The sequence below is a fragment of the Kitasatospora sp. CB02891 genome, from assembly GCF_002803145.1.
GTDB lineage: Bacteria > Actinomycetota > Actinomycetes > Streptomycetales > Streptomycetaceae > Kitasatospora > Kitasatospora griseola.
Map to the genome: position 1 here is coordinate 56313 of NZ_NNBO01000014.1, position 112819 is coordinate 169131.

The 112819-nt window shown below is 72.2% G+C and carries 107 protein-coding genes, 1 tRNA gene and 1 pseudogene (1 of these 109 running past the window's edge); 75 read left to right on the forward strand and 34 right to left on the reverse strand.

Annotated elements, in window-relative coordinates; translation table 11 throughout:
* Positions 1-40: 40 nt before the first annotated feature.
* Positions 41-463, reverse strand: coding sequence for a DUF4307 domain-containing protein (locus CG736_RS26995; RefSeq protein WP_100588780.1), 423 nt, complete (start codon positions 461-463; stop codon positions 41-43).
* A gap of 159 nt (positions 464-622) precedes the next feature.
* On the opposite strand from CG736_RS26995, the gene mca reads away from it, so the two are divergent.
* Both mca and CG736_RS27005 read left to right on the forward strand, forming a co-directional pair.
* On the forward strand, positions 623-1492 hold the full coding sequence (gene mca / locus CG736_RS27000; protein ID WP_043915806.1) for a mycothiol conjugate amidase Mca: 870 nt from the start codon (positions 623-625) through the stop codon (positions 1490-1492).
* Between the two features lie 55 nt (positions 1493-1547).
* Entirely contained in the window at positions 1548-1739 is a 192-nt protein-coding gene (locus CG736_RS27005; protein ID WP_043915807.1) for a hypothetical protein, read from the forward strand.
* 140 nt (positions 1740-1879) lie between these two features.
* On the opposite strand, the gene CG736_RS27010 is transcribed toward CG736_RS27005, so the two are convergent.
* On the reverse strand, positions 1880-2719 hold the full coding sequence (locus CG736_RS27010; RefSeq protein WP_100588781.1) for an alpha/beta fold hydrolase: 840 nt from the start codon (positions 2717-2719) through the stop codon (positions 1880-1882).
* A 290-nt stretch (positions 2720-3009) separates the two neighbouring features.
* Between CG736_RS27010 and CG736_RS27015 the strand changes: the two genes are divergently transcribed.
* The 4 genes from CG736_RS27015 (at position 3010) to CG736_RS27030 (ending at position 7849) form a co-directional block, all read left to right on the forward strand.
* Positions 3010-4065, forward strand: coding sequence for a hypothetical protein (locus CG736_RS27015; protein ID WP_100588782.1), 1056 nt, complete (start codon positions 3010-3012; stop codon positions 4063-4065).
* Positions 4062-5198 (forward strand): alpha/beta fold hydrolase, encoded by a 1137-nt coding sequence (locus CG736_RS27020; protein WP_100588783.1) that lies wholly within the window; start codon positions 4062-4064, stop codon positions 5196-5198. The genes CG736_RS27015 and CG736_RS27020 overlap by 4 nt, the downstream gene beginning before the upstream one ends.
* An 81-nt stretch (positions 5199-5279) precedes the next feature.
* Positions 5280-6701, forward strand: a complete 1422-nt coding sequence (locus CG736_RS27025; protein WP_100588784.1) for an aldehyde dehydrogenase family protein — start codon at positions 5280-5282, stop codon at positions 6699-6701.
* A 68-nt stretch (positions 6702-6769) separates the two neighbouring features.
* A complete protein-coding gene (locus CG736_RS27030; protein ID WP_100588785.1) occupies positions 6770-7849 on the forward strand; it encodes a zinc-binding dehydrogenase in 1080 nt (359 codons plus the stop codon).
* A gap of 129 nt (positions 7850-7978) precedes the next feature.
* Here CG736_RS27030 and CG736_RS27035 read toward each other — a convergent pair whose 3' ends face one another.
* The 4 genes from CG736_RS27035 to CG736_RS27045 form a co-directional block, all read right to left on the reverse strand.
* A complete protein-coding gene (locus CG736_RS27035) occupies positions 7979-9082 on the reverse strand; it encodes a ferritin-like domain-containing protein (protein WP_100588786.1) in 1104 nt (367 codons plus the stop codon).
* A 33-nt stretch (positions 9083-9115) separates the two neighbouring features.
* Positions 9116-10063, reverse strand: a complete 948-nt coding sequence (locus CG736_RS27040) for a diacylglycerol kinase family protein (RefSeq protein WP_100588787.1) — start codon at positions 10061-10063, stop codon at positions 9116-9118.
* A 49-nt stretch (positions 10064-10112) separates the two neighbouring features.
* Positions 10113-10200: transfer RNA gene (locus tag CG736_RS36550), tRNA-Pro, on the reverse strand.
* Between the two features lie 208 nt (positions 10201-10408).
* The gene (locus tag CG736_RS27045) at positions 10409-11131 is read right to left on the reverse strand and encodes an SGNH/GDSL hydrolase family protein (RefSeq protein WP_100588788.1); all 723 of its coding nucleotides are present in this window, start codon (positions 11129-11131) and stop codon (positions 10409-10411) included.
* Between the two features lie 333 nt (positions 11132-11464).
* On the opposite strand from CG736_RS27045, the pseudogene CG736_RS38440 reads away from it, so the two are divergent.
* Both CG736_RS38440 and CG736_RS38035 read left to right on the forward strand, forming a co-directional pair.
* Positions 11465-11734, forward strand: a pseudogene (locus CG736_RS38440) (winged helix-turn-helix domain-containing protein); the annotation flags it as partial.
* Positions 11735-11767: 33 nt separating this feature from the next.
* Entirely contained in the window at positions 11768-12226 is a 459-nt protein-coding gene (locus CG736_RS38035; protein ID WP_232734219.1) for an AfsR/SARP family transcriptional regulator, read from the forward strand.
* A 48-nt stretch (positions 12227-12274) separates the two neighbouring features.
* On the opposite strand, the gene CG736_RS27055 is transcribed toward CG736_RS38035, so the two are convergent.
* On the reverse strand, positions 12275-13246 hold the full coding sequence (locus tag CG736_RS27055; protein WP_369880545.1) for a bifunctional lysylphosphatidylglycerol flippase/synthetase MprF: 972 nt from the start codon (positions 13244-13246) through the stop codon (positions 12275-12277).
* 232 nt (positions 13247-13478) lie between these two features.
* Here CG736_RS27055 and CG736_RS27060 point away from each other — a divergent pair, with 232 nt between their 5' ends.
* The 12 genes from CG736_RS27060 to CG736_RS27115 all read left to right on the forward strand — a co-directional run bounded on the left by CG736_RS27060 (position 13479) and on the right by CG736_RS27115 (position 23931).
* Positions 13479-15113 carry an aldehyde dehydrogenase gene (locus CG736_RS27060; RefSeq protein WP_189275882.1) on the forward strand — a complete coding sequence of 545 codons (1635 nt, stop codon included), beginning with the start codon at positions 13479-13481 and terminating at the stop codon, positions 15111-15113.
* Positions 15114-15171: 58 nt separating this feature from the next.
* Positions 15172-16308, forward strand: coding sequence for an acyl-CoA dehydrogenase family protein (locus CG736_RS27065; RefSeq protein ID WP_100588790.1), 1137 nt, complete (start codon positions 15172-15174; stop codon positions 16306-16308).
* An 8-nt stretch (positions 16309-16316) separates the two neighbouring features.
* Complete coding sequence (locus CG736_RS27070) at positions 16317-17618, forward strand: aspartate aminotransferase family protein (RefSeq protein WP_100588791.1); 1302 nt, start codon at positions 16317-16319, stop codon at positions 17616-17618.
* A gap of 7 nt (positions 17619-17625) precedes the next feature.
* Positions 17626-18123 (forward strand): type II toxin-antitoxin system RatA family toxin, encoded by a 498-nt coding sequence (locus tag CG736_RS27075; RefSeq protein ID WP_369880547.1) that lies wholly within the window; start codon positions 17626-17628, stop codon positions 18121-18123.
* Position 18124: 1 nt separating this feature from the next.
* Positions 18125-18607, forward strand: a complete 483-nt coding sequence (locus CG736_RS27080; RefSeq protein ID WP_043915819.1) for a hypothetical protein — start codon at positions 18125-18127, stop codon at positions 18605-18607.
* The gene (locus tag CG736_RS27085) at positions 18604-19158 is read left to right on the forward strand and encodes a flavin reductase family protein (protein WP_100588793.1); all 555 of its coding nucleotides are present in this window, start codon (positions 18604-18606) and stop codon (positions 19156-19158) included. Before CG736_RS27080 ends, CG736_RS27085 begins: the two co-directional genes overlap by 4 nt.
* A complete protein-coding gene (locus tag CG736_RS27090; protein ID WP_198520626.1) occupies positions 19158-20120 on the forward strand; it encodes a VlmB-like protein in 963 nt (320 codons plus the stop codon). The genes CG736_RS27085 and CG736_RS27090 overlap by 1 nt, the downstream gene beginning before the upstream one ends.
* Positions 20117-21190, forward strand: coding sequence for an acyl-CoA desaturase (locus CG736_RS27095; RefSeq protein ID WP_100588794.1), 1074 nt, complete (start codon positions 20117-20119; stop codon positions 21188-21190). Before CG736_RS27090 ends, CG736_RS27095 begins: the two co-directional genes overlap by 4 nt.
* The gene (locus tag CG736_RS27100; RefSeq protein ID WP_100588795.1) at positions 21187-22188 is read left to right on the forward strand and encodes a beta-ketoacyl-ACP synthase III; all 1002 of its coding nucleotides are present in this window, start codon (positions 21187-21189) and stop codon (positions 22186-22188) included. Before CG736_RS27095 ends, CG736_RS27100 begins: the two co-directional genes overlap by 4 nt.
* Positions 22189-22269: 81 nt before the next feature.
* Positions 22270-22512 carry an acyl carrier protein gene (locus CG736_RS27105; RefSeq protein ID WP_043915822.1) on the forward strand — a complete coding sequence of 81 codons (243 nt, stop codon included), beginning with the start codon at positions 22270-22272 and terminating at the stop codon, positions 22510-22512.
* Positions 22509-23744, forward strand: a complete 1236-nt coding sequence (locus CG736_RS27110) for a beta-ketoacyl synthase (protein WP_100588796.1) — start codon at positions 22509-22511, stop codon at positions 23742-23744. Before CG736_RS27105 ends, CG736_RS27110 begins: the two co-directional genes overlap by 4 nt.
* Complete coding sequence (locus CG736_RS27115; protein WP_100588797.1) at positions 23737-23931, forward strand: hypothetical protein; 195 nt, start codon at positions 23737-23739, stop codon at positions 23929-23931. The genes CG736_RS27110 and CG736_RS27115 overlap by 8 nt, the downstream gene beginning before the upstream one ends.
* On the opposite strand, the gene CG736_RS27120 is transcribed toward CG736_RS27115, so the two are convergent.
* A complete protein-coding gene (locus tag CG736_RS27120; protein WP_369880595.1) occupies positions 23925-24413 on the reverse strand; it encodes a methylated-DNA--[protein]-cysteine S-methyltransferase in 489 nt (162 codons plus the stop codon). The genes CG736_RS27115 and CG736_RS27120 overlap by 7 nt on opposite strands.
* Before the next feature lie 146 nt (positions 24414-24559).
* Entirely contained in the window at positions 24560-25999 is a 1440-nt protein-coding gene (locus tag CG736_RS27125; RefSeq protein WP_100588798.1) for a DNA-3-methyladenine glycosylase 2 family protein, read from the reverse strand.
* 182 nt (positions 26000-26181) lie between these two features.
* Here CG736_RS27125 and CG736_RS27130 point away from each other — a divergent pair, with 182 nt between their 5' ends.
* The 9 genes from CG736_RS27130 (at position 26182) to CG736_RS38710 (ending at position 37078) form a co-directional block, all read left to right on the forward strand.
* Positions 26182-26856 (forward strand): SGNH/GDSL hydrolase family protein, encoded by a 675-nt coding sequence (locus CG736_RS27130; RefSeq protein ID WP_100588799.1) that lies wholly within the window; start codon positions 26182-26184, stop codon positions 26854-26856.
* A 104-nt stretch (positions 26857-26960) separates the two neighbouring features.
* Positions 26961-28754: a carbamoyltransferase C-terminal domain-containing protein gene (locus tag CG736_RS27135; RefSeq protein ID WP_100588800.1), complete on the forward strand. Its 1794-nt coding sequence runs from the start codon at positions 26961-26963 to the stop codon at positions 28752-28754.
* Positions 28755-28779: 25 nt separating this feature from the next.
* Positions 28780-29046 carry a hypothetical protein gene (locus CG736_RS27140; protein WP_043915828.1) on the forward strand — a complete coding sequence of 89 codons (267 nt, stop codon included), beginning with the start codon at positions 28780-28782 and terminating at the stop codon, positions 29044-29046.
* A 16-nt stretch (positions 29047-29062) separates the two neighbouring features.
* Positions 29063-30547: an MmgE/PrpD family protein gene (locus tag CG736_RS27145; RefSeq protein ID WP_198520627.1), complete on the forward strand. Its 1485-nt coding sequence runs from the start codon at positions 29063-29065 to the stop codon at positions 30545-30547.
* Between the two features lie 59 nt (positions 30548-30606).
* The gene (locus CG736_RS27150; RefSeq protein WP_157815753.1) at positions 30607-31806 is read left to right on the forward strand and encodes a cytochrome P450; all 1200 of its coding nucleotides are present in this window, start codon (positions 30607-30609) and stop codon (positions 31804-31806) included.
* A complete protein-coding gene (locus tag CG736_RS27155; RefSeq protein WP_100588804.1) occupies positions 31797-32585 on the forward strand; it encodes an HAD family phosphatase in 789 nt (262 codons plus the stop codon). The genes CG736_RS27150 and CG736_RS27155 overlap by 10 nt, the downstream gene beginning before the upstream one ends.
* A 34-nt stretch (positions 32586-32619) precedes the next feature.
* The gene (locus tag CG736_RS27160; RefSeq protein WP_100588805.1) at positions 32620-34053 is read left to right on the forward strand and encodes a DHA2 family efflux MFS transporter permease subunit; all 1434 of its coding nucleotides are present in this window, start codon (positions 32620-32622) and stop codon (positions 34051-34053) included.
* Positions 34054-34126: 73 nt separating this feature from the next.
* Complete coding sequence (locus CG736_RS27165) at positions 34127-36160, forward strand: thioredoxin domain-containing protein (protein WP_100588806.1); 2034 nt, start codon at positions 34127-34129, stop codon at positions 36158-36160.
* A 66-nt stretch (positions 36161-36226) separates the two neighbouring features.
* Positions 36227-37078, forward strand: a complete 852-nt coding sequence (locus CG736_RS38710; protein ID WP_100588807.1) for a GNAT family N-acetyltransferase — start codon at positions 36227-36229, stop codon at positions 37076-37078.
* 116 nt (positions 37079-37194) lie between these two features.
* Here CG736_RS38710 and CG736_RS27175 read toward each other — a convergent pair whose 3' ends face one another.
* Entirely contained in the window at positions 37195-37728 is a 534-nt protein-coding gene (locus tag CG736_RS27175) for a MarR family winged helix-turn-helix transcriptional regulator (protein WP_198520628.1), read from the reverse strand.
* Between the two features lie 95 nt (positions 37729-37823).
* On the opposite strand from CG736_RS27175, the gene CG736_RS27180 reads away from it, so the two are divergent.
* Together CG736_RS27180 and CG736_RS27185 are read left to right on the forward strand one after the other, a co-directional pair.
* Positions 37824-38525: a DUF4386 domain-containing protein gene (locus CG736_RS27180; RefSeq protein ID WP_100588809.1), complete on the forward strand. Its 702-nt coding sequence runs from the start codon at positions 37824-37826 to the stop codon at positions 38523-38525.
* Between the two features lie 35 nt (positions 38526-38560).
* Entirely contained in the window at positions 38561-39325 is a 765-nt protein-coding gene (locus CG736_RS27185; protein ID WP_100588810.1) for an SDR family NAD(P)-dependent oxidoreductase, read from the forward strand.
* Between the two features lie 9 nt (positions 39326-39334).
* On the opposite strand, the gene CG736_RS27190 is transcribed toward CG736_RS27185, so the two are convergent.
* Positions 39335-40264, reverse strand: coding sequence for a hypothetical protein (locus CG736_RS27190; RefSeq protein WP_198520629.1), 930 nt, complete (start codon positions 40262-40264; stop codon positions 39335-39337).
* 237 nt (positions 40265-40501) lie between these two features.
* On the opposite strand from CG736_RS27190, the gene CG736_RS27195 reads away from it, so the two are divergent.
* Both CG736_RS27195 and CG736_RS27200 read left to right on the forward strand, forming a co-directional pair.
* The gene (locus tag CG736_RS27195) at positions 40502-41146 is read left to right on the forward strand and encodes a papain-like cysteine protease family protein (protein WP_100588812.1); all 645 of its coding nucleotides are present in this window, start codon (positions 40502-40504) and stop codon (positions 41144-41146) included.
* An 11-nt stretch (positions 41147-41157) separates the two neighbouring features.
* Positions 41158-41970 carry a hypothetical protein gene (locus tag CG736_RS27200; RefSeq protein ID WP_232734205.1) on the forward strand — a complete coding sequence of 271 codons (813 nt, stop codon included), beginning with the start codon at positions 41158-41160 and terminating at the stop codon, positions 41968-41970.
* On the opposite strand, the gene CG736_RS27205 is transcribed toward CG736_RS27200, so the two are convergent.
* Entirely contained in the window at positions 41967-42893 is a 927-nt protein-coding gene (locus CG736_RS27205) for a GlxA family transcriptional regulator (protein WP_232734222.1), read from the reverse strand. The two genes, CG736_RS27200 and CG736_RS27205, sit on opposite strands and share 4 nt — an antisense overlap.
* Before the next feature lie 115 nt (positions 42894-43008).
* Between CG736_RS27205 and CG736_RS27210 the strand changes: the two genes are divergently transcribed.
* Positions 43009-43953, forward strand: coding sequence for an NADP-dependent oxidoreductase (locus CG736_RS27210; protein WP_100588814.1), 945 nt, complete (start codon positions 43009-43011; stop codon positions 43951-43953).
* Between the two features lie 7 nt (positions 43954-43960).
* Here CG736_RS27210 and CG736_RS27215 read toward each other — a convergent pair whose 3' ends face one another.
* Both CG736_RS27215 and CG736_RS27220 read right to left on the reverse strand, forming a co-directional pair.
* A complete protein-coding gene (locus tag CG736_RS27215; RefSeq protein WP_100588815.1) occupies positions 43961-44617 on the reverse strand; it encodes a TetR family transcriptional regulator in 657 nt (218 codons plus the stop codon).
* Complete coding sequence (locus tag CG736_RS27220) at positions 44614-46191, reverse strand: MFS transporter (protein ID WP_100588816.1); 1578 nt, start codon at positions 46189-46191, stop codon at positions 44614-44616. The genes CG736_RS27215 and CG736_RS27220 overlap by 4 nt, the downstream gene beginning before the upstream one ends.
* Positions 46192-46405: 214 nt before the next feature.
* Here CG736_RS27220 and CG736_RS27225 point away from each other — a divergent pair, with 214 nt between their 5' ends.
* Positions 46406-46678, forward strand: a complete 273-nt coding sequence (locus CG736_RS27225; RefSeq protein ID WP_043915843.1) for a hypothetical protein — start codon at positions 46406-46408, stop codon at positions 46676-46678.
* Between the two features lie 56 nt (positions 46679-46734).
* On the opposite strand, the gene CG736_RS27230 is transcribed toward CG736_RS27225, so the two are convergent.
* Entirely contained in the window at positions 46735-47403 is a 669-nt protein-coding gene (locus tag CG736_RS27230) for a hemolysin III family protein (RefSeq protein WP_369880557.1), read from the reverse strand.
* A gap of 264 nt (positions 47404-47667) precedes the next feature.
* On the opposite strand from CG736_RS27230, the gene CG736_RS27235 reads away from it, so the two are divergent.
* Positions 47668-49494 carry a phosphoenolpyruvate carboxykinase (GTP) gene (locus CG736_RS27235; protein ID WP_100588817.1) on the forward strand — a complete coding sequence of 609 codons (1827 nt, stop codon included), beginning with the start codon at positions 47668-47670 and terminating at the stop codon, positions 49492-49494.
* A 72-nt stretch (positions 49495-49566) separates the two neighbouring features.
* Here CG736_RS27235 and CG736_RS27240 read toward each other — a convergent pair whose 3' ends face one another.
* Positions 49567-50781, reverse strand: coding sequence for a pyridoxal phosphate-dependent aminotransferase (locus CG736_RS27240; RefSeq protein WP_100588818.1), 1215 nt, complete (start codon positions 50779-50781; stop codon positions 49567-49569).
* Positions 50782-50900: 119 nt separating this feature from the next.
* Here CG736_RS27240 and CG736_RS27245 point away from each other — a divergent pair, with 119 nt between their 5' ends.
* Entirely contained in the window at positions 50901-51563 is a 663-nt protein-coding gene (locus CG736_RS27245; protein ID WP_100588819.1) for an A24 family peptidase, read from the forward strand.
* A 114-nt stretch (positions 51564-51677) separates the two neighbouring features.
* On the opposite strand, the gene CG736_RS27250 is transcribed toward CG736_RS27245, so the two are convergent.
* Positions 51678-53285, reverse strand: coding sequence for a chitinase (locus CG736_RS27250; protein ID WP_100588820.1), 1608 nt, complete (start codon positions 53283-53285; stop codon positions 51678-51680).
* A gap of 337 nt (positions 53286-53622) precedes the next feature.
* Between CG736_RS27250 and CG736_RS27255 the strand changes: the two genes are divergently transcribed.
* From CG736_RS27255 to CG736_RS27270, 4 genes are all read left to right on the forward strand, one after another.
* Positions 53623-54417 carry an isoprenyl transferase gene (locus CG736_RS27255; RefSeq protein WP_100588821.1) on the forward strand — a complete coding sequence of 265 codons (795 nt, stop codon included), beginning with the start codon at positions 53623-53625 and terminating at the stop codon, positions 54415-54417.
* A gap of 346 nt (positions 54418-54763) precedes the next feature.
* Positions 54764-56095 (forward strand): PhoH family protein, encoded by a 1332-nt coding sequence (locus CG736_RS27260; protein ID WP_043915849.1) that lies wholly within the window; start codon positions 54764-54766, stop codon positions 56093-56095.
* 406 nt (positions 56096-56501) lie between these two features.
* Positions 56502-57176, forward strand: coding sequence for a transglycosylase SLT domain-containing protein (locus CG736_RS27265; RefSeq protein WP_100588822.1), 675 nt, complete (start codon positions 56502-56504; stop codon positions 57174-57176).
* Between the two features lie 405 nt (positions 57177-57581).
* Positions 57582-59015: an AI-2E family transporter gene (locus tag CG736_RS27270; protein WP_100588823.1), complete on the forward strand. Its 1434-nt coding sequence runs from the start codon at positions 57582-57584 to the stop codon at positions 59013-59015.
* A gap of 67 nt (positions 59016-59082) precedes the next feature.
* Here the strand turns inward: CG736_RS27270 and CG736_RS27275 are convergent, their stop codons facing one another.
* Both CG736_RS27275 and CG736_RS27280 read right to left on the reverse strand, forming a co-directional pair.
* A complete protein-coding gene (locus tag CG736_RS27275) occupies positions 59083-59613 on the reverse strand; it encodes an alkyl hydroperoxide reductase (protein WP_100588824.1) in 531 nt (176 codons plus the stop codon).
* A gap of 5 nt (positions 59614-59618) precedes the next feature.
* Positions 59619-60170, reverse strand: coding sequence for a peroxiredoxin (locus CG736_RS27280; protein WP_043915853.1), 552 nt, complete (start codon positions 60168-60170; stop codon positions 59619-59621).
* 167 nt (positions 60171-60337) lie between these two features.
* Between CG736_RS27280 and CG736_RS27285 the strand changes: the two genes are divergently transcribed.
* The 3 genes from CG736_RS27285 (at position 60338) to CG736_RS27295 (ending at position 63660) form a co-directional block, all read left to right on the forward strand.
* A complete protein-coding gene (locus tag CG736_RS27285) occupies positions 60338-61279 on the forward strand; it encodes a LysR substrate-binding domain-containing protein (protein ID WP_100588825.1) in 942 nt (313 codons plus the stop codon).
* Between the two features lie 756 nt (positions 61280-62035).
* A complete protein-coding gene (locus CG736_RS36555; protein ID WP_255419036.1) occupies positions 62036-62938 on the forward strand; it encodes an AAA family ATPase in 903 nt (300 codons plus the stop codon).
* Positions 62935-63660 carry an HNH endonuclease gene (locus CG736_RS27295; RefSeq protein WP_232734206.1) on the forward strand — a complete coding sequence of 242 codons (726 nt, stop codon included), beginning with the start codon at positions 62935-62937 and terminating at the stop codon, positions 63658-63660. The genes CG736_RS36555 and CG736_RS27295 overlap by 4 nt, the downstream gene beginning before the upstream one ends.
* 7 nt (positions 63661-63667) lie before the next feature.
* Here the strand turns inward: CG736_RS27295 and CG736_RS27300 are convergent, their stop codons facing one another.
* The 3 genes from CG736_RS27300 to CG736_RS27310 form a co-directional block, all read right to left on the reverse strand.
* Positions 63668-65386 (reverse strand): ATP-binding SpoIIE family protein phosphatase, encoded by a 1719-nt coding sequence (locus CG736_RS27300; RefSeq protein ID WP_100588826.1) that lies wholly within the window; start codon positions 65384-65386, stop codon positions 63668-63670.
* Positions 65387-65442: 56 nt separating this feature from the next.
* Positions 65443-66180 (reverse strand): class I SAM-dependent methyltransferase, encoded by a 738-nt coding sequence (locus tag CG736_RS27305; RefSeq protein ID WP_232734207.1) that lies wholly within the window; start codon positions 66178-66180, stop codon positions 65443-65445.
* A gap of 426 nt (positions 66181-66606) precedes the next feature.
* Positions 66607-69495, reverse strand: a complete 2889-nt coding sequence (locus CG736_RS27310) for an AfsR/SARP family transcriptional regulator (protein WP_198520630.1) — start codon at positions 69493-69495, stop codon at positions 66607-66609.
* Between the two features lie 294 nt (positions 69496-69789).
* Between CG736_RS27310 and CG736_RS27315 the strand changes: the two genes are divergently transcribed.
* The gene (locus tag CG736_RS27315; protein WP_100588828.1) at positions 69790-70002 is read left to right on the forward strand and encodes a hypothetical protein; all 213 of its coding nucleotides are present in this window, start codon (positions 69790-69792) and stop codon (positions 70000-70002) included.
* Between the two features lie 63 nt (positions 70003-70065).
* Here the strand turns inward: CG736_RS27315 and CG736_RS27320 are convergent, their stop codons facing one another.
* Positions 70066-71727, reverse strand: coding sequence for a fumarate hydratase (locus tag CG736_RS27320; protein WP_100588829.1), 1662 nt, complete (start codon positions 71725-71727; stop codon positions 70066-70068).
* A 311-nt stretch (positions 71728-72038) separates the two neighbouring features.
* Here CG736_RS27320 and CG736_RS27325 point away from each other — a divergent pair, with 311 nt between their 5' ends.
* The gene (locus tag CG736_RS27325) at positions 72039-72785 is read left to right on the forward strand and encodes a DUF1707 domain-containing protein (protein WP_229847274.1); all 747 of its coding nucleotides are present in this window, start codon (positions 72039-72041) and stop codon (positions 72783-72785) included.
* A gap of 242 nt (positions 72786-73027) precedes the next feature.
* Entirely contained in the window at positions 73028-73381 is a 354-nt protein-coding gene (locus CG736_RS27330) for a WhiB family transcriptional regulator (protein WP_100588831.1), read from the forward strand.
* Positions 73382-73460: 79 nt separating this feature from the next.
* On the opposite strand, the gene glpX is transcribed toward CG736_RS27330, so the two are convergent.
* Positions 73461-74501: a class II fructose-bisphosphatase gene (glpX, locus tag CG736_RS27335; RefSeq protein WP_100588832.1), complete on the reverse strand. Its 1041-nt coding sequence runs from the start codon at positions 74499-74501 to the stop codon at positions 73461-73463.
* A gap of 183 nt (positions 74502-74684) precedes the next feature.
* Between glpX and CG736_RS27340 the strand changes: the two genes are divergently transcribed.
* Complete coding sequence (locus CG736_RS27340; protein WP_232734208.1) at positions 74685-75212, forward strand: DUF4245 domain-containing protein; 528 nt, start codon at positions 74685-74687, stop codon at positions 75210-75212.
* Positions 75213-75292: 80 nt separating this feature from the next.
* Here CG736_RS27340 and CG736_RS27345 read toward each other — a convergent pair whose 3' ends face one another.
* Entirely contained in the window at positions 75293-75886 is a 594-nt protein-coding gene (locus CG736_RS27345; RefSeq protein WP_043915864.1) for a malonic semialdehyde reductase, read from the reverse strand.
* A gap of 125 nt (positions 75887-76011) precedes the next feature.
* A complete protein-coding gene (locus tag CG736_RS27350) occupies positions 76012-76242 on the reverse strand; it encodes an exodeoxyribonuclease VII small subunit (RefSeq protein ID WP_100588908.1) in 231 nt (76 codons plus the stop codon).
* Positions 76243-76303: 61 nt separating this feature from the next.
* Between CG736_RS27350 and CG736_RS27355 the strand changes: the two genes are divergently transcribed.
* On the forward strand, positions 76304-76783 hold the full coding sequence (locus tag CG736_RS27355) for a GNAT family N-acetyltransferase (protein WP_100588834.1): 480 nt from the start codon (positions 76304-76306) through the stop codon (positions 76781-76783).
* 10 nt (positions 76784-76793) lie between these two features.
* Here the strand turns inward: CG736_RS27355 and xseA are convergent, their stop codons facing one another.
* The gene (gene xseA, locus CG736_RS27360; RefSeq protein ID WP_100588835.1) at positions 76794-78008 is read right to left on the reverse strand and encodes an exodeoxyribonuclease VII large subunit; all 1215 of its coding nucleotides are present in this window, start codon (positions 78006-78008) and stop codon (positions 76794-76796) included.
* Between the two features lie 78 nt (positions 78009-78086).
* Positions 78087-79418, reverse strand: coding sequence for an APC family permease (locus CG736_RS27365; RefSeq protein WP_100588836.1), 1332 nt, complete (start codon positions 79416-79418; stop codon positions 78087-78089).
* Between the two features lie 73 nt (positions 79419-79491).
* Between CG736_RS27365 and CG736_RS27370 the strand changes: the two genes are divergently transcribed.
* Positions 79492-80466 carry a 4-hydroxy-3-methylbut-2-enyl diphosphate reductase gene (locus CG736_RS27370; protein WP_100588837.1) on the forward strand — a complete coding sequence of 325 codons (975 nt, stop codon included), beginning with the start codon at positions 79492-79494 and terminating at the stop codon, positions 80464-80466.
* Positions 80467-80644: 178 nt separating this feature from the next.
* On the forward strand, positions 80645-81436 hold the full coding sequence (gene ppgK, locus CG736_RS27375) for a polyphosphate--glucose phosphotransferase (protein WP_100588838.1): 792 nt from the start codon (positions 80645-80647) through the stop codon (positions 81434-81436).
* Here ppgK and CG736_RS27380 read toward each other — a convergent pair.
* Positions 81390-81965 (reverse strand): DUF6542 domain-containing protein, encoded by a 576-nt coding sequence (locus CG736_RS27380; protein WP_157815755.1) that lies wholly within the window; start codon positions 81963-81965, stop codon positions 81390-81392. The genes ppgK and CG736_RS27380 overlap by 47 nt on opposite strands.
* A 179-nt stretch (positions 81966-82144) precedes the next feature.
* Between CG736_RS27380 and ychF the strand changes: the two genes are divergently transcribed.
* The 3 genes from ychF (at position 82145) to CG736_RS27395 (ending at position 83928) form a co-directional block, all read left to right on the forward strand.
* On the forward strand, positions 82145-83218 hold the full coding sequence (ychF, locus tag CG736_RS27385; RefSeq protein ID WP_043915871.1) for a redox-regulated ATPase YchF: 1074 nt from the start codon (positions 82145-82147) through the stop codon (positions 83216-83218).
* Positions 83219-83395: 177 nt separating this feature from the next.
* Complete coding sequence (locus CG736_RS27390) at positions 83396-83677, forward strand: type II toxin-antitoxin system Phd/YefM family antitoxin (RefSeq protein ID WP_100588909.1); 282 nt, start codon at positions 83396-83398, stop codon at positions 83675-83677.
* Entirely contained in the window at positions 83674-83928 is a 255-nt protein-coding gene (locus CG736_RS27395) for a Txe/YoeB family addiction module toxin (RefSeq protein WP_100588840.1), read from the forward strand. Before CG736_RS27390 ends, CG736_RS27395 begins: the two co-directional genes overlap by 4 nt.
* A gap of 166 nt (positions 83929-84094) precedes the next feature.
* On the opposite strand, the gene CG736_RS27400 is transcribed toward CG736_RS27395, so the two are convergent.
* Complete coding sequence (locus tag CG736_RS27400; RefSeq protein WP_100588841.1) at positions 84095-84676, reverse strand: Uma2 family endonuclease; 582 nt, start codon at positions 84674-84676, stop codon at positions 84095-84097.
* Between the two features lie 54 nt (positions 84677-84730).
* Between CG736_RS27400 and CG736_RS27405 the strand changes: the two genes are divergently transcribed.
* From CG736_RS27405 to CG736_RS27420, 4 genes are all read left to right on the forward strand, one after another.
* A complete protein-coding gene (locus tag CG736_RS27405; RefSeq protein ID WP_100588842.1) occupies positions 84731-85312 on the forward strand; it encodes a TetR/AcrR family transcriptional regulator in 582 nt (193 codons plus the stop codon).
* A complete protein-coding gene (locus tag CG736_RS27410) occupies positions 85309-86652 on the forward strand; it encodes an MFS transporter (protein WP_369880567.1) in 1344 nt (447 codons plus the stop codon). Before CG736_RS27405 ends, CG736_RS27410 begins: the two co-directional genes overlap by 4 nt.
* 145 nt (positions 86653-86797) lie before the next feature.
* Positions 86798-87181 (forward strand): VOC family protein, encoded by a 384-nt coding sequence (locus CG736_RS27415; RefSeq protein ID WP_232734209.1) that lies wholly within the window; start codon positions 86798-86800, stop codon positions 87179-87181.
* A complete protein-coding gene (locus CG736_RS27420; protein WP_100588843.1) occupies positions 87178-87900 on the forward strand; it encodes an alpha/beta hydrolase in 723 nt (240 codons plus the stop codon). Before CG736_RS27415 ends, CG736_RS27420 begins: the two co-directional genes overlap by 4 nt.
* Before the next feature lie 13 nt (positions 87901-87913).
* Here the strand turns inward: CG736_RS27420 and CG736_RS27425 are convergent, their stop codons facing one another.
* The 3 genes from CG736_RS27425 to CG736_RS27435 all read right to left on the reverse strand — a co-directional run bounded on the left by CG736_RS27425 (position 87914) and on the right by CG736_RS27435 (position 89747).
* Positions 87914-88570: an HAD-IA family hydrolase gene (locus CG736_RS27425; protein ID WP_100588844.1), complete on the reverse strand. Its 657-nt coding sequence runs from the start codon at positions 88568-88570 to the stop codon at positions 87914-87916.
* A gap of 73 nt (positions 88571-88643) precedes the next feature.
* Positions 88644-89090 (reverse strand): deaminase, encoded by a 447-nt coding sequence (locus tag CG736_RS27430; RefSeq protein WP_100588845.1) that lies wholly within the window; start codon positions 89088-89090, stop codon positions 88644-88646.
* A 69-nt stretch (positions 89091-89159) separates the two neighbouring features.
* On the reverse strand, positions 89160-89747 hold the full coding sequence (locus CG736_RS27435; protein WP_100588846.1) for a pyridoxamine 5'-phosphate oxidase family protein: 588 nt from the start codon (positions 89745-89747) through the stop codon (positions 89160-89162).
* A gap of 137 nt (positions 89748-89884) precedes the next feature.
* Here CG736_RS27435 and CG736_RS27440 point away from each other — a divergent pair, with 137 nt between their 5' ends.
* From CG736_RS27440 to CG736_RS27520, 17 genes are all read left to right on the forward strand, one after another.
* Complete coding sequence (locus tag CG736_RS27440) at positions 89885-90691, forward strand: methyltransferase domain-containing protein (protein WP_232734210.1); 807 nt, start codon at positions 89885-89887, stop codon at positions 90689-90691.
* A gap of 82 nt (positions 90692-90773) precedes the next feature.
* Positions 90774-91001, forward strand: a complete 228-nt coding sequence (locus tag CG736_RS27445) for a hypothetical protein (RefSeq protein ID WP_100588848.1) — start codon at positions 90774-90776, stop codon at positions 90999-91001.
* 85 nt (positions 91002-91086) lie between these two features.
* A complete protein-coding gene (locus tag CG736_RS27450; RefSeq protein ID WP_232734211.1) occupies positions 91087-91557 on the forward strand; it encodes a CYTH domain-containing protein in 471 nt (156 codons plus the stop codon).
* Between the two features lie 53 nt (positions 91558-91610).
* Positions 91611-92006 carry an NUDIX domain-containing protein gene (locus CG736_RS27455; protein ID WP_043915880.1) on the forward strand — a complete coding sequence of 132 codons (396 nt, stop codon included), beginning with the start codon at positions 91611-91613 and terminating at the stop codon, positions 92004-92006.
* A gap of 206 nt (positions 92007-92212) precedes the next feature.
* Positions 92213-95014: a SpoIIE family protein phosphatase gene (locus tag CG736_RS27460; RefSeq protein WP_100588850.1), complete on the forward strand. Its 2802-nt coding sequence runs from the start codon at positions 92213-92215 to the stop codon at positions 95012-95014.
* Positions 95015-95089: 75 nt separating this feature from the next.
* Entirely contained in the window at positions 95090-97630 is a 2541-nt protein-coding gene (locus CG736_RS27465; protein WP_369880572.1) for a SpoIIE family protein phosphatase, read from the forward strand.
* Between the two features lie 201 nt (positions 97631-97831).
* On the forward strand, positions 97832-99736 hold the full coding sequence (gene typA, locus CG736_RS27470; protein WP_100588851.1) for a translational GTPase TypA: 1905 nt from the start codon (positions 97832-97834) through the stop codon (positions 99734-99736).
* A gap of 345 nt (positions 99737-100081) precedes the next feature.
* Positions 100082-101710, forward strand: a complete 1629-nt coding sequence (locus CG736_RS27475) for an ABC transporter substrate-binding protein (RefSeq protein WP_100588852.1) — start codon at positions 100082-100084, stop codon at positions 101708-101710.
* Positions 101711-101849: 139 nt separating this feature from the next.
* Positions 101850-102776 carry an ABC transporter permease gene (locus CG736_RS27480; RefSeq protein ID WP_100588853.1) on the forward strand — a complete coding sequence of 309 codons (927 nt, stop codon included), beginning with the start codon at positions 101850-101852 and terminating at the stop codon, positions 102774-102776.
* Entirely contained in the window at positions 102769-103692 is a 924-nt protein-coding gene (locus tag CG736_RS27485) for an ABC transporter permease (protein ID WP_100588854.1), read from the forward strand. Before CG736_RS27480 ends, CG736_RS27485 begins: the two co-directional genes overlap by 8 nt.
* 17 nt (positions 103693-103709) lie before the next feature.
* A complete protein-coding gene (locus CG736_RS27490) occupies positions 103710-104762 on the forward strand; it encodes an ABC transporter ATP-binding protein (protein ID WP_043915885.1) in 1053 nt (350 codons plus the stop codon).
* Positions 104755-105765, forward strand: a complete 1011-nt coding sequence (locus CG736_RS27495; protein WP_100588855.1) for an ABC transporter ATP-binding protein — start codon at positions 104755-104757, stop codon at positions 105763-105765. Before CG736_RS27490 ends, CG736_RS27495 begins: the two co-directional genes overlap by 8 nt.
* A 297-nt stretch (positions 105766-106062) precedes the next feature.
* The gene (locus tag CG736_RS27500; protein ID WP_100588856.1) at positions 106063-107685 is read left to right on the forward strand and encodes an ABC transporter substrate-binding protein; all 1623 of its coding nucleotides are present in this window, start codon (positions 106063-106065) and stop codon (positions 107683-107685) included.
* Positions 107686-107763: 78 nt separating this feature from the next.
* A complete protein-coding gene (locus CG736_RS27505) occupies positions 107764-108690 on the forward strand; it encodes an ABC transporter permease (protein WP_100588857.1) in 927 nt (308 codons plus the stop codon).
* Positions 108683-109696, forward strand: a complete 1014-nt coding sequence (locus CG736_RS27510; RefSeq protein WP_100588858.1) for an ABC transporter permease — start codon at positions 108683-108685, stop codon at positions 109694-109696. Before CG736_RS27505 ends, CG736_RS27510 begins: the two co-directional genes overlap by 8 nt.
* 17 nt (positions 109697-109713) lie before the next feature.
* Complete coding sequence (locus tag CG736_RS27515; RefSeq protein ID WP_100588859.1) at positions 109714-110766, forward strand: ABC transporter ATP-binding protein; 1053 nt, start codon at positions 109714-109716, stop codon at positions 110764-110766.
* Complete coding sequence (locus tag CG736_RS27520; RefSeq protein WP_100588860.1) at positions 110756-111838, forward strand: ABC transporter ATP-binding protein; 1083 nt, start codon at positions 110756-110758, stop codon at positions 111836-111838. Before CG736_RS27515 ends, CG736_RS27520 begins: the two co-directional genes overlap by 11 nt.
* 59 nt (positions 111839-111897) lie before the next feature.
* On the opposite strand, the gene CG736_RS27525 is transcribed toward CG736_RS27520, so the two are convergent.
* Positions 111898-112819 carry the 3' portion of an ABC transporter ATP-binding protein gene (locus CG736_RS27525; RefSeq protein ID WP_100588861.1) on the reverse strand. Its footprint extends 149 nt past the window's final position, so 922 of the gene's 1071 nt are visible here — the last part of the coding sequence; the start codon falls outside the window, past its right edge — the gene reads right to left on this strand; its stop codon occupies positions 111898-111900.

The following is a 112819-nucleotide window of genomic DNA, read 5'->3' on the forward strand; positions in this document are numbered from 1 at the left end:
TCGAAAGGGTGAGCGGAGCAAAGGCCCTCGGCGGGTGTCCCTACTTGTCGGGGGTGCAGCCGAGCAGCTCGGCGGTGGAACCGCGGGACGTGGTCCGCAGGGTCACGACCTTGTCGTAGGTGGTGCCCTGGGCCGGGACCTGGAAGTCCGACTGGCCGACCACCGCGCCGTCCGCGCCCTGCGAGCGGACCGTGCACACCCCGGAGGTGCCGTCGCTCTTGCGCACCGACAGCTGCAGCTGCACCTCGCTGTCGGACACCGTCTGGAAGGTCGGCACCGTACCGTTCAGCTTCGTCTCGCGCAGCAGGTACGAGCCGCCGAGCCAGGCGATCAGGCCCACCAGCAGCACGCCGAACACCGCGCCGGCGATCCGCAGCCGACGGTCGGTGGTCCGGTCGTCGGCCCGGCTGTAGCGGCCCGCGGGGGGCGCCAGGGGCGGCTGGGGCGTAGGGCTCTGGTCCATGGTGCGGCTCGGTCCTTTCGCGGAGGGGCGTTCGGCCGTCCGCGGGAATGGACGCGCCCTCCAGTCCGTCACTATAGGAGGGGCACGTCCGCGCCACAGGCGGCGGGGGAGCCGGCCCGACGGAAGCGGACATACCTGTACCTGGAAGGGACCCAGGCGTTGAGCGAGCAGTTGCGGTTGATGGCGGTGCATGCGCACCCGGACGACGAGTCCAGCAAGGGCGCCGCCACCATGGCGATGTACGTGGCCCAGGGGGTGGAGGTCCTGGTCGCCACCTGCACCGGGGGCGAGCGGGGGTCGATCCTCAACCCCAAGCTGCAGGGCGACCCGTGGGTCGAGGAGAACATCCACGAAGTGCGCCGCAAGGAGATGGACGCCGCCCGGGAGATCCTCGGCGTCCAGCAGGCCTGGCTCGGCTACGTCGACTCCGGCCTGCCGGAGGGCGACCCGCTGCCCCCGCTGCCCGAGGGCTGCTTCGCCCTCGAGGACGTGGACGTGGCCGCGGGCACTCTGGTCAAGCTGATCCGCGAGTTCCGCCCGCACGTGATCACCACGTACGACGAGAACGGCGGCTACCCGCACCCCGACCACATCATGACCCACAAGATCACCATGGCGGCCTTCGAGGCCGCCGCCGACCCGGAGGCCTACCCCGAGGCCGGCGAGCCCTGGCAGCCGCTCAAGCTCTACTACAACCACGGCTTCCCGATGGGCCGCATCCGCGCCCTGCACGCCTACCTCACCGACAACGGCCACGACTCGCCCTACGGCGAGTGGATCGAGGGCTGGGAGAAGTCCGGTCGCGCCGAGCGGGAGATCACCACCCGGGTCGAGTGCGGCGAGTACTTCGAGATCCGCGACAAGGCGCTGATCGCCCACGCCACCCAGATCGACCCCGACGGCCCGTGGTTCCGCGTCCCGATCGACATCCAGCGCGACGTCTGGCCCACCGAGGACTACGAACTCGCGAAGTCGCTGGTCGACACCGACCTCCCGGAGACCGACCTGTTCGCCGGCCTCCGGAAGTAATCCCGTACCACCCCCCGGTGACCCGGCCCGCGTAGGGCCGGGTCACCATGGACGAATGAGCACCCCCGTGAACGTCACCCAGCTCGCCGCCGACCTCGCCCTCGACGAAACCAAGGTCACCCCCGGCCTCCTCGGCTTCGTCGTCTTCGCCGTCCTCGGCATCGCCACCTGGTTCCTCCTGAAGTCCATGAACGCCCGCTTCAAGAAGATCGACTTCACCGAGCAGCCCGACCCCAAGGACGAGTGACCTCCGGGCTCATCCCGTACCGAGGTCCACATCCACGGCGAACGGCGCCGCGACCCGCACCGCCCCGGTGAACACCGGCCCCTCGCGGTGGCTGCCGCTCGCCCGGTCGGGCATGTGCGGCTTCGGAGCGTTCGGTCGGGTCAGAGGGCGTGGGAGAGGAACGCGGAGAGGGATTCGTTGCTGATCAGGCCGAAGTGGTCGAGTGCGGTCAGTTCGAAGGAAACGGTCGTGGCGGCGGGGGACGGGACGGCGGCCGTCATGCCGGGCAGGTGTTCCGCGTAGGGGGCGGACAGGAACACCCGGGTGGTCGCGGCGAAATCGGCGACGGTGGCCAGGCGTTCGCCCAGTCGGCGGTATCCGCTGGTCGGCCAGTACGCCAGGACGTCCCGGGAGAGCTGCTGGAGTTGGGCGAAATCCTTCGAGCCGATTTTCGACAGGTATTCGGCGAGGGCGCGTTCGGCGTCCGGATCCTGGGCCGTTTCCCGCAGTCGCTCGAATGTCGGATTCGGATCGGCCGGGTCCGCCGCCGCGAACAGGCGGGAAATCATCATGGTCGATTGATTGACATTCGGATCGAGCAGGACGGCGGATTCGATCGGCACCGCGCGGGAACGGTGCTGCGCCCAGAATTCGGCGAGCTGAAGAACGAGATCGGCGCCGAGCGAGAATCCGACCAGGACGATGCGTTTGCCGGGATTCTCGGCCGCGACGGCGGTGAGCGCGTCGGCCGTCATCGCGATGTGGGTGGACAGTGCGACGGGCGGGAAGGCCTGCTGCGGTCCGGGGTCGAAGCCGTGCAGAGTGACGGCGATGCCGTGCTGTGCCTCGTGGTGCGCGAGATAGTCGACGAAGTCGTGGGCGTCCAGGCCGAGGCCGTGCAGGAATACGACGATCGACGAGGAGTCGGCCCGGTGTTCGAGGCAGGAGAGCGGCCCGGCCGTGCGCGGACGGACCTGTGCGAGGGATTGCGCTGAGGACATCAGGGCGGACCTTCTCGTGAGCGTTCGATGATCGACCGCCGGCCGTTCGGCGTCGGTCGGCGCATTCGGTGGAATCAGGGGTATCACAGAATGCCGGTGGTTTCAGCGGGTTCCGGCAGGTCTGTGCGAGATCGGGCGCCCGGAGGTTTCGTTCTGACGTTTGAGTCGCGACGGCGGTTGGAATCTAAGGATGGACTTGCGGGGGCGCGGGGGATTCCTTGATCGATTTACCGGCCGCATCGTCAATGCACCTGGGGAAATGCGATCCGTGAAGCCAGGAGGGGGAAGTTGTGACCGGTGATCGACATGCCTCGTTCAGCCGCACGCTGGCGGCGATGCAGGGGCACCAGCAGGGCCATCACGGGTGGAACGCCTTCCACCGGGCCCTGCTGGACCTGACGGCGTCGAGCGACCCGGCCCTGGACCGGATCCTGGCCGCGGTCCGGCACAAGCGGCCCAGCATGAGCGACTCCCACCTGATCACCCTGCTGGGCATCGCCGTCCGGCAGCTCGCGTCGACGCACCCGGACGTGGCGTCCGTGTTCGAGCCCGGGGCCCTCCCCGCGGAGCGCTCGCGCTCGCTCGGCGCGGCGCTCGACCGCCACGAGACCGAGGCGGTGGACCTGCTCACCTCGCACTCCAACTCGTTCACCGGGGCGCGCCGCTTCCTGGTGCCGCAGCTGCTGATCGGCGGCTTCGCGCGGCACTTCGGCGTCGACGAGGTCCGGCTCCTCGACGTCGGCACGGGCCTGGGCGCGCTGCCCCGCCAGTTGAACAACCGCGAGGTGTTCGACCGGTTCGCCGCGGACCTGACGTGGCTACCGGAACGCCCGCCGTACCTCGACATCCCGCTCGCCGTCCGGCACGGCATCGACGCCGCGCCGCTGCCGACGACGGACTGGGTCGGCTCCTGCCACGGCCCGTCGGCCTACTACGAGGACCGCTGGTCCGAACTGGTCTGGTCGCTGGAGCGCGCCGCCGCGACGGCGGGCCAGGTCCGGCTGTCGGCCCTGGACGTCCTCGACCGGGCGCAGCTGGCCGGCTTCCTGCGCACCCACCGCTTCAACGTGATCACCTGCAACTTCGTGCTGTACCAGTACGAGCGGGAGGTCCGCGAGCGGCTGATCGCCGAGCTCGTCGGGCAGTTGGCCGCCCCGGGGCTGTTCCTGAGCATGGAGCCGAGCCACGACCTGGTCCGGCAGGGCAGCCGGGTGACGGGCTACCTCGCCGGGGACCCTCGTCCGCTGCACCTGGCGGACGCCGAGGACGCGCACTTCATCGGGCGGGTGACGGCGGGCGCCGACCTCGCCGCCATCATCGGGCCCGGAACGGGCGGGGGTTCATGAGCACCGGTGTGCGGAGCGCGCTGAGAGCCGGCGCGGCGGCGCGCTGGTCGAAGCCGCTCGGGGTGTTCGGCGCGGTGGCGAGCGTGGCGATCGGGATCTACAGCGACCAGGTCCGCGGCTCGATCGCCTGGCTCTTCCAGCACGCGTCGGGCTGGGGGCTCGCGGTGGCGACGGCGCTCGGCGCCGGTGCGCTGTCCTGGCAGGCCCGGGGGCTGATGGACCACCGGCGGTACGCGACGCGCCGGATCGTGGAGCGCTCGTTCGACATCGAGGCCGACGACTTCGAGAGCGACCTGCCGAGCGACCAGGCGGTGATCGGCCGGGAGCTGCACTACCTGGAGCGGGTGACCTCGTCCCCGCACCTGGTGGTCCTGCTGCACGGGCTCGGGCTGGACGCCGACGACTTCCGGCCGTACATGCACGTCGCCGAGGAGCACACGGCGGGGATCACCCTGTTCGGGTTCAACGCGCGGGAGACCAGGGACGACCGCTACCGCCCGATCGGCCTCACCACCCACGCGGAGCTGGTGAACGGCGCGATCAACAACCTGCACCGCCAATTCCCCGACAAGCGGCTGACGTTGGTGGGGTTCTCGCTGGGCGCCGACATGCTGCTGAGGCTCGGCGAGCTCTGGCGCGACCACCCCTCGCGCAAGCCGGCGGTGTCGGGCGTGCTGCTGCTCGATCCGAACATCAACCACTCGACGATGATGGTCTCCCGCGGGCTCTCCCAACTGGACCCGGGCTCGCCGCTGGAGGAGCTGAAGCGGATCGCCCGGATCCCGGAGACGCTGGTGGAGTTCCAGAACCTGAGCGAGTACCTGCACAAGGTGAGCGCCAAGAACCTGGCGCAGATCCAGCGGCACGCGATGGACGTGTGGGACTACTGGGAGCCGGACGGCCGGTACGACCTGTTCATGGAGCGGATCGAACTGCTGCGCGGGCACCGGCTCGGGGTGAAGGTGGTCTTCTCGACCCACTACGAGCGGAACTTCAACGACCTCAACGCCCTCGCCCGCCAGCGCGGCATCCGGGACACCTTCCGGCTGCGCCGGGTCGACCACTTCGAACTCCTCCAGGACGTCCTGCTCGCCGAGGAGGTCGGGCGCGTGCGGGGCGCCGCCACCGCCTGAGGCTGCGACCGGGGTGTCAGCGCCGTTTCAGCGGACTGCGCGAGGGTGGGGCGATCCGACCCGGGGTCCCGGAGGTTTCCCGTGCACGAGACTGACCGTTTGTACGTGGAGGGCGGCTGGCGGCCGGCCGTCCTGGGCACGCCGCCGATCGAGGTGGAGAACCCGGCGACCGGCGAGTGCATCGGAGCCGTGGCGGCGGGCGGCGAGGCGGACGTGGACGCCGCGGTGGCGGCCGCCGTACGGGCGTTCCCGTCCTGGGCCGGGAGCGACCCGGCCGTGCGGGCGAAGTGTCTCCAACGGCTGCGCGAGACGCTGGGCGAGCGCGCCGACGACCTGGCGGGAACGGTCACCGCCGAGCTGGGGGCACCGGTGCGCATCGCGCGCAAGGTGCACGTCGGACTGCCGCTGGCGGTGCTCGACTCCTACCTCGGCGTGCTTCCCGACCTGGTCCTGAGCGAGCGGGTCGGCAGCTCGCTGGTGCTGCGCGAGCCGGTCGGCGTGGTCGGGGCGATCACCCCGTGGAACTACCCGCTGCACCAGGTGGTGGCGAAGGTCGCCGCGGCGCTCGCCGTCGGCTGCACCGTGGTGCTCAAGCCTTCCGAGCTCACGCCGCTGACCGCCCTCGCCCTCGCCCGGGCCGTCCACGACGCGGGCTTCCCGCCGGGCGTGTTCAATCTGGTGACGGGGACCGGGCCGCTCGCCGGCGAGGCCCTGGTATGCCACGCGGACGTCGACATGATCTCCTTCACGGGCTCGACGCAGGTCGGCCGGCGCATCGGCGCGCTCGCGGCCGGGACGGTGAAGCGCACCTCGCTCGAACTGGGCGGGAAGTCGGCCAACGTGATCCTCCCCGACGCCGATCTGGAGCGGGCCGTGGCGGCCGGCGTCTCCAGCGTCATGCTCAACACGGGCCAGTCCTGCAACGCCTGGACCCGGATGCTGGTCTCCGCCGACCGCTACGACGAGGCGGTCGAGCTCGCCGTGCAGGCGGCCGCGGCCTACCGGCCGGCCGATCCGCGCTCGCCGGACTCCCGGCTGGGGCCGCTGGCGTCGGCCGCCCAGCTGGAGCGGGTCCGCGGCTTCATCCGGGCCGGACTGGCCGAGGGCGCCGAGCTGGTGGCGGGCGGCCCGGAGCGCCCGGACGACCTGCCGGTGGGGCACTACGTCACGCCGACGGTCTTCGCCGGCGTCGAGCCGGGCATGTCGATCGCGCAGGAGGAGATCTTCGGGCCGGTGCTGTCCGTGCTGCGCTACCGCGACGAGGACGAGGCGGCCGCGATCGCCAACGGGACGCCCTACGGCCTGTCGGGCGCCGTGTGGTCGCGGGACGAGGAGCGGGCGGTGGCCTTCGCCCGGCGGATGCGCACCGGGCAGGTGGACGTCAACGGCGGCCGGTTCAACCCGCTGGCGCCGTTCGGCGGCGTCCGGCAGTCGGGTCACGGGCGGGAGCTCGGCCGGGCCGGGATCGAGGAGTTCACCGTCCACAAGGCCCTGCAGCTGTAGGCGCGGCCGTGGCGGCCCCGACGCGCGTCACCGCGACGCGCGCAGGCGACGAGAGGATCAGTGGGTAGATGACACGGGCAGTGGTGACCACCGGGGCCGGCGGCGGACTCTCGGTCGAGGACGTGCACCTGGCCGGCCCGGAAGCGGGGCAGGTGCGGGTCCGGCTGGTCGCGGCCGGGGTGTGCCACTCCGACCTGTCGCTCCACCGCGGAACGCTCCCGCACAAGACGCCCGCGGTGCTCGGCCACGAAGGCGCCGGCGTGGTGACGGAGGTCGGCTCCGGCGTGGAGCACGTCCGGGCGGGCGACCACGTGGTGCTGAACTGGCGGGCGCCGTGCCGGGCGTGCGCCTTCTGCCGGAACGGGGAGCCCTACCTCTGCTCGTACTCCGACCTGGTCTCGCGCAAGCCGTACGGCCGGCTCGCCGACGGGACCCCGGTCTACCCGGGCCTGGGCGTCGCGGCCTTCGCCGAGGAGACCGTGCTGCCCGAATCGGGGGTCGTCAAGGTGCCCTCCGACGTGCCGCCCGAGGTCGCCGCGCTGCTCGGCTGCGCGGCCCTGACCGGGTTCGGCGCGGTCGTCAACTGCGCCCGGGTGCGGCCCGGCCAGTCGGCCGTGGTGTTCGGCGTCGGCGGGGTCGGGCGGATCGCCCTGCAGACCCTGCGGCTGGTCGGCGCCGGAACGATCGTCGCGGTCGACGCCTCGGCGGACAAGGAGAAGGCCGCCCGGCAGAGCGGCGCCACCCACTTCCTCCCCGCGTCGCCCGATCTGCTGGAGGAGATACGGGAGTTGACGGACGGACGCGGCTGCGACCACGCCATCGAGTGCGTCGGCGGCGCGGCGACGGTCCGTCAGGCGTGGGACTGCACGCGGCGGGGCGGCACCGTGACGGTGGTCGGCGCCGGCGGCCGCGACGACCGGGTCTCCTTCACCGCGCTGGAACTGTTCCACTCGGCGCGACGGCTGGTCGGGTGCCTGCACGGGAACGCCACGGCGGAGCGCGACGTGCCGGTGCTGCTGGACCACGTGCGGGCCGGGCGGATGGACATCGGTGCACTGGTGAGCGACCGGATCCCGCTGGACGGGGTCGCCGGCGCCTTCGACCGCCTGGCGGCGCACCAAGGCGGGCGCTCGCTCGTCCTGCTCTGAACCGGGAACGACCACGGCCGGCGGGCGACCCCCGCCGGCCTTCTCCCTGCCTGCACCGCGGACGCGGAACGGGCGGTGGGACGGCGTCCCCGCCGTCCCACCGCCCGTCGTCGTCGGATCCGCCCGGCGCTACTCGGCGGCCGCGCCGAGTGCCACGGCCTCGTCGATCTCGTTGACGCGGGCCTGCAACTCCGCCCGCTCCCGGTCCAGTTCGTCGGCCTGCGCCTCGTCCTCGGACATCAGCTTGAGCAGGTCGCTGTTGCCCATCTCCAGGACGCCCATGTCGGCGTAGGCGTTCTGCACGGCCGGCCCCCACAGGCCGATGTCCTTCACGCAGGGGACGATCCGGGCGAAGAGCAGCGAACGGAAGGCCCGCATGCGGGGCCCGCGGTTCATGTACTCCATGCACTCCTTCATGTCGAAGCCGAGGTTCTCCCAGACCTCCTGCATGCGGAAGCGGTCCCGCATCAGGTAGCAGCCCTCGACGACGAACTCCTCGCGCTCGGCGATCTCGCGGGAGGACAGCTGGGCGTAGTAGTCGCGCAGGGCGAGCCGGCCGAAGGCGACGTGCCGGGCCTCGTCCTGCATCACGTACGCCAGGATCTGCTTGGGGAGCGGCTTGTCGGTGCGGTCGCGCAGGATCCCGAACGCGGCCAGGGCGAGTCCCTCGATCAGCACCTGCATCCCCAGGTAGGGCATGTCCCAACGGGAGTCGTTGAGGGCGTCCTCCAGCAGGGACTTCAGGTGCGGGTTGATCGGGTAGGTGAGCCCGATCTTCTCGCCGAGGAAGCGGGAGAAGATCTCGGCGTGCCGGGCCTCGTCCATGACCTGGGTCGCCGCGTAGTACTTGGAGTCGATGTCCGGGACGGACTGCACGATGCGGGCGGAGCAGATCATCGCCCCCTGCTCGCCGTGCAGGAACTGGCTGAACTCCCAGGCGGCCATGTGCTGCCGCATCTCCCGGCGCTCCGCCGCGTTCAGCTTCTCGTACTGGCGGGAGCCGTAGAGCGCGAGCGTCTTCTCAGGCGTTCCCAGCGCGTCGCACGGATCGACCTCGATCGACCAGTCGATGCGGGTGGCGCTGTCCCACTGCTTGTCCTTGCCCTTCTGATAGAGATTCAGCAGTCGTTCGCGTCCGGAGTCGTAGTCCCAGCTGAAGTGGTTGTCGCCGGCCATCGGAAAGGTCCAACTCGTGGACTTCGCACGTTCGTTGAGTTCGTCAGAGTGATTCATGGACAGTTCTCCGCCTTCTCGCCGAGCCCGGGTTCACACCGTCCCTGACGGTGCGAGCACCGGGAGAACATTGGGCAGCACCTCGATCGTGTACCGGGATGCCGACGTGCGGACCAGCTCGCCGTCGTGCTCGAACGTCAGGGGGGAGCCGTCCGTGCGCTCGATGACGATGCGGCGACCGCGGGCGTAGACCACCTCGGGGCGGCCGACGTGGTCGCCCCGGGCGGTCAGGCCCGGCAGCTCGCGCGGGTCGAGGTCGCCGCCGACGACGCAGACGTCCAGCAGGCCGTCGTCCAGGACCGAGTGCGGCAGGACCTTGAACTGGCCGCCGCGGTAGCGGCCCCCGCCGACGTTCGCCAGGACCGCGGCGCCGTCGTGGACGACCGTCCCGTCGACCAGGACCCGGCCCGGGTACGCCTCGAAGGTGCGCAGGGTCAGGGCCACCGCCTCGCGGTAGCGGTCCCGGCCGGCCAGCTCCGGGAGCCGGGCCGCGGTGATCAGCGCCTCGGCGACCAGCCCGGAGCAGGCGCCCAGCAGGGCCAGGGTGTCCGTCTCGCGGATCCGGGCCATGTCGACCCTGCGCAGCCGCGGGCCGGCGCCGCTCAGCGAACTGCTGAGCACCTCCTGCCACGGGCGGTCGGACCAGATCTCGCGGTAGAACGAATTCCCGGTCCCGGCAGGCACGTTGACCATCGCCGGGAGGTCGGCCGCCGGGTCCTCGCCGGCCGCGCGCGCGAGCCCGGAGGCGACTTCGCGGGTCGTGCCGTCGCCTCCGACGACCACCACCAGGTCGGCGTCGCCGACGCAGTCCCGGGCGGCCGCCTGGGCGGCGCCGCTGCCGGAGGTCAGCACGACGCTCAACTCCGCGACGAGCGGGGAGCAGTGACGGATCACCGCGTCGATGAGCGCCGGGTCCTTCCGGCCCGCGACGGGGTTCGCGATGAGCACGCCACGGCGGGCCCAAGGGCCTGCGACCATCATCGGTTCTCTCTTCTCCCGCGACGGCGGGTCGGAGGGCTTCGCCGGTGTGCGGAGAGGGCAGGATTCGAACCTGCGAGGGCTTGCGCCCGGGTCGGGCCCTGGCCCGACCCCCGTTGGGCCGCTACGGGAACCTCTCCTCGGCGGCCGGCTGTTCCAGCGCCTGCTGCCCGGCCGTGCCAACGTCTGCTGCCCGGCTGCGGGGACAACTCTGGCAGCGGCCGCTGGAAGCCCGCTGAGATCGCCGTGTCAGTGGCGGGGGCGCCGACGGGCCTCGCGGAAATCGGCCGAAACATGACAATGGCAGGGCGCGGGACGCCCCGATGTGCGCAGTGCTTCCGGCCGGCGTCAGGTCGCCAGCGTCGAGGTGTGCCGAAGGAGCGAGAAGGTGCTCCGGCTGTTGCTCAGCTCGTGGATCACCGAGGCGGCCGCGATGGCGTGCCCGCGGACGGTGGGGTGGTTCCCGTCCTTGCTGTAGAGCCCCGGATCCTCGCCGGCCGGGTGCGTGGTGAGGTCCACGTGGATGGCGCCGTGCCGCCGGGCGACGGCCTCGGTGCGCTCGGAGAGCAGGCGGACCTGTTCGCGCAGCGCCGCCTTCCGGTGCTGCGGCACCGACCTGGACCTGCTGATGTCGAAGAGTCCGAAGGTCAGCACGTCGCAGCCGACGGCGCGGAGCGGGGCGATGATCCGGCTGAGTTCGGCCGCGAAGATCTCGGCGTCGAACGAGCCGCCGAGCATGTCGTCCCGGCCGACGGCGATCGCGGCCAGGTCGGGCCGGAAGGCCAGGGCCCTGGTCAGCTGCCGCGAGCGCACCTGGGGGCCGGCGGCGCCGCGCCGTCCGAGGTTGAGGTAGGCGAGGCCGGGCCGCGCGGTGCGCAGCATCGCCGCCACCCGGTCGGCCCAGTACTCGGACCGGTAGCCGTGGGAGTGGTCGCCCGCCCCTGCCGCGACGCTGTCGCCGAGGACCACGAAGCGGCCCCAGGGCGCCGAGGTCAGGAGCTGACGGACCTTCCCCTCGGAGAGATGGTGCGGCTCCTGCCACCGGACCGGCTGGGTGCGGTTCGTCGCCATCGCACATTCCTGTCGTCAGAGGTTGGCACCGGGCCGCCGCCCGGGTCGGGGTGGATCGGGTTCCGCATGATCCGCGTCCGACCGAAGGGGGCGAACGCGCATGGCACGTGCGGCAACAGAATGCGATCACACCAATACCATCGGTAGTTGACGGCATCCTGGCCGTGGGGCGATTTTTCGCCACGGCCGACTGTGTCGAATCGAATAACAGCCGTCAAAGCGGCGCGCGTACGGGCCGGTTTTCGTTGACAGCGCTTGGGGCCCAGCTTAGGATCAACCGGGAATGATCACGAGTGCACAGCGAGAAATGCCCCCCAAGGGAGGGAAGCCGCGATGCGAGTCGATCTTTTAGGGCCGTTGGAGTTGACGGACGACGGCATATCGATCCATCTGCCGGGCGAGAAGCTCCGGGCGATCATGGCCACACTGGCACTCTCTCCGAGAATGTCGGTCTCCTCCAGTGAACTCATCGACGAATTGTGGGGTGAGCGACTTACGCGCAATGCAGCGAATTCACTTCAGAGCCATGTCGCACGATTGCGCAGAATACTTGCCGAACGTTCCGGAAAGCCCCAGCTCCGCAATCTGATCGAAACCACTCACTCCGGTTATGTCCTGCGGGTCGATCCGGACCTCGTGGACGCCCAGCGGTTCAGCCGCATCGTGGCCGGCCTCGAAGGGTACCGGCGGGAGCCGCCGCAGCGCATCGTCGAGCTGCTCACCGAGGGTCTCGCGCTCTGGCGCGGCCCCGCGCTGCTGGACGCCGGCCACGGAATGATCTGCCGGACGGCGTACGTGCGGCTGGAGGAGACCCGGCTGGTCGCCCTCGAACTGCTGATCGACGCCAAGCTCGAAGTCGGCCAGAGCCAGATCGTCGTGCCGGAGATCGAGCAGCTCTGCCTCCAGCACCCCTTGAGGGAACGTTTCTGCGAGCAGTTGATGACGGCCCTGTACCTCTCGGGCCGCCAGGCGGACGCCCTCGACGTCTTCCACCGCACCCGGCACCGGCTGACCAACGACCTCGGCCTCGAACCGTCGCCGCGGTTGAAGCGCAAGTTCCAGCAGATCCTGAACAACGCCCCGACCCGCACCTGAGCGGACCGACCGATCGGCAGGCCACGCGGCGGCCCGCCGGCGGCGCACTCAGACCGACTTGGTCACGCGGAGGATCTGCCAGACGGCGCCGAGGCGCGCACCTCCGTCGAACGCCAGGTACTCCGGCAGGGCCGGTCCGGGCGCCCACTTCTCCTTGTAGGCGAGCTGGGTCTGCGCCGGATACACCGCCCCGCCGTGCTCGGCCAGCAGGCGCATGAACTTCGCGGTCAGCGGGCTGTGCCCGGCGAGTTCGTGCTCGGGATCCAGGCCGGTGAACGGCGTGAAGCCGAAGTGCAGCCAGCCCGCGCCCTCCTCCTTGAACCGCCCCGCCGCATGCGCGTTGACGGCCTCCATCACACCGGGGACGGTCTGCGGCAACCGCCGGCTGAGGTCGTGCAGCCACCCCGGCCGCGAACCGAACGCCGGTGAGTAGGAGATGTACGCGACCGGCTCGCCGTCGAGCAGGCCGACGAAGAGCCGACGGAGCCGCTGCGCCGGGCCGCCGAGCTGGCCGACCAGGAACTCGATCTCCTTGACGTGCCGGCCCTTGGCGCGCAGCCAGGTCCGGTCGATCGCGGCGATGCGGTCCGCGTACTCGGCGAAGTCCACCTCGCGCACCTCCAGCCCGCTGCGGCCGGCCCGCGAGATCTTGTTGCGCAGCTTCACGAACTTCGAACCGCGCAGCGAGAAGTCCGGCAGGGCCACCGAGTACGACGCGCCCACCTGGTTGATCGTGAACCCGGCGGCGCGGTACAGCTCGGCATCGGCCCGCTGGAGCTGCACGCCGACGATCCGGCGCCGCTCCCGGGCGGCCGCCGCCCGGAACTCCCGCAGCAGTACCGGCTGCCGCTCGGGCGCCGCGAAGACGCCGCCGAACTGCACCAGGTAGCGCCCCGCGCGGCGGTAGGCGATCAGCCCGTCCTCGTCCGGCAGGGTGAAGAACTCGTTCCCGGCATTGAGGGCGAGAAAAGCGCTCGCATTCTCCCCGTACTTCTCCAGAACCGGCAATGCGCGATCCACAACCTCCGCGTCCCCCGCTGTGGAGATCCCTTCCGGCCGACTTCCGGATCGCACCATCCGCTTCTGCCCCTCGACTCGTCCCGCCAGGTGGGAAGCAACGTAGCAATGGCTCCTTGGAGGCGGCTGAGAGTCCCGTTTCAGCGTCCTGTCAGCGCTTTTTCAGGTGCCGCTGAGAGTGTTCTCGGGTGCTTCGGAATATCCGCGTCAATGCGCCCGGACAGGGAGTGTGAGAGTGTCCACTGCTTCGCTGCCCCTGCGAACCTATGGCTCCTATGTCAACGGAAAGACCCTGGAGAGTGATCAATGGGTCTATGTCATTGACTCCGGCACCCTGCTGGAGGACGCGTTCGCCGGTCTGACACTGAAAAGGAAACTCGAGCAGGGTCGAATTCGGCCGGAAAACCTTCCGGCCGCCATCGTCGGAAGGGTCGCGAAGGCGGACCGGGCGACGGTCGACGCCGCCCTGGAGGCGGCTGCGGTCGCCGCCGGCCAGTGGGTGTCCTTCCCACTGGAGACCCGCCTGGAACGCTTCGGGGAGCTGCTGCACGCCCGGCTCGCGGAGAAGGCCCAGGAGATCACCGAGATCCTGGTGGCGGAGGGCCACCCGCTGGCGCTGGCCCGCTGGCAGGTCTCCGGCATGCTCGAGTGCTTCGGCCCGGAGTCGTTGGGCTTCTACCGCTCGCAGATGCTGCAGGAGTTCCACCGCGGCGAGCGCCGGATCGAGGTCCGGCGCCGGCCCGACGGCGTGGTCTGCCTCAACCCGCCGCAGAACGCGCCGCTCTCCAGCGCGCTGCTGGGCGTCACCTCCCTGATGGCCGGCAACTCGCTGGTGATCCGGGCGCCGCGCAGCGCACCGCTCGGCGTGATGTACGTCCTGCACGAGATCGTGGTCCCGGTCCTGGACGAGATCGGGGCGCCGCCCGGCACGCTCAACGTGGTGTGCGGCGACCCGGCGCCGATGCTCTCGGCCTGGCTGGACAGCCCGCACGTCGACGACGTCATGTACTTCGGCAGCAGCGAGAACGGCATCAGGTTCCAGGAGCGCTGCATCGCCGCCGGCAAGAAGCCGATCCTCGAACTGGCCGGCAACGACGCCGTGGTGATCTGGAAGGACGCCGACCTCGACCTGGCGGCCGAGGCGCTGACCGAGAGCTTCTACGGCTCCGGGCAGCTGTGCATGATCCCCAATCAGGTCGTGGTCCACCCCGCCGTCGCGGACGAGCTGATCGAGCACCTGGTCCGCCACGTCGGCCACATCCTGCCGGGCCACCCGAGCCAGCCGGACGTGCTGCTCACCCCGGTGCTGCGCAACGAGAAGTTCTTCCAGTGCCTCCAGGACGCGCTGGACAAGGGCGCCGAACTCGCCTGCGGCGGGCACGCCATGCAGGCCGACGAGACGCGGGACCCCGCGGGCATCTTCCTGGAGCCCACCGTCGTGGTGGTCCGCGGGCTGGAGTCCGCGCGGGAGATCGACGCGGTGCGGCACGAGACCTTCTTCCCGCTGCTGCCGCTGGTGATCGCGGAGGAGGCGCCCGACGAGGTGCTGCTGGAGCGCTTCATCGGCCACCTCAACACCAACGAGTACGGGCTGCGGAACTCCCTGTGGGCCAAGGACCCGGAGGTGGTCGAGCAGGTCCTGGCCCGGGTCACCGTCGGCGGGCTGCTGAAGGTCAACGACTCCCACATCGGCTTCCTGCCCTACCTGCCCACGCACGGCGGCACCGGTCTGACCGGCGGCGTGTTCGGCGAGGCCAACTACCCGATCCTGCGCACCTCGCACATCCAGGGCGTGAGCGTCAGCACCGGTTCGCGCCCCCGGGAGGCGGTCTTCGACGCCTGGAAGGCGCTGGAAGCCCAACGCTCGTGACGCGCCCGGCCGTGGAGCAGTGCACCGGCCCAAACCCGACAAGGAGTCGACAACCGATATGCGCTCACTGGACGCCGCACGCGCGTCGTGCGAGGAGTTCCTGCCCGGCCTGCAGGACAAGCTGGCCGCCGTCCCGCTGACCGAGCTGGAGCAGCCGGGCAGCTCGTCCCTGGACCTGTTCCGCGCCGCCGGCGGCGCCCGGCTGGTCGTCCCCACCAGCTACTCCGGCTCCGGGGCGAACCCGCTGCAGGCGCTGCAGGTGACCCGGGCGCTGGCCCTGCGGGCCCCGTCGCTCGCCGTCGCGACCACCATGCACCACTTCTCGGTGGCGACCCTGTTCACCCTGGCCGAGAGCCTGCAGAGCAGCGGCGTGGAGTGGGCGCTGCTGGAGGGCATCTGCTCGCAGAACCTGCTGGTCGCCTCCGGGTTCGCCGAGGGCCGGCCGAGCCAGGGCATCCTCGCCCCGACCATGCGGGCCCGGGAGACCGAGGGCGGATACCTGATCAACGGCTCGAAGAAGCCGTGCAGCCTCTCGCAGTCGATGGACCTGCTGACCGCGAGCACGGCCCTGCCGCGGGCCGACGGCGGCAGCGACATGGCGGTGCTGCTGGTGCCCCGGCAGGCCGAGGGCATCACCGTGCACCCGTTCTGGTCGTCCTTCGCGCTGGCCGGGGCGGAGAGCGACGAGGTCCGGCTCACGGACGTCTTCGTGGACGAGCGCCAGCTGATGCGGACCGAGCTGGGCGACGCCGGCGAGCTCGACCAGCTCCAGACGGTCGGCTTCATCTGGTTCGAACTGCTCATCTCCGCCTCCTACTTGGGCATCGTGACCGGCCTGGTGGAGAAGGTGCTGAGCAGCGGCCGGGGCAGTGACTCCGACCGGGCCCAGCTGATCACCCGTCTGGAGACCGCCAACCTGCTGCTGGAGGGCGTCGCCCGGATGGTGATGGACGGCGAGGCCGGCAACGAGGCGCTCGGCAAGGCGCTGCTGGCCCGCTACGGCGCGCAGGACGCGCTGGCGGAGACGGCCCACCGGGCCGCCGAGGCGCTCGGCGGGATGGCCTTCATCTCGTCCTCCGACGTCGCCTACCTCACCGCCGCCGCCCAGGGCCTGTCGTTCCACCCGCCGTCCCGCGCGAGCTTCGCAGGCCCCCTGCTGGAGCACACCGCCGGCCGTCCGCTGCGGCTCAGCTGAGGAGTGAGATGAACAGGACTGACGTCGGCTACCAGCCCGCGGAGGTCGACCGCGAGACGCTCGGCCGGCTGTACCGCAGGCGGCTGAACAAGGGCCGGGCCACGCTGGGCGAGCTGTTCGGCGGGCACGTGGAGACCGGCTCCCAGGGCGCGTGGCTGACCACCGCCGAGGGCCGCCGGTTCCTCAACTGCGGCGGGTACGGCGTGCTCCTGATGGGGGCCCGGCACCCGATCGTCACCCGCTACGTCGAGGAGCAGCTGCACCGGCACCCGGTGGCCAGCCGGATCTTCCTGGAGCCGCAGGCCGCGCTGGCCGCGGACGCCCTGGTCAAGGTCGCGCCGAGCGGCCTGGAGCGGGTGCACTTCGCGGGCTCGGGCGCGGAGGCGGTGGAGACCGCGATCAAGATGGCCCGGACGCACGGCAAGGACCGGCTGATCGCCACCCACGGCGGCTACCACGGCAAGACCATGGGCGCGCTCAGCCTCACCGGCAAGGCGCTGTTCCAGGACCCGTTCCGCCCGCTGCTGCCGGGCGTGGACCACGTCCCGTACGGGGACGCCCAGGCCCTGGAGGAGCTGCTGCGGACGATGCCCGGGCGGGCCTGCGTGGTCATCGAGCCGGTCCAGGGCGAGGCCGGGGTGATCGTCCCGCCGGACGGCTACCTGCGGGACGTGGCCGTCGCCTGCCGCCGGCACGACGCGTTCCTGGTCCTCGACGAGGTCCAGACCGGACTGGGCCGCCTCGGCACCTGGTTCGGCGCCGACCGGGAGGGCGTCACCCCCGACGCCCTGCTGGTGGGCAAGGGGCTCAGCGGCGGCATCGTCCCGGTGTCGGCGGTGGTGGCGACCGCGAAGGCGTTCTCGGTCTTCGACAAGGACCCGTACCTGCACACCTCGACGTTCTCCGGGGTGCCGCTGGCGATGGCCGCGGCCCGCGGGGCGCTGGCGGCGATCGAGGAGGAGAACCTGGTCGCCCGCTCGCACGAGCTGGGCGCCGACCTGCGGCTCGGGCTGGGCGACATCGTCCGCCGGCACTTCGGCTCCGCGGTGTCCGCGGTCCGCGGCCGCGGGCTGCTGCTGGGCTTCGAGTTCGCCGAGCCCGGCATCGCCGGCGACCTGCTGATCGAGCTGGTGATGCAGGGCGTGGTGGCGAACCACTCGCTCAACTCGCACCTGGTGCTGCGGCTCACGCCGCCGGCGATCTTGACCCGCGCGGAGGTGGATCACCTCTACGAGGCATTCGACAACGCGTGCCGGAAGCAGGCTGCCCGGTACGCGCCGACTGGTGAAGGCGGAACCGTCCATGCGTAGCGTCGAGGTGACTGTCGCAGTACCCGACGGTGATCCGGTCACCGTCTTCGAGCGGGTGCGGGACTTCGCCCGCTACCCCGAACTGGTGCCGGTGGTACGGGCGGTGACCGTGCACCGGATCGGCGACGCGGAGGAGACCAGCGACTGGGAGGTGTACTTCCGCAACGGCATCCTCCGCTGGACCGAGGAGGACCGGTTCGACGTCGCCGCCCTGACCATCGACTTCTCCCAACTCGACGGCGACTTCGACTCGTTCGCCGGCAGCTGGCGGATCGCCGAGGTCGACGGCGAGTGCCGGGTGCACTTCTCCGCCGAGTTCGACTTCGGCATCCCGAGCCTCGCGGGCATCCTCGACCCGGTCGCGGTGCGGGTGTTCAAGGAGACCATCGCCCGGGTGGTCGTCGGCCTGTTCGGCACGGCCCGGGTGGTCGGCGACGAGGCGGTGGCCCGGGCGGTCGCCGAGCCCGCCGCGGAGATCCCGGACTCCGCACTGGAAGTGGGCTGAGATGGACCAGAAGAACCTGTTCATGACCGGCGCCACGGCCTGGCTGGTGCGCGCCGAGTACGGGCTCGGACTGCTGGTGTCCGTGGTGCTGTTCTTCGCGCACATCGGGGAGGTCCGCTGGCTCCCGGCGGTGCTGCTGTTCGCGTACATCGACGTGATCGGCTACCTGCCCGGCGCGCTCCGCTACCACCGACACCCGGACGCCCCGACCCCCAAGGTCTACTACGTCCTCTACAACACCATGCACAGCATGGTCACCCAGGGACTGGTCGTGCTGGCCTGGATCTGGCTGGCCGGGGCGGAGTGGGCCCTGCTGGTCGTGCCCATCCACCTGTTCGGGGACCGCGCGATCTTCGGCAACTTCCTCAAGCCGTTCGGGCTGCACTTCGAGCCGAAGGCCCACCCGGCCTACCGCCGGTTCTCCAGCGAGTACCTGGCCTCCACCGGCGAGCTGCTGCCGCCCCGGGCGCTGGGCGCCCGGTGACCGGGGCGACCGCCCAGCACCTGTCCGCCGCGGCGGGCCCGAACGAGGCCGACGGCGCCCACCGGCTGATCCTCGAACAGTTCGTCACCGGCGTCGCGGTGCTGACCTGCGGCGACGCGCAGGACGTCGAGGGCGTGACGGTCAGCACCCTGACCCTGGCGTCCCGCCGGCCGCCGATGGTCTCGGTCGCGCTGCGGCGCGGCAGCCGCGGCCTGCAGGCGCTGCTGAGCACCCGCACCTTCGTGGTCAACGCGCTCGGCGCCCGGCAGGCCGACCTGGCACGGCACTTCGCGCGGCGCCACCGCGCGCGGGGCGTCGGCCAGTTGGCGGGCGAGGCCTGGTCGGACCTGGCCGAGGACGGGGTCCCGGTGCTGGTCGGCGCGGTCGGCTGGCTGACCTGCCGGGTCCGCGGAACCGTCGAGGTCGGCGACCACGAACTCGTCCTGGCCCAGGTGGAACGGGCGGTCCGCGGCGCCGGCGCCCCACTGCTCAACTACGCGGGCGGCCTGCACGGGCTGACCGAAGCGACCCTGCACACCGAGAGGGATTGATGACCGTGTCCGAGAACATTCCCGCAGAGGCGGACTGGGAGCGCGCCCCGTCGCTCGTCGACGGCGCCATTGACCTCGAACTGACACCGGCCTCCGCCGACCTGAAGTACTGGCTGGCGGCCGTCCCGCAGGGCACGCTGCGCGGTCACGTGCTCGGCCACGCCGACGACGTGCGCCCGCTGTCGGTGGTCAGCGAGCCGGGCCCGCTCAACAGCGCGCTCACCATGGAGCTCGCCTTCCGCTCGATCGCGGAGGAGAAGGCCACCCGCGCCATCGCGTACATGGTCGCGCTGGCGCCCGACAACGACTGCCTGGAGTTCTACTCCACGCAGCTGCTCGACGAGGCCAGGCACGCCATGGTCTTCCGCAGCCACCTGCTGCAACTCGGCATCCCGAAGGCCGAGTTGTGGCAGTCCGTCGACCGGCTCGCGCAGCGCGACCGGGACGGCGTGCTGGTGCCGCTGGAGGAGTTCGGCCTGCGGGTGCTGCGCGACGAGGGCGACTTCATCGGCGGCGTGCTGGTGCTGACCGTCCTGGTCGAGGGCGTGCTGGCGCCGTCAGCGGAGCTCAGCGAGCGCAAGTGGCGGGTGTTCGACCCGGCCGCCGCGGACATCGAGCGCGGCGCCGGCATCGACGAGATCCGCCACCTCACGGTCGGCAGCGCCATCGTCCGCGACCACCTGCTGAAGCACCCGGAGGACAAGCCGCGGGTGCTGGAGCTGATCCGGGAGGGCTACCGGCTGTGGGGCCGGCTGCCCACCCACGACATGCTCCAGCGGCGCGAGTCGCTGTTCCAGCAGGGCATCGAGGAGCACGGGAAGCTGCTCGGCGACTACGAGGTCTGGCCCGGGCGGCGGCTGGTGGACACCACGGCCGAGGAGCGGATGGCGACCGGGCAGGCCTGGGCCGACCGGATGCAGCGCGCCCGGCTGGCCTACATGGGGCTGGAGGAGGCGATATGACGCAGTCGGACGGCGCCGGGAGGCAGGCGGCGACGGCGAACTACGACGAGATCACCAAGGTGGTCAAGGACGCCGGCCTGATGGACCTCCAGCCGTGGTTCTTCGTCTACAAGATCGTCTCCAACCTGATCCTGCTCGCGGCCGGATGGACGGCCTTCGCGTTCCTCGGGGACAGCTGGCTCCAGCTCGTGGTGGCGGCGTTCCTCGCCTTCTGCTTCGCGCAGACCGACCTGGTCGGGCACGACGCGGGCCACCGGCAGATCTTCCGCACCCGCCGGGCCAGCGACCTGATCGGCTACATCCACGGCAACCTGCTGACCGGAGTCAGCTTCGGCTGGTGGGTCGGCCACCACACCAAGCACCACAACTTCCCCAACCACCTGTCCCTCGACCCCGACATCCTGCGCCGCCAGGTGATCTTCGACAGCGGCGACCGGCACAAGCGCACCACGCCGCTGAGCCGCTTCATCGTGCGCCACCAGTCCTGGATGTTCTACGTGGTGATCATGATGGAGGGCCTGCGCCTGCACCTGTCGGGCTACGTCGCGGCCAGGCGGGGCGCGCTCAAGCGCAACAAGGGCGCCGACCTGCTGATGCTGTCGATCCACCTGGCGGCCTACCTGGCCGCGGTCTTCCTGGTGCTCTCCCCGCTCAAGGCCGTCGCGTTCATCGTGGTCCACCAGGCGCTGTTCGGCTTCTACATGGGCCTGCTGTTCGCGCCCAACCACAAGGGCCTGCCGGTGCGCGACGGCGAGAAGGAGGAGCTCGACTGGATCACCCGACAGGTCGTCACCTCCCGGAACATGCTGCCCAGCCGGATCACCCACTTCTTCTACGGCGGCCTCAACTACCAGATCGAGCACCACCTCTTCCCGAACATGCCGCGCCGGAACCTGCACCGCGCGCAGCCGGTGGTGAAGGACTACTGCCTCACCCACGGCCTGCCCTACGTCGAGGTCCGGCTGCTCAGGTCCTACCTCGACGTCTCCGAGTACCTCGGCGACGTCAGCGACCAGGTGCGGGTGCTGGAGCAGCAGGACGCCTCGCTGGTGTCGGCGGCGGGCCGATGACCAGGGCGGCGGTCATCAGCGGCCTGGGCTCGTGGCTGCCTCCCCGGATCGTCACCAACGACGACCTCGCCCGGGAACTGGACACCGACGACGCCTGGATCCGCAGCCGTACGGGCATCGGGCAGCGGCACACCGCCGACGACCGCACGGCCACCTCCGACCTGGCCGTCGAGGCCGGCCGCCGGGCCCTGAAGTCGGCCGGCCGGGAGGGCGCGGACTGCGTGGTGGTCGCCACCACCACGCCCGACCGGCCGTGCCCGGCCACGGCGCCGCTGGTCGCCACCGGGCTGAACCTCGGCACCGTGCCGGCGTTCGACGTGGCCGCCGTGTGCACCGGATTCCTGTACGGCCTCGGCGTGGCCGGCGGCCTGATCGCCGCCGGAACCGTCGACTCCGTGCTGGTCGTCGGCGCGGAGAAGTTCTCCAGCATCCTCGACCCGCAGGACCGCTCCACCCGGGCGATCTTCGGCGACGGCGCCGGGGCGGTGCTGCTCACCGCCGGCGACCCGGACGCGCCCGGCGCCCTCGGACCGCTCGACCTGGCCAGCGACGGAACGGGCAGCGACTTGATCACCGTCCCGTCGGGCGGCTCCCGGGAGCCGTTCACCGCCCGCACCGGGCCCGGCTACGACCCGTACTTCCGGATGGTCGGGAAGACCGTCTTCCGCAGCGCCGTCGAACGGATGGCGGCCTCCGCGCTGGACGTCGCCCACCGGGCCGGCTGGAGCGTGGACGAGGTGGACCTGCTCGTCCCGCACCAGGCCAACCTGCGGATCATGCACGCCGTCGCGGACCGGATGAAGCTGCCGCGGGAGCGCTGCGCCGTCCACCTCGACCGGGTCGGCAACACCGCCGCGGCCGCCGTCCCGCTCGCCCTGGCCGACGCCGTGGAGCGCGGCGCGCTGCGCCCCGGGGACCGGGTGGTGATGACCGCCTTCGGCGGCGGGATCACCTGGGGGGCCTGCGCCGTCCGCTGGCCCGACGTGACACCGATCTGATCCGACCGCCGCACGCCGCGTCACCGCACGTCATTGCACGTCATTGCACGTCATCGCGCACCGAAACAGAGGAGACCGCTCATGAACGACGTCTACGACCGCCTGGTCGGTCTGCTGACCCGCGGCTTCGGCATCGAGCCGGACGAGGTCTCCACGGAGACCACCTTCAACGAACTGGAGATGGACTCGCTGGCCCTGGTGGAGCTGGGCCTGGCCGCCCAGGACGAGTTCGGCGTCAAGATCGAGGACGACGACATCCGCTCCTCCGACTCGATCGGCCAGGCCGCCGAGGCGATCGCCGCCAAGGCGGTGAGCATCGGATGACGACCGACCGCGAGCCGTTCCACGCCGCGGTCACCGGCGTGGGCATGGTGACCGCGGCCGGGACCGGCGTGAAGGCCGCCTGGGACCGGCTCTGCGAGGGCGGGCGCACCGCGGCCGGGCCGGTCCCCGAACTCGCCGGCCTCCCGGCCCGGTTCGGCTGCGCGGTCGAGGACTTCGACCCGGTCCGCGCGGTGGGACGCCGGAAGGCCTGGCGGCTCGACCGGTGCAGCCAGTTCGCCGTCGCCGCCGCCACCGAGGCGCTCGCCGACGCGGGCCTCGACCCGAGCGGATGGGACGGCGCCCGGGTCGGCGTCGTCCTGGGCAGCGGGATCGGCGGCGCGGCGACCTGGGAGAAGCAGCACCACGTCCTGCTGGAGCAGGGGCCGACCAAGGTGTCCTCGCTGCTGATCCCGATGCTGGCGGTGAACATGGCCGCCGGGTACGTGGCCATGGAGTGCGGTGCGCGCGGCCCGAACCTGGTGACCGCGACCGCGTGCGCCTCGGGCACGACCGCCATCGGCACGGCGCGCGAACTCCTGCGGTCCGGCGCCTGCGACATCGTGATCACCGGCGGGACCGAGGCCTGCATGATCCCCTCGATCATCTCGGGCTTCAGCCAGATGGGCGCGCTGTCCGGGCGCGACGACCCGCAGGCGGCGTCCCGCCCGTTCGACGTCGACCGGGACGGCTTCGTGCCCGCGGAGGGCGCCGCCGTCCTGGTGCTGGAGCGCGAGGCCGACGCCCGGGCCCGCGGCGCGCGGATCCGGGCCAGGGTCAGCGGCTACGGGGCCTCGGCGGACGCCCACAACGCGACCGCGCCGGACCCCGAGGGCGCGGGCGCGGAACTGGCCCTGCGCGCGGCGCTCGCCGACGCCGGGCTCGGCCCCGCCGACGTCGACCACGTCAACGCGCACGGCACGTCCACCCCGCTCAACGACCTCGCGGAGGCCCGGCTGATCCGCCGGGTGTTCGGCGAACGCCCCGCCGTCACCTCCGTCAAGGGCGTGGTCGGGCACGCGCTCGGCGCGGCCGGCGCGATCGAGGCGGTCGCCACGGCACTGACCCTGGAACACGGCTTCATCCCGCCGACGGCCAACCTGGAACGCCAGGACCCGAAGATCGAGATCGACGTGGTGGCCGGGGCGGGACGCACCGCCCCCGTCGAGGTGGCGGTCAGCAACTCCTTCGGATTCGGCGGGCAGAATGCGGTGCTCCTGCTCAGCCGTGCCTGAACCCGGGCCGGCACCCGACGACGAGGAGGGCTGGCCGGCGCACATCGTGGAAGCACTGCTCGGACTGATCAACCCCGAACTGCTGACGGTGATCCAGGACCCGCCCGCGGGCGCGCCCGACATCCGCACCGGGAAGGAGATCTGGTCGCTGCGCCGCTCCGGCGAGGAGCGCAGACCCGCTCAGTGACGGTTGCGGCGCTCCATGTCGAGCAGCCGCCGCTTGCGGGGCAGGCCGCCGCCGTACCCGGTCAGCGACCCGTCGGAGCCGACCACCCGGTGGCACGGGATCACGATCCCCACCGGGTTCCGTCCGTTCGCCATGCCGACGGCCCGGGCCGCCGACGGCCGGCCCAGATCCGCCGCGATGGCCCCGTAGGAGGTGGTGACGCCGTACGGCAGGCGGGTGAGCTCCCGCCACACGGTGCGCTGGAACGCGGTGCCCCGGGGCGCGAGCGGGAGGTCGAAGACGCGCAGTTCCAGCGCGAAGTACGCGTCCAGCTGGCGCTCGGCCTCCTTGAACAGCCCCGGGTCCCGCACCCAGTCCGGCCCGATCTCCGGGCCGTACAGCTGCTCCGTCATGTAGATGCCGAGGATCGAGCGCCCGTCGCCCACGAGGAGCAGGTCCTCGACGGGCGACGGGCTCAGCGTGTACCGGACCGGGCCGTCCAGCGGCTCGGCGAACTCCGTCGGCGGGACGGACGGGGGCTCCGCCGGGAGCGCGAACAGGGTGTCCTGGGCCTGCGGGCCGGTGGGGTCGTCGGGTGCGTGCGGCACGGAGCAAACGTCCTTCGGGGAAACGGCTGGAATCGGTTCGGTCAGGGGGTGAGTACGGACCACAGGTGGTGCAGGGCGTACGAGCGCCACGGGCGCCAGCGCCGGGCCAGCGCCAGCGCGTGGTGCGGGTCGCCGGGCTGGCCGAGCCGCTCCAGCGCCCGCCGGATGCCCAGGTCGGTGGGCAGGAAGACGTCCGGGTCGCCGAGGGCCCGCATCCGGATGTAGCCGGCCGTCCGGGGCGCGATCCCGGGCAGTGTCAGCAGGTGCTCCTCGTTCTCCTCCCGGTCCGTCCCGGGGCCGATCGTCAGCCGCCCGGAGGCGAGCGCCTCGGCCAGGCCGTGCAGGGCCTGCGGCACGGGCAGGTCGGCGGGGTCGGCGGCGGCCAGCGCCTCCGGCGTGGGGAAGGCGTGGGTGAGCCCGCCGTTCGGGGCGGTCAGCGGCTTGCCGTACCGGGCGGTGAGCCGGCCGGCCGAGGTCCGGGCGCTCGCCACCGAGACCTGCTGGCCGAGCAGCGCCCGGACGGCGAGCTCCGCCGCGTCCACGGCGCCGGGTGAGCGCAGCCCCGGCGACCCGGCGACCCGGGGCCCCAGTAACGCGCAGCCGCTCAGCGTCTCGACGACCGCCTGCGGGTCCGCGTCCAGGTCGAGCAGCCGCCGGCAGCGCTGGACGGCGGCGCCGAGGTCGCGCAGGTCGTCCAGCCACAGCCGGGCCCACAGGAAGGGCTGCCCGTCGCTGGGGGACAGCTCGACGACCGCGGTGGAACGGGGGAGCGACAGCACCCGCCGGTACGCGCCGCCGGTGAACTCCTCGACGCCGGGCACCGCCCGGGCGGCGAGGAACCCGAACAGCCGGGCGTGGTCGAGCGGCGGCCGGAACGGGAGCCGCAGCCGGATCGTGCCGACCACGTCGGAGCCGCCCAGGTTGCTGGCCCGCGACCGGAGCTCCGAGGGCGTCCGGGCGAAGACCTGCCGGATGGTGTCGTTGAACTGCCGCACGCTGGAGAAGCCGGCCGCGAACGCGACCTCGGCCATCGGAAGGTCCGTCATCTCCAGCAGGACGCGGGTGGTGTGGGCGCGCTGGGCGCGCGCCAGGGCCAGCGGGCCGGCACCCATCTCCTCGGTCAGCAGGCGGTGCAACTGCCGGACGCTGTACCCCAGTTCACCGGCCAGGCCGGACACCCCGCCGCGGTCGACGGCGCCGTCGGAGATCAGCCGCATGGCCCGTCCGACGACGTCCGCGCGCACGTTCCACTCGGGGGAGCCGGGGGTGGCGTCGGGGCGGCACCGCTTGCAGGCGCGGAAGCCGGCGGTCTGCGCGGCCGCCGCCGACGAGTAGAACCGGACGTTCTCCCGCTTCGGGGTGACCGCCGGGCAACTCGGACGACAGTAGATACCAGTGGTCCGCACAGCGACGAAGAACCAGCCGTCGAAACGGCTGTCCTTGCTGCGCATCGCCTGGTAGCGCTTCTCGTCGTCAATCATCTCTCCATCGTGGCCCACCCGGTGGCCGGAGGCTGGCAGTTTTCGGTCATGGACGGCGGGGACGCCCGCCCCGGCCGCCCGGCGGACGAACACGGCCGAAACCCGCCAGCCCGGTCGCTGTCCTGCTGCGACAGTGAGTCGGCGATCTCCAGGCCATTCATATCGAGGAAGGGACCACGACGATGTCCGAGTCGACCGACCCCTATGTGCTCTCCCCGACCGAAGGCGGACGCCTGTTGACCGGAGCGCCGTGGACCCGCCTGGCGATCGTGGGCGACAGCGCCGCCGAGGGCGTCACCGAGCCGTACGCCGGCTACGGACTGGGCGCCTGGTTCGACCTGGTGGTGCCGGCGCTGCGCACGGTCCAGCCGGAGCTGGTCCACGTCAACCTCGGCCGGCGCAACCTGCTCACCGCGGAGGTCCGGGAGAGCCAGCTGCAGGCGGCCCTGGACTTCGAGCCCGACCTGGTGGTGGCGTTCTGCGGCGGCAACGACGCGTTCCGCCGGGAGTTCGACCCGGACGCCGTCGAGGAGCAGCTGACGGCGCTGTTCGAGCCGCTCAGCGCCACCGGCGCGACGCTGGTGACCTCGGGTTTCTTCGACATCGTCGGCAACCCGCACTTCGACCCGAGGTACCGCGAGGTGGCGCGCGAGCGGCTGGCGGCGATCTCGGTGCGCATGCAGGCCGTGTCGGAGCGACTGAAGGCCGTGTACCTGGACATGCAGAGCCACCCGACGTCCCGGGAGGCCTCGATCTGGTCCGGCGACGGCATCCACCTCAACGCCCGCGGGCAGGCGGTGCTGGGCACCGAGGTGATCCGCGCGCTGGCCGACCGACTCGGCAATCCGGTGCGCTGACCTGGCCGTGTCAGCCCCGTTTCAGCGCCGTGCCAGCCCGACGCCGAAGCATGGTCCGCGCAGTCATCGCTCGGGGACCGTGATGGTCGGCAGAGGAGCTCACCGTGATCGTTATTGGGTACAACGGTTTTACCGACGGCGCTGAAACGTTTGGCCGGCTGTACGGGGCGACCGGCATCGACCGGCACAGCATTCTGGGGCACGACGCGGCGGCTGCCCTGTTCGTGGACGGCGAATTGGTGGCCGCGGTCGAGGAGGAGCGGCTCAACCGGGAGAAGAAGACCTCCGACTTCCCGGTGAATTCCGTGCGCTGGTGCCTGGAGACCGCCGGAAAGTCCCTGGAGGACGTCGATTTCTTCGCCTTCCCGTGGGCCTTCTCGCCCGAACTGACCGCCGACATGATCGGCGACATCAGCGGGGCCGGCCTGACGGTCGAGCAGAAATTCGACCGGCTGCGGCGCTTCGGCGATCTCTACACCGGCCTGGTGAGCAAGGAGGCGATCCTCGCCGACCTCCGGCGGCGCACCGGCCTCGACATCCCGGCGGACAAGCTCGTCCTGGTGCCGCACCACCTCGCCCACCTGATGTGCGGCCACTACCTGGCGGGCGGCGAGGACACCGCCTTCCTGATCAGCGACGGCCGGGCCGAGCGGCTCTCGTCCATCATGGGCGAGGTGCGGGACGGCCGGATCCAGGTCTTCGAGAACACCGTCGTCGGCGTCACCCACTCCCTGGCGCTGCTGTTCGGCGAGATCACCCGCTACCTGGGGTTCATGCCGAACAACGACGAGTACAAGGTGATGGGCCTGGCCGGCTTCACCGGGCCGCGGTCGGACAACCCGCTGCTGAAGCACGTCGTCGAGCTGCAGGAGAACGGCCGGTACGCGCTCGCCCTCGCCAACGAGCCGAGCGGCACCCGGGCCTACTACGGGCTGCTCGACGAGCTCTACGGCGTCCGCGAGGGCGAGCGCGAGGAGCTGGACTTCCGGATCCGGCTGGCCCGGGACGCCCAGGAGATGATCGAGGTCGTCACCGCCCACCAGCTCGGCGCGCTCCAGGCCCGCACCGACCTGCCGCGGCTGGTCTTCGAGGGCGGGCTGGCGCTCAACTGCGTCAACAACACCAAGCTGCTGGAGGAGTCGGGCTTCACCGACATCCAGGTCAGCTTCGGCGCCAGCGACCCGGGCGTCGCGATCGGCGCCGCGGCCTTCGTCAACGGCGTGCAGCGCAGGCCGAGGCGGACGCCCGCCACGCCGTACCTGGGCCCCTCGTACGACGACGACGCGATCACCGCGGCGCTCCGCGAGCAGGCCGAGCACGTCGAGTGGACCGAGCTCGACCCCGCGGACCTCGCCCGGGAGACCGCGAAGCTGCTGAGCGAGAAGACCGTCATCGGCTGGTTCCAGGGCCGCACGGAGTACGGCCCGCGGGCGCTCGGCAACCGCAGCATCCTGGCCAACCCCGGCTTCCCCGACATCAAGGACATCATCAACACCCGGGTCAAGCACCGGGAGCCGTTCCGGCCGTTCGCCCCGGTCGTCCTGGAGCACGAGGCGCCGAAGGTCTTCGAGATGGGCAAGAAGAGCTCCTCGCCGTACATGACCTTCGTCTTCCCGGTGAAGCCGGAGCACCAGGAGGCCATCCCCGGGGCCTGCCACGTCGACGGCACCTCCCGGGTGCAGACCATCACCGACGAGTCGAACCCGCTGCTGGCCGAGCTGCTCCGGACCTTCACCGAACTGACCGGCGTGCCCTGCCTGTTGAACACCTCGTTCAACGTCGCGGGCGAGCCCATCGTCAACTCCCCGGCCGACGCGATCCAGTGCTTCCTCGGCACCGAGATCGACCACCTGGTCCTCGGACGCTTCCTGGTCGGCAAGCGGGCGCCGCAGCGCTGAGCGGGCCGGGAGAGGAGACCGGGTGATGAGCCCGTCCGTGCACGGAATGCTCGACGCGGCCCTCGCCGAGCTGCTCCGTACGTCCGACCGGGCCGTGGCGCTAGACGAGGCGAGCATCGCCGCGGTCGAGTGCGCGCTCCAGATCGTGTCGGCCAAGGAGCAGGTCGGCCTTTCCCCCGCGGACGAGGCACTCGAATCGGCCCGCGAGGCGCTGGCGTCCGCCCGGGCGTCGGTCCTGGCGGCCACCTGTGCCGTCCGCTCCATCGACGAGAGCCGACGTGGAGTCGGCTGAGACGGGAGGTGACCGCGTGGCGCGAACGGAGACCTCGCTCACCCGGGAGCTCGCCGACTGGGCGTCCGGGCTGCGGTTCGCCGACCTGCCGGAGCGGATCGTCGGCGCGGCGACCAGCCAGTTCATGTCCCACCTCGCGGTGCTCCGGGCGAGCCTCGGCCACCCGCTCGGGCGGAGACTGGTCGACGCGTTCGGCCCGCCGACCGCCGCCGACCCCGGCCGGGCCGCCTACGTCCTGGCCGGGCTGTCCTCCTGCCTCTACTTCGAGGACAGCCTGTACGTCGGCCACGTCACCCACTCGTCGATCAACGTGCCGCTGGCCTACCGGCAGGAACGGCGACTGACCGGGCAGCAGCTGCTGGCCGCCCTGGTCGCCTCCGGCGAGTGCGCCGCCCGGGTGACCGCCGCGGCGGCCCTCGGCCCGCTGCGCGGCCAGGGCTCCTCGTACACCCAGCTGATCGGCGCGGCCGCGGCCCGGCTGCACGTGACGGGCGCGCCGGTCCGGCAGTGGGTCGACGCGTGGGGGCTGGCGCTGGCCGCGCCGCCCTGGCCGCTGCGGCGCGCCGTCCTGGGCAGCGACGCCAAGGTGCTCTCGGCGGCGGTGCCGGTGCGGATCGCCCTGGACGCCTGCGACGCGGCGGCGGCCGGGATCGGCGGCGCCGCCGACATCCTCGAACACCCCGGCGGCCTGCTGGCGAAGTTCTCCCAGGTGCCGTCGCCGGAGGTGGTCACGCTCGGCCTCGGCAGCCGCTGGCACACCGACAGCCTGACCATCAAGATGCACCCGGCCGGCGCGTACGTCGACGCCGCCGTCGACTGCGCGGCGCGGCTGCACGGGCAGCTGTCGCCGGCGGACCTGGCCGACATCGAGGAGATCGTCGTCTCCGCCGCCCGGCTGACCATCCACATGGACGGCGAGGGCACCCCGTACCTCGACCGGGAACGGTCGGCGATCATGGCGCTCAACGTGTCCGTCGGCTACAACGTGGCGACGACCCTCGTCACCGGGAGCGTCCGCCCCTCCGACCTGGCCGAACCGGCCCTCGCGGACCCCGTCCGCTGGGAGCTGGCCGCCAAGGTCCGCCTGGAGTACGACGAACAGCTGAGCCGCCGCCTGCTGGCCGCCACCGCCCCGCTCGGGGAGGCGCTGCGCCAGGCCGGCGACCGGGCCCGGGACTGGCTCGCCGCCTTCGCCGGCGGGCCGGCGCTCGCCGACCCGACCCCGCTGGACGAGCCGAGCAAGACCTTCGAACAGGCCGACAAGGCGATCGGCGCCCGGCTGCGCGTCACCCTGCGGGACGGGCGCGTCCTCACCGCGGCCAGTGACAGCGCCCTCGGATCCGCCGGCCCGGAGACCCGCAGGACCCATCGCACGCTCGTCCGGGACAAGCTCGCCGCGACGGGCGTCCCCCCGGAGCTGACGGCCGCACTGGAACGCGTCGCCGAGCTGGACGCGACGGAACTCGACGACGTGGTGCGGGCCGCGCTGTCCTGCCGGTGACCCCGGACCCGCCCTTTCCCCCCGTACCGGAAGACGACTGAGCAGAGAGGTTGCGCACCGTGCCGAACGACGCCCCGCGGTTCTCCTACCCGGTGAAGCGCAAGGACCCGACCAGGCCGCCCGAGGAGTACGCCCAGGCGCTCGCCGAGGAGCCGGTCTGCCCGATCACCCTGGCCACCGGGGACGCCGCCTGGTTCGTGACCCGGTACGAGGACGTCCGGACGGTGCTGTCCGACCGGCGGTTCAGCCGGGAGGCGCTGTTCGCCCCGGGCACCGCCCGCGCCCAGGTCGTCGAACCGGACCCGGACAGCCTGCTCAACATGGACCCGCCGCGCCACAGCGCCCTGCGCAGGCTCGCCAACCGGGCCTTCTCGAACAAGCGGGTGGAGGGCCTGCGCCCGTACATCCAGCAGGTGGCCGACGAACTCCTGGACGCGATGGAGACGATGACCGGCCCGGTCGACCTGGCCGACGTGTACGCCCGCCCGCTGGCGCTGCGGGTGGTCTGCCGGGCGCTCGGCGTGCCGTTCGAGGACCACCCGAAGTTCGGGTCCTGGAGCGACCACTTCATGTCGCTCACCAAGTACTCCGCGGCGGAGATCGTCCGGGCCAACGACGAGATGCGGGCCTACTTCGCCGGCCTGGTGAAGCAGAAGCGGGCCGAACCCGGCGACGACCTGATCAGCGCCCTGGTGCAGATCCACGACGAGGAGGGCGCGCCCTCCGAGGCCGAGATCATCGGGATCGGCGTGCTGCTGCTGCTGGCCGGCCACGACACCACGGTCACGGTGCTGTGCGGCGGCACGGCGACCCTGCTGTCCGAACCCGAGCAGCTCGCCACGCTGCGGGCCGACCCGGAGCTCTACCCCGGCGCCGTCGAGGAGCTGATCCGGCTCAACGGCCCCGGCGGCGGCACCTCCATCCGGATCGCCACCACCGACGTCGAACTCGGGGGCCGGGTCATCCCGGCGGGCTCCGCGGTGCTCGCCTCGGTCGGCACCGCCAGCCGCGACGGCGCCGTCCACCCCGACCCGGACCGCTGCGACATCCGGCGCCCCGAGCGGACGCAGATCGCGTTCGGCGCGGGCCCGCACTTCTGCATCGGCGCCGGTCTGGCCAAGGCCGAACTGGAGATCAGCCTGCGGGCCCTGTTCGAGCGGTTCCCGACGCTGCGGCTGGCGGTCTGCCCGCACGAACTCCGCTGGAAGGACTTCGCGGCGCTGGGCGGCTGGGAGGAGCTGCCCGTCGCATGGGGGTGACCGGGGCGGCGACGACCCCCGCCCCGGCCGGGGCGGCGTTCTTCGACGTGGACGAGACCCTGATCGCGATCCAGAGCATGCCCCGCTTCCTGCGCCACCACTTCGCGGCGTCGGGACGGCCCTCCTCGGCGTTCGCCGACGCGGTCGCGGAGCTCCGTGTGCTGGCGGCCCGGGGCGTGCCCAGGGCCGAAGTGTCACAGGCCTACTACCGGCACTTCGCGGGCAGCGACGTCAAGGAGGTCGCCGAACAGGGCCGCGACTGGTTCGCCTCCGAGCTGGTGGGCGACCGCCTCTTCCTGCCGCAGACCCTCCGGGCCTTCCGGGAGCACGCGGACAGCGGTCGCCCCACCGTCCTGGTCTCCGGCTCCCTCCCGCCCTGCCTGCACCCGCTCGCCGAACTCCTGGGCGCGACCGCGGTGATCTGCGCGGAGCCGGAGGAGGCCGAGGGCCGGTACACCGGCGGCCTGGTCAGGGCGATGATCGGCCCGGACAAGGCGGACGCGGTCCTGAGGTTCACCCGGGAGCGCGGCATCCGCCGGGCCGACTGCCACGCCTACGGCGACCACGGCTCGGACCTGCCCATGCTGCGGGCCGTCGGCCACCCGGTGGTGGTGGGGGACGACCCGACGCTGCGGGACGCCCCGGACGCGGCCGGCTGGCCCCGGCTGCCGGGCGTGGCCTCCGGCCGACCCGATCAGCGAAATTCGGACACCGTCGTCAGGGCTGAAGACTGCGGCCGAATCCCGCCAGCGGGGGGGCCGCGAACCTGCCAAGGTTGATCGAAGTGCCCGCCCTCAAGGAGTAATTGAACACATGACCACGAATTCGGCGGCTCCTTCCGGACAGCCCGGTTTCCCGGTGGTGGTGACCCTGGCGTCCGGCGCGATCTTCCTCTCCATCCTCGACGCCACCGTCGCCAATCTGGCCGTGACGGACATGCACGTCAGCTACCCCACGGCCTCCGCGACGGACCTCACCTGGGTCATCTCGCTCTACGCCATCGTCTTCGCGGCCTTCCTCGCACCGGCCGGCCGACTCGCGGACGTGATCGGCCGGCGGGCGCTCTACACGGCCGGCATGGGCGTCTTCACCGCCATGTCGCTGCTGTGCGCGGTCGCCCCCAACCTGCCGGTGCTGCTGGGCGCCCGCGCGCTCCAGGGCCTCGGCGCGGCGGCCATGATCCCGGCCTCGCTCGCGGTCGTCCTGGTCGACACCCCGCCCGCCCGCCGGGCCGGCGCCATCGGGATCTGGGCCGCCGCCGCGTCGGCGGCCGCGGCCGCCGGGCCCAGCCTCGGCGGGATCCTGATCGACAGCGTCGGGTGGCGGTCGGTCTTCTTCATCAACGTGCCGATCGGCATCGCGCTGCTGGTGGGCATCCGGGTGGTGCCGAAGTCGCGGTCCACCGGCCGGATCCCCGACGCGCTCGGCACCCTGCTGCTGGCCACCGGCGTGTTCCTGCTCGTCCTCGGCGTCACGGAGGGCCCGACCTGGCACTGGGGAGACCTCCGCGTGCTCGGCTGCCTGCTGGCCGGAGCCGTCCTGCTGGGCCTCGCCCTGCTCCGCTCCCGCCGGCACCCGGCCCCCGCCGTGGAGACCGGGCTCTGGAAGAACCGGACCTTCGCGCTGGCCAACCTCGTCTCGCTCTTCTTCGGCGCCGCGCTGTACGCCTGGATGCTGATCGGCGCGCTCTTCCTGGTCGACGTCTGGCACTACTCGCGGATCGCGGCGGGCCTGTCGATGAGCCCGGGGGCGATCCTCTCGGCGATCGTGGCCGGCGTCGTCGGCCGGACGCTGAGTCGGCGCAACCCGCGGATCGTGGTGTCCCTGGGCGCCCTCGCGGTGGTGGCCGCCGCCCTCTGGCTGGCCCTGGCCCTCTCCCCGCACCCCCAGCTGTGGACCATGTGGCTCCCGGTCGGCCTGCTCGCCGGCCTCGGCATGGGCGCCGTCAGCACGGGCGTCTCCAGCGCCGCGGCCCTCTCCGTCGAACCCGCCCGGTTCGCCGGCGCCACCGGACTCAACATGGCGGTCCGCCAGATCGGCGGCGCCCTCGGCATCGCCGCCCTGGCCGCCATCCTCGCCCCCGCGGCCCCCGGCGCCGCCGCCCCCTACGCCCACGTCGTCCTGTTCTGCTGCGCCATGATGGCGATCACCGCCCTGATCGGCCTCGGCCTCTCCCTCCACCACCACAAGCCCGCCCCGACCACCCCCGCCGAAACCCCGCCGAAGCCCCAGCCCGCCCAACGGTGACCCCCCGTACGCACGCCCGGCCCGCCCCCTTGAATGCTGGTCCGGACGCTCCCGGACGTGCGACGATGCCGGTATGAATCGGCTCGCGGGCGCGACCTCGCCGTACTTGCTGCAGCACGCTGACAACCCCGTCGACTGGTGGCCCTGGGGCCCCGAGGCGTTCGAGGAGGCGGAGCGGCGCGGTGTGCCCGTTCTCCTGTCGGTCGGTTACGCAGCGTGCCACTGGTGCCATGTGATGGCCCATGAGTCGTTCGAGGACGAGGCGACGGCCGGGTTCCTGAACGAGCGGTTCGTGGCGGTGAAGGTCGACCGGGAGGAGCGGCCGGACGTCGACGCGGTGTACATGGAGGCGGTGCAGGCGGCCACGGGGCAGGGCGGGTGGCCGATGACGGTGTTCCTGACGCCGGAGAAGGAGCCGTTCTACTTCGGGACGTACTTCCCGCCCGAGCCGCGGCGCGGGATGCCGTCGTTCCGGCAGGTGCTGGAGGGGGTGGACAAGGCGTGGACGGGGCGGCGGGCCGAGGTCGGGGAGGTGGCGGCGCGGATCGGCCGGGATCTCGCGGAGCGGTCCTCGGTGTACGCGGTGGGCAGCGGCATCGGACAGCCGCCCGGGGAGAGTGAACTGCACGGCGCGGTCGTGGAGTTGACGCGGTCGTTCGACGAGCGGCGGGGCGGGTTCGGCCGGGCGCCGAAGTTCCCGCCGTCGATGGTGCTGGAGTTCCTGCTGCGGCACCACGCCCGGACGGGTTCGGAGGCCGCGCTGGAGATGGTGCAGCGGACCTGCGAGGCGATGGCGCGCGGCGGGATCTACGACCAGCTGGGCGGCGGCTTCGCCCGGTACGCGGTGGACGGCACCTGGACGGTGCCGCACTTCGAGAAAATGCTCTACGACAACGCGCTGCTGCTGCGGGTGTACCTGCACCTGTGGCGGGCCACCGGCGATGAGCAGGCCCGCCGGGTCGCGCTGGAGACCGCCGACTTCCTGCTGCGCGAACTGCGCACCGAGCAGGGCGGGTTCGCGTCCGCGCTGGACGCCGACTCGCTGGACGCGGCGACCGGGAGGACGGCCGAGGGCGCGTACTACGCGTGGACGCCCGAGCAGCTGACGGAGGCGCTGGGGGAGGCGGACGCCGCCCTCGCCGTGGAGCTGTTCGACGTCACCGGCACCTTCGAGCACGGCAGTTCGGTGCTGCAGCTCCCGCACGACCCGGCGGATTCGGCCAGGTACCGGGAGATCCGGACGAAGCTGTTCGAGGCGCGGGCGAAGCGCCCCGCCCCGGCGCGGGACGACAAGGTGGTCGCGGCCTGGAACGGCCTGGCGATCGCCGCCCTGGCCGAGGCGGGCGCGCTGCTGGAGCGCCCCGACCTGGTGGAGGCCGCCGAGCGGGCCGCCGACCTGCTGATCGCCGTCCACCTGACGGCCGAGGGCCGGCTGCTGCGCACCTCGCGGGACGGCGTCGCGGGCGCGAACGCGGGCGTGCTGGAGGACTACGCGGACACCGCGGAGGGCTTCCTCGCGCTGTACGCGGTCGGCGGCGAGGCGTCCTGGCTGCAACTCGCCGGGGAGCTGCTCGACCTGGTGCTGCTGCACTTCACGGACGAGAAGTCCGGCGCGCTGTACGACACCGCCGACGACGCCGAGCAACTGATCCGCCGCCCGCAGGACCCCACCGACAACGCCGCCCCGTCCGGGTGGACGGCCGCCGCCGGGGCGCTGCTCACCTACGCCGCGTACACCGGGTCCGCGCGCCACCGCACCGCCGCGGAGCGGGCGCTCGGCATCGTCTCGACGCTCGGCGCCCGCGCGCCGCGGTTCACCGGCTGGGGACTGGCCGTCGCGGAGGCGCTGCTCGACGGGCCGCGCGAGGTCGCGGTGGTCGGCCCGGCCGGCGACGCCGGGCGCGCCGCGCTGCACCTGGCCGCGCTGCGGTCGACCGCCCCCGGCGTGGCGGTGGCGGTCGGCGAGGTCGGCGACACCGAGGTGCCGCTGCTGGCCGACCGTCCGCTGTTGGACGGGAAGCCCGCCGCGTACGTCTGCCGGCACTTCACCTGCGAGCGGCCCACCGCGGACGTCGCCGAGCTGGCGGAGCGCCTGCGCGCGCACTGACGGAGGAACGGCGCCGTCGACCGGAAATCACTGGTCGACGGCGCCGCCGGTGGGGGAGGATGCGCCATGGGCTGGACACTCACCACGTCACTGGACGACTTCCGCACCGCAGCCGGGGAGTTCCTCGCGGCCGACCCCGCCGAGAACACCGTGCTGCTCACCATCCTCGACCGCCTCACCCGGGACGGCCTGCACGTCTACGGCGACCGGTCACCGGTCTTCGGCTGGTGGCACGGCCCGGACGGCGCCGTCGCCGGGGCCTGCCTGCGCACCCCGCCGTACGGGCAGCGGCTCGGCCGGATGCCGGCGGTCGCCGCCGAGGAACTGGCCCGGCGGCTCGCCGCCGACGGCGAGCGCCCCGACGCGGTGGGCGGCGAGCACGGCACCGCCCTGGCCTTCGCCGCCGAGCGGCAGCAGACCACCGGCATCACCTGGCGCCTGGATCACGCCGAACGGCTGTTCCGGCTCGGCGAGTTGACGCCTCCGCCGGCCCCGCCCGCCGGTCGCGCCAGGCTCGCCGCCCCCGCCGACCGGGAGACCGTCGCCCAGTGGCTGGTGGACTTCTGCGTCGAGGCCGAACTCCGGGCCCCCGCCGATCCGTTCGCCGACGCCGACCAGCGGATCGCCGCCGAGACCCTGCTGCTCTGGGAGACCGACGGCCGACGGGTGGTCGCGCTCGCCGGGGCCAGCCCCGCCGTCGCCGGGATGTCCCGGATAGGCCCCGTCTACACCCCGCCCGCCGACCGCGGCCACGGCTACGCCAGCGCGCTGACGGCCGCCGTCACCGTGCACGCGCAGTCGCGCGGCGCGGACGAGGTGCTGCTCTACACCGACCTGTCCAACCCGGTCAGCAACGCGATCTACCAGCGGCTCGGCTACCGGCCGGTCAACGACGCGGCCGAGGTCGCCTTCGAGTAGCACGCCACGAGAAGGGCCCCGGGGAGAACCCCCTGGGGCCCTTTCGCATGCCCCGGGCGCGGGCCTCGGCGAGGACCTCAGGCGCGGGCCCCAGGCGCGGGCCCCAGGCGCGGGCCTCAGCGAGGACGCAGGGTGCGGTAGCCCGGGTGGACGCCGGGGGTGAGCTGCTGCTGGGCGGCGATCCGACCGAGCAGCGCGATCAGCTGGGCGTGCTCCTCGGGGGCGAGGGCCTGGGTGACGTCCTGCTCGTGAGCCATGGCGGTGTCGCGCAGCCGGCCCAGCAGGGCCAGGCCCCGGTCGGTGAGGTGCAGGGCGTACAGCCGGCGGTCCTCCGGGTTGCGGCGGCGCTCGATCAGGCCGCGCTGCTCCAGGCCGTCGGCGAACGGGACGAAGCGGCTGGGCGGCATGCCGAGCGCGTCGGCGAGTTCGCGCTGGCTGCGGCCGGGGGTCTGCACCAGCAGCCGGAGCAGGCCGGCCTGCGCGGGGGTGAGGTCGAGCTCGGCGATCCGCTGCGCGAACCGCTCGGCGGCGTGCGCGCCGAGCTGTGCCAGCAGGAACGCCGCCCCGCCGCCCGGGCCGGGCGGCCCCTGCGGTCCGCCGCCGCGCCGGTCCGGCTGGTCCGGCTGGTCCGCCTCTCGATCCATGCTCATGCCGACATCGTACCCGTTTGACAATCGTTCCACGGTGTAATCATTATTTCGAGTGTATCGATGGATGCGTGTCCACGGACGTCATGGGAGGAACCATGAGCACCACCGCCCCGCCCCGCCCGGCTCCCGCCGGCCGGTCGAAGAGCCGCCCGCAGACCGGCCCGCCACTGCTCGCCCCGACCGTCTCGGTCACCGCGCTGACGATCGCCTACACCGTGGTCAACCGCGCCACCCCGCACCCGGACGCCACCGGCGCCGAAGTGGTGCGGTACGCGCAGGAGCACGGCGGGGCGGCCCGGCTCGGGGCGCTGCTGCTGCTCGCCGCGGCGGTGCCGCTGGCACTGTGCGCGGCGCTGCTCTACCGGCGGCTGCGGGCGCTCGGTATCACCGCGCCCGGCTCGGCGATCACGCTGGTCGGCGGCGTGGTCGCGGCGTCCGCGCTGGTGCTGAGCGCGGCCGCCGGGTGGGCGGGCGGCCGGCTGCCGGCCGACGCGCCGCCGGCGCTGGGCCGGGCGCTGGCGGACGTGTCGTTCCTGGCCGGCGGTCCCGCGTTCGCGGTCGGCTTCGGCCTGCTGGCGGCGGGTGTCTCGGTGTCGGCGATGCTCGCCGACCTGCTGCCCCGCGCAGTGACCTGGGCCGGTCTGGTGGTGGCCGCCGCCGGGATGCTCGCGCTGTTCGCCCTGGTGGCGGACGGCTTCATGTACCTGCTGCCGGTGGTCCGGTTCGGCGGCCTGGTGTGGCTGCTGTTCGTGGCCGCCCTGCTGCCGAAGACCCGCCGCCGCAGCACCGAACACTGACCGAACGAAGCGCAGACACAAGGGAGTTGAGCGAGATGACCGGAACGTACGCGGAGCTGGAGGGCCGGACGGTGGTGGTCACCGGCGGTTCGCGCGGGATCGGCGCGCACACCGCGCGGGCGTTCGCCGCGCAGGGCGCGTCGGTGTGCGTGGTCGGCCGGGACGAGGCGGCGCTGGCGGCGGTGGTCGGGGAGATCACCGGCGCGGGCGGCGAGGCGACGGCCGCCGTGGCCGACGTGACGGACGCGCGGGCGCTGGACGGCGTGCGCCGGTCGGTGACGGAGCGGTTCGGCGAGGTGGACGTGCTGGCGGCGTTCGCCGGCGGTCAGGGCTTCCCGGTGCCGACGGCGGAGCTGTCCGAGCAGCGCTGGCGCGAGGTGCTGGACTCCGACCTGACCTCGGTGTTCCTCACCGTGCAGGCCTTCCTGCCGGGCATGCTGGAGCGCGGCTCCGGCAGCATCCTGACGATGTCCTCGGCGGCCGGCCGGCAGCCCAGCGGCGCCAACCTGGCGTACGGGGTGGCCAACGCGGGCGTGGTGATGCTGACCAGGCACCTGGCCACCGAGCTGGGACCGCACGGCATCCGGGTCAACTGCCTGGCCCCGTCGGCGATCCTGACCGAGAAGGTGCAGGCCCGGATGCCCGCCGAGGTGCAGGCCAAGGTCGCGGCCACCCACCCGCTGGGCCGGCTCGGCACCCCGACGGACGTGGCGGAGGCCGCGCTGTTCCTGTCCTCCGACGGCGCGGGCTGGCTGACCGGCCTGACGGTCGACGTGGCCGGCGGCCGCATCACCAACTAGGGAGCGCTCTCACTCCCAGTCCCAGCGCAGCCCGAGCAGGCAGGGCGGCAGGCCCTCGGCCACCAGGTGCGCGCAGTGGTGCCCGTCGAGCGTCAACTCCTCGGTCTCCCGGGGGGATTGTCCGGGAGCGCGGACGGTGAAGCGGTCGCAGCGGACGGGCAGGGCGGCCGGGTCGAAGGTCACCTGGAGCACGTACTGCCCGGCGCCCGCGTTGAAGCCGCGCACGTACTCGCGGCTGGGCTGCGACGACGGCGATTCGTCGAAGCCGTAGCCCAGCAGGTGGGTGTCGCCGGTGCGCAGGCGGCGGTCCAGCAGGAGTTCGGCGACCAGCAGGTGCGCGGCCGGGTCGCGGCGGATCCGGCCGGGCCGGCAGTTCTCCTCGGCCCGGACCCGGACCCGGTCGATGTCGCAGCCGGGGTCGCCCTGGTAGATCGCCAGGTAGCGGTCGATGCCGTCGCGGTGGGCGCGCAGCACGTGCTGGGAGTCGCGGCGCTGCAGCCGCCGGTCCGCGCCGACCCGGATCCGTTCGATGTGGGTGACGGTGTGCAGGCCGGTGTCGGGCGGGCCGGAGAGGACGGCGAGCAGGCCGTCCACCGCCTCGGCGGGGGTGATCAGGTCGCGGTAGGGGCGGACCGGCGGCGCGGCCGGGTCGGGGGTGCTGCGGCGGGGGCCGAGCAGCCGGGTGAGCGAGTGCTCGGGCAGCTCCAGCACCTCTTCGAGCACGGCGACGGCGCGCAGCGACTCGGCCCGTTCGGGGCGGCGCCGGCCCTGCTGCCAGTAGCTGAGGCTGGTGACGCCGACCTGGACGCCGCGCTGCGCGAGGCGTTGGCGCAGCCGGTGGAGCGCCAGGCCGCGGGCGGCGATGGCGGCCCGCAGGGCGAGGTGGAACGGTCCGGTGCGCAGGGCGAGGGCCAGCTCGGGCGGTGCGGTCGGCTGCAAGGCCACCTCCTCAACTGAGCGTGAATATTCACACCTTGTGGACGGCCTGTCACCGCCCCGGTCGATATTCGCGCTGCCCAGCGAGGCCGCGTTCACACCTCGGCGGGGGACGTTCACACCCGGACTCCGGGGCCCGGCACGGCCGTTGACCGCCCGGCGTCAACGGCCGGATGCTCATCGGCAGCGCGTCCGGACGCCGCCCCCCACACCCACTCCTCTGCCAGGAGGACATCCCCCATGTCACCCACCCCGATGCGGTTGCGTCGGACGGTCGCCGCCCTCGCCCTGGGCGTCCTCGCCCCGGTCCTGAGCGCGGCCGCCACCACCCCCGCCGCGGCCGCCACCACCCCCGCCGCGATATCGCCCGCCGCCGTGAAGCCGCAGGCCCCGGCCCTGGCCGGCACCGCGCGCACCCTCAACCTGACCATGCAGGCCCAGCAGCAGAGCAACTGGTGCTGGGCGGCGAGCGGCAACACCATCGCCGCGTACTACGGCTACAGCTACAGCCAGAACCAGTTCTGCAACGCCGCGTTCGGACGCTCCGCCAACTCCACCTGTCCGAACAGCCAGGCCAGCCTGGCCGAGGTGCAGAACGCGCTGTACGCGTTCGGCATCAACCCGGGCTCGTACGTCAGCGGCTACCTGCGGTACGCCACCGTGCAGGGCGAGATCGACGCCGGCCGGCCGGTGGAGACCCGGATCCAGTGGAGCTCCGGCGGCGGCCACATGAACGTGCTGTACGGCTACGACAGCGGCAACAACTGGCTGTACTGGGGCGACCCGTGGCCGTCCAACTACCGCTACAACTGGGGCGACTACAACTACTACGTGAGCAACGGGTCGTTCTCCTGGACCCACTCCCTGTACCGGATCGGCGCGTGAGGAGCCCCGTCATGAGCAGCCACCGCGTCCGACTCGTCCGCGCCGCAGCAGCCCTCGCCGCGGCCGCCGCCCTCGGCCTCGCCGCCGCCCCGCAGGCGCAGGCCACCGACCGGCAGACCGGAGCCGGCGACCTCGCCGCCGCCCGGGCCGCCGCCCAGAACCCTTCCGTGCTCGACCAGTTGGGGCACTTCTTCGCCCGCGGGGGAGTGCCCCCGACCCAGCCGCTGGCGATCGCCCCGAGCGACGAGGCGCAGGCGGCGAAGGCGGCCGCGCCCCGACTCAGCGGCGACACGGTGCCGGTCCGCACCCTCGACGCCGGGTTCGTGGCCGGCCGGCCCGGCGCGCCGGTCGCCACCGTCGAGTTCGCCGCCACCAAGGCCGTCGCCGCCGACGGACAGAGCGCCTCGGTCTGGACGGCACAGCAGAACGGCAGTTGGCGGGTGGTCAACATCGCCTCCGGCAGCGACGAGACCGACTACGCGGCCCGGGCCGCCGCCGACGGCGGCACCGCCTTCCGCGAACCGCAGCTCGGCGCCTGGTACGAGCTCAAGGACGGCCGGGTCCTGCCGCTCGACGACACCGCCCGCCGCTCGGTCGGCGCGCACGGCGTCACCGTCGCCGCCTACCAGCAGCTGGTCCACCAGCGGTACGGCGACAAGCTGCCCGGCTCCGCGTACGACACCGCCGGCAGGGCGGGCGGCTTCCAGGCCGACCCGGCCGAATCCCGCAGTGCCGCGCCGCTGCTCACCGCAGGCGCCGCGCTGGGCGCAACTGCCGTGGCAGGCGCGGTGATCGGGGTGCGCAGCCGGCGCCGGAAGGCCTAGGCCCCGGCGAACGTCCGCCGGTAGGCGAGCGGCGAGACGCCGATCGCCGAGTGCAGGTGCTGGCGCAGCGACACCGCGTTGGCGAAGCCGACCCGGCCGGCGATCTGGTCGACCGTCAGGTCGGTGGCTTCGAGCAGGTGACGGGCCAGGGCGACGCGCTGCTGGGTGAGCCAGCGGCCGGGGCTCTGGCCCGTCTCGTCGTGGAAGCGGCGGGCGAAGGTGCGGCTGCTCATCGCGGCGTGCCCGGCGAGTTCGGCGAGGGTCAGCGGCCGGTGCAGCCGGGCCAGCGCCCACTCGCGGGTGGCGGCGGTGCCGGTCGCGCCGGCCGCGGGGACGGGCTGCTCGATGTACTGGGCCTGGCCGCCGTCGCGCCACGGCGGGACGACGGCCAGCCGGGCGGCGTGGTTGGCGACGGCCGCGCCGTGGTCGTTCCGGAGCACGTGCAGGCACAGGTCGACGCCGGAGGCGGCGCCGGCCGAGGTGAGGATGTCGCCGTCGTCGACGAACAGCACGTCCGGGTCGAGCCGCACCTTGGGGAAGAGCTCGCGGAACCGGTCGGCGAGCGCCCAGTGGGTGGTGGCGGGCCGGTCGTCCAGCAGGCCGGCGGCGGCCAGGACGAACGCGCCGGTGCAGATCGAGATCAGCCGGGTGCCGGGCCGGATCATCGCCAGCGCCTCGGCCACGGCCGGGTCGGGCGCGCCGGTGGCGAGCGCCAGGTCGAAGGGCGGGATCACCACGCTGTCGGCCGTGCGCAGCAGCTCCGGGCCGTGCGCGACGGCGACGGTGAAGTCCGCGTCGGAGCGCACCGGCTGCCCGTCGACGGTGCAGGTGGCCAGCTCGTAGCGGTCCCCGGCGGCGGCGAACACCCGCCTGGGGATGCCGAGTTCGAACGGGTACACGCCCTCCAGGGCGAGTACCGCGATCCGGTGCGGCGGTGTCTTCGCGGGGTTCGGCACCTCGGCCCTCCTGGCAGGATCCCATCGGACGGTGACCATCATGCCACTCCCGCGGGCGCCCCGGGCGGGCCAGGCTGGAGGCATGACGACGAACACGATGCGAGCGATCAGCCAGGACGTCCTGGGCGGCCCCGAAGTCCTGCAGCTGGTGGAACTCCCGCGCCCCGTGCCCGGCACGAGCGAGATCCTGGTGAAGGTCCGGGCGGCCGGCCTGAACCCGACGGACTGGAAGCACCGGGCGAGCGGACTGTTCCTCGGCGAGCCCCCGTTCGTGCTCGGCTGGGACGTGGCCGGCACGGTGGAGGCGGTCGGCTTCGGCGTCACCCTGTTCGAGCCCGGCGACGAGGTCTTCGGCATGCTGCCCTACCCGCACGGCGTCGGCTCCCACGCCGACTACGTGACCGGCCCCGCCCGGGCGTTCGTGCGCCGGCCCGCCGGCGTCGACGTCGTCCAGGCCGGCGCGCTGCCGCTGGCCGCACTGACGGCCTGGCAGGCGCTGGTCGACACCGCGCAGGTGAAGGCCGGCGACCGGGTGCTGGTGCACGCCGCGGCCGGCGGCGTCGGACACCTCGCCGTGCAGATCGCCAAGGCCCGCGGCGCGTACGTGATCGGCACCGCCGGCGCGGGCAAGCACGACTTCCTGCGCGGCATCGGCGTGGACGAGCCGGTCGACTACCGGAGCAGGGACTTCGCCGAGGCGGTCCGCGACGTCGACGTGGTGCTGGACACCGTCGGCGGGGAGTACCAGCTGCGGTCGCTGCGCACCCTGCGCCCGGGCGGCCTGCTGGTGTCGATCCTGCCCGTCCCCTTCGAGGGGCTGGCCGAGGAGGCCGACCGGCTCGGCGTGCGCACCGCGATGATGCTGGTGGAGGCCGACCACGCCGGGATGGCCGCCGTCGCCGACCTGGCCGAACGCGGCCTGCTGCGCGCCGAGATCGCCGGGACCTTCCCGCTGGAGCACGCCGCGAAGGCGCACGCCCTCGGCGACACCGGCCGCACCACCGGCAAGCTGGTGCTGGTGAACTGACTCGCCGTCAGTGCCGGCCGAGCTCCTGCAGGTGCCGCAGGGCCCGGTCGAGCAGGTCGGCGAGGTCGTCCCGGCCGCCGCGGTCGGCCCAGTACAGCGAGGTCTCGGCGAGTGTCGCGGAGACCACGGCGGCGGTGATCCGCAGTTCGAGGGTGGGGGCGTCCGATCCGGCCCGTTCGGTGAGCAGGTCGAGCAGCATCCCGGTCGGCTGGTTGGCGCCGTCGAGCATCCGGGCCCGCAGCGCCGGCACCGAGGCGGTCAGCCGCATCCGCTCGTACAGCTCCGCCCGCTCCTGCTCGGCGATCCGGCGGACCAGCTCGACCAGCACCTCCCGGACGGAGGTGAGGAACGGCTCGTCCGCCGGCCGGGCCCGGATCGCGGCGGCCATCAGCGGGTCGTACTCGTCGGTGAGGACCAGATCCTCCTTGGTCGGGAAGTACCGGAAGAACGTCGCCGGGGAGACCTCCGCCGCCGCCGCGATCCGGTCGACGGTGGTGGCCTCCCAGCCCTGCTCCGCGAACAGCCGGAAGGCCTCCCGGCGCAGGGCCTGACGGGTCTTCAGCTTCTTGCGCTCGCGCAGCGACATCGGGGCTTCGACCAGCTCCTCCAGCGAACCGGGGGAGGCTTCGGACGGGCGGGGCCGGGCGCTGCGCGGGGTGCTCATGCCGACGATTCTCCGGGATCGCCGACCGTCGCGGCCAGCGGCCGCGGCCCGGGAGCGGTCGGCGCGGCGGGCTCCGGAGCGTCCGGCGCGGCCGGGTCGCCGCCGCTCGGCATCCGGGCCGCGACCAGCACCGCGGACAGCGCGGCCAGGATCCCCGCGACCAGCGTCACCAGGCCCATGCCGTGCACGTACGCGCCGTGCGCGGACCCGGCGAGCGCCGGGTCGCCCAGCCGTTCGGCGACCGCGTCGGCGGCGATCACCGAGCCGCGGGCCAGGCGCGCGGCGTCCGCCGGGAGCGCGGAGACGTCCAGCGCGGAGCGGTAGCCGGCCGCCAGCAGGCTGCCGAACACGGCGACGCCGACCGCGCCGCCGACCTGGCGGAGCGTCTGCACCAGCCCGGCGCCGACCCCGGCCTCGGCGGGCGGCAGCAGGAGCAGCGCGGAGGCCGTCGCGGTGATCAGCACCAGGCCGAGCCCGGCGCCGAACAGCGACAGCCACAGCGCCGTCCACCCGTAGCCGTCGCCGACCGCGGTGCGACTGCCGAGCAGCAGCGCGAGGGCGGTCAGCGCCAGGCCGGTGGAGATCACCCCGCGCGGGGCGAACCGGCGCACCAGGCGTTCGGCGAGCCGGGCGGCGACCAGCAGGCCGCCCATCATCGGCATCAGCCGCAGTCCGCTGCCGAGCGCGTCGGTGCCCAGCACGCTCCGGAAGTAGGCGGGCAGCACGAAGAATCCGCCGAACAGGACGACTGAGACCAGGGTGACGGCGATCGCGCACCAGCGGAACACCGGCTCGGCGAGCAGTCGCAGGTCGAGCATCGGGTGGTCCGGCCGGCGGCTGCGCAGCACCAGCGCGGTCAGCGCGACCACCGAGCCGAGCAGCGCGCCGAGCACCGGGGCGTCGCCCCAGCCGCGTTCGGCGCCCTCGATGATGCCCCAGGTCAGCGCGGACAGCCCGGCCGCGGCGAGGGCGGCGGCGGGCAGGTCGAGCCGGGGCGCGGCCGGGTCGGCGGACTCGGGGAGCAGCAGCAGGCAGGCCAGCACGCCGAGTACCACCAGCGGCACGTTGATCAGGAAGATCGAGCCCCACCAGTAGCCGCGCAGCAGCAGCCCGCCGACGATCGGCCCGAGCGGCACGCCGAGCGCGGTCATGGTGGTCAGCAGCGCGGTGGCGCGGCGCTGTTCGGCGGGCGGGAAGACCGCGGGGATCACCGCCATCGACATCGGCATCACGAACGCGGCGGCCAGGCCCATCGCCGCGCGGGCGGCGATCAGCGATCCGGGGCCGGAGGCGAGCGCGCCGAGCAGGGAGGCCGCGCCGAACAGGCCGAGCCCGACGACCAGGGCGCGGCGGCGGCCGAAGCGGTCGCCGAGCAGGCCGGCCGGCAGCAGGGCGGCGGCGAACACCACGGTGTAGGCGTCGACGATCCACTGCTGCTGCCCGGTGCCGACGTCCAGCTGTCGGGCCAGGTCGGGCAGGGCGACGTTCAGCACGGTGGTGTCGAAGCCGATGACGAGCACGGCGAGCGCGACCGCGACAAGTGCGATCCAGCGCCGCGGGTGTGGAGCAGACATGACGGAACCCCCATCCGATGGTTACTCTCAAGTGAAAGTAGCTCTCAAAAGATGGCGAGTGTCAACCGAAGCCCGTGCTGCGGGATCCCCACTTCTGGAATTGATGCGCTGTTGATCCCCTGTTCGCCCGCGCTGAGTGCCGAACGTGTCACTGTAGGTGGGGAGTTCTCTGACGATCTGTCAGATAACCTGTCGGCCGGTGGGAGGTTTGCCAATGGAGTACGGAGCGACCGGGTTCTGGAGCGGCGTGGTCGGTGTGCTGGCCGCGCTGGCCGTCATAGCCGGGTACTTGATCGGCGGGGCCCGCGTGGTCTGGCTGGTCTCCGCGGTCGAAGTGCTGGCCGTGATGGCCTGGGTCGCGTACCGCTTCCGCGGCCGGGCGCACCAGCGCGCGGCAGGCGAAGGGCCCGACGCGGCGCACTGCGAGCGCTGCCGTCGGGCCCGGGAGCGGCTGGAGGCGAGGGCCGCCCAGCCGGCGCGGTACTGAGGGGAGGGGCGCTGCCGTCGGGCAGCGTCGCCGAGCAGGAACGGTGCGGCGGCGGATCAGCCGGCGGCGGTGTACGCCACCAGCGAGACCCCCACGTACTGCACGATGAACGCGCCGAGGGTGAAGGCGTGGAACACCTCGTGGAAGCCGAACCAGCGCGGTGACGGGTTCGGGCGCTTGAGGCCGTAGATCACTCCGCCGATGGTGTAGAGCGCGCCGCCGACGATGATCAGCGTCAGGACGGCCGCGCCGCCCTTGTGCAGGAAGTCCGGCAGGAAGAACACCGCCGCCCAGCCGAGCGCCACGTAGCACGGGGTGTACAGCCAGCGCGGAGCGCCGACCCAGAACACCCGGAACGCTATGCCGGCCAGCGCGCCGCCCCACACCAGCCACAGCAGCACCTGCTGTCGCGCGCCCTCCAGCAGCAGCATGGTGAACGGGGTGTAGGTGCCGGCGATGATCAGGAAGATGTTGGCGTGGTCCAGTCGGCGCAGCACCGCCTCGCCGCGCGGCCCCCAGGTGAAGCGGTGGTACACCGCGCTCACCCCGAACAGCATCCAGGCGCTCACCGAGTAGACGACGCAGGCGACCCGCGCCGCCGTCGAGTCGGCCAGGCAGATCAACACGATTCCGGCGGCCAGTGAGGCCGGGAACATGCCGGCATGCAGCCAGCCGCGCCACTTGGGCTTGACGAGTTCGAGGGCTTCCGCGGTCATGGGCAGCATCTTACGGAACCGTAGGTTACCGGCGCGTAGGAAAGTGGTGATCCTCACTTTTAGACTTTCTGGAGTGTTAGGGGAGTGTGATCAAGGGCTCTCGGAGGCTCGCGGGGGACGGTTTCGGCCAGTCCAATAAGACACTCCGTAGTAAAGATCTCGTCAATGACGCCATTTCGACGAATGGAGGGCCGGTTGGCGGGTCTACCGTGTAAGGACCCTCAACCCCCGCGACACCGTCTCCTGGCCGAGATGGTGTGAAACGGAGCGATCGTGTCGTCTCAGATCTCTGCGCTCACCGAGTCCGCGCCCACCCGCCACCAGCGCCTGGTGGAGTGGGTCAACGAGATTGCCGAGCTCACCCAGCCCGACCGCGTGGTGTGGTGCGACGGCTCCGAGGAGGAGTACCACCGCCTCGCCGAGCAGCTCGTCGCCCAGGGCACCTTCACCAAGCTCGACGAGACCAAGCGGCCGAACTCCTACTACGCGGCCTCCGACCCGTCCGACGTCGCCCGCGTCGAGGACCGGACCTTCATCTGCTCGGAGAAGGAGGAGGACGCCGGCCCGACCAACCACTGGAAGGCCCCCGCCGAGATGCGGGAGATCTTCTCGGGTGAGAAGGGCCTGTTCCGGGGCGCGATGAAGGGCCGCACCATGTACGTGGTGCCGTTCTCCATGGGCCCGGTCGGCTCCCCGCTGGCCGCGTACGGCGTCGAGATCACCGACTCCGCCTACGTCGCCGTCTCGATGCGCGTGATGACCCGCATGGGCCAGGCCGTGCTCGACCAGCTCGGCGAGGACGGCGAGTTCGTCAAGGCCGTGCACACCGTCGGCGCCCCGCTCGCCGAGGGCGAGGCGGACGTCGCCTGGCCGTGCAACAGCACCAAGTACATCTCGCACTTCCCGGAGACCCGCGAGATCTGGTCCTTCGGCTCCGGCTACGGCGGCAACGCCCTGCTCGGCAAGAAGTGCTACGCGCTGCGCATCGCCTCCACCATGGCCCGCGACGAGGGCTGGCTGGCCGAGCACATGCTGATCCTCAAGCTCACCCCGCCGTCCGGCGAAGCGAAGTACGTCGCGGCGGCGTTCCCGTCCGCCTGTGGCAAGACCAACCTCGCCATGCTCCAGCCGACCGTCCCCGGCTGGAAGGTCGAGACCATCGGCGACGACATCGCCTGGATGCGCTTCGGCGCCGACGGCCGCCTCTACGCGATCAACCCCGAGGCCGGCTTCTTCGGCGTCGCCCCCGGCACCGGCGAGGACACCAACGCCAACGCCATCAAGACCCTCTGGGGCAACACGGTCTTCACCAACGTCGCCCTCACCGACGACGGCGACGTGTGGTGGGAGGGCCTCACCGAGGACGCCCCCGCGCACCTCACCGACTGGCGCGGCAACGACTGGACCCCCGAGTCCGGCACCCCCGCCGCCCACCCGAACGCGCGCTTCGCCGTCCCCGCCTCGCAGTGCCCGACCATCGCCGACGAGTGGGAGGACCCGGCGGGCGTCCCGATCTCCGCGATCCTCTTCGGCGGCCGCCGCGCCACCGCCGTCCCGCTGGTCACCGAGTCCTTCGACTGGCAGCACGGCGTCTTCCTCGGCGCGAACATCGCCTCCGAGAAGACGGCCGCCGCCGAGGGCACCGTCGGCGAGCTGCGCCGCGACCCGTTCGCCATGCTGCCGTTCTGCGGCTACAACATGGGCGACTACTTCGCGCACTGGCTGAAGATCGGCGCCGAGGCCGACGCCTCGAAGCTCCCGAAGATCTACTACGTCAACTGGTTCCGCAAGAACGCCGGCGGCAAGTTCGTGTGGCCCGGCTACGGCGAGAACAGCCGCGTCCTGAAGTGGATCGTCGAGCGACTCGAAGGCACCGCGGAGGGCGTCGAGACGCCGATCGGCGTGCTGCCGACGGTCGAGGGCTTCGACCTCGACGGGCTGGAGATCCCGGCCGCCGACCAGGAGCTGCTGTTCTCGGTCGACAACGAGTTCTGGAAGCAGGAGGCCGCGCTGGTCCCGGCCCACCTGGAGATGTTCGGCGAGCACACGCCGAAGGAGCTGTGGGACGAGTACCAGGCCCTGGTCGAGCGCCTCGGCTGAGGCGGTAGCACCGAACGGCAGGATCCGGTCGAAGACGGCAGTCCCGTCCTCGGCCGGATCCTGTCGTGCGTTCTACGGCTGGACGTAGCCGGAGAGGAAGTCGCCGATGCGGGTCACGGCGTCCGTGATGTCCTCCGGGTGGGGGAGGGTGACCAGGCGGAAGTGGTCGGGGTCGGGCCAGTTGAAGCCGGTGCCCTGGACGATCAGGATCCGCTCGGCGCGCAGCAGGTCGAGGACCATCTGCGCGTCGTCCTTGATCTTGTAGACCTGCGGGTCGAGTCGCGGGAACGCGTACAGCGCGCCCTTCGGTTTCACGCAGGAGACGCCGGGGATCTCGTTGAGCAGCTTGTACGCGGCGTCGCGCGAGGCCCGCAGCCGTCCGCCGGGCAGGACGAGGTCGCGGATGGACTGGCGTCCGCCGAGTGCCGCGGCGACCGCGTGCTGGGCGGGCATGTTGGCGCACAGGCGCATCGAGGCGAGCACGTTGAGGCCCTCGATGTAGGAGCGGGCGCGCTGGCGGTCGCCGGAGAGCACCATCCAGCCGCTGCGGAAGCCGGCCACCCGGTAGGACTTGGACATGCCGTTGAAGGTGACGCAGAACAGGTCCGGCGCGAGGGTGGCGAGCGGGACGTGCTCCACACCGTCGTAGAGGATCTTGTCGTAGATCTCGTCCGCGTAGATCACCAGCCGGTGCTGCCGGGCGAGTTCGACGATCCCTTCCAGCAGTTCGCGCGGATAGACGGCGCCGGTGGGGTTGTTGGGGTTGATCACCACGATCGCCCGGGTGCGGTCGGTGATCTTCGCGGCGATGTCGGCCAGGTCGGGGTACCACTCGGCCTGTTCGTCGCAGCGGTAGTGGACGGCGGTGCCGCCGGCCAGCGAGACCGAGGCCGTCCACAGGGGGTAGTCGGGGGCGGGGACGAGGACCTCGTCGCCGTCGTCGAGGAGGGCGGTCATGGCGAGCTGGATCAGCTCGGAGACGCCGTTGCCCAGGTAGACGTCCTCGACCGACAGGCCGTGCAGGCCGCGGTCCTCGTAGTGCATGACGACGGCGCGGCGGGCCGACAGCAGGCCCTTGGAGTCGCCGTAGCCGTGCGCGGAGGACAGGTTGCGGAGGATGTCCTGGAGGATCTCGGGCGGGGCTTCGAAGCCGAACGCGGCCGGGTTGCCCGTGTTGAGCTTGAGGATGCGGTGGCCCTGTTCCTCGAGTCGCATCGCCTCGTCGAGCACCGGGCCGCGAATGTCGTAGCAGACATTGGCGAGCTTGCTGGACTGGATGACCTGCATGCCCGATTACTTTACGGGCGGCCCGGGCCCGGTTCCGAGTGGTGTTCGCCACCTGGACACGGACGGGCGAACGGTGGTGCGGCGGTAGGGTCGCGGCGGGCCGTCAGGGGAGGCGTCGGATGCTGGCAACGCTGGGAGCGGTGCTCGGGCTGCTGGTCGGGGTGCTGCTGCGGTCGGCGGTGGTGCGGTACGCGGTGCCCGGCGGCGAGCCGTGGCGGGCCTGCGCGGTGACGCCGCTCGGCCGCTGCGTGCGCTGCGGGGAGCGGCCCGGGCCGCCGCCGCTGACGGTGGAACTGGCGGCCGCGGCCGTCGGCGCGCTGCTGGCCGCGCACGCCCCGGGGCGGTGGCTGCCGCTGTTGGTCTGGGTGGCGCTGTTCGGCGTGGCGCTGGGGTTCGTGGACGCCGCGGTGAAGCGACTGCCGGACGCGCTGACCCTGCCGCTGCTGGTCGGGACGGCGCTGCTGGTCCCGGTCGCCGACCACCGCCCGGAGGTGTGGCTGCGCTGCGCCCTGGCGGCGGGCGCGCTCGGCGGCCTGTTCCTGCTGCTGGCGCTGTTCGCGCCGATGGGCCTGGGCGACGTCAAGCTCGCCCCGTCGCTCGGCGCGGTGCTCGGCCTGGGCGGCTGGCGGACGTTCTACGCCGGTCTGCTCCACATGTGGCTGATCGCCGCGGTGTGGGCGGTCGCCCTGCTGGTGCTGCGCCGGGCCGGCCGCCGCACCGAACTGGCCTTCGGCCCGGCGATGCTGCTGGGCACCCTGACGGCGGTCCTGGTCACGTCCTGACGCCGCGTCCCGCCCCGGAAGAAAAGGGGCGGGGCCCGTCGTACCCCCAGCGGTACGACGGGCCCCTGTGTGTGCACCTGCCCCACCCTCAAGGAGCGGCGCACCGGCGGAAGGTCACTGCATGGCGTGGACGAAGGCGCCGACGTTGTTGGAGAAGTCGTTGCCGTTGTTGGCGTCCCAGTTGGTGGACCAGGTCATCGCGCCGCGGATGGTCGGCCACTTGGCCGGCGGGACGAAGCTGCCGCAGTGGTTGCCGGTGGCCAGGCAGTCCAGCGCGTTGTTCACCACGGTGGAGTTGACGTAGCCGCCGCCCGCCGCCTTGGTGGAGGCCGGGACGCCGATGCCGACCTGGTCGGGCCGCAGGCCGCCCTGGATGTGGGTGCAGACCTGAGCGGTGATGAAGTCGACGGTGCCCTGGGTGTAGACCTTGCCGTCGCAGCCGTTCATGCCACCGGAGTTGTAGAACTGGGTGTTGACGACGGTGAGGATGTCCTTGGTGGCCAGCGCCAGCTGGAAGTAGGCGCCCGCGGTGGAGTACATGCCGATGGTCTCGGGCGCCATGGTCAGCACGAAGCCGGAGCCGACCTTGGCCTGCAGGGTGTGCAGCGCCTGCGCCATGTAGGTGGAGTTGACGCCGTTCTCCAGGTCGACGTCGATGCCGTCGAAGCCGTACTGCTGGATCAGCTTGTACGCCGAGTCGGAGAAAGCGGTCGCGGCGGCCGAACTGCCCACCGAGATCGCGCCGTTCTGGCCGCCGATGGAGAGCACGACCTTCTTGCCGGCCGCGTGCTTGGCGGCGATGTCGGCCTTGAAGTCGGCGTCGGTGTAGCCGCCGAGCTTGGTGGCGAGCGCCGGGTCCAGGGTGAAGGAGATCCCGCCCTGGGTGGTGGTCGCGTCGGCGAAGGAGACCGCGATGATGTCGTACGCGTTCTGCACGTCGCGCAGCTTCTGCACGGTCGAGCCGTTGTCGAAGTTCTGCCAGTAGCCGGTCAGCAGGTGCTTGGGCAGGCCGGTGTTGGGCGTCGGGGTGGTCGCCGAGCCGGACGGGCTGGGCGAGTTGGACGCCGACGGGGAGGCGCTCTGCGACGGCGAGGCCGAGGCGGAGGGCGAGGCGCTCTGCGAGGGGGACGCGGAGGCGGACGCCGACGGCTTCGGCGAGACCGAGGTGGCGGACGGCGACGGGGTGGCGGTGCCGCCCGGGCCGATCAGCTGGATGTCGTCCGCGTAGTAGGTGGGCTGGCCGTACCACCCGTGGACGTACAGGGTGACGCTGGTGGTGTTGGCGCCGGTGGTGAAGCCGGTGTTCAGCTGGTTCCAGCTGCTCTGCGCCGACCAGGTGGACGGGTCGGTGCCGCCGGTGCCGCGGGCGCCCAGGTAGACGTACGAGCCCTGCACCCAACCGTTCAGCGAGTACGCGGTGTTGGGGAGCACCGAGACGGTCTGGGTGCACTCGGCGGTGTCGCCGGCGCCGGGGGTGGCGGCCAGCGCGCCCGCGCCGGAGTGCACGGGGGTGGAGACCGTGGTGGCGTTGCCGGTGCAGGTCCAGCCCGACAGGCCGGAGTCGAAGCCGCCGTTGCTCACCAGGTTGCCGACCGCGGCGTTCGCGCCGCCGGCCGACAGGGCCAGTCCGGTACCGGCCAGGGCCAGCGCGGTCGCGGTGGCGAGCACCGCCGGGAACTTGTTGCGGCGCCGGTGGGACGGCTGCTGCAGGGTACGGGCCATGACAGGCTCCAGTGCAGGAGATGGGGGAGGGGGTGTGGGGGAGAGCAGACGTGGCGGGGGAAGGGAGAGCCGCCGCGGTGGGGGTCGCGGCGGCTCCGCTGTGGGGGTGGGTCCGCTGTGGTGCTGACCACACGCTGGACTAGACCAATGGCAAGCGTCAAGACCCGGAATCCGGTTTAGGGACCGTTTAAGGATTCGGAGACCGTTCCGTATCCCGCCCCGGGCGCGCACTGTGACAAGACCGGTACCTGCGGTTTTACGTCCGGTAATGCCTGGCGGAGTAGGCTGCCGCAGGGATTTCGCACCCGGAGCAATCAGCACGGAGGGGCCGTTCACGATGGGTCTGCGCGATGTGGTGGAGCGCACGCCGGTGCTGCGCACCCTGCTGGACAAGGCCTACCGGCTGTACGGCCGCCGGGTCGAGGTGCACCTGGCCAACACCCCGCACCACATCGGCGTGATCCTGGACGGCAACCGCCGCTGGGCGAAGGCAACCGGCGGCACCACCGCCTACGGACACCAGCGCGGCGCCGACAAGATCAGCGAGTTCCTGGGCTGGTGCGAGGAGACCGACGTCCGGGTGGTCACCCTGTGGATGCTCTCCACCGACAACCTGGCCCGCCCCGCCGAGGAGCTCGTCCCGCTGCTCGGCATCATCGAGGACGCCGTCCAGGGCCTGGTCGACGCCGGCCGCTGGAAGGTCCACCCGGTCGGCGCGCTCGACCTGCTGCCCGCCCCCACCGCCGAGGTGCTCAAGCGCGCCGAGCAGCAGACCGCGCACATCAACGGCCTGACCGTCAACGTCGCCATCGGCTACGGCGGCCGGCAGGAGATCGCCGACGCCGTCCGCTCGCTGCTCCAGGAGCACGCCGGGCGCGGCACCTCGATCGAGGAACTGGCCGAAATCCTCGACGTCGAGCACATCGCCGAGCACCTCTACACCAAGGGCCAGCCCGACCCCGACCTGGTGATCCGCACCTCCGGCGAGCAGCGGCTGTCCGGCTTCCTGCTCTGGCAGTCCGCGCACAGCGAGTTCTACTTCTGCGAGGCCTACTGGCCGGCCTTCCGCCGGGTCGACTTCCTGCGGGCGCTGCGCGACTACCAGTTGCGCAACCGGCGGATGGGCCGCTGACGGTCGGTCAGCCATCTGCTGGTCGTACCCGCCCGCCGATCGGGGCTGCGGCATCGGCTGCGCCGCCGGGGGTGAGGCCGGTGGGCGGTCAGTCTCCCCTACCCGTCCGCCAGTCGGGGCTGCGGCATCGGCTGCGCCGTCGGGGGTGAGGCCGGTGGGCGGTCAGTCTCCCCTACCCGTCCGCCAGTCGGGAAAACGTTCACCGGTTGTGTTCCCGCCGTTCGCTCCGGCGCGAATGCGGCCCTCCTCGCCTGGGAAGACTTCCCCCAGACCGTCCCCCCGGCCAGCGGGGCCGTGGGGAGCGGTGGGCCGCGGGTGACGTCGCGTCACCCGCTCTGGAGGGCTAGTGGTCAGTACCAAGAGCCGCCGGACACCTGACCGGCGCACGTACGTCCTCGACACCAGCGTGCTCCTGGCCGACCCTCTCGCCATGACGCGGTTCGAGGAGCACGAGGTGGTCCTCCCCGTCGTCGTGGTCACCGAGTTGGAGGCCAAGCGGCACCACCCGGAGCTGGGCTACTTCGCCCGCCAGGCGCTGCGACTGCTGGACGACTACCGGATCCGCCACGGCCGGCTCGACGAACCGATCCCGGTGGGCGAGTTGGGCGGCACCATCCGGGTCGAGCTGAACCACTCCGACCTGTCGATCCTGCCGGCCGGCTATCGGGCGGGCGGCGGCGAGGCGGACACCAGGATCCTCGCGGTCGCCCGCAACCTGCAGGCCGAGGGCTACGACGTCACCGTGGTCTCGAAGGACCTGCCGCTGCGGATCAAGGCGAGCTCGGTCGGCCTGCTGGCCGAGGAGTACCGGGCCGAGCTGGCGATCACCTCCGGCTGGACGGGCATGACCGAGCTGCACGTCCCCGCCGACCAGGTGGACGAGCTGTTCGCCGGCCAGGACCGTGCCCTCTCGGTCGAAGGCGCCGAGCAACTCCCGGTCCACACCGGCCTGGTGCTGCACTCCGAGCGCGGCCGAGCCCTCGGCCGGGTGGCCGCCGACGGCCGGGTGCGGCTGGTCCGCGGCGACCGCGAGGCGTTCGGGCTGCGCGGCCGCAGCGCCGAGCAGCGGATCGCCCTCGACCTGCTGCTCGACCCGGAGATCGGGATCATCTCGATGGGCGGCCGGGCCGGCACCGGCAAGTCCGCGCTCGCCCTGTGCGCCGGCCTGGAGGCCGTCCTGGAGCGCCGTCAGCACCGCAAGGTGATGGTGTTCCGGCCGCTGTATGCGGTCGGCGGCCAGGAGTTGGGCTACCTGCCCGGCAGCGAGGCCGAGAAGATGGGCCCCTGGGCGCAGGCGGTGTTCGACACCCTCTCCGCCGTCACCACCCAGGACGTGATCGAGGAGGTCATCTCCCGCGGCATGCTGGAGGTCCTGCCGCTCACCCACATCCGCGGGCGCTCGCTGCACGACGCCTTCGTGATCGTGGACGAGGCGCAGTCCCTGGAGCGCAACGTGCTGCTCACGGTGCTCTCCCGGATCGGCCAGAACTCCCGCGTGGTGCTCACCCACGATGTCGCCCAGCGGGACAACCTGCGGGTCGGCCGGTACGACGGCGTGGTCGCGGTGGTGGAGAAGCTGAAGGGGCACCCGCTGTTCGCCCATGTGACGCTCACGCGTTCGGAGCGCTCGCCGATCGCCGCACTGGTGACCGAGATGCTGGAGGACATCCAGCCGTAGGCATAACCGGACACACCGGGGCAAAGGGGCCTGGCGGGTACCGTCAGGCCCCTTCGTTGTCAGCCCTGTTGACGACCCCTCGGCCGTTCGTCCACCAAACGCCCAGGTGGCGAAGTTTGTGAGATCCGCCACGGCACAGGGAATTGCGTAGACACCGTCGCGTGCGGCATGGTGAGGGTTCTGTCAGGCCCCGCGTACGGCTATTCCTCGCCCGGCAACTCCGGTCGGCGGGCGGAAAACTGAACACCGCAAGGCCGTACGCCGCTCGATTCCACCGCCGCTCCGGGCTCGCCCGAGGGGACGGCCGAGCCCGCGCCTCCCGTGACCAGAGTTCGACGGAGGCCAGTGACCAGGGGCAGATTGCGCCCGGACGGTCACGCGCCGGGCGACGCTGGAAGGAAACCATGTGACTCGGATCTCGGTCCGGGGAGTCGCTGTCGCCTCCGCCACCGCGGTGACCGCCGTCGGTGCAGTGGTAGGTGCGGCCTCTGGCAGTGAGGGCAAGACCGTCCAGACGGTCGACGTCGCGAGCGCCACCCTGCTCGCCGACGCGCCCACCGGTGCTCAGGCCCAGAACGTCAGCGACGGCATCAGTCGCCAGGCCAACGCCCAGCAGGTCTCCGCCGACGCCGCCGCCAAGAAGGCGGCGGAAGAGGCGGCCCGGCAGAAGGCCGCCGCCGACGCCCAGGCGAAGGCCGACGCGGAGAAGGCCGCCAAGGCGGCCGAGGAGAAGCGTGCGAAGGAGGAGGCCAACCGCGCCTCCGCCCGCAGCGTGCTCGCCGCCATCAGCCCCGGCTCGGTCCAGGACATGGCGCTCCAGATCGTCGGCGACGCCAACCAGTTCCAGTGCTTCAGCCAGATCGTCAAGCGCGAGAGCGGCTGGGACTACACCGCCACCAACGCCTCCTCCGGCGCCTACGGCCTGGTCCAGGCGCTGCCGGGTTCCAAGATGGCCTCGGCCGGCGCGGACTGGCGCACCAACCCCGAGACCCAGATCAAGTGGGGCCTCAACTACATGAACAGCCGCTACGGCAGCCCCTGCGGCGCCTGGTCGTTCTGGCAGTCCCACCACTGGTACTAGGCCACTGGTACCGGGCTGCGGCTCGTTCCGAAGGGCCTCGTTCTCACACGGTCGAGAACGGGGCCCTTCGTGCTGCCGCGAGACAGCGGCCTCCAGGCGGGCCGTGCCGCCCGGGCGGCGCTGACCAGTGCGCAGCGGGCGGCGACGGTCCGGTGCGGACGCGGGGAAGCGGAGCGGGTCCTGGTTCCTCCGCTCCCGGCCGGTCCGCGGACAGAAGGTCTGTTGAGGCCCCTTCCCGCGTCCGGGCGGACGAAACAGGCATATTGGTGATGATTTGCCCGGAATCTCCTGGAAGCGGTCCGTGTCACCGCCGCGACCCGGGGCCCCGACGGCGGGTAGCGTTCCTCACCGACGGCCGTGCGACCCGCGGCCGCGCAGCAGACGAACGCGGGGGAGACCGGGGAAGTGACGGAAGAGACGAGCGGCGGCCGCTGGCGCGGCGTCGCCAAGATAGGGGCCGTCGCGGCCGGCCTGTTCGCCGCCGCGGAACGCCGCCGCCGTGCGGCCATCGCCGCGGAGGCGCAGGCCCTCGCCACCGAGCAGGCCGTCGAACTCGCCGCCGAGCGGGCCGCCCTGCGCACCGCCGAGCAGACGGCCCGTCAACTCGCCGACCAGGGTGGTGGATCGGCCGACGGCCGGGCCCTCGCCGCCGCCTCCCCGGAAGGGGCGGCCGCGCGGACCGACCCGACCGTCCCGGCCCCGCGCAGCGCCGAACCGCCCACCGCGGCCCCGCCCGGCCGGCCCGCCAACCCGGTGGACGCGGTGCCGTGGACGCTGCGGGTCGCCGCCGAGTCCACCTGGCGCCTGCTGCTGCTCGGCGTCGCGCTGTACGTGGTGTTCCGGGTCATCGACACGCTGCGGCTGGTCGCCTTCTCGGTGCTCGCCGCGCTGCTGATCTCCGCGCTGCTGGAGCCCACCGTCTCCTGGCTGCGCCGGCACGGCGTCCCGCGCTCGGTGGCCGCGGCCGGCACCTTCATGTCCGGCCTGGCCGGCATCGGCCTGGTCGGCTGGTTCGTGTTCTGGCAGGTGTCCACCAACCTCGACCGGGTCACGGTCAAGGCGCAGGACGGTGTCCGGACGCTGCGCGACTGGCTGGTCAACGGGCCGTTCCACCTGACGCAGGACCAGCTGGACAACTTCACCAACCAGATCACCACGTCCATCGGCAAGAACTCCGACCAGCTCACCTCGGCCGGCTTCACCGGGGTGAGCATCGCCGTCGAACTGCTCACCGGCATCGCGCTGACCGCCTTCACCATCTTCTTCCTGCTCTACGACGGCGCCCGGATCTGGAACTGGATGCTGCGCGCCCTGCCCCGGCACTCCCGGCACGCGATGGCCGGCGCCGGGCCCAAGGCCTGGGCGACGCTGACCGCCTACGTCCGCGGCACCGTGGTCGTCGCGTTCATCGACGCGCTGTGCATCGGCATCGGACTCCAACTGCTCGGGGTGCCGATGGCGATGCCGCTCGCGGTGATCATCTTTCTGGGCGCGTTCGTGCCGCTGGTCGGCGCGCTGGTCACCGGCACCATCGCCGTGCTGATCGCGCTGGTCACCGTCGGGCCGTTCAAGGCGCTGATGGCGCTGGTGGTGCTGGTCGCCGTCCAGCAGCTGGAGGGCCACATCCTGCAGCCGCTGATCCTCGGCCGGGCGGTGCGGGTCCACCCGCTGGCCGTGGTGCTCGGCGTCGCCGCGGGCTCCATCATCGGCGGCATCGCGGGCGCGATCGTGGCGGTGCCGCTGATCGCGGTGACCAACACCGTCACCGGGCACCTGCGACAGCGCAACGCGGCCGGCCAGGAGGTCTTCCAGGCGATCGAGGCGGCCCGCAGGCCCTAGCCGCAGAAACGACAAGGTCCCGTCCGGGGAGGGGAGTTCCTCCGGGACGGGACCTTTGCGTTGTGCGTTACGCCAGCTGGGCTTCGGCGTCCAGCACCGAGGCGACGGCCTGGACGGTGGCGGCGATCTTCACGGAGGCCTGGACGACCTCGCGCTCGACGCCGGCCTTGCGCAGCACGCCCTCGTGCGAGTCGAGGCACTGGCCGCAGCCGTTGATCGCGGAGACCGCGAAGCACCACAGCTCGAAGTCGACCTTGTCGACGCCGGGGTTGCCGATGATGTTCATCCGCAGACCGGCCCGCATCGTCCCGTACTCCTTGTCGGAGAGCAGGTGCAGCGTCCGGTAGTAGACGTTGTTCATCGCCATGATCGCGGCGGCGCCCTTGGCGGCCTGGTAGGCCTCGGGCGACAGGTGCGACTTGGCCTCGGGCTCCAGCTCGCGCAGCACGGCGGACGAGCCCGTCGCCATCGCGCAGGCCAGCACGGTGCCCCAGAGCTGCTGCTCCGGCAGGTCCGAGTTGCCGATGACCGAGCCCAGGTTGAGCTTCAGGTCCTTGGCGTAGTCCGGCAGGGCCGCCTTGAGTTCGTCGAGAGCCATCGGGGTCAGCCGGCCAGCAGGGCCTGGGCGTCGAGGGTGTCCTCGCCCTTGGTCCAGTTGCACGGGCACAGCTCGTCGGTCTGCAGGGCGTCCAGCACCCGCAGGACCTCCTTGGGGTTACGGCCGACGGAGCCGGCGGTCACCATGACGAACTGGATCTCGTTGTTCGGGTCGACGATGAACACCGCACGCTGGGCGGTGCCGTCGGCGCCCTCGACGCCGCAGGCGCGCATCAGGTCGTGCTTGACGTCGGCCAGCATCGGGAAGGGCAGGTCGCGCAGGTCCTTGTGGTCCTTGCGCCACGCGTGGTGGACGTACTCCGAGTCGCCGGAGACGCCGAGGATCTGGGCGTCACGGTCGGCGAACTCCTCGTTCAGCTTGCCGAACGCGGCGATCTCGGTCGGGCAGACGAAGGTGAAGTCCATCGGCCAGAAGAACACGACCTTCCACTTGCCCTCGTAGGACTTGTGGTTGATCTCTGCGAAGGCGTTCGCGGCGTCGAGGTCCACGCAGGCGTTGAGTTCGAACTCGGGGAACTTGTCGCCGATCGTCAGCACGTCGCTTCTCCAGGGGTTGAGATGAGGGTTGTCCGAATTACGGACATGTCCAGCGTCGCACAGCGGCTACTGATCAGTGAAATCGGATCTTCTGCTTTGCCTGATAGGCAATCCCGATCAGTACGGCACACTGGTGGCAGCATCGGACCCACGCAGGAAGCGCAGCCGTGAAGCACCCTACGCAACGCACGCCCACCGTCTCCCAGCTGCGGGCCTTCGCGGCCGTCGCCGAACACCTGCACTTCCGGGAGGCCGCCGCCGCGATCGGCACCAGCCAGCCCGCGCTGTCCGGCGCGATCGCCGCACTGGAGGAGGCCCTCGGCGCACAGCTGGTGGAACGCACCACCCGACGCGTCATGATCACCCCGCTCGGGGAGCGGGTCGCCGTCCACGCCCGGCAGGTGCTGTCCGCGCTGCACGCCCTCACCGAGGAGGTCGAGGCCGCCCGCCGGCCGTTCACCGGGCCGCTGCACCTCGGAGTGATCCCGACCGTCGCGCCCTACCTGCTGCCGACCGTCCTGCGACTCGTCCGCGACGCCTACCCCGACCTCGAACTGCACGTCCACGAGGAACGCACCCCCTCCCTGCTGGACGGACTGGCCACCGGACGCCTCGACCTGCTGCTGCTCGCCCTGCCCGCGGGCGGCAGCGTCCCGGTGGCCGAAATCCCGCTGTTCGACGAGGACTTCGTCCTGATCGTGCCGCCCGAGCACGAACTCGCCGGACGGGTCGACGTCCCGCGCGACGTCCTGCTCGACCTGGACGTGCTGCTGCTGGAGGAAGGCCACTGCCTGCGCGACCAGGCACTCGACATCTGCCGCGAGGTCGGCGCCGAGGTGTCCGGCGGAAGCACCCGCGCCGCCGGACTCTCCACCCTCGTCCAACTGGTCGCCGGCGGCCTCGGCGTCACCCTGCTCCCGGCCACCGCCCTCGACGTCGAGACCGGCCGCACCGACCGCCTCGCCGCCGTCCGCTTCGCCGCCCCCACCCCCGGCCGCCGCATCGGCCTCGCCCACCGCCCCGGCTCCGCCCGCACCCCGGAGTACGACCGCTTCGGGGCGGCCCTCCGCGACGCCCTGCGGGGCTTGCCCGTCCGCATCGCTCCCTGACGGCGGCCCCTCGCCCGCCCACCCGCCCGTGACCCCGCCGCCGACGCGAACCCGGGACAACTCCGCTGCGCGGGGCTCGGCGAGGGCGGTTTGCTGTGGCCGGCCGTGTGTGCGCCGCGATGCGCCCACCCACCCACCCGTGACCCCGCCGCCGACGTGAACCCGGGACAACTCCGCTGCGCGGGGCTCGGCGAGGGTGGTTTGCTGTGCGCCGGCCGTGTGCGCGCCGCGATGCGCCCGCCCACCCGCCCGTGACCCCGCCGTCGACGTGACCCCGCTGCGCGGGGCCTGGCGGCCATGAGGGCAATCCGCTGCGCGGGGCTGGGGCGGTGCCGCACGCGCTGCCGCGGCTCGCCCGTGTCGGCCCCGCGCGGTGGGTTGCTCTCGTGTCTGTCCCCTCCGGCCTCTCCCGCCCGCCCGCGCAGCGGTGTTTCTGCGTCTGCCTTGGCGCGAGGTCACGGGCGGGTGGGCGGGCGCACGGCGGCGACGCACGTACGGCTTGCCTCGAACGGCTGCCCATCCGCATCGCCCCCTGACGGCGGCCCCTCGCCCACCCACCCGTGACCCCGCCGCCGACGCGAACCCGGGACGACTCCGCTGCGCGGGGCCGGGGCGGTGCCTCACGTGCGCTGCCGCAGGCTCGCCCGCGCAGCGGTGTTTCTGCGTTCACCTTGGCGGCGGGGTCACGGGTGGGTGGGTGGGCGCTGGGCATATAGACGGTGAGGGGGTGGGCGGGTGTACGTGTCGCGGATCAGGGTGTCCGGCGTGAAGTGCTTCCGTGGGGCGCGGGCGGTGGATCTGGCGGTTCCTCCGGGGCCGGGGTGGAGTGTGGTCGCGGGGCCGAACGGGAGCGGGAAGAGCACGTTGCTGCGGGCGGTCGCGGTGGCGCTCGGGGCGTTGCCGGGCGATTCGGCGGCGGGCTGGGGCGACGGTTGGGTGGAGGCCGAGCCCGCGCCGCGCTGGCGGGTCGGGGTGGCGCAGGGCGTGCCGCGGGCGCTGTTCGTGGAGCCGGCCGGAGGTCGTGACGTCCCGCTGGACGCCGAGTCGGTGGCCGGGGTGCTGCCCGCCGGTTGGCGGGTGAGCGACCCGCGGCGGCAGTACGTGGCGAACGGCGAGCTGGAACTGCCGTTGGACGAACTCGGCGACGGCGTCGCCGCGTTGGCCCGGCTGGTCGGCCGCCTCGCGGCGGCCCCGCACCCCGGGCCGGTGCTGATCGACGACGTGGACCGCCAGTTGCACCCGGTGTGGCAGCAGCGCCTCGGCCCGTGGCTGACCGCGCAGTTCCCGCGCACCCAGTTCCTGGTCGCCACCCACAGCCCGTACGTCTGCCAGGCCGCCGATCCGGGCGCGCTGATCCGCCTGCCCGGCCCCGCCGAGGATTTCGCGCCGCACCGGCTGGACGAGGACCTGCGGCAGCGGGTGCTGTACGGCAGCGGCGAGGACACCGTGCTGTCGGAGCTGTTCGGGCTGCCCAGCGCCTACTCGCCGGCCGCCGAGGCCGAACGCCGCCTGCTGGTGCGGCTGGAGCGCAAGATGTACGCGGGCCGGGCCACCGACGCGGAGCTCGCCGAGTACCGGGAGCTCGGGGCGAAGCTGAACAGCTCGCTGACCGCCCGGGTCGACGAGGTCACCGCGCGGCTGCTCGGCCGGGACCGGTGATCCCGCTCCAGCGGCCCGTCCTGCAGTCGCGGCTGGCCGCCGACCTGGACCGGGCCACCGCCGGCATCCGGGCGGCCGGCCCGAGCACCGCCTCCGGCCGCGCCGCGTGGCGCAAGGCTGTCCGGCCGAAGGCCCAACTGCGGCTGATGCTGCGGCAGATGGCGCCCGGCCTGGAGCGCTGCATGTACTGCGGGGACAACCTGGGCACCGACATCGACCACTTCGAGCCGATCGCCCAGGCGCCGCTGCGGACCTTCGACTGGCAGAACCACCTGCTGGCCTGCGCGCACTGCAACAGCAACCGCAAGCGCGACCGCTTCCCGCGCGACCCGGCCACCGGCGACGGCCTGCTGGTCGACCCGTGCCGCGAGGACCCGGCCGACCACCTGCTGCTCTACCTGGACTCCGGCGCGTACGACCCGCTCACCGTCCGGGGCGAGGCCACCATCGAGGTGTTCGGCCTCAACGAGCGGCCCGAACTGGTGCGCGGCCGGCGGATGATGTTCGCCGTGGTCAAGGCCCTGCTGCTGACCTGGCAGCTGGCGGGCCCCGCCGAGGCCGAGGAGTACGCGGCGGCCCTGCGCGAGATCCACCACGCCGACGTGCTGCGCACCGTCCTCGGACTGCGCCGCAGCCGCCCGCTGGCGCTCGCCGTGCTCGGCCCGGACGTCCTCGCCGCGCTGGACGAACTGGTCGCCGCCGACCCGGGATTCGCCGTTTGAGGGCCGGTCAGAGGCGCTGCTCGAACCAGACCACCTTGCCCGCGCCCAGCCGGGTCGCGCCCCAGCGGTCCGCGCACCGGGCGACTATCTGGAGGCCGCGCCCGCGCTCCTCGTCCGGGCCGGCCCGGCGGGTGCGGGGGAGCGCCGCGGAGTCGTCGCCGACCTCGCAGCGCAGGCGTGAGGTGCGCACCAGCCGGAGCGTCACCGGGCGGGTGGCGTGCCGGATCGCGTTGGTGACCAGCTCGCTGACCATCAGCTCGCAGTTCTCCCGCAGATGGTCCAGGCCCCAGTTGTGCAGCGCGTGCCCGGCCAGCCGGCGCGCCCGGCCCGGCGTCTCGTGCCGCGGCTGGAGGTACCAGTAGGCGACGTCGTCGGCCGGGATCCCGTCGAACGCGGCGGCCAGCAGCGCGATGTCGTCGGCCCGGTCGCCGGGCGGCAGGATCCGCAGCGCCTCCTGGCACAGCTGCTCGGGGGTGAGCCGGTGGGCGCCCTCCAGCCGGGCCCGCAGCAGTTCGAGGCCGGTGCCCAGCGGGCGGCGGCGGGTCTCCACCAGGCCGTCGGTGAACAGCAGCAGCGCCGAACCGGGCGGGGCGGCCAGCTCCACCGAGGTGAAGTCCACCCCGCCGACGCCGATCGGCGCCCCCGGCGGCAGGTCCAGCAGCTCGCTGGTGCCGTCCGGGCCGACCAGCACCGGCGGCACGTGCCCGGCGCTGGCGATCACCACCCGGCCCGCGATCGGGTCGTACACCGCGTACACGCAGGTCGCCAAGTGGTGCTCGCGGCCCAGGCGTTGGGCCTGCTCGTCGAGGTGGTAGAGCACCTCGTGCGGCGGCAGGTCCAGGCCCGCCAGGGTCTGCGCGGAGGTGCGCAGCTGGCCCATCACCGCGGCCGAGGTCAGCGAGTGGCCCATCACGTCGCCGGCGATCAGCGCCACCCGGTTGCCCGGCAGCGGGATCGAGTCGTACCAGTCGCCGCCGACCTGCGCCCCGCGCTCGCCCGGCAGGTAGCGGTGCGCCAGGCGCACGCCGTGCGGTTGCGGCAGGTGCGCGGGCAGCATCGAGCGCTGCAACTCGTCGGCGATCTCCCACTCGCGGGTGTAGCGCAGCGCGGTGTCCACGGCCAGGCCCGCGTGGGTCGCCAGGTGGGCGGCCGTCGCGGTGTCCGCGGGGTCGAACGACACCGGCTGCCCGTCCGCCGCCGGCCGCCGGATCAGCAGCAGCATGCCCAGCGCCGCCTGCCGCCCGTGCAGCGGCAGCGCCAGCAGCGCCGTCCCCGCGGGCAGCCGGCCCAGCGCCCGGGCACCGAGCAGTTCGGCGGGCAGGCCGCCGCGCTGCTCGTCCAGCACCACCGGGCCGTGCGGGGCGCGCCGCTCCAGGGCCCGCTCCAGCGCGCTGCCGGGCGGCACCGGGCGCAGCCCGCCGCGCCGGCCCAGCCGCGTCCCGGCGGTGTGCAGCACCCGCAGCGCGCGCGGCCGTCCGAGGTCGCGCTCGACGTCCGGCAGCGGGTCGCGGACCAGCACCACCAGGGCGTCCGCCAGTTCGGGCACCAGCACCCGGCCCAGGTTGCGCAGGGTGGCCGTCAGATCGAGCGAACTGTTGATCCGCCGGGCCGCACAGTCCAGGTACGCCAGGCGCTCGGCAAGCCGGGGCGGCCCGTCGGGCGGCGGATGCCGCTGGACGGGTACGGCGGGCTGCTGCCCCGCCAGGGGCTCCAGTTGGTCGCGCACGGGCTGCCCGATTCTGTGCAGATGTGGAGGACGTCGTAGCGGGGGCTGACGTCGGGTCAGCCGGTGCGCCGACAGCGCAGGTACAGCTGGGTCTCCGGCGGCTGCGCGGACCCCGCCGGGGCGTACGACTGGCTGTCCACCGCCTCCACGGTGAAGCCCGACCGCTCCAGCAGCCCCGTCAGCTCCTCGCGCAGGTAGCCGCTGACCCGGATCTCCTGCTCCAGGAACGGCAACGGCGCGTTGTCCAGGTCCGCCTCCACCATGCCCAGCGCCAGCAGGCCGCCGGGGCGCAGCAGTTCACGGATCCGGCCGAGCGCCACGGCGATCTCGGCCCGGGGCAGCATCAGCAGCGAGAAGAACGCCGCCGCGCCGTCCCACGTCCCGGCCCCGGCCGGCCCCAACCCGGGCACGCCCCAAAGCCGCTCGGCGTTCCCGGTGGCCAGGTCGACGACGTCGAACCGGTGGAACTCCGCGGCCGGCACGGCCTTCCGGGCCTGCGCCAGCATGCCCTCCGAGAGGTCCACGCCGATCACCCGCAGCCCGCCGTCCGCCAGCTGACCGGCGGTCGGCTCACCCGCCCCGCACCCGACGTCCAGCACCCGGGCCCCGGCCGGCAGCTGCTCCAGCAGCCATCCCGCGCAGGCCAACTGGCCCGACCTGGCCGGAAACACCTCCTGGTAGCGCTCTCCCATCGCGTCGAACGCAGCGGCCTGCTCGGCCCGCTCGGCCCGTCGGCCCTCACCCGCGGACGCCCGTTCGGCGTCGACGGGGACAGCAGTCTGTTCGTCCGTCACCTGATCTGGGCACCTCTCCCGCGCGCGTCCTGCCCCACCCGTCGTGGTCCGCACACCACTCCCGACCCTGGCCTATGAGAATAAACGCGATCACCGCACTGTGGAGTCCGTTTCCGGCCAACTCGTGCGCCGTTGGGCGAATATCGCCCGCCAGGGGAAGCACACCGTCGCCCGCAACGGAGCACGCCAGCACCCCGCACGCCGCCCAGCGCGCCCGCACCACATCCCTGACCTGCGCCGATACCCCGTCAATCCGGTTGCCGCAGACGTTTATCGAACGTCAATCGCGGCCTGGCAGAGTCTTCCTCAGCGCCGGGGAAGCGTCAAAGCGTTCCCGCAGCCGGGGGGCTGCGGGGGCGCTGACGCCCCGGGGGGACAGGCCTTCGCCAGGGGGGACCAGGGGGGTACCACGGGGGGAGCGAAGGCCTACGGCGCGGGGGGAGGGGAAGGCTCGGTGTGCCGCGAGTCGATGAGGTCCTGCACCGGCTGGGCCTCGGGCACACCGAGCCGCGTGAACACGGTCAGCGCCTCCTGAAGACACGCCAGTCCTCGGGAGGGCTGCCCGAGTTCGAGCAGCGCCTCGCCGAGAGCGGCATTGGCCATCCCCTGGCAGTACGCCGCCTCGATCTCCTGCGCGATCGACAACGACTCCTCCGCGGCCTCGGCGGCGGAGGCGAACTGACCGTCCGCGACCAGGCAGGCCGCCAGGCGGGCCAGCGAATAGCCCTCCCAGATCGGATGCTGCTGCGCCCGGTACAACTGGTGCGCCTCGCGGAGGTGGACGGCCGCCTCGCCGGCCTCACCGGTCGAGCGCAGGACGACGCCGAGTTGGTAGAGGGTGTCGGCCAGGCACGGTACGTTCCCGGACGCCCGGGCCGCCGTCACCGCCGCCCGGGCCGACTCCACCGCCTCCTCGTGCCGCTCCAGCCCGACATAGGCCCTGGCCATGTTGGCGAGCAGCCGCGCCTCACTGATCGGCACACCGAGGGTCCGGCTCATCGCGTGGGCCTGCTGGTAGAACGGCAGCGCCTCCGCCGACCGGCCCGCCATGGTCAGCACGATGGCGAGCTCGTTCGCCACCGAGATCTGCAGCCGACTGGGGCGCGCCACGGACTGGAGCTCCAGGCTGAGACGGAGCGACGACTCCGCCTCCACGTGTTCACCGGCCATCTGGTGGAGGTGGCCCGCCGCGTACCGCACGCGCGCCAGTACCTCGGTGTCCCGGTCCTCCGACGCGGTCGTCGACGCGGTCACCAGCGCGGAGCGGAAACGGGGCACCGAGGTCGGGTCCTCGACCAGCGCGCGCAGGATCAGCACCAGGTCCATGGCCGGCCGCAGCAGGGCGATGGACGTCCCGACCGCTGCTTCGATGCTTCCCAGGACCAGCGAGATCTCGGTCCGCAGCCAGCTCCGGGCGGCGGTGTTGTCGGACAGCGGCAGCCCGGAGGAGACCGGCAGGTGCAGTTGTTCGTTCAGCTCGTCGTCCGGCTCGATCACCCGGGCCGCGTTCTGCATGGTGGCCAGCAACAGGTCCAACAGGCGCATCAATGCTGCGTGCTGTTCCGCCGTGTCGCCGGTCTTCACGTTCTGGTGCTGCGCGTACAGGCGGAGCAGGTCGTGGTAGCGGTACCGACCCGGGGTGAAGCATTCCAGCATGTTCGCCTCGACCAAGGCCTCCGCCAGGTCCTCGGCCTCCTGCTCCTCCCGCCCCAGCAGAGCGGCCACCGCGGCCAGCGGCAGGTCGGGCGAGTCGACCACGGACAGCAGTCGGAACGCCCGGGCCTCCTCGGGCTGCAACTGGGCGTAACCGAGCCCCAGGGTGGTCTCCACGGCGAGGTTGCCGAGCTGGAGCTCCTGGAGCCGGTTGCGCTGGTCCGCTAACCGACGGGCCAGGTCCGAGACGCTCCAGCGCGGGCGGCTGGCCAGTCGGGCGGCGGCGATGCGGACCGCCAGCGGCAGGAGGCCGCAGGAGGTGACCACTTGGAGCGCGGCCTCGGGTTCGGCGGCCACCCGTTCCGCGCCGACGATCGCGGAGAACAGCGCCAGCGCCTCGTCCGGGGTCAGTTCCTCGATGTCCACCAGGTGCGCGCCGGGGATCTCCGCCAGGCGGGAGCGGCTGGTCACGATGACGGCGTTGCCCGAGACACCGGGGATCAGCGGTCGCAACTGCTGGGCGTCACGGGCGTTGTCGAGCAGGATCAGCATCCGCTTGTCGGCCAGCAACGAGCGGTAGAGCGCGGCGCGCTGGTCCAGCGAGTCGGGGGTGTCGGGTGCGCCGAGCGCGTGCAGGAAGTCACCCAGCACCACGGCCGGGTCGGCCGGCGAGGCGCCGGCGCCGCGCAGGTCCACGTACAACTGCCCGTCCGGGAAGTCCGGTCGCAGTCCGTGGGCCACGTGCACCGCGAGGGTGGTCTTGCCGACGCCGCCGATGCCGGCCAGCGAGGTGACCACCACGGCTTGGCCGGAACCCGCCCTCAGGACGTCCCGGAGTTCGCTGACCAGCTTGCTGCGGCCGCTGAAGTCCGAGACATCGGCGGGCAGTTGCGCCGGGGGAACGAACGGCGCCGACTCCTCGGCGGAGGCCTTGGCCGGAATGGCCAGCACCGCCGTCAACTCCGGGTCGCCGGCCAGGATGCGGGTGTGCATGGCGGCGAGGCCGGTGCCGGGCTCCACGCCCAGCTCCTCGATGAGCAGCTTCCGGGTGTCCGCGTAGACGCCGAGCGACTCGGCCTGTCGGCCGCTGCGGTACAGCGCCAGCATCAGCAGTTCACGCAGCCGCTCCCGCAACGGGTGGGCGGCGGACAGCGAGTTGAGCTCGGCCACCACGTCGGCGTGCAGGCCGATCTCCAGCGCCATCGCGCAGCGCTCCTCGGCGACCGCGAGTCGGCGCTCCGTCAACCGGCTGCGCTGGGCGTCGGCGTACGGGCCGGGCACTCCGGGGATGGGGCGGCCGCTCCACAGGTCGAGGGCCGACATCAGGACGTCGTGCGACGACCGGAAATTGCCCTCCGACCGGGCGTTCGTGGCCTCGGCCACCCGCTGTTCGAAGACCGACAGGTCCAGTGCCTCGGCCGGAACGCGCAGCGCGTAGCCGTCGCTCACCGAAATCAGCACTTCGGACGGTTTCCGGACGGCACGGTTCGGCTCCAGCACGGAGCGCAGGCGGGAGATGTAGGTGCGCAGCGCGGCGACCGCCTGGGGCGGGGTCCGGTCCCCCCAGATGCCGTCCACCAGGTCGTCGGTGGTGACCGGGCGGCCCTCACCGAGCAGCAGGGCGACCAGCACCGCCTGCTGCTGCGGGGATCCGAGCGCCAACGGTGCGTCACCGCGCCATGCCTGGACAGGGCCGAGCACTTGGAAGCGCAACGCCTCTGCGGAGCGCGTGCCCTGAAGCTCCATGTCCTCCCCTGTGGCCGATGAACCGTCTGCTTCCGACGCTGATACCCGTCATGTGGGTGCGTCAGCTTATGAGGAAGCCCGCAAACGTCTACCAAGCGGGTGCGCAGTGCGACGTTTATGAGACATTTAGCGGCCCCTACGATACTGGCCGCGTGCCCGGGGAGAGTCGTCCGGGTGATCCGAACCCTTGAATGAAAGGCGGCCCACCCCATGGCCAACGAAATCACCACCGCCGCCGTCCCCGTGGCCGAGGAGACTCCGGCCCCCGTCGAGCACGTCGCGGCTCCGGCCGACCCGAACTCGATCGAGCAGGCCCTGACGATGCTGGCCGAGGAGCCGGTCGAGGAAGTTCCCGTGGTTCCCGCCCAGCGGAAGGACAGCGAGACCTTCGAGCCGCTCGGCACGGTCGGCAACTGCCCGTGACGCTCGCCCTCACCAGAACGAGCCCCGACCCTCACCGGCCGGGGCTCGTCCCGTTTCATCGGGTCACTGCGCCGAGCGCACCCGCAGGCTGGTGATCAGCGGGCCGTCCGTCACCTCGGCGAAGAAGTCGTTGCCCTTGTCGTCCACCACGATGAACGCCGGGAAGTCCTCGACCTCGATGCGCCAGACGGCCTCCATGCCGAGCTCGGGGTACTCCAGGACCTCGACCTTCTTGATGCAGTCCTGGGCGAGTCGCGCCGCCGGGCCGCCGATCGAGCCGAGGTAGAAGCCGCCGTGCTCGTTGCAGGCCTTGGTGACCTGCTTGGAGCGGTTGCCCTTGGCGAGCATGACCATGGAGCCGCCGGCGGCCTGGAACTGGTCGACGTAGGAGTCCATCCGGCCGGCCGTGGTGGGGCCGAAGGAGCCGGACGCGTAGCCCTCGGGGGTCTTGGCGGGGCCGGCGTAGTAGACCGGGTGGTCCTTCATGTACTGCGGCATGCCCTCGCCGCGGTCGAGGCGCTCCTTGATCTTGGCGTGCGCGATGTCGCGGGCGACGACCAGCGTGCCGGAGAGCGAGAGCCGGGTCTTCACGGGGTACTTGGAGAGCTGCTCGCGGATCGCGGCCATCGGCTGGTCGAGGTCGACGCGGACCACGTCGCCGTCCAGGTGGGCGTCGGTGGTCTCCGGCAGGTACTTGGCCGGCTCGGTCTCCAACTGCTCCAGGAACACGCCCTCGGCGGTGATCTTGCCGAGCGCCTGGCGGTCGGCCGAGCAGGAGACGGCCATCGCGACGGGCAGCGAGGCGCCGTGCCGGGGCAGGCGGATGACGCGGACGTCGTGGCAGAAGTACTTGCCGCCGAACTGGGCGCCGATGCCGATCTTCTGGGTGAGCTCGAAGACCTTCTGCTCCAGCTCCAGGTCGCGGAAGCCGTGGCCGGTCTTCGCGTCGCCGCCGGTCGGCAGGTTGTCCAGGTAGTGCGCGGAGGCGTACTTCGCGGTCTTCAGGGCGAACTCGGCGCTGGTGCCGCCGACCACGATCGCCAGGTGGTACGGCGGGCAGGCCGCGGTGCCCAGCGAGCGGATCTTCTGCTCCAGGAAGCTGAGCATCGACGACTCGTTGAGGATCGCCTTGGTCTCCTGGTACAGGTACGACTTGTTCGCCGAGCCGCCGCCCTTGGCCATGAACAGGAACTTGTAGGCGTCCCCGTCGGTGGCGTACAGCTCGATCTGGGCCGGCAGGTTGTTGCCGGTGTTCTTCTCGTCCCACATGGTCACGGGGGCCATCTGGGAGTAGCGCAGGTTCAGCTTGGTGTACGCGTCGTACACGCCGCGGGCGATCGCCGACTCGTCCTGACCGGAGGTCAGCACGTTCTGGCCGCGCTTGCCCATCACGATCGCGGTGCCGGTGTCCTGGCACATCGGGAGGATGCCGCCGGCCGAGATGTTGACGTTCTTCAGCAGGTCCAGCGCCACGAAGCGGTCGTTGGGGCTGGCCTCCGGGTCGTCCAGGATGCGGCGCAGCTGGGCCAGGTGGGCCGGGCGCAGGTAGTGCGAGATGTCGTGCATCGCCTCGGCGGTGAGCAGCCGCAGGGCCTCCGGCTCGACCTGCAGGAAGGTGCGCCCGCCGGCCTCGAAGGTGGAGACGCCCTCGGAGGTGAGCTTGCGGTACGGGGTGGTGTCCGCACCGAGCGGGAGCAGGTCGCGGTAGGCGAACTCTGAAGCCATGGGGGAGATCCTTCAGTTCTTTCGGCGTCGTCGACGAGGCACCCTCCAGGTTAGGCGCAAGGCGCGCGCCCCCGGCGCTCAGGTCGGCCTGCGTGACGCGGGTCACGCGGAGCTCCCCGCGCGGGCCCCGTGCGCCCGGCACCGAACGCACCGCCGACCCCGCATCGAACTGCCCCACCCGCCCCACCCGCTCCACGCGGAACACGCCGCGCACCCCACGCGGAACATGCCGCGCACCCCGCGTCGAACACGCCACGCGCATTGCGTCGAACCGACGTTCGGGTGGTGAGCGGGCTCGCTAGGCTTGTGACGTGGACAACTCTCCCGCTCAGCAGCCGCAGGACCAGCCGCCCGCCCCGATGAAGAAGAACGAGCCGACGCCGGCTCCCGCCCCTGCCCCCGGCACCGACCTGGCCGGCGAGCTCCGGGCCGCCGACGCCGACCGCGAGCGCGTCGCCGACCTGCTGCGCGACGCCTACGCGGAGGGCCGGCTCACCGTCGACGAGCACGCCGAACGGATCGAGGCCGCCTACAACGCCCGCACGTTCGGCGAACTGGAGCCGCTCACCCGCGACCTGCCCAGCCACCCGGGCCCGATCCGGCACAACCTGACCAAGCCGCCGCTGGACGCCCCGGCCCCCGCCCCGCAGCAGCAGCCCTCGCTGCCGCCGGCCCGGGCCGAATCGCCCACGATGCTCGCGGTGTTCGGCGGCGCCGCCCGCAAGGGCCGCTGGCGGGTGGGTTCGCACCTGAAGGCCGTCGCGGTGTTCGGCGGTGTCGAGATCGACCTGACCGACGCGGTGTTCGAGTCGCCCGAGGTGGTCATCGAGGTGATCGCGGTGTTCGGCGGCGTCGAGATCCGGGTTCCGGAGAACGTCACGCTGCAGGGCAGCGGCGCCGGCATCTTCGGCGGTTTCGACGTCCGCGAGCAGACCTCGCCGGACCCGTACGCGCCGGTGGTGCGGATCAAGGGCGCGGCGGTGTTCGGCGGTTGCGAGGCCAAGCCGAAGCGCGGAAAGAAGCTCAAGGAGTGGGTCCGCCGCCAGCTGGAGGGCTGACCTGCGGAGATCTCACGGATCGTCAACTCGCTTGACGGCACTCGTCGTTGTTCCGAGTGCAGTGGGTAGTCGATTGCATGCGGTGTGCATGAATCCGGGGGTGGCGGGGTAGTTCCAATCGCACATCGTTCCTGTACGGCTGTGACCCCGCGGGTCGGCGACGGTGCCACGGCGAGGGAGCACGGGGCAGTCGGGCAGGAGGCGACCCAACCCCGAGCCTTTGAGCCTGGTCAGGAGTCACCGTGCTGCATCCGATCGAGTCCACCGCCGCCGCCCGCCGCCCCGCGGTCCCGGATCCGGACGACAACCCCTGGCACACTTCCGCCGCGTGCCGCAGCGACGAGGCCGGGCTGTTCTTCGCTCCGTCCAAGGAGCCGACGGCCGCCCGGCTGGCCCGCGAGGAGCAGGCCAAGCGGGTCTGTGCCCGCTGCCCGGTGCTGCTGGAATGCCGCGAGCACGCCCTCGCCCAGCCCGAGCCGTACGGCGTCTGGGGCGGGCTGACGGCCGCCGAGCGCCGCGTGGTGCTCGCCCGTCGGCGCCGCCGCGAGGCCGAACTGCTGGACGCGCGGCGGCTGACGGCGCGGATAGCCGGCTGAGCCGGGCCGCGCGGCCGGGGCGGCCGGGGAGGATCTCCCCGGCGGCCCCGAACGTGCCCGCGGGCCCGGCCGCCCGGGCTCAGTTGGCGCGGTCGAAGTCGATCGCGCTGTAGGCCCGCAGCTTGGCCAGCTTGTGGGTGGAGTCGATCTGCCGGATCGTGCCGCTCTTGGAGCGCATCACCAGCGACGAGGTGGTGGCGGTCTCCGAGCGGTAGTGGACGCCGCGCAGCAGCTCCCCGTCGGTGATGCCGGTGGCGACGAAGAACACGTTCTCGCCGCTGACCAGGTCGGCGGTGTGCAGCACCCGGTCCAGGTCGTGGCCGGCGTCCAGCGCCTTGCGCTTCTCGGCCTCGTCCTTGGGCCACAGCCGGCCCTGGATGGTGCCGCCCATGCACTTCATCGCGCAGGCCGCGATGATGCCCTCGGGGGTGCCGCCGATGCCCATCAGCAGGTCGACGCCGGTGCCCTCGCGGGCCGCCATGATCGCGCCGGCCACGTCGCCGTCGGAGATGAACTTGATCCGGGCGCCGGCCTCGCGGATCTCCTTGACCAGGTCGTTGTGGCGGGGCCGGTCCAGGACGACGACGGTGACGTCCTCGACGGCGGAGCCCTTGGCCTTGGCGACCCGGCGGATGTTGACGGCCGCGGGGGCGGTGATGTCGACGAAGTCGGCGGCCTCGGGGCCGCAGACCAGCTTGTCCATGTAGAAGACCGCGCTGGGGTCGAACATGGTGCCGCGGTCGGCGACGGCGAGGACGGCGACGGCGTTGTTCATGCCCTTGGCGGTCAGCGTGGTGCCGTCCACCGGGTCGACCGCCACGTCGCACTCGGCGCCGGTGCCGTCGCCGACCCGCTCGCCGTTGTACAGCATCGGGGCTTCGTCCTTCTCGCCCTCGCCGATGACGACCACGCCGTTCATGGAGACGGTGGACACCAGGGTGCGCATCGCCTTCACGGCCGCGCCGTCGGCGCCGTTCTTGTCGCCCCGGCCGACCCAGCGGCCGGCGGCCATCGCGGCGGCCTCGGTGACCCGGACCAGTTCGAGGGCAAGGTTGCGGTCGGGGGCTTCCGGCGCGACCTCCAGGGCGCTGGGAAGGTGGTGCGGGTACTGCGTGGTCATCGTCGTTACCTCTCTGTACGCGACGGCCAGTCAGCGTCGGGTCGCGGAGGGTCACCGGCGCTGCTTCGAGGGTTGCTGCGATCGTATCGGCAGGTGGGACGGGAGTCTGCGGCGCACTCCGCGCGCACCGCGACGGGGCGGCCCGTGCGCCGCCGTTCCGTAAGCGCCGCCTACCATGGGCGGGTGGCAGGCAACAGCAGCAAGAAGGGCCGTCAGACGGTACGGGACATGGTCCTGTCGATGGCGGCGGTCGGCATCGTGGTCACGGTGGCGTACTTCAGCATCCCGAGCGCGGACGGCAAGAACGGCGTGCACCCGGTGCAGTACCAGGTCGAGCTGGCGTCGGCGAAGCGCGCCGCGCCGTACCCGCTGGTCGGCCCGCAGCCGCTGCCGGAGGGCTGGCAGGCCACCTCGGTGAGCTACGGCGCCAGTGACAAGGGTCACGCCGTCTGGCACCTGGGCTTCAGCACCGCCTCCGGCCAGTACGCGGCGATCGAGCAGAGCGACGGCAAGCCCGACGACGTGGTGGCCAAGAACGTCCCCGGCGGCAAGCCGGACGGCGCCTCCACGGTGGACGGCCAGGAGTGGCAGCGGGTGCAGGGCGACCGCTACCGGGCGCTGACCCGCCCCGCCGGCAGCACCGGCACCACGGTGCTCACCGGCACCGCCTCCTACGAGGAACTCGCGCAGCTCGCCCAGTCGCTGAAGTAACGGTCGTCACACGTCGCCGCACGCGTAAGGCCCCCGCCGGGGAACGGCGGGGGCCTTCGCTGTCACGGGGCCGAGCGGACTCAGACGGTGGTGACGACCTCGTCGTAGGCCAGGCGCGGGCTGCGCGGGAACCAGGCGTCCTCGCCCGGCTTGCCGATGTTGACCACGGCCAGCACCGAGTGCTCGCCGTCGGCGAAGAACTCCTTGTTGATGCCCGCGGCGTCGTAGCCGGTCATCGGGCCGGCGGCCAGGCCGGCGGCGCGCACGCCGATGATGAAGTACGCGGCCTGCAGGGCGCCGTTCAGGGTGGCCGAGGACTCGCGGACCGAGCGCTCGCTGAAGAACATGTCCTTGGCCTGCGGGAAGTGCGGCAGCTGGGTCGGGAGCTCCTCGTGGAACTCGTTGTCGGCGGCCAGGATCGCGACCAGCGGCGCGGTGGAGGTCTTGGCCTGGTTGCCCTCGGCCATGTGCTGCACCAGGCGGGCGCGGCCCTCCTCGGAGCGGACCAGGACGATGCGCAGCGGCTGCTGGTTGAAGGCGGTCGGGCCGAACTTCACCAGCTCGTAGATCGCCTGGATCTGCTCGTCGCTGACCGGCTCGTCCGAGAACGTGTTGGCGGTGCGGGCCTCGCGGAAGAGCAGGTCCTGGGCGGCGGCGTCGAGGGCCAGGGTCATGACGTTGTCCTACCTCAGAGCTTGGGGCGGTGGGGTACGGCGGGTGCCGTGCACACCGGTCCAACTTCGATGAAAGTTAAACCATTCCCCGGCTCGGCTGTGACGTGCGCCACAGTCCGGCTCGGCTACTCGCCGGCGGACTCCTCGGCCGCCAGCGCCGCGTCCAGCCGGGCCCGGGCGCCGTCCAGCCAGCGCTGGCACACCTTCGCCAGCTGCTCGCCGCGCTCCCACAGCGCCAGCGACTCCTCCAGCGTCGTCCCGCCCGTCTCCAGCCGCCGGACCACCTCCAGCAGCTCGTCCCGCGCCTGCTCGTACCCGAGCGCCTGCTCGGCGCCCGCACCCTGCTGATCAGCCATGGCGCCCAGCGTAGGGGCAGGCGCGGACAAACCCCTTGCACCCCCGCCTACGCTGCCGAACATGAGCACCCCACGCCCGGCCCGCCCCGAGGACGCCGCCGAACTCGTCCGCCTGCGCACGCTGATGTTCGAGTCCATGCAGGGCGAAGCCCACCCCGGCCACTGGCAGCACACCGCCCAGGACCTGGTGGCCCGTCAGCTCGCCGAACCCGACCGGCGCCTGCAGGCCTACGTGATCGACGACCCGGACCGCCCCGGCCGACTCGCCAGCTGCGCCGTCGGCACCCTCGAACAGCGGCTGCCCGCCCCCGGCCACCCCGACGGCCTGTTCGGCTTCGTCTTCAACATCTGCACCGACCCCGGCCACCGCGGCCGCGGCCACGCCCGGGCCTGCACCGAAGCGCTGATCGCCTGGTTCGACGAACGCCGCGCCACCCGCGTCGACCTGCACGCCACCGAGGGCGGCGAGGCGCTCTACCGCAGCCTCGGCTTCCACGAGCACTCCACCGCGCTCTCCCGCCAACGGCTGCTCACCGACTGAACCGCCGCCCTCAGCCCTCCTCGGCCGCCCGCACCCCGAACGAGCCGCCCGCCACCCGGGCCCGCAGCGCCTCGCCGCCCGCGACCTGCGCCGGATCCGTCACCACCGCGCCGTCCTCGCGCTGGAGCACCGCGTACCCGCGCTCCAGCGTGGCCAGCGGCGACAGCGCCACCACCCGGGCCAGCGCATGGCCCAGGTCGGTCTGCGCGTGGTCCAGCCGGTGCCCCAGCACCCGGCGGGCCCGCTCCACCAGCGCCGTCACCTCCGCGCCGCGCGCCGCCACCGCCTCGGTCGGCGCCGCGAGCGCCGGCCGGCTGCGCACCGACGCCAGGCCCGCCGCCTCCCGGTCCACCCGGTGCACCACGTACCGCCGCGCCCGGTCCCGCAGCTGACGCACCTTCGCCAGCTCCTCGCCGACGTCCGGCACCACCCGCTTCGCCGCGTCCGTCGGGGTGGACGCCCGCAGGTCCGCGACGAAATCCAGCAGCGGCTGGTCCGGCTCGTGGCCGATCGCACTCACCACCGGCGTCCGGGCCGCCGCCACCGTCCGCACCAACTCCTCGTCGGAGAACGGCAGCAGATCCTCCACACTGCCGCCGCCGCGGGCCACCACGATCACCTCGACCTCCGGCCGCGCATCCAGCTCGCGCACCGCGGCACACACCTGCGACACCGCCTGCGGCCCCTGCACCAGCACGTTCCGCACCTCGAACCGCACCGCCGGCCACCGCCGCCGGGCGTTCTCCAGCACGTCCCGCTCGGCCGCCGAACCGCGGCCGGTCACCAGGCCCACACAGCCCGGCAGGAACGGCAACGGCTTCTTCCGGGCCTCCTCGAACAGGCCCTCGGCGAACAGCTTGCGCTTCAACTGCTCCAGCCGGGCCAGCAGTTCACCCAACCCGACGAGCCGGATCTCCGACGCCCGCAACGAGAGCGTGCCGCGCGCCGCGTACCACTCCGGCTTCGCCAGCACGATCACCCGCGAGCCCTCCTGCACGGCATCCGCGACCTGCTCGAACACCGAACGGAAACACGTCACCGTCAACGAGACGTCCCGATCCGGGTCCCGCAGCGTCAGGAACACCATCCCCGCCCCCGGCCGCCGCGACAGCTGCGCGATCTGCCCCTCCACCCACACCTCGCCCAGCCGATCGACCCACCCGCCGATCAGCGCCGAGACCTTTGCCACGGGCAGGGGCGCTTCGGGACTGCTCGCATTAGCCATCCCCCGAGGCTAGCTCTTGCGAGGGACACGCAGGTGGGTGCACGGACAGCGGCGCGCGAAGGTCCCCCCGCGCTCCGGTCAGCGCTTCTGCGCCAGCAGGATCAGCAACCCCAGCGCCAGCCAGATCCCGCCCACGATCAGCGCCGTGTGCGAGGCCTCCACCAGGACCGCGACGATCACCGCGACGCCCAGCATCGGGACGACGGCGTGGCGCAGCCAGTCGCGGGAGTGGTGGCGCACGACGTACCAGCCGACCACCGAGGCGTGCAGCAGGACGAACGCGGTGAGGGCGCCGACGTTGACCACCGAGGTGAGCTGGTCGAGTCCGTCGTCGCGGCGGGCGGCCCAGACGGCCGCGACCAGGGTGATGACGGCGGCCGTGAGCAGGGCGCGGCGGGGGACGGCGGTGCGTTCGTCGACGGCGCCGAGCAGGCGGGGCAGGCGGCCCTCCCGTCCCATGGCGAAGACCAGGCGTCCGGCCGCGGCCTGGCCGGCGAGTGCGGCGAACGCCGCGCCGATGGCCTTGGAGGCGGCGATCAGCACGTGCAGCCAGTGCCCGACGGAGGCTTCGACGGTGTCGTAGAACGCCGATCCCTGCGCGGCGGGGTCCGCGGCCAGTTGATCGGGCGTCATGGGTTCCAGGACGGCGGCCAGGTAGGTCTGGGCGACGAACAGCAGGCCCGCCACCGCCAGGCACCAGAGCACCGCGCGGGCGACGGCGGCCGAGGCGCCGACCGCTTCCTCCACGAAGGAGGCGATCGCGTCGAAGCCGAGGAAGGAGAGCACCGCGACCGACACCGCGGACAGCACCGCCGTCAACGAGAATCCGCTGACTCCCCCGAACGGGGAGCCCCAGTCGCGGGCGGCCCCGTGCAGCGCCAGTTCCACCGACGCGGCGACCACGAACACCGTCAGCACCACGACCTCCATGGCGAGCACGGCGAAGCCGACCACGGCGGCCGTCCGCACCCCGGTCAGGTTGAGCGCGGTGGTGATCAGGACCGCCAGTACCGTCCACACCCAGCGGGAGACGTCCGGCACCAGGGAGTTGAGCGCGATGCCGGAGAACAGGTAGGCGACGGCGGGGATCAGCAGGTAGTCCAGCATCGCCATCCACCCGGCGATGAACCCCGGCCCCTCGCCGAGCCCGGCCCGCGCGTACGCGAACACCGACCCGGTCCGGGGCACCGCCCGCACCATCTCGGCGTACGACAGCGCGGTGAAGCCCATCGCCACGGTGGCCACCAGGTAGACCGCGGCGACCGCGCCGTGGCTCTTCGCGTCCAGCACGCCGAACACGCCGACCGGCGCCATCGGGGCGATGAACAGCAGTCCGTACACCATCAGATCGCGCACGCCGAGCGTGCGCCGCAGTTCCGTCGTCCCTGGCTGTGTGCTCACCCTCGCCATTCCACCGGTCCGGGCCCGCACCGACCGGGCGACGCGCGTCCACGGGGGCGGGACTCGCCCGTACGATGGAGCCATGTCCACCAGTGCTCAGCGCCGTGTCCTGCTCGCCGCCCCCCGTGGCTACTGCGCGGGCGTCGACCGCGCCGTGATCGCCGTGGAGAAGGCCCTGGAGCAGTACGGGGCGCCGATCTACGTCCGCAAGCAGATCGTCCACAACAAGTACGTCGTGCAGACCCTGGAGAAGCAGGGCGCGATCTTCGTCGACGAGACCGAGGAGGTGCCCCAGGGCGCGATCGTGGTGTTCTCCGCGCACGGCGTCGCCCCGTCGGTGCACGACGAGGCCGAAGCCGGCAAGCTCGCCACCATCGACGCGACCTGCCCGCTGGTCACCAAGGTGCACAAGGAGGCCCGCCGGTTCGCCGACGAGGACTACGACATCCTGCTGATCGGCCACGAGGGCCACGAGGAGGTCGTCGGCACCATGGGCGAGGCCCCGGACCGGATCCACCTGGTGGACGGTGCCGAGGACGTCGCCAACGTGAAGATCCGCGACGAGTCCAAGCTGGTCTGGCTCTCCCAGACCACCCTCTCCGTGGACGAGACCATGGAGACCGTCGGCGCCCTCAAGGAACGCTTCCCGCTGCTGGTCTCGCCGCCCAGCGACGACATCTGCTACGCCACCCAGAACCGTCAGGTCGCCGTCAAGCAGCTCGCCCCCGAGGCGGACCTGCTGATCGTGGTCGGCTCGAAGAACTCCTCCAACTCGGTCCGCCTGGTCGAGGTCGGCCTGGAGTACGGCGCCAAGGCCGCCCACCTGGTCGACTTCGCCGAGGAGATCGACCTCGGCTGGCTGGAGGGCGTGCGGACGGTCGGCCTGACCAGCGGCGCGTCCGTGCCGGAGATCCTGGTCGAGGGCGTGCTGCAGCTGCTCGCCGCGCACGGCTTCGAGGACGTGCAGATCGTCAAGACCGCCGAGGAGCACCTGACCTTCTCGCTCCCCAAGGAGCTCCGCCGCGACCTGCGCGCCGAGGCCGCCGGCAAGCTCTGACCGGCCGCCCGACCCACGCCGGCCCGCCGACGCCCGGATCCCTCTCCCGAGGGGTCCGGGCGTCGGCCGTGCGGGCGGCGGCCGTCCGGGAACGGCTGCGCCCGCCCCCGCGCCCCCGTACGTTGGTGCGAAGGCCGGCGGGCAGCGGACGTCCCCGGCGGTACGGAAGGCGACGGCAGTGACGACGGTCTTCGGCGTGGACATCGGCGGCTCGGGCATCAAGGGCGCACCGGTCGACCTGGACAGGGGCGTGCTCGCGCAGGAGCGGCACAAGGTGCTCACCCCGCACCCGTCCGGCCCCGACGCGGTGATCGACGCGGTCTGCGAGGTCGTCCGGCACTTCGACCACCGCGGGCCGGTCGGCCTGACCTTCCCCGGCGTGGTCGTCGACGGGCACACCCGGACCGCCGCCAACGTCGACAAGGGCTGGATCGGCCTGGACGCCGCCGCCCGGTTCGGCGAGGCGCTCGGCCTGCCCGCCACCGTGGTCAACGACGCCGACGCGGCCGGACTCGCCGAGATCACCCACGGCGCGGGCCGCGGCCGCTCGGGGGTGGTCCTGCTGCTCACCTTCGGCACCGGCATCGGCAGCGCGCTGTTCTCCGACGGCGTGCTCGTCCCCAACACCGAACTCGGCCACCTCGAAATGCGCGGCAAGGACGCCGAACGGCGCGCCTCCTCCGCCGCCAAGGAACGCCACGACCTCAGCTGGCCCAAGTGGGCCGAGCGGGTCGACGAGTACCTCGACCTGGTCGAGATGCTCTTCTCCCCGCAGCTGGTGATCGTCGGCGGCGGCGTCAGCCGCAAGCACGAGAAGTTCCTGCCGCTGCTCAAGGACCGCCGCGCCGAGGTCGTCCCCGCCCGGCTCCGCAACGACGCGGGCATCGTCGGCGCGGCGATGGCCGCGAGCCGGGCGGTCCCGGCTACCGGCTCCGGTGGCGGCGGCGCTGGGCGACGTAACGCGCGGTGACGATCGCGGTGGCCAGGCCGGTGCCGGCGAACAGCCAGCCCGCGCGCAGCGCCAGCCCGCCGGCCAGCGCCACCACTTGGCCGGTGATGCCGCTGGTGGTGCCCGGCTGCAGCAGCACCAGCGCCGCCGCGAACGCGATCGGACCGCAGATCGGCGCGGCCGGCAGGTCCGGGTACCGCACCCGCACGGCCAGCTGGAAGCACACCACCAGATAGCCGAGCCCGAACAGCACCCCGAGCCCCCCGAACATCAGCCGGTCCAGCCCGGCGAACGCCAGCGTCCCGGCCGCCGCGACCACGCCGGTGCCCACCGCGGTCAGCCGGGCCGGCGGGCCGCCGGACCGCTGCCGACGGGCCGTCAGCAGCCGGTGCAGCAGCCGCTGGACAAGGGGTCCGGACCGGCCGTCGGAGGCCGTCCGCAACCGGGACTCGGGGGGTCGGCTCTGCCCCGGAACGGCGGCCTCGTCGGCGCCGCGCCCCGGCGCTCGTCGTCTCGGCCCTGGCGGCTGGGTACGGATGCTCTGCTCCACCCGACCAACGTACGGTCCGATCATCGACACCGTGTGTAATGGCTCCCGACCAATTGATCCGTGTCCGGCCGGTGCACGCCCCACCGCGCGGCCCCGGCCCCCCGCACGCCCCGTAGACTGGGGGATCGGCCCGCACCGGGCCAACTCGACGCCCTCCAAGCCACGGGACACCACTCTTCATGTCGCTCACGATCGGAATCGTCGGCCTGCCGAACGTCGGCAAGTCGACCCTGTTCAACGCCCTGACCAAGAACGACGTGCTGGCGGCCAACTACCCGTTCGCCACCATCGAGCCCAACGTGGGCGTCGTCGGTGTCCCGGACCCGCGGCTGGACAAGCTCGCCGAGATCTTCGGCTCGCAGCGCATCCTGCCCGCCACCGTCGACTTCGTCGACATCGCCGGCATCGTCCGCGGCGCCAGCGAGGGCGAGGGCCTGGGCAACAAGTTCCTCGCCAACATCCGCGAGGCCAACGCGATCTGTCAGGTCGTCCGCGCGTTCACCGACCCCGACGTGGTCCACGTCGACGGCAAGGTCTCGCCCAAGGACGACATCGACACCATCCACACCGAGCTGATCCTCGCCGACCTGCAGACCATCGAGAAGGCGCTGCCCCGGCTCCAGAAGGAAGCCCGGCTCAAGAAGGACACCGCCCCCGTCCTCGCCGCCGCCGAGGCCGCCCAGGCCGTGCTGGAGACCGGCAAGACCCTCTTCGAGGCCGGCTTCGACACCACCCTCGTCCGCGACCTCCACCTGATGACCGCGAAGCCGTTCCTCTACGTCTTCAACGTCGACGAGGACGCCCTCTCCGACGAGGACTTCAAGAACACCCAGCGCGCCCTGGTCGCCCCCGCCGAGGCCATCTTCCTCAACGCCAAGATCGAGTCCGAGCTCATCGAACTCGAGGACGACGAGGCCCTCGAACTCCTCCAGTCCATGGGCCAGGACGAGCCCGGCCTCGCCACCCTCGCCCGCGTCGGCTTCGCCACCCTCGGCCTCCAGACCTACCTCACCGCAGGTCCCAAGGAAGCCCGCGCCTGGACCATCAAGCAGGGCGCCACCGCCCCCGAGGCCGCCGGCGTCATCCACACCGACTTCCAGAAGGGCTTCATCAAGGCCGAGGTCACCTCCTTCGACGACCTCGTCGCCACCGGCTCCATCGCCGAGGCCCGCGCCAAGGGCAAGGCCCGCATCGAAGGCAAGGAATACGTCATGCAGGACGGCGACGTGGTGGAGTTCCGCTTCAACGTGTGATCGTTTGATTGCTTTGAGATAGATTGATCTGTCAAATGCGCAGGTCGTACGGGGCCCGCCTCCCTTGAGGCGGGCCCCGGCTTCTTTTCCGTGCTGACTTGGTGCTGACTTCTTCGGCCCGCCGTGCTCGCATGAGTGGTACGTTATGTGGTACCAGTCATGGAGGGAGTTCAGTCGATGTCGATCACTGCCAGCGAGGCGCGCAAGGCTCTCTTCCCGTTGATCAAGAAGGTCAATGACGATCACGAGGCCATTGAGATCGTCTCCAAGCATGGAAATGCCGTACTCGTCTCGGCCGAGGACTATGCCGCTCTGCGTGAAGGCTCCTACCTGCTGCGCTCGCCGGTGAACGCCCGCCGCTTGCTCAAGGCGTACGAGAACGCCCTTGGCGGCACAGGGCTTTCCGAGCGGGAGCTCATCGACCCTGACGCAGCGGATGGCGAGAAGGGTGCCGCGTGAGGCTCGTCTTCGAGGAGGCCGGCTGGGAGGACTACACCTCCTGGCTCAAGAGCGACCGCAAGATGCTCGCCCGGATCAACAAGCTCATCGAGGACGTCCTGCGCGACCCGTTCACCGGGATCGGCAAGCCCGAGCCGCTGAAGTACCACTTGCCCGGCGCCTGGTCGCGGCGGATCGATGACGAGCACCGCCTCGTCTACTTGGTGACGGACCGGGAAATCATCCTTCTGGCCGCCCGCTACCACTACTGATCACTGGCTGAGGGTTCGATTCACCGTGCTGATTCTGTGCTGACTTAGGTCGCCGGGATCGGCGTCTTCGCAGGTCACAGCCTTGTCGCGAGTATTCCGCTTCAACGTCTGACGTCGCACGGCAGAACAAGGGACCGGCCGATGGCCGGTCCCTTCGTCGTACCGGTCAGGGGCGTGCTCGGGGGGTGAGCCGGTCGAGGTCGATGTCGAGGGCGAAGGGGACGGGGCGGCGGAGGTCGCCCCGGAAGATGCCGGCCGGGGCGTAGCTGCGGGTGGGGGTGTCGAGTTCGTAGACGTGGGCGGCGGTGGTGCCGTCCTCGTCCTCGATCCGCCAGTAGTGGGGGATGCCCGCCTCGGCGTACTTGTGGAGCTTGACGGTGCGGTCGCGGTGGGCGGATTCGGGCGAGACGACCTCGGCGACGAGGAGGACGTCCTGGGGATCGTGCCAGGTCCGGTCCGGGTCGTAGGGGGCCGTGGTCACCAGGAGGTCGGGTTCGGGGCGGTTGCGCGAGTCCAGTCGGACGGTCATCTCGCGCTCGACTTCGACGCCCTCCGGAGCCTGGGCGGCGAGGGCGTTGGTGAGTGCGGTGACGACGCGGCTGTGCCACGCCCGCTGCGGCGACAGCATGAAGACGAGTGCTCCGTCGATCAGTTCGGTGTGTCGAGGCGCCTCGGGGAGACGGTCGAGATCCTCCGCGAACCAGCCCTCCGCGCGCGGCGGGCGCATCCAGTCGGGCAGTGAGGTCATGCTGCTCAGGGTAGTGGGTGGACGGTGTCTACGATCGGCTGGTAGACAGTGTCTATGGATGACGAGCGGACGTCCCTGCGTGAGCGCCTGGTGGATGCCGGGGTGGAGTTGGTGCTGGCGGAGGGGTCGGGGGCGGTGGGGTTGCGGGAGATCGCGCGGCGGGCGGGGGTGTCGCACGGGGCTCCGCGGCGGTACTTCGCGACGCACCGGGAGTTGTTGTCGGCGGTGGCGCGGCGGGGGTTCGAGGAGCTGGGGCGGCGGTTCGCGGGAGTGCGGGCGGAGGGGGCCAGGGGGCGGCTGGAGGGGGTGGCGCGGGAGTACCTGGCGTTCGCCGCCGAGCGGCGCGGGATGTACGAGCTGATGTTCCGTCACGACCTGCTGAGCAGCGACGGGCAGCAGGCGGACGGGCCGCGGCTGCGGGAGGCGACGGGGCCGCTGTTCGGGGGGATGGTCCGGCTGGTGGGGGAGTGCACCGGGGACGGGGAGCGGGCGCCGGTCGTGGCGGCGGCGCTGTGGGCGAACCTGCACGGGCTGGCGCAGTTGCAGGGGTGGGGGAGCGTCGAGCTGATGCTGGGGGAGGGGCGGGAGGACGCGCTGCTGGAGGCGGTCCTGACCGCGCACCTGGGCGAGCGGTGAGCCGGCTCGCGCTGCCGGTGAGCGCCGCCGCCGCGATGCTGGTGGCGCTGGACGGCACGGTGCTGCTGATCGCCCAGCCCGGCATGCGGCGCGAACTCGGGGCCGGCGCAGCCGCGTTGCAGTGGACCAGCACCGGCTACCTGGTCGCGGTCGCCGCCCTGCTGGTGGTGTCCGGCCGGCTCGGCGACCGGTACGGGCACCGCGGGACGCTGCTGGCGGGGGTGCTGGGGTTCGGCGCGGCCTCGGCCGGGATCGCGGTCGCCCCCACGGTCGGCTGGGTGATCGGACTGCGGGTCGCCCAGGGCGCGTTCGGCGCGCTGCTGCAACCGGGGACGCTCGCGCTGCTGCGGCTGTGCTGCCCGCCGGAGCGTCTCGGTCGGGCGATCGCGGTGCGGACCGGAGCGATCGCGGTCGCGGCCGGCGCGGGCCCGCTGCTCGGCGGCGTGCTGGTGGCGCAGTTCGGCTGGCGGGCGGTGTTCTGGATCAACGTGCCGGTCGCCGTCCTGATCGCCGCCATGACGCTCGCACTGCGGCCGCCCGAGGTCGAACGGGGCCGCCGGCGGCTCGACCTGGTGGGTGCGGCGCTGCTCGCCGCCGCGCTCGCCGTCCCGGTGCACGCGCTCGCGGAGGTCCCCGACCGGGGCTGGAGCGACACCGCGACCCTGGCCGAACTCGCCGCCGCCGCAGCCCTGTCGGCGGTGCTGGTCGGCCACGAGCGACGCACCCCCGAGCCGGTGGTGCCGCGTCCGGTGGCCAGGTCGCGTCCGGTGATCGGCTCGCTGGTGCTGCTCCTGACGTCCTCCGCCGGACTGTTCGGCACCCTGTTCAGCACCACCTTCCGCCTCCAGGACGCCCTGCGCCTCGGCCCGTTGGACACCGCGCTGCGGATGCTGCCGCTGACCGCGCTGATGGTGCTGGGCGCCCCGGCCGCCGCGCAGGCGCTGCGCCGGTACGGCCCCCGCACCACCGCGCTCGCCGGAACGCTCCTGCTGGTGACGGGAGTTGCCGCCCTGGCCGGTCCGGGCGCCGGCGGCGCGGCGCCGCTCGCGACGGCGGTGGCCGCCGCCCTGCTGGGCGCGGGGTTCGCGGCGGTGATGGTGACGGCCACCGGCAGCGTGGTCGGCGACGCCCCGCCGGGCTGCGCGGGCGCGGTCGGCGGCCTGAAGCAGACCGCGATGAACATCGGCCCCACCCTGGGCATCGCCGCCGCCGCCGGCGCCGGCCCGCACGGCGCCCTCCCGGTCCTGGCCGCACTCGCCGCCGCGGGCCTGCTCCCGGCCGCCACGCTGCCCGCCGCACGGCACGCTTCGCGCAAGACAGCCGTCGCCCCGGGCGGGTGACGCGCCGGGCCGGCGACGGGGGAGCAGTGGGGGCAGGACGCCGTCGCCCGCCCTGCTTCATCGCTCCCGCCGCGCCGAGGACCCGCCGCCCGGCCACCTGCCGTGTCGGGACGCCGCTGTCAGCAGCCCGTGGCACGCTGGCTCGGTGACGGAACAGCAGAAGACGGTGCATCAGCCCATCGGCGCGCTGAGTTCGACGGTGCTGGACTGCCCCGATCCGGAGCGGCTGGCGGCGTTCTACCAGCGGCTGACGGGCTGGGCGGTGACGTACCGCAGTGCGGCGTACGTGTTCATCGGGGACGGGCCGGTGCGGATCGGGTTCCAGCGGGTCGGCGGGTTCCGTCCGCCCGACTGGCCGGCGGACGGGGCGCGGGCGCATCTGGATTTCACGGTGCCTGCGTTGGGGCCCGCGGTGGCGGAACTGCTGGCGGCGGGCGCGACGAAGCCCGAGCAGCAGGCGGGTGGCGATCACTGGGTGACGCTGCTCGATCCGGACGGGCACCCGTTCTGTCTGGCGGTCCCCGAGTGACGGCGGCGGGTGCGGGCACGCTGGAGGCGGACGGCGAGCGCCTGGCGTGCACGGTGGTCGAGCCGGCGGGGCAGGCCCGTCCGGGTACGGCGTTGCTGATGCACGGCGCGGGCAGCAGCGGGAAGCATCGGTGTCTGCCGCTGGCACAGGAGTTGGCGGCGGCCGGCTGCCGTTCGGTGGTGTTCGACTTCGCGGGGCACGGTACGAGCACCGGCGAGCTCGGGCAGCTCTCGCTGGCCCGCCGCGCCCGTCAGGCCCGCGCCGTCCTGGAGCGGTACGCCCCGGGCGGGCCGCTGCTGCTGGTCGGGTTCTCGATGAGCGGCCAGACCGTCGCCGACCTGCTGGGCGAGCCGGACGTCGGCGGGCGGGTGCGGGCGGTGGCGCTCGGCGCGCCGGCCGCGTACGCCCGGGAGGTGCGGGAACTGCCGTTCGCGGAGCCGGAGTTCACCGCCGTCCTGCGAACTCCGGGCAGCTGGCGCAGCAGTACCGCGTTCGAGGCGTTGGCCGCGTTCGACGGCCGGGCGGTGCTGGTGCTGCCGGAGTCGGACGAGGTGATCCCGGCCGAGGTGACGGACGCGCTGGACGCGGCCCTGCGCACCCGGGCCGCGTACACCCGCCTCGTGCTGCCGGGCGCCGACCACCAGCTCGGCGGCTGGCTGAGCACCCACCCGGAGCACCGGGCCCTGGTGGCCGCCGCGCTCCTCGGAGCCGGCGGCTGAACGGGCCTGTCGGTCAGGGCAGTCGGACGGTCAGCCGACCGGTCGGATCGGCGGTGACGGTGACGCCGGTGAGGTCGTCGACGAAGAAGTCGGGGCGGTGGGCGGCGGCGCGCGGACCGATGCCGAGGACCGGCATGCCGGCGGCGCGGGCGGCGGAGATGCCGGCCTCGGAGTCCTCCAGGACCAGGCACTCGGCGGGGGCGACGCCGAGCTCGGCGGCGGCCTTCAGGAAGCCCTCGGGGTCGGGCTTGCTGGCGCCGACCTGCTCGGCGGTGATCATCAGCGGCGGCAGCGGGACGCCGGCGGCGGCCATCCGGACCCGGGCGAGGGCCTCGTCGGCCGAGGTGACCAGGGCGTGCGGCAGCCCGGCCAGCGACTCCACCAGCCGCCGGGCGCCGGGGACTTCGACCACGCCGTCGGTGTCGGCGGTCTCCTCGGCCAGCATCTGCCGGTTCTCGGCGAGGTTCTGCTCCATCGGGCGGTCGGGCAGCAGCAGCGCCATGGTCAGGTGGCCCTGCCGGCCGTGGACGGTCTTCATGGCCTCGTCGGCGTCGAGCCCGTTGCGTTCGGCCCAACGGCGCCAGCAGCGTTCGACCACGGCATCGGAGTTGACCAGGGTGCCGTCCATGTCGAGCAGGACGGCCCGGACCGGCGGGGTGGGGGCGGGCATCGGGGCTCCTCGGGGGCCTCGGGCGAGTGTTTGTTCCACAATCGTACAAAACCTGCGCCGGAGGCCGTCGAGCTCACCCCAGCAGGTGCGCGTTGACCGCCCGGGCCGCCGCGGCCAGCTCCGGCAGCTCCACCACCTCGACGCCCGCCGCGGTGAGCAGCGCGCTGCCCCGGCAGTCCTCGACGAACAGCGCGGGCTCCCGCCAGGCCACCACCACCCGCGGCACCCCGGCGGCGACGATCAGCTCGGCGCAGGGGTGCGGACGGGAGGCGCGCTGCCCGCAGGGCTCCAAGGTGCTGTAGACGGTGGCGGTGCGCAGCCGCGGATCGCCGGGCGCGAGCCGGCCGAGCGCGGCCTCCTCGGCGTGGTTCACCGCGTCGACCTCCCGGCTGAAGCCCTCGGCCAGCACCTCGCCGTCGGCGCCGACGATCACCGCGCCCACCGAGAACGCCGTCCGGGACGGCGGGCAGCGCCGGGACAGTTCGATCGCGCGACGCAGCCACTCCTGGTCGGTGGTCATCGGGGGCTCCTTCGGGGCGTACCGCAGCAGGACGACGCCCCCCACGGTACGGGCCCGGCGGAGCCCGGTTCAGACGGCGGTGCGCGGTGACAGCGGGAGCGGCAGCGAGGGCAGGCCGTCGATGCTGGCGGCGACGTGGTCCTTGCCCTCGCAGTAGGCGCTGAAGTTCTCCTCGCCCTTGCGGTCGAAGTACTGCCGGTGGATCTCCCGGTCCGAGCGGTAGTCCATGAACGGGACGGCGTACCCGCAGGAGTCGCTGACCCGCTCCGCCCGGACCAGGACGACCGCGCGCAGCCCGGCGCCGTCCGCGGACGGGTCGAAGCGGCCGAGCAGTTCGGCGAAGCGCGGGTCGTCGCGGAACACCGGCTCGCCCCGGCCGTGCACCCGCAGCACCGTCGGCGGGCCGTCGAAGGCGCACCACATCAGGGTGATCCGGCCGTTCTCCCGCAGGTGGGCGATGGTCTCGGCGTGCGAACCGCCGAAGTCCAGGTAGGCGACGGTGAGTTCGTCGAGGACGGCGAGGGTGCCGGAGCGGCCCTTGGGGGAGAGGTTGACGTGCCCGTCGCCCGACAGCGGGGCGGTGGCCACGAAGAACACGGGCTGCCTGTCGATGAACGCGCGCAGCCGGTCGTCGATGCGTTCGTAGGTCTTTCCCATGCCGCCGATTCTGCGCCCGGGCCGGCCCGGCGGGCGAGGGGGTTTCGCCGGCGTCCCACAGTATGAGACAGAATTGTCCGAGCAGTGGAACGGTTTTCTATGCTGGGCGGGTCGCTCCGAGGGAGAGGGGAACCACCGTGGCCGGTTACACCCATGGGCACCACGCCGCCGTCCTGCGCTCGCACCGCACCCGCACCGCCGCCAACTCCGCGGCCTACCTGCTGCCCGAACTGCGCCCCGGTCAGCGGCTGTTGGACGTCGGCTGCGGGCCCGGCACGATCACCGCCGACCTGGCCGACCGGCTCGGCCCGACCGGCCGGGTGATCGGCGTCGACCCGTCCGCCGAGGTGCTCGCCCAGGCCGCCGCGCTCGCCGCCGAACGCGGCCTGGAGCAGCGGCTGACCTTCGAGGCCGCCGACGTGTACCGACTCCCGTACGCCGACGCCTCGTTCGACGTGGTGCACGCCCACCAGGTGCTCCAGCACCTCGCCGACCCGGTCGCCGCGTTGCGCGAGATGCGCCGGGTCACCGCCCCCGGCGGGGTGATCGCGGTCCGCGACGCCGACTACGCCGCGATGGCCTGGTACCCCGAACTGCCGGAACTCGACGAGTGGTCGGCGCTCTACCGGGCGACCGCCCGGGTCTCCGGCGGCGAGCCCGACGCCGGCCGCCGCCTGCTCTCCTGGGCGCACGCCGCCGGCCTGGCCGACGCCCGGCCGTCCTCCAGCACCTGGACGTACGCCACCGAGGCCGAACGCGCCTGGTGGTCGGAGAGCTGGGCCGAGCGGACGGTGCACTCCAACACCGCCGCCACCGCCCTCGCCGAGGGCCTCGCCACCCCCGCCGACCTGGCCCGGATCGCCGCCGGCTGGCCCCGCTGGGCCGAGCATCCGGACGCCTGGTTCGCCGTCCTGCACGGTGAACTCCTGTTGAGCGTAAGCTAGTTGGCTCGCTGCGGTCCGACCCGTCGGCCACGGCAGGGTCCGGCCCGCCCCCCATCGGGCCGGACCGCTACCGTGTGGCGCCATGGAGGAACACCCGGACCGCACGCCCGCCGCCCACCGCGTGATGCGCCAGGACGACAACGGCAACCGCTTCCTGCTGGCCCGCGGCCTCACCCGCCCCGCCGCCGAGGCCCTGGCCGCCGAGTTCGAGGCCCGCGGCCACAAGCAGCTCTACTGGGTCGAACGCGAAGAGCCCGAGAAGCCTGCGCAGCCCGGGGAGCCCGGGGAGCCCGGGGCGGGCCGCGGGTAGTCGGTCCGGGCCCGGGCGCCCGCGGCCGCGTAGCGTGGCGGGAGCAGCGGGCCGGGACGGCCGTGCCGAGCGAGGAGGACATCCGTTGGCTCTGGAGATCGAGCGCAAGTTCCTGGTCCCGGACGGCGAAACCGTCCCCGACGGGCGGGAGTTCGACGTCCGACAGGGGTACCTGGTGACCGGCCCGGACGGGGCCGAGGCCCGGGTGCGGGACCAGGGCGGGGCGTGCTCACTGACCGTCAAGCGCGGCACCGGCCTGGTCCGCGGCGAGTGGGAGACCCCGCTCACCGCCGAGCAGTTCGAGGCGCTGTGGCCCGCCACCGAGCAGGCCCGGGTCGCCAAGACCCGCCGGGTGGTGGAGCTCGGCCGGTACGAGGCCGTGGTCGACACCTTCCACGGCCGGCTGGCCGGGCTGCGCACCGTCGAGGTCGAGTTCGCCGACGAGCGGGACGCCGCCGCGTTCACCCCGCCGCCCTGGTTCGGGCCCGAGGTCACCGACCGCCCCGACCTGAAGAACCAGCGCCTCGCCACCGCCGCCGGGCCGCCCCGCCCCTGACATAGGGTCGGGAGCCGACGAGCGGTACGAGCGGCAAGGGCGGCGGGGCGGCAATGGCAGAGCTGATCGACACGGTGGCGTGGGTCCTCCTGGAGGGCGGCCGGATCCTCTGCGCGCGCCCCCGCGGCAAGGACGTGTTCTACATCCCCGGCGGCAAGCGCGAGGGCGACGAGACCGACCTGCAGACGCTGACCCGCGAGGTCGCCGAGGAGCTCACCGTCGCCATCCGCCCCGACACCGTCGCCCACGTCGGCACCTACCACGCCGACGCCCACCCGTCCGGCCCCACCGTCCGGATGGCCTGCTACCGCGCCGACTACACGGGCGCCCTCGCCGCCAGCAGCGAGATCGAGGACGTGGAGTGGTTCGGCTACGCCGACCGCGACCGCGTCCCGCCGGTCGACCAGCTGCTCTTCGACGACCTGCACCGCGACGGCCACCTGCACTGACGCCGGAACGCCCCTGGAAATGCCCGTTCTGTACGCCAATCGGACAGACGACCCGTATGTCGGGATAGCTGGGCGTTTCCCGGGGTATGGCAGTGTCCGGCAGCATTCGTCACGATCAGTAGCCGGGTTCGGCGCGGCGTGGCGGCGGCCCGCGCCCCCGACGGCCCGCCGGCGGTGCGTTCCAGCGACGGCCGGAGGCCCCGTAGGTGGCGAAGCCGGGTGACGGCGGGGGAGAGCGCGAGGCGTCCGGCCTGCCTCCGCGCGGGCCGGGGCGGTCGAGCGGTTCCGCGCTGCCCATAGGCGCCGGCCGCTCCGGCAGCGCGGCCGCCCGCGCCCGCCTGCGCCGCCGCCCCGGCCACGAACCGCCGACGCCGCCCACCGCGGGGCCGTCCGCCGGGCCGGAGCCGCCCGCCCGGGGCGCCCCGGAGGCCCCGGGCAGCCGGAGCACCCGCGGCCGCCCCGCCCGGGCGTTCCCCGGCGGGCTCGGCCTGCACCCGGCCGCCCGCTCCGACACCGCGCCGACCGCCCTGCACCCCAGCCGCCGCACCGAGGGCGGCAGCCTGCTGGACGTGGTGCGGGTGGCGATCGTCATCCTGGACACCGCGGGCCGGGTGGTGCTGTGGAGCCCGACCGCCGAGGAGATGCTCGGCTGGCCCAGCGAGATGCTGGTCGGCCGGGCGCTGGAGGAGCTGCTGGCCGCCCCGGAGGACCAGCAGCGGGCCCGGGCCGCCCTGCAGGAGACGCTGCGCCGCGGCTCCTGGCACGGCTTCACCGGCATCAGCGACCGGTACGGCGTGCCGGTCGAGGTGGAGGTCCGGCTGTCGCTGCTGGTGGACGGCGACGGCGCCCCGTACGTGCAGGCCGCGCTCACCGAGGCCGCCGCGCTGCGCGCCGTCGAGCGCGACCTCGCGGTCCGCGACGCGCTGTTCGAGCAGTCCCCGCTGGGCATCGCGGTGCTGGACGCCGAACTGCGCTACACCGCCGTCAACCGCACGCTGGCCGAGATGAACGGCCTGCCCGCCGAGGCGCACATCGGCCGCACCACCGGCGAGACGCTGCCGGAGCGCTCCGCCGACGAGATCACCGCCCTGCAGCGCCAGGTGCTGGCCACCGGCGAACCCGTCATCGACGTCACGCTGGCCTCGCCGGGCGGCCGGGCCGGCTTCCGGTCGATCTCGTTCAGCCGGATGACCGACCGGGCCGGCCGGGTACTCGGCATCTCCGGCACCGCGATGGACGTCACCGAGCGCTACCGGGCGGTGGCCAAGGTGGAGGGCGCCCGGCGCCGGCTCTCGCTGCTCAACGAGTTCGGCTCCCGGGTCGGCGACCTGCTGGACGCCTCGATGATCGCCCAGGAGCTGGCCGGCGCGGTGGTCCCGCGGCTGGCCGACTACGCCGCGGCGATCCTGCTGCAGGCCGTCGCGCACGGTGACGACCTGCCCCGGCACGGCCACGACCGGCGCACCTCGCTGCTGCAGCTGGGCGTCGCCTCCGTGCAGGACGGCCCGACGGTGGAGACCATGCTCCGGCACGGCGCCCGGATCACCTTCGAGGACGAGTCGGCGTTCGGCCGGGTGCTGCGCAGCGGCGTCCCCGAACTGCTCACCGGCGCCGAGCTGGACGCGCTGTCCTTCCCCGGCGACCCCAAGGTCGAGGCCGCCCGCGACCTCGGCATCCACTCCCGGCTGGTGGTGCCGCTGCGGGCCCGCGGCATCGTGATCGGCCTGCTGGTGGTCAGCCGGGCCGGCTACCGGGAGGGCTTCGACCGCGACGACCTGGCCTTCACCGTCGAACTCGCCGACCGGGCCGGCAGCTCGCTGGACAACGCCCGCCTGTACGCCCGCGAGCGGACGGCCGCGCTCACCCTGCAACGCACCCTGCTGCCCCAGCAGGTGCCGCAGCCGGCCGGCGTCGAGGTGGCCTACCGGTACGTGCCGGGCTCCAGCGGCACTGAGGTCGGCGGCGACTGGTTCGACGTCATCCCGCTGCCCGGCGACCGCACCGCGCTGGTGGTCGGCGACGTGATGGGCCACGGCCTGCGGGCCGCCGCCACGATGGGCCGGCTGCGCACCGCGGTGCGGGTGCTGGCCGCCCTCGACCTGGCGCCCGAGGTGGTCCTGCGGCACGTCCACGAGCTGGCCGACGACCTCGCCCAGGGCCCCGACGAGGCCCTGCTCGCCACCTGCGTCTACGCGGTGTTCGACCCCGCGCGGCGCAGGCTGACCGTCACCAAGGCCGGCCACATCCCGCCGGTCCTGGTGGTGCCCGGCGCCGACGCCGAGCCGGCCCGCTCCGGCGGCCCGCTGCCCGGCGGCGCCGGCCAGGTGCTCGACCTGCCCTCCGGCGCGCCGCTCGGCGTCGGCGGAGTGCCGTTCGAGTCCATCGAGATGGAGATCCCGGACGGCAGCCTGCTCGCCCTGTGCACGGACGGGCTGGTGGAGTCCCGGGACAAGGATCTGGACGTGGGACTGGGGAGGTTGATCAGCGTGCTCGAACAGCCGTACGCCTCGATCCAGCAGGCGTGCGAGGCCGTCCTCGACACCATGGAGCAGGGCCGCGAGCCCGACGACGTGGCCCTGCTGCTGGCCCGGCTCGGCCGGGAACGGGAGGACGCCCCCACCGCCGGCTGGACGCTGCCCGCCGAGCCGACCGCGGTCTCCCGGGCCCGCCGGCTGGTCCGCCACACCCTCGCCGACTGGGGCGTCGAGTCCCTCACCGACACCGCGGAGCTGCTGGTCAGCGAACTGGTCACGAACGCCGTCCGGTACGCCAGCGCCCCGATCGGGGTCCGCCTGACGCTCGGCGACCTGCTGCTGGTGGAGATCTCCGACCCGCTGCCCGACCCGCCCAAGGAGCGGCACGCGAGCGCCGGCGACGAGGGCGGGCGCGGTCTCGAACTGGTCCGCCGGCTCGCCCTGCGGTGGGGAACCAGGGCCGAGGGGCTGGGCAAGGTCGTCTGGTTCGAGCTGGCAGACTCGGACGTTCAACCACCCGAGTCGATGTTGTGACGTTGAAGGGCGTGTGCGCCCACGCCCGAATGATGAATACTCGGACATCGAAATACTCGGTCGTCTCGACACCGGATGGGCGCGCGGGTTGGAGGGGTCGGTCCGTTGAACAGCTTCCCGGCACGGAACACGACGCACGGCAGCAGCGGCCGAGCCGCGCTGCCGGAGCAGCCGGGTGCCCCGACGGTGCATGCCACCCTCCCGGACGGCTGGGAACAGGGCTCCTCGGGCACCATCTACGACTACATCCGGGTCGCCACCTTTGCGATCGGCCCCGACGGCCGGATCGCGCAGTGGAGCGACCGGGCCGCCAAGTTCTTCGGCGTGCCCGCCGCGGACGCGGTCGGCGCGGACCCGATCACCGCGTTCGTCCCGCGCGAACTGTGGCAGCGCGGCCGGGCCCGGCTGGAGCGCATCCTGTCCGGCGAGGAGTGGGTCGGCACCGCCCCCTACCGGGACCAGTCCGGCGCCGAGAGCCTCGCCGAGGTCTACGCGATGCCCGACAGCGCCGACGGCTCGGCCACCTGCCTGGCCGTCGACCTCGGCCGGCTGCGCGCCATCGAGACCGACCTGGCCGCGTCCGAGGCCGTCATCCGGCAGACCCCCACCGGGTTCTTCCTGTTCGACACCGACCTGAAGCTGCAGCGCGTCAACGGCGCCTTCGCGGCCGGCCTCGGCCGCAGCCCCGGCGCCCTGCAGGGCCTCGCCCCCGGCGACGTGTTCCGGCCCTCCGACGCCGACCGGCTGCTGCTCGCCCTGCGCAAGGTCCTCACCGGCCAGGAGCCGGTCCTCGACCTGCGGATGTCCGCCCCCGGCCGCCCCGGCCGCCCGGCCGGCCGCGACGACGAGCGCACCTGGGCGGTCTCGCTGTACCGCCTCACCGCCGCCGGCGGCCGCCCGATCGGCGTCGCCGGGCAGGTCCAGGACGTCACCAGCCGGAGCATCGCCGAACGCGAGGCCGCCGGAGTGCGCCGCAGCCTCGCCCTGCTCAACGAGGCCTCCACCCACATCGGCTCCACCCTCGACCTGGAGACCACCGCCAAGGAACTGCTCGACGTGATCGTCCCGCAGTTCTGCGACGTCGCCACCGTCGACCTGTACACCGCGCTGCTCACCGGCGACTCCTCGCTCACCGCCAACCCGGAGAACGGCGAACTGCGCCGGGTCGCGGTCTCCAGCGTGGTCGGCAACGCCCCGTCGGTGCTCGGCGCCGAGCGCGGCGGCGTCCGGGTCGCCGAGGCCGGCGGCACGCTCTGCTACCCGCCGCGCTCCCCGCACGCCCGCGCGCTGCGCACCGGCCGCAGCGTCGTCCCGCAGCCCGGGCCCGACCCGCTGCTGCGCTCCACCCTGGTGGTGCCGCTGGTCGCCCGCGACCAGGTGCTCGGCCTGGTGCAGCTGTCCCGGGCGATCGGCAGCGAGCCGTTCGACGCCCGCGAGGTGGCGATCGCCGAGGAACTGGTCGCCCGCGCCGCGGTCTGCGTCGACAACGCCCGCCTGTACCGCCGCGAGCACGAGCGCGCGCTGATCCTGCAGCGCAGCCTGCTGCCCCCGGGCAACCCGGCCGCCTCCGGCCTGGAGATCGCCCGCCGCTACCTGCCCAGCAACAACAACACCGAGGTCGGCGGCGACTGGTTCGACGTCATCCCGCTGCCCGGCAGCCGCACCGCCCTGGTGATCGGCGACGTGATGGGCCGCGGCCTGCGCGCCGCCGTCGCGATGGGCCAGCTGCGCACCGCCGTGCGAACCCTCGCGATGCTCGACCTGGACCCGGAGGAAGTGCTCTCCGCCCTCGACGAGATCGCCCGCGGCCTCGGCAACGACGACGCCGAACCGGACCGCGCCGGCGCCGAGGTCTACCTCGCCACCTGCGTGTACGCCGTCTACGACGCCGTCAAGCAGCGCTGCACCTTCGCCAACGCCGGCCACCTCCCGCCGGTGCTGCTCGTCCCCGGCCAGCGCGCCCGGATGCTCGACGTGCCGCCCGGCCTGCCGCTCGGCGTCGGCGGCGAGCCGTTCGAGGAGGTCACCGTCGACCTGCCCGAGGGCGCCGTCCTCGGCCTGTACACCGACGGCCTGGTGGAGTCCCGCAAGCACCAGCTGGACGAGGGCCTGAACGCCTTCCGCACCGCCCTCACCAACGGCTCCGACCGCCTGGAGGAGCTCTGCGACCAGGTGCTGGAGGAGCTCAACCCGCACCACGGCGAGGACGACATCGCCCTGCTGATGGCCAAGGTCCACGCGCTGCCCACGGGCTCCGTCGGCGACTGGCGGCTGCCGCCCGAGCCGACCTCGGTCGCCCGGGCCCGCGAGGCCGCCTGCGGCTGGCTGCTGGAGCGCGGCCTGGACGAACTCGTCGACACCTCCGAGCTGCTGGTCAGTGAACTGGTGACGAACGCCCTGCGGCACGGCCGCGGCGAGATCCGGCTGCGACTGCTGCGCGACCGGACCATGGTCTGCGAGGTCTGGGACGACGCCTACGCCCAACCGCGCCAGCGCCGCGCCCAGGAGACCGACGAGGGCGGCCGCGGCCTGCAGCTCGTCTCCCTGCTGGCCGAACGCTGGGGCAGCCGCCGCACCCCCAAGGGCAAGATCGTCTGGTTCGAGCTGGCGCTCTAGCCCCCGCCGTCCGTTCGTACCGGAAGCGGGTGCCGGGCCGTTGTGATCCAAACCTCCTCCGGCTGCCCGTTTCTGCTCCATTGCGGGCTTCCCCGTACGATGGGGAGAAGCCGAGGCATGTGCCGTGCCCGGTGGGTGGACCGGTGAATGCTGACGCGGGCCGGGCACCGTGACCCACGATTCCGGGAGAATCAGCGCCGCATGCCCACGCGCAACGACATCCGCAACGTCGCCATCGTCGCCCACGTCGACCACGGCAAGACCACTCTGGTCGACGCCATGCTCAAGCAGGCCGGTGCTTTCGCGGCCCACCAGCAGCTCGACGACCGCATGATGGACTCGAACGACCTGGAGCGTGAGAAGGGCATCACCATTCTCGCGAAGAACACGGCGGTCAAGTACCACCCCAAGGACGGCGGCGCGCCGATCACCATCAACATCATCGACACCCCGGGCCACGCCGACTTCGGTGGCGAGGTCGAGCGCGGTCTGTCGATGGTGGACGCGGTCGTCCTGCTGGTCGACGCCTCCGAGGGCCCGCTGCCGCAGACCCGCTTCGTGCTCCGCAAGGCGCTCTCCGCGCGCCTGCCCGTCATCCTGTGCATCAACAAGACCGACCGTCCGGACGCCCGGATCGACGAGGTCATCAACGAGACCTACGACCTGTTCCTGGACCTGGACGCGGACGAGGACCAGATCGAGTTCCCGATCGTCTACGCCTGCGCCCGGGACGGCGTCGCTTCGCTGACCAAGCCGGAGAACGGCACCGTGCCGGCCGACTCCGAGAACCTGGAGCCGTTCTTCTCCACCATCCTGGAGCACGTGCCGGCCCCGACCTACGACGAGGACGCCCCGCTGCAGGCGCACGTCACCAACCTGGACGCCGACAACTTCCTCGGCCGCATCGCGCTGCTCCGCGTCGAGCAGGGCGAGCTGCGCAAGGGCCAGACGGTGGCCTGGATCAGGCGCGACGGCTCGATCCAGAACGTCCGGATCTCCGAGCTGCTGATGACCGAGGCGCTCACCCGCAAGCCCGCCGAGGTGGCCGGCCCCGGTGACATCTGCGCCGTCGCCGGCATCGGCGACATCATGATCGGCGAGACCCTCGCCGACACCGAGAACCCGATCGCGCTGCCGCTGATCACCGTCGACGAGCCGGCGATCTCGATGACCATCGGCACCAACACCTCGCCGCTGGTCGGCAAGGGCGGCTCCGGCAAGGGCGCGGACGCCAAGTCCGCGGGCAAGGTCGACCGCAAGGTGACGGCCCGTCAGGTCAAGGACCGCCTGGACCGCGAGCTGATCGGCAACGTCTCGCTGCGCGTGCTGGAGACCGAGCGTCCCGACGCCTGGGAGGTGCAGGGCCGCGGTGAGCTGGCGCTGGCCATCCTGATCGAGACCATGCGCCGGGAAGGCTTCGAGCTGACCGTCGGCAAGCCGCAGGTCGTCACCCGCGAGGTCAACGGCAAGACCCACGAGCCGGTCGAGCGCCTCACGGTGGACGTCCCCGAGGAGCACATGGGCGCCGTCACCCAGCTGATGGGCATCCGCAAGGGCCGGATGGACAACATGTCCAACCACGGTTCGGGCTGGGTCCGGATGGAGTTCGTGGTGCCGTCCCGCGGCCTGATCGGATTCCGGACGGAGTTCCTCACCAACACCCGCGGCACCGGCATCGCGCACTCGATCCACGAGGGCTACGAGCCGTGGTTCGGCAACCTGACGACCCGTAACAACGGTTCGCTGGTCGCCGACCGCTCCGGCGTGGTCACCGCGTTCGCGATGACCAACCTGCAGGAGCGCGGCGTGCTGTTCACCGACCCCGGCACCGAGGTGTACGAGGGCATGATCGTCGGCGAGAACTCGCGCTCCGACGACATGGACGTGAACATCACCAAGGAGAAGAAGCTCACCAACATGCGTTCCTCGAACGCTGACGTGGCCGAGTCGATCGTCCCGCCGCGCAAGCTCTCGCTGGAGCAGTCGCTGGAGTTCTGCCGCGAGGACGAGTGCATCGAGGTGACCCCGGAGACCGTGCGCATCCGCAAGGTCGTCCTGGACGCCAAGGAGCGCGGCCGCACCGCGTCGCGCGCCAAGAAGAGCTGACGCCCGCCCGTTTTCGGCCGACCGGCCGGTGCCCCTCGGGGTGCCGGCCGGTCGGCTTTTTGGTGACGCTCCGTCACAAGCGGCCGAGGGCGGGCTGTTCGTTAATCGGACGTCACCGATCGTCATCCGTGACAACTGTCCGTTTCGCCCCTGTCTGGCTATGTCTGTAATGTCCGATTTTTGAGATCATGCGCCGTTCATGTGACCAAATTGAAATCCGTATTGGTCAATTCCGTATCCAAGAGTGACCGATAGTGGGTGCAGTCGAGCTCGGGTCGAGGCTTCTGCGCAGGGGTGCGCGCCAGGCCGCGAGCGATCTGCAACACGATTTCAGGAGGCACACCCATGCGCGGTGCCAGCCAGGCCAAGTGGGTTGTCGCAGCCGTCGCGGTCGCCCTCGCCGCTACCGCTTGCGGCAGCAGCTCGTCGGACGGCGCTTCCAGCGGACCGGCCAACGCCCAGGGCACGTTCAGCTACCAGAGCTCCGAGCCGCAGAACCCGCTCCAGCCCGCCAACGCCATGGAGGTCGGCGGCGGTCGTGTCATCAAGAACCTGTTCAAGGGTCTGGTGGACTACGACCCCAGCAACGGCAAGCTGCGCAACCAGGTCGCCGACAAGATCGAGACCACCGACGCGCAGAACTACACCGTCACCCTGAAGTCCGGCTGGACCTTCCACGACGGCACCCCGGTGACCGCGCAGTCCTTCGTGGACGCCTGGAACTGGTCCGCCAACACCAAGAACAACCAGATCAACTCCGACTGGTTCTCCGACATCCAGGGCTACGACGCGGTCCACCCGGACAAGGGCGACCCGACCGCCGAGACCATGTCCGGCCTGAAGGTCGTCGACGACACCCACTTCACCATCGCGCTGACCGGCCCGGTGTCGTACTTCGAGTACAAGCTCGGCTACACCGCTTTCTCGCCGCTGCCGAAGGTCTTCTACACCGACCCGGCGAAGTACGGCCAGTCGCCGATCGGCAACGGCCCCTACAAGTTCGTCTCGTGGGAGCACAACAAGGCGATCACCCTCGCCGCCTACGACAAGTACGAGGGCGCCGACAAGCCGAAGAACGGCGGCATCGTCTTCAAGAACTACGCGCAGCCCGAGGCCGCCTACAAGGACCTGGTCTCCGACAACCTGGACGTGCTGGACCAGGTCGACCCGAGCGACCTCGCCTCCTACAAGAACGACCTGGGCGACCGCGCCGTCGACCAGCCCCAGGGCGCGATCCAGAACATCTCGTTCTCGCTCTACCAGGACTCCTGGAAGGGCCAGGACAAGGCCAAGGTCCGCCAGGGCCTGTCGATGGCGATCGACCGCGACACCATCACCAAGACGGTGCTCAACGGTTCCCGCCAGCCCGCCAACACCTGGGTCGCCCCGGGCGCCATGGGCTACAAGGACAACACCTGCGGCGAGGCCTGCACCTACAACCCGGCGAAGGCCAAGCAGCTGGTCACCGAGGGCGGCGGCGTCCCCGGCAACAAGATCACCGTCCTGTACAACGCGGACGGCGGCCACAAGGAGTGGGTGGACGCGGTCTGCAACTCCATCCGTCAGGCCACCGGCGTGGAGTGCGTCGGCGACCCGAAGCCGGACTTCAAGTCGGCCCGCGACCTGGTCAAGAACAAGAAGGTCGACGGCCTGATGCGGACCGGCTGGGTGCAGGACTACCCGCTGAACGCCAACTTCCTGCGCGACGTGTACGGCACCGGTGCCGCGGCCAACGACGCCGGCTACTCCAGCCCGGAGTTCGACAAGCTGGCGGCCGAGGCGGACAAGGCCACCACGGTGGAGAAGACCGCCGAGCTGTACCAGCAGGCCGAGGCGGAGCTGGCCAAGGACATGCCGTCCATCCCGCTCTGGTACTACAAGACCACCGCCGGTTACTCGAAGAACGTGCAGAACGTGAAGTACGACTCGTTCGGCGACCCGGTCTTCACCCAGGTCGAGGTCAAGCAGAAGTAACCGAGCCGGCACCGCACGGCTCGAACCGACACGGCCGGTGCCCGTACCCCGCCCCACCGGGCGGACCGGCACCGGCCGTTGTCACGCCAAGAACTCTGATCGGGACGACGGCCCGTCAGAGCAGCAAATTGGAGGCACGATGGGGCGCTTTGTCGCGAGGCGACTGCTCCAGATGATCCCGGTGTTCCTGGGCACGGTCACGATCATTTTCTTCATGACCCGCATGCTGCCCGGTGACCCGGCGGCGGCAATGTGGGGAGACAAGGCCGCCGACCCCGCGCAGCTGGCCGCGTTCAAGCACCGGATGGGACTCGACGTCTCGATCGGGCAGCAGTACCTCAACTACATGGGCGACCTGTTCAGGGGAAACTTCGGTGAGACCCTGGCCGGCCGCAAGGTCATCGACGTCATCGGCGAGGCCCTGCCGGTCACCGTTCGACTGGCGCTGCTGGCCTTCGTCTTCGAGCTGGTGGTCGGCGTCGGCATCGGCCTGCTGGCCGGCCTGCGCCGCGGCAAGGCGTTCGACAAGGTCACCCTGGTGCTGACCCTGCTGCTGATCTCGATCCCGGTCCCGGTGCTCGGCTTCATCTTCCAGAACGTCTTCGCGATCCAGCTCAAGTGGATCACCCCGACCGTTCAGGACTCGATGAACCTCGGCCAGCTGATGCTGCCCGCCATCGTGCTCGGCTCGCTGTCCCTCGCGTACGTCGCCCGACTGACCCGCACCTCCATCGCGGAGAACGTCAAGTCGGACTACATGCGCACCGCGATCGCCAAGGGCCTGCCCCGGCGCAAGGTCATCGGCACCCACCTGCTGCGCAACTCGATGATCCCGGTGGTGACCTTCCTGGGCACCGACCTCGGCGCCCTGATGGGCGGCGCGATCGTCACTGAGGGCATCTTCAACGTCAAGGGCGTCGGCAACGCGCTGTACCACGCCATCAACCTCAACGAGGGCGCGACCGTCTCCGGTTTCGTCGTCGTGCTGGTGCTGGTGTACCTGGCCGCCAGCCTGATCGTCGACCTGCTCTACGCGGTCCTGGACCCGAGGATCCGGTATGCCTGACCTGATCGAGAAGACCGCCCCGGCGACGGGCTCCACCGAGCCCAAGCCGGAGAAGCCCCGCAGCCTCGGCTCGGACGCCTGGCACGACCTGCGCAAGCGGCCGATCTTCATCATCTCGGCGGCGCTGATCGTGCTGCTGATCGCCTTCGCGATCGCCCCCAGCCTGTTCACCTCGGTGGACCCGCGGGCCGGCGACCTGCGCCTGCACTACCTGAGCAAGCCGAACTACCTGCACTTCTTCCAGGCCGACTGGTTCGGCTACGACGGGCAGGGCCGGTCCATCTACGCCCGGATGATCTACGGCGCCCGCGCCTCCGTGGTGGTCGGCATCTGCGTCACCGCAGGCGTCACCGTCCTCGGCGGTCTGGCCGGCATGATCGCCGGCTACTACGGCGGCTGGGTCGACGCGGTGATCTCCCGGGTCACCGACATGTTCTTCGGCATCCCGCTGCTGCTCGGCGCGCTGGTCGTGCTGAACGCCTTCACCACCCGCACCGTCTGGTCGGTGGTCTTCGCCCTGGTCGCCCTCGGCTGGACCCAGATGACCCGCGTGATGCGCGGCTCGGTGATCACCGTCAAGCAGGCCGACTACGTGACGGCGGCCAAGGCGCTCGGCGCCGGCACCACCCGGATCATGTTCAAGCACATCCTGCCGAACGCGATCGCCCCGGTGATCGTGGTCGCCACCATCGCGCTCGGCGGTTACATCGCCACCGAGGCCACGCTGAGCTTCCTCGGCATCGGCCTGCAGGACCCGACCATCTCCTGGGGCATCGACATCAACTCGGCCCAGAAGGTCCTCCGTACCGCGCCGTTCGCGCTGTTCTTCCCCGCCGGCATGCTCAGCGTCACCGTGCTGGCGTTCATCATGCTCGGCGATGCGGTGCGCGACGCCCTCGACCCGAAGCTGCGCTGAGAGAGGCGGCCCGCACCATGACCACCGCACCCGAGAAGACCACCGCCGCGAAGGACCGCCTGGTCCCCGGCACCCCGCTGCTCGACGTCCGCGACCTGCACGTCGAGTTCAAGACCCGCGACGGCGTCGCCAAGGCCGTCAACGGAGTGAACTACTCGGTCGCGGCCGGCGAGACCCTCGCCGTCCTCGGCGAGTCCGGCTCCGGCAAGTCCGTCACGGCCCAGACCATCATGGGCATCCTCGACATGCCGCCCGGCCGGGTCACCGCCGGCGAGATCATGTTCCGGGGCCGGGACATGCTCAAGATGTCGAACGAGGAGCGCCGGAAGATCCGCGGCCGCAAGATCGCGATGATCTTCCAGGACGCGCTGTCCTCGCTCAACCCGGTGCTCTCCGTCGGCTACCAGCTCGGCGAGATGTTCCGCGTGCACGAGGGCGCCTCCCGCAAGGAGGCCAAGGCCAAGGCCATCGAACTGATGGACCGGGTCCGCATCCCCGCCGCCGCGCAGCGCGTGAACGACTACCCGCACCAGTTCTCCGGCGGCATGCGCCAGCGCATCATGATCGCGATGGCGCTGGCCCTGGAGCCGGACCTGATCATCGCGGACGAGCCGACCACGGCGCTGGACGTCACCGTCCAGGCGCAGGTGATGGACCTGCTCGCCGAGCTCCAGGCCGAGTACCACATGGGTCTGATCCTGATCACCCACGACCTCGGCGTGGTCGCCGACGTGGCCGACAAGATCGCCGTCATGTACGCCGGCCGGATCGTCGAGACCGCCCCCGTGCACGACCTCTACGCGCGGCCCGCCCACCCCTACACCAAGGGCCTGCTCCGGTCGATCCCGCGACTGGACCAGAAGGGCGAGGAGCTCTACGCGATCAAGGGCCTGCCGCCCAACCTCTACAAGGTCCCGGCCGGCTGCGCCTTCAACCCGCGCTGCGACGTCGCCACCGACCTGTGCCGCACCGAGATCCCCGCCCTGCACCAGGTCACCGACCGGGACGGGGCCGAGCTCGCCGGCCGCAAGAGCGCCTGCCACCTCTGGAAGGAGACCCTCCATGGCTGAGCCCATCCTGGAGGTCCGCGACCTGGTCAAGCACTACCCGCTCACCCAGGGCGTCCTCTTCAAGAAGCAGGTCGGCGCGGTCAAGGCCGTCGACGGCGTCTCCTTCACCCTCAACAAGGGCGAGACGCTCGGCATCGTCGGCGAGTCCGGCTGCGGCAAGTCGACCCTCGCCAAGGTCCTGATGAACCTGGAGCGGGCGACCGCCGGCCAGGTCCTCTACAAGGGCGAGGACATCTCCCGGCTGTCCGGTGCCGCGCTCAAGGCCGTTCGGCGCAACATCCAGATGGTGTTCCAGGACCCGTACACCTCGTTGAACCCGCGGATGACGGTCGGCGACATCATCGGGGAGCCGTTCGAGATCCACCCGGAGGTGGCGCCGAAGGGCGACCGCCGCAAGGCGGTCCAGGACCTGCTGGACGTGGTGGGCCTGAACCCGGAGTACATCAACCGGTACCCGCACCAGTTCTCCGGCGGCCAGCGCCAGCGCATCGGCATCGCGCGCGGGCTGGCGCTCAAGCCCGAGGTGATCATCTGCGACGAGCCGGTCTCGGCCCTGGACGTCTCGGTGCAGGCGCAGGTGATCAACCTGCTGGAGCAGCTCCAGACGGAGTTCGAGCTCTCCTACATGTTCATCGCGCACGACCTGTCGATCGTCCGGCACATCTCCGACCGGGTCGGCGTGATGTACCTTGGCCGGATGGTCGAGATCGGCACCGACACCGAGATCTACGACCACGCCACCCACCCGTACACGCAGGCGCTGCTGTCCGCGGTGCCGGTGCCCGACCCGACCGGCCGCGAGGGCCGCGAGCGGATCATCCTCTCCGGCGACATCCCCTCCCCGGCGAACCCGCCGTCCGGCTGCCGCTTCCGCACCCGCTGCTGGAAGGCGGAGGAGCGCTGCGCGACGGAGTCGCCGCTGCTCGCCGCCCCGAAGCTGCTCACGGGCGGGGCCAAGCACGACTCGGCGTGCCACTTCGCCGAGGAGCGCCAGGCCGCATAACGCGCACCGACAGGGGCGCGGGGAACTGAGCGAAGCAGAAGGCAGCCAAGCGCTGGGTCGCGACGAGGGCAATGACTTGCACTTGCTCGCGACCTGGCTGACGGGCGCCCTCCGCTTCGCGCAGTTCCCCGCGCCCCTGTTTTCGCGCCCGCCTGCGTTTCGAGCCCGCCTGCGTTTCGTGCCCGCCCTCCCCGGTTGCGCGCCCTTGGGCCGTCCGGAGTCATCTCGGTCGCGTCGCCGCTACGCGGCACTTCTCATGGGGTGTGATGCGTCATACGCCCTTGAGGAGGAGGCTCCATGCCCGCAGGCACCCGTGTGCGCTGGGCTGTCGTCAGTGCGACCTCTGTGGCCCTGATGGCCACGGGTTGTGGTGGTGGCAGCAGTTCGAGCGGCGGTCCGTCGGACGCCAGCAGGACGTTCACGTACCAGAGCAGTGAGCCGCAGAATCCGTTGCAGCCGGCCAATGCCAACGAGACCGGCGGCGGGCGGATCGTGCAGAACCTGTTCAAGGGGCTGGCGGACTACGACCCGTCCAACGGCAAGCTGCGGATGCAGGTCGCGGACACGATCGACACCAGTGACGCGCAGACGTACAACGTGACGATGAAGTCGGGCTGGACGTTCCACGACGGGACGCCGGTGACGGCGAAGAGCTTCGTGGACGCCTGGAACTGGGCGGCGAGCACCAAGAACAACCAGATCAACAGTTCGTGGTTCGGGGACATCCAGGGCTACACGGACGTCCACCCGCAGAGCGGCAGTCCGACCTCGGACACCATGTCGGGGCTGACCGTGCAGGACGACACGCACTTCACGATCAAGCTGACCAACAAGGTCTCGTACTTCCCGTACAAGCTGGGGTACGTGGCGTTCTCGCCGCTGCCGGAGGGGTTCTACAAGGACCCGGCGGGCTACGGGCAGAAGCCGGTGGGCAACGGGCCGTACGAGTTCGTCAGTTGGGACCACAACTCGCAGGTGGTCACCAAGACGTTCGCCAACTACCAGGGTGTGGACAAGCCGAAGAACGGCGGCGTGGTGTTCAAGATGTACACCACCGCGGAGGCGGCCTACGCGGACCTGCAGTCGAACAACCTGGACGTGATGGACCAGGTGCCGCCGTCGGCGCTGGCGAACTACAAGAACGACCTGGGCGACCGGGCGATCGACGCCCCGCAGGGCGCGATCCAGAACGTCGGCTTCACGCTGTACCAGCCGGAGTGGCAGGGGGCGGACAAGGCCAAGGTCCGGCAGGGTCTGTCGATGGCGATCGACCGGAACACCATCACCAAGACGGTGCTGCAGGGCTCGCGGGCGTCGGCGTCGGCGTGGGTGGCCGAGGGCGTGGAGGGCTACAAGGCGGGGACGTGCGGGGACTTCTGCACGTACAACCCGGACAAGGCCAAGCAGTTGATCCAGGAGGGCGGCGGCGTCCCCGGGAACTCGCTGAAGATCACCTACAACGCGGACGGCGGCCACAAGGAGTGGGTGGACGCGGTCTGCAACTCGATCCGGCAGGCGACCGGGGTGAACTGCTCCGGTGACCCGAAGACCGACTTCAAGACCGCCCGGGCGGCGATCACCGGGCACCAGATCAACGGCATGTTCCGGACCGGCTGGGTGCAGGACTACCCGCTGAACGCGAACTTCCTGGCGGACGTGTACCGCACCGGTGCGGCCTCCAACGACACCGGCTACTCCAGCCCGGAGTTCGACAAGCTCGCCACCGAGGCCGACCAGGCCGCCTCGATCCAGGACACCGCGACCGGCTACCAGCAGGCCGAGGCCCAGCTGGCGACGGACATGCCGGCCATCCCGCTCTGGTACTACCGGACGAACTCCGGTTACTCCACCAAGGTGCAGAACGTGACGTTCGACTCCTTCGGCAATCCGGCCTGGACCCAGGTCGAGGTCAAGGGCTGATCCCGTTCGACGCCGGCCCCGCCCTCCCCGCACGGAGGGCGGGGCCACGTCAGTCACCTTTTTGGAGGGAGGGCTCCCATGGGCCATTACGTCCTGCGGCGCGTGCTCCAGATGATCCCGGTGTTCTTCGGGGCCACGCTGCTGATCTTCCTGATGGTGTACAGCCTGCCGGGCGACCCGATCGCCGCGATGTTCGGCGACAAGGCCGCCGACCCGGCGACCGTGGCACACCTGAAGCACCAGTACTACCTCGATCAGCCGCTGTGGAAGCAGTACCTGCACTACATGAACAACATCTTCCACCTGGACTTCGGCACCAGTTTCACCGGCCGTCCGGTCTCCGAGATCATGAAGGACGCCTTCCCGGTCACCATCCGGCTCGCCCTGGTCGCGTTCTTCTTCGAGATCGTGATCGGCCTGCCGCTGGGCCTGATCGCCGGCCTGAAGCGGGGCAGCATCGCGGACACCCTGGTGCTGCTGGTGACCCTGGTCGTGATCTCGATCCCGGTGTTCGTGCTCGGCTACATCGCGCAGACGGTGTTCGCGATCAACCTGGGCTGGGTGACGGCGACGGTCCAGGACTCCCGGGACATCAGCCAGTTGATCCTGCCCGGCCTGGTGCTGGCGTCCCTGTCGCTGGCGTACGTGGCCCGGCTGACCCGGACGTCGATCGGCGAGAACCTGCGCGCCGACTACATGCGCACCGCGGTGGCCAAGGGCCTGCCGCGGCGGACCGTCGTCGGGCGGCACCTGCTGCGCAACTCGCTGATCCCGGTGGTGACGTTCCTGGGCACCGACCTGGGCGCGCTGATGGGCGGCGCGATCGTCACCGAGGGCATCTTCAACATCGCCGGCATCGGCAACGTCCTCTACAAGGCGATCAACCAGAAGGAAGGCCCGACGGTGGTCGGCATCGTCACCGTGCTGGTGATCGTGTACCTGGTCGCCAGCCTGGTCGTCGACCTGCTGTACGCCGTCCTCGACCCGAGGATCCGTTATGCCTGACCGGAACGAGCCCATCCCGGACGACCACGATCCGCTGCGGAACATCAACCCGACCGACAGCGACCACCTGGACTACGTCGGACAACAGGGGTTGGCGGTGGAGCAGGAGACGCTGATCGAGCCGGACCCGGTCAAACGGGAGCAGGCGCGCAGCCTGTGGGGCGACGCCTGGCGGGACCTGCGGCGGCGGCCGATCTTCCTCGTCTCGACGGTGCTGATCGTGCTGCTGATCCTGATCGCGATCTTCCCGGGGCTGTTCACCAGCACCGACCCGCGGGCCTCCGACCTGATCAACAACTACCTGCGCCGGCCGGACTGGACCGACTTCTTCGGGGGCGCCTGGTTCGGCTACGACGGGCAGGGCCGGTCGATCTACGCCCGGGTGATCTACGGGGCGCGGGCCTCGATCACCGTCGGCATCTGCGTCACCCTGGCGGTGACCCTGCTGGGCGGGCTGGCCGGGATGACCGCCGGGTTCTTCGGCGGCTGGTCGGACGCGGTGATCTCCCGGATCACCGACATCTTCTTCGGCATCCCGCTGCTGCTGGGCGCCCTGGTGCTGCTGAACGCGTTCTCCGTCCGCACCGTGTGGTCCGTGGTGATCGCGCTGGCCTTCCTCGGCTGGACCCAGCTGGCCCGCGTGATGCGCGGCTCGGTGATCACCGTCAAGCAGGCCGACTACGTGGTGGCGGGGCGGGCGCTGGGCGCCGGGACCTCGCGGCTGATGTTCCGGCACATCCTGCCGAACGCGCTCGCCCCGGTGATCGTGGTCGCCACCATCGCGCTGGGCGGCTACATCACGGCGGAGGCCACGCTGAGCTTCCTCGGCATCGGCCTGCAGGACCCGACCATCTCCTGGGGCGTGGACATCTCCTCCGCGCAGAAGGTGATCCGGCAGGCGCCGTTCGTCCTGTTCTTCCCGGCCGCGGCGCTCTCCATCACCGTGCTGGCCTTCATCATGATGGGCGACGCGGTGCGCGACGCCCTCGATCCGAAGCTGCGCTGAGCGAGGGGAGCAGGCAGATGAGCACCGTCGCCGACCAGGGCCGACCGGCCCGCGAGGAGCCGTACACCGGGCCGCTGCTGGACGTGCGGAACCTGCACGTGGAGTTCCGGACCAGGGACGGCGTGGTCCGGGCCGTCAACGGCGTGAACTACAGCGTCAGCGCGGGCGAGACGCTCGCGGTGCTGGGCGAGTCGGGCTCCGGGAAGTCCGTCACCGCGCAGGCCGTCATGGGCATCCTCGACATGCCGCCGGCCGCGATTCCCGAGGGGGAGCTGCTGTTCCGCGGCCGGGACATGCTGAAGATGTCCAAGGAGGAGCGGCGGAAGATCCGCGGGCAGAAGATCGCGATGATCTTCCAGGACGCGCTGTCCTCGCTGAACCCGGTCCTGCCGGTGGGCTTCCAGCTCGGCGAGATGTACCGGGCGCACCGCGGCACCAACCGCAAGGACGCCAAGGCCAAGGCAATCGAACTGATGGAGCGGGTCCGCATCCCCGCGGCCAAGGAACGGGTGGGGGACTACCCGCACCAGTTCTCCGGCGGCATGCGGCAGCGCATCATGATCGCGATGGCGCTGGCCCTGGAGCCGGACCTGATCATCGCGGACGAGCCGACCACGGCGCTGGACGTCACCGTCCAGGCGCAGGTGATGGACCTGTTGGCGGAGCTCCAGGCCGAGTACCACATGGGTCTGATCCTGATCACCCACGACCTCGGCGTGGTCGCCGACGTCGCCGACAAGATCGCCGTCATGTACGCGGGCCGGATCGTCGAGACCGCCCCCGTGCACGAGCTCTACGCCCGCCCCGCCCACCCCTACACCCGCGGGCTGCTGGACTCCATCCCGCGCCTCGACCAGAAGGGCCAGGAGCTCTACGCGATCAAGGGCCTGCCGCCCAACCTGCTGCGGATCCCGGCCGGCTGCGCGTTCAACCCGCGCTGTCCGCGGGCGCAGGAGATCTGCCGGCAGAAGGTGCCGCCGTTGGCGGAGGTGACCGAGGACGACGGGACGCCGCTGGCGGGCCGGGGCAGTGCGTGCTTCTTCTGGAAGGAGACCCTCCATGACGGTTAACGGCGCCACGCCGCTCGGAGCGACCACGCCCGAGGAGGCCGTGTTCGCGCAGGAGGTGCAGCGCGGCGAGCCCATCCTGGAGGTGCGCGACCTGCGCAAGCACTTCCCGCTGACCAAGGGCATCCTGTTCAAGAAGCAGATCGGCGCGGTCAAGGCCGTCGACGGGGTGTCCTTCGACCTGATGCAGGGGGAGACGCTCGGCATCGTCGGTGAGTCCGGCTGCGGCAAGTCGACGCTGGCCAAGGTGCTGATGAACCTGGAGCCGGCGACGACCGGGTCGGTGAAGTACAAGGGCGAGGAGATCTCGCGCCTGTCGGGCGCCGGGCTCAAGGCCGTTCGGCGCAACATCCAGATGGTGTTCCAGGACCCGTACACCTCGTTGAACCCGCGGATGACGGTCGGCGACATCATCGGGGAGCCGTTCGAGATCCACCCGGAGGTGGCGCCGAAGGGCGACCGCCGCAAGGCGGTCCAGGACCTGCTGGACGTGGTGGGCCTGAACCCGGAGTACATCAACCGGTACCCGCACCAGTTCTCCGGCGGCCAGCGCCAGCGGATCGGCATCGCGCGCGGGCTGGCGCTCAAGCCCGAGATCATCATCTGCGACGAGCCGGTCTCCGCGCTGGACGTGTCCGTGCAGGCGCAGGTGATCAACCTGCTGGAGAGCCTCCAGGGCGAGTTCAACCTGTCGTACATGTTCATCGCGCACGACCTGTCGATCGTCCGGCACATCTCCGACCGGGTCGGCGTGATGTACCTGGGCCGGATGGTCGAGATCGGCACCGACCTGGAGATCTACGACCACGCCACCCACCCGTACACCCAGGCGCTGCTGTCCGCGGTGCCGGTGCCCGACCCGAGCGCGCGGGAGTCCCGGGACCGGATCGTGCTGACCGGAGACGTGCCCTCCCCGGCGAACCCGCCGTCCGGCTGCCGGTTCCGCACCCGCTGCTGGAAGGCGCAGGAGAAGTGCGAGCGGGAGGACCCGGCGCTGACGGTCCGGGAGTGGCTGGAGGGCCGGGCCCGGCACGACTCGGCCTGCCACTTCGCCGGCGAACGCGAGAACGTCTGACCGGACGCGAAGAGGGCCCCCACCGAGCGGTGGGGGCCCTCTTCGGGCGTGACGCGGGATCAGGCCCCGGCGCGCGGCTCGGGAACGGCCGTGGTCGAGCCGTCCTCCGGGAAGTGACAGGCGGTCAGGTGGCCGGCGGCGTTGCCGGACAGCTGGACCAGCGGCGGCTCCTCCACCGAGCACTTCTCCTGCGCCTTCCAGCACCGGGTGCGGAACCGGCAGCCCGACGGCGGGTTGAGCGGCGACGGGACGTCACCGGTCAGCCGGATCCGCTCGCGGTCGTCGTCCGGGTCGGCCTCCGGCACGGCGGACAGCAGCGCGTGGGTGTACGGGTGGCGGGGCGTCTCGTACAGCGACTTGCGGTCGGCGATCTCGACGATCTTGCCGAGGTACATCACCGCGACGCGCTGCGAGAAGTGGCGCACCACCGACAGGTCGTGGGCGATGAACAGGAAGGCGATGCCCAGCTCGCGCTGCAGCTCCTGGAGCAGGTTGACCACCTGCGCCTGGATGGAGACGTCCAGCGCGGAGACCGGCTCGTCCGCGACGATCAGCTTCGGGTTCAGCGAGAGCGCGCGGGCCACGCCGATGCGCTGGCGCTGGCCGCCGGAGAACTCGTGCGGGAAGCGGTTGTAGTGCTCCGGGTTGAGACCGACGGTCTCCAGCAGCTCCTGCACCCGGCGCTGGACGCCGCCCTTCGGGTTGATCCCGTTGATCTCCATCGGCGCGCCGATGATCGCGCCGACGGTGTGCCGCGGGTTCAGCGAGGAGTACGGGTCCTGGAAGATCATCTGGATCTCGGACCGGATCGGCGCGAGCTCCTTGCGGGAGGCGTGCGTGATGTCCTGGCCGTTGTAGCGGATCTCGCCGCCGGTCGGCTCCAGCAGGCGCGTCACCAGCCGGCCCAGGGTCGACTTGCCGCAGCCGGACTCGCCGACCAGGCCGACCGACTCGCTGCCGAAGACCTCCAGGCTCACGCCG

What these genes read in the sequence shown, in the direction of transcription:
- CG736_RS26995 (WP_100588780.1), bottom strand. Translation starts at nt 463, where the DNA reads ATGGACCAGAGCCCTACGCCCCAGCCGCCCCTGGCGCCCCCCGCGGGC.
- CG736_RS27005 (WP_043915807.1), top strand. Translation starts at nt 1,548, where the DNA reads ATGAGCACCCCCGTGAACGTCACCCAGCTCGCCGCCGACCTCGCCCTC.
- CG736_RS27010 (WP_100588781.1), bottom strand. Translation starts at nt 2,719, where the DNA reads ATGTCCTCAGCGCAATCCCTCGCACAGGTCCGTCCGCGCACGGCCGGG.
- CG736_RS27020 (WP_100588783.1), top strand. Translation starts at nt 4,062, where the DNA reads ATGAGCACCGGTGTGCGGAGCGCGCTGAGAGCCGGCGCGGCGGCGCGC.
- CG736_RS27030 (WP_100588785.1), top strand. Translation starts at nt 6,770, where the DNA reads ATGACACGGGCAGTGGTGACCACCGGGGCCGGCGGCGGACTCTCGGTC.
- CG736_RS27035 (WP_100588786.1), bottom strand. Translation starts at nt 9,082, where the DNA reads ATGAATCACTCTGACGAACTCAACGAACGTGCGAAGTCCACGAGTTGG.
- CG736_RS27040 (WP_100588787.1), bottom strand. Translation starts at nt 10,063, where the DNA reads ATGATGGTCGCAGGCCCTTGGGCCCGCCGTGGCGTGCTCATCGCGAAC.
- CG736_RS27045 (WP_100588788.1), bottom strand. Translation starts at nt 11,131, where the DNA reads ATGGCGACGAACCGCACCCAGCCGGTCCGGTGGCAGGAGCCGCACCAT.
- CG736_RS27065 (WP_100588790.1), top strand. Translation starts at nt 15,172, where the DNA reads ATGCGCTCACTGGACGCCGCACGCGCGTCGTGCGAGGAGTTCCTGCCC.
- CG736_RS27070 (WP_100588791.1), top strand. Translation starts at nt 16,317, where the DNA reads ATGAACAGGACTGACGTCGGCTACCAGCCCGCGGAGGTCGACCGCGAG.
- CG736_RS27080 (WP_043915819.1), top strand. Translation starts at nt 18,125, where the DNA reads ATGGACCAGAAGAACCTGTTCATGACCGGCGCCACGGCCTGGCTGGTG.
- CG736_RS27090 (WP_198520626.1), top strand. Translation starts at nt 19,158, where the DNA reads ATGACCGTGTCCGAGAACATTCCCGCAGAGGCGGACTGGGAGCGCGCC.
- CG736_RS27095 (WP_100588794.1), top strand. Translation starts at nt 20,117, where the DNA reads ATGACGCAGTCGGACGGCGCCGGGAGGCAGGCGGCGACGGCGAACTAC.
- CG736_RS27100 (WP_100588795.1), top strand. Translation starts at nt 21,187, where the DNA reads ATGACCAGGGCGGCGGTCATCAGCGGCCTGGGCTCGTGGCTGCCTCCC.
- CG736_RS27105 (WP_043915822.1), top strand. Translation starts at nt 22,270, where the DNA reads ATGAACGACGTCTACGACCGCCTGGTCGGTCTGCTGACCCGCGGCTTC.
- CG736_RS27110 (WP_100588796.1), top strand. Translation starts at nt 22,509, where the DNA reads ATGACGACCGACCGCGAGCCGTTCCACGCCGCGGTCACCGGCGTGGGC.
- CG736_RS27125 (WP_100588798.1), bottom strand. Translation starts at nt 25,999, where the DNA reads ATGATTGACGACGAGAAGCGCTACCAGGCGATGCGCAGCAAGGACAGC.
- CG736_RS27130 (WP_100588799.1), top strand. Translation starts at nt 26,182, where the DNA reads ATGTCCGAGTCGACCGACCCCTATGTGCTCTCCCCGACCGAAGGCGGA.
- CG736_RS27140 (WP_043915828.1), top strand. Translation starts at nt 28,780, where the DNA reads ATGAGCCCGTCCGTGCACGGAATGCTCGACGCGGCCCTCGCCGAGCTG.
- CG736_RS27155 (WP_100588804.1), top strand. Translation starts at nt 31,797, where the DNA reads ATGGGGGTGACCGGGGCGGCGACGACCCCCGCCCCGGCCGGGGCGGCG.
- CG736_RS27160 (WP_100588805.1), top strand. Translation starts at nt 32,620, where the DNA reads ATGACCACGAATTCGGCGGCTCCTTCCGGACAGCCCGGTTTCCCGGTG.
- CG736_RS27165 (WP_100588806.1), top strand. Translation starts at nt 34,127, where the DNA reads ATGAATCGGCTCGCGGGCGCGACCTCGCCGTACTTGCTGCAGCACGCT.
- CG736_RS38710 (WP_100588807.1), top strand. Translation starts at nt 36,227, where the DNA reads ATGGGCTGGACACTCACCACGTCACTGGACGACTTCCGCACCGCAGCC.
- CG736_RS27175 (WP_198520628.1), bottom strand. Translation starts at nt 37,728, where the DNA reads ATGAGCATGGATCGAGAGGCGGACCAGCCGGACCAGCCGGACCGGCGC.
- CG736_RS27180 (WP_100588809.1), top strand. Translation starts at nt 37,824, where the DNA reads ATGAGCACCACCGCCCCGCCCCGCCCGGCTCCCGCCGGCCGGTCGAAG.
- CG736_RS27185 (WP_100588810.1), top strand. Translation starts at nt 38,561, where the DNA reads ATGACCGGAACGTACGCGGAGCTGGAGGGCCGGACGGTGGTGGTCACC.
- CG736_RS27195 (WP_100588812.1), top strand. Translation starts at nt 40,502, where the DNA reads ATGTCACCCACCCCGATGCGGTTGCGTCGGACGGTCGCCGCCCTCGCC.
- CG736_RS27200 (WP_232734205.1), top strand. Translation starts at nt 41,158, where the DNA reads ATGAGCAGCCACCGCGTCCGACTCGTCCGCGCCGCAGCAGCCCTCGCC.
- CG736_RS27210 (WP_100588814.1), top strand. Translation starts at nt 43,009, where the DNA reads ATGACGACGAACACGATGCGAGCGATCAGCCAGGACGTCCTGGGCGGC.
- CG736_RS27215 (WP_100588815.1), bottom strand. Translation starts at nt 44,617, where the DNA reads ATGAGCACCCCGCGCAGCGCCCGGCCCCGCCCGTCCGAAGCCTCCCCC.
- CG736_RS27220 (WP_100588816.1), bottom strand. Translation starts at nt 46,191, where the DNA reads ATGTCTGCTCCACACCCGCGGCGCTGGATCGCACTTGTCGCGGTCGCG.
- CG736_RS27225 (WP_043915843.1), top strand. Translation starts at nt 46,406, where the DNA reads ATGGAGTACGGAGCGACCGGGTTCTGGAGCGGCGTGGTCGGTGTGCTG.
- CG736_RS27230 (WP_369880557.1), bottom strand. Translation starts at nt 47,403, where the DNA reads ATGCTGCCCATGACCGCGGAAGCCCTCGAACTCGTCAAGCCCAAGTGG.
- CG736_RS27240 (WP_100588818.1), bottom strand. Translation starts at nt 50,781, where the DNA reads ATGCAGGTCATCCAGTCCAGCAAGCTCGCCAATGTCTGCTACGACATT.
- CG736_RS27245 (WP_100588819.1), top strand. Translation starts at nt 50,901, where the DNA reads ATGCTGGCAACGCTGGGAGCGGTGCTCGGGCTGCTGGTCGGGGTGCTG.
- CG736_RS27250 (WP_100588820.1), bottom strand. Translation starts at nt 53,285, where the DNA reads ATGGCCCGTACCCTGCAGCAGCCGTCCCACCGGCGCCGCAACAAGTTC.
- CG736_RS27255 (WP_100588821.1), top strand. Translation starts at nt 53,623, where the DNA reads ATGGGTCTGCGCGATGTGGTGGAGCGCACGCCGGTGCTGCGCACCCTG.
- CG736_RS27275 (WP_100588824.1), bottom strand. Translation starts at nt 59,613, where the DNA reads ATGGCTCTCGACGAACTCAAGGCGGCCCTGCCGGACTACGCCAAGGAC.
- CG736_RS27315 (WP_100588828.1), top strand. Translation starts at nt 69,790, where the DNA reads ATGGCCAACGAAATCACCACCGCCGCCGTCCCCGTGGCCGAGGAGACT.
- CG736_RS27320 (WP_100588829.1), bottom strand. Translation starts at nt 71,727, where the DNA reads ATGGCTTCAGAGTTCGCCTACCGCGACCTGCTCCCGCTCGGTGCGGAC.
- glpX (WP_100588832.1), bottom strand. Translation starts at nt 74,501, where the DNA reads ATGACCACGCAGTACCCGCACCACCTTCCCAGCGCCCTGGAGGTCGCG.
- CG736_RS27345 (WP_043915864.1), bottom strand. Translation starts at nt 75,886, where the DNA reads ATGACCCTGGCCCTCGACGCCGCCGCCCAGGACCTGCTCTTCCGCGAG.
- CG736_RS27350 (WP_100588908.1), bottom strand. Translation starts at nt 76,242, where the DNA reads ATGGCTGATCAGCAGGGTGCGGGCGCCGAGCAGGCGCTCGGGTACGAG.
- CG736_RS27355 (WP_100588834.1), top strand. Translation starts at nt 76,304, where the DNA reads ATGAGCACCCCACGCCCGGCCCGCCCCGAGGACGCCGCCGAACTCGTC.
- xseA (WP_100588835.1), bottom strand. Translation starts at nt 78,008, where the DNA reads ATGGCTAATGCGAGCAGTCCCGAAGCGCCCCTGCCCGTGGCAAAGGTC.
- CG736_RS27365 (WP_100588836.1), bottom strand. Translation starts at nt 79,418, where the DNA reads ATGGCGAGGGTGAGCACACAGCCAGGGACGACGGAACTGCGGCGCACG.
- CG736_RS27370 (WP_100588837.1), top strand. Translation starts at nt 79,492, where the DNA reads ATGTCCACCAGTGCTCAGCGCCGTGTCCTGCTCGCCGCCCCCCGTGGC.
- ychF (WP_043915871.1), top strand. Translation starts at nt 82,145, where the DNA reads ATGTCGCTCACGATCGGAATCGTCGGCCTGCCGAACGTCGGCAAGTCG.
- CG736_RS27390 (WP_100588909.1), top strand. Translation starts at nt 83,396, where the DNA reads ATGTCGATCACTGCCAGCGAGGCGCGCAAGGCTCTCTTCCCGTTGATC.
- CG736_RS27400 (WP_100588841.1), bottom strand. Translation starts at nt 84,676, where the DNA reads ATGACCTCACTGCCCGACTGGATGCGCCCGCCGCGCGCGGAGGGCTGG.
- CG736_RS27405 (WP_100588842.1), top strand. Translation starts at nt 84,731, where the DNA reads ATGGATGACGAGCGGACGTCCCTGCGTGAGCGCCTGGTGGATGCCGGG.
- CG736_RS27425 (WP_100588844.1), bottom strand. Translation starts at nt 88,570, where the DNA reads ATGCCCGCCCCCACCCCGCCGGTCCGGGCCGTCCTGCTCGACATGGAC.
- CG736_RS27430 (WP_100588845.1), bottom strand. Translation starts at nt 89,090, where the DNA reads ATGACCACCGACCAGGAGTGGCTGCGTCGCGCGATCGAACTGTCCCGG.
- CG736_RS27435 (WP_100588846.1), bottom strand. Translation starts at nt 89,747, where the DNA reads ATGGGAAAGACCTACGAACGCATCGACGACCGGCTGCGCGCGTTCATC.
- CG736_RS27445 (WP_100588848.1), top strand. Translation starts at nt 90,774, where the DNA reads ATGGAGGAACACCCGGACCGCACGCCCGCCGCCCACCGCGTGATGCGC.
- CG736_RS27455 (WP_043915880.1), top strand. Translation starts at nt 91,611, where the DNA reads ATGGCAGAGCTGATCGACACGGTGGCGTGGGTCCTCCTGGAGGGCGGC.
- CG736_RS27465 (WP_369880572.1), top strand. Translation starts at nt 95,090, where the DNA reads ATGGGCGCGCGGGTTGGAGGGGTCGGTCCGTTGAACAGCTTCCCGGCA.
- typA (WP_100588851.1), top strand. Translation starts at nt 97,832, where the DNA reads ATGCCCACGCGCAACGACATCCGCAACGTCGCCATCGTCGCCCACGTC.
- CG736_RS27475 (WP_100588852.1), top strand. Translation starts at nt 100,082, where the DNA reads ATGCGCGGTGCCAGCCAGGCCAAGTGGGTTGTCGCAGCCGTCGCGGTC.
- CG736_RS27480 (WP_100588853.1), top strand. Translation starts at nt 101,850, where the DNA reads ATGGGGCGCTTTGTCGCGAGGCGACTGCTCCAGATGATCCCGGTGTTC.
- CG736_RS27485 (WP_100588854.1), top strand. Translation starts at nt 102,769, where the DNA reads ATGCCTGACCTGATCGAGAAGACCGCCCCGGCGACGGGCTCCACCGAG.
- CG736_RS27490 (WP_043915885.1), top strand. Translation starts at nt 103,710, where the DNA reads ATGACCACCGCACCCGAGAAGACCACCGCCGCGAAGGACCGCCTGGTC.
- CG736_RS27495 (WP_100588855.1), top strand. Translation starts at nt 104,755, where the DNA reads ATGGCTGAGCCCATCCTGGAGGTCCGCGACCTGGTCAAGCACTACCCG.
- CG736_RS27500 (WP_100588856.1), top strand. Translation starts at nt 106,063, where the DNA reads ATGCCCGCAGGCACCCGTGTGCGCTGGGCTGTCGTCAGTGCGACCTCT.
- CG736_RS27505 (WP_100588857.1), top strand. Translation starts at nt 107,764, where the DNA reads ATGGGCCATTACGTCCTGCGGCGCGTGCTCCAGATGATCCCGGTGTTC.
- CG736_RS27510 (WP_100588858.1), top strand. Translation starts at nt 108,683, where the DNA reads ATGCCTGACCGGAACGAGCCCATCCCGGACGACCACGATCCGCTGCGG.
- CG736_RS27515 (WP_100588859.1), top strand. Translation starts at nt 109,714, where the DNA reads ATGAGCACCGTCGCCGACCAGGGCCGACCGGCCCGCGAGGAGCCGTAC.
- CG736_RS27520 (WP_100588860.1), top strand. Translation starts at nt 110,756, where the DNA reads ATGACGGTTAACGGCGCCACGCCGCTCGGAGCGACCACGCCCGAGGAG.